The sequence below is a fragment of the Streptomyces sp. NPDC057002 genome, assembly GCF_042673825.1.
Classification (GTDB): Bacteria; Actinomycetota; Actinomycetes; order Streptomycetales; family Streptomycetaceae; genus Streptomyces.
This window is the reverse complement of record NZ_JBHURZ010000005.1, coordinates 344,926-460,268: the sequence shown is the minus strand read 5'-3', so window position 1 is coordinate 460,268 and position 115,343 is coordinate 344,926. Positions and strand designations below refer to the sequence as shown.

Here is a 115,343-nt window from a genome sequence, read left to right as displayed (position 1 = left end):
GGATCCTCGCGGAGGACGGCCCCCTGAGCCCCGGCGAGACGGCCCGGATCGGTCTCGGCCTGGTCGCGGCGCTCCGTCAGGTGCATGCGCGGGGGGTCCTGCACCGGGACATCAAGCCCGGGAACGTCCTGGTGGAGAACGCGGCCGGACCGGCCGGACCGGCCGGACCAGGACGCCGCGGCGGCACGGGTTCCGGCCAGAACACGGGCCCTGGCTCCCACGAACGGCGCGTCGTCCTCACGGACTTCGGCATCGCCGCGATCCAGGACGCCAAGGCACTCACGATGGTCGGGATGCTGGTCGGCTCACCCGACTACATGGCCCCCGAGCGCATCTCCGGCCGCCCCCAGGGCCCGCCCTCCGACAACTGGTCCCTCGGTGCGACCCTCTGCGCGGCCCTGGGCGGCCGCTCCCCCTTCACCCGCGACACCACGCTGGCAACACTGCACGCGGTCCTCTACGAGGAGCCCGAACTCCCCGCCGCCTCCGGCCCGTTGCGCGACATCCTCACGGCCCTCCTGAAAAAGGACCCGTCGACCCGCCCGACCCTGGACGACCTGGAAACGGCCCTGGAAGCGGTGGCGTTCCCGGTCCCGACGCCGACGGTGTCGGTGGGGTGGGGGACGCCGGGCCTCGAGGAGACCTTGGGGGGAGGGGGGCTTGAGCAAGAACGGCCACAACGAGAACCGGAACCGGAACCGGAACCCGAACCGGACGCGGCGACGGTTGCTCCGCGTCAGGACCGGGCACCGGAGCGGCCTGAACCAAGGCCGGACCCGGACACGAAACCGGAACCGGAACCGAGGCTGGACCCGGGCACGGAACCGGAACCTGCACCGGAACGCACCCCGGAACCGGACCAGCAACCCATCCCGGAACGGGAGCCGTGGGAGGACCACCACCCTGCCCCGCAACCGGAGCCCGTCGTCCAATACCCGCAATCCGCCCCGCAACCGGAGCCCGTGCACGACCAGCAACCCGCCCCGGAACCGGAGCCCCGGACACCGGCCCCGACCACGGCGCCACCACCCCTCACCGCCCCCACCCCATCGCAATCACCCACCCCGGCCCACGCGCAATTCGCGCCCCAGGACCCCCGCCAACCCGCCCCCGTCCTGAACGCGACCCCGCGCCCACGCCCCGACGACCACCCCACGGCCACGGCCACGACGACCGTTCCCACCACGGAAGCCGCCGCGAAGGCGCAGCCGCACGCGGTCCGTTCCGACAGCCGTGCCGCCACCACCACCCCCCGCCCGAGCCCCGTTTCCCTTACCCGCGCACAGGCGGCCACCGAGTGCCGCCCGCACCCCGCGCCGCCGCCCTCGCCGATGCCGCCGGGCGAACTCCCCGGCCCCGCCGTCCCGGCCGTGTCCCGCCCCCGCGCAGGTCACCGCCGTACGATGCTCGCCGCCGCGGCGGCCACGGTCGCGACCGCGGGTGCCGTCGTGGGAATCCTGCTGGCGACGTCGTCCGGCTCCCCGGACGACAAGGACACCCGCGCAGGCTCCTCGGCCTCCGCACCCCCCACCACTGCCCCGACACCCAAATCCACACCCACCGTCGAAGGCACCTCCCGGCCGCAGAGCCTGCCGCCGGGCACGCACCGGGAGGCCGGCGGGTTCGCCTGGGCGACACCGGACGGCTGGCGGCGGGACGTGAAGACGGGCGCGGAGGTGCACTACACCTCCCCGGACGGCGCCCAGGAACTGGTCGGCAAGTCGGCCCTGGCCCGCGGCGACCTCCTGGAGACCTGGCAGACCTCGGAGCGCAACGCCCACCAGGGCCAGGACTACCGCAAGGTCCGCCTGGAGGAGACGACGTTCCGCGGCCACCCGGCGGTGGTCTGGGAGTACACCTTCACGCTGGAGGGCGTCCGCTGGCACGCCCGTCTGCTCGGCTTCAACGTGGGCGGCAAGTCGTACCAGATCAACACCTGGTACCAGTCGGGGATCGAGGAGGAGGCCCTGCGCACATACGAGAAGGTCAAGGACAGCTTCACGGTGCTGTAGGGACACAAGGAGATACAAGAAGGGATACAAAAAGGGACCTGCGGTGCGCGTCCTGAAAGAGGACACGCACCGCAGGCCCCGCACAACGAAGAGGCGAGCGCCCGCCGGTCAGCCGGCCGAGACCTCGTCCCGGCCCTCTTCCGGCACCTGGATCTGCGCGGCGTCGGCGCCCCGACGACCGCTGCCCCGGTGCTTCACGAAGGCGATGACGAGCACCACGGCCGCGACGAGCAGCGACAGCAGAATGGTCTTGCGGCCGTCGTGCTCGGTGTCGGTGAGCATGTAGCCGAGGATGAACACGATCAGTCCGGCCGTCGCCCAGGTCAGATACGGGTACAGCCACATCTTGACCACGAGCTTCTCCGGTGCCTCCGCCTGGATGATCTTCCGCATCCGCAGCTGGGAGAAGCAGATCACCAGCCACACGAACAGGGCGACCGCGCCACTGGAGTTCACGAGGAAGAGGAAGACGGAGTCCGGGAACTTGTAGTTGAAGAAGACCGCGACGAAGCCGAACGCGACGGAGGCGAGGATCGCCGTCCGCGGCACACCGTTGCCGGTCGTGCGGGCGAAGGACTTCGGCGCGTCGCCGCGCTGGCCGAGCGAGAAGGCCATGCGGGAGGCGGTGTAGAGACCGGAGTTGAGACAGGACAGCACCGAGGTCAGCACGATGAAGTTCATGATCTGACCGGCGTGCGGAATGCTGAGAGATTCGAGCGCGGCGACGTAGGAGCCGTCGTCGGTGATGGACTTGCTGTCCCACGGCAGCAGCGCCACCACGACGAAGATCGAACCGAGGTAGAAGACGCCGACTCGCCAGATGATGCTGTTGGTGGCCTTGGTGACGGCCTGCTGCGGGTTCTCGGACTCACCGGCGGCCAGGGTGGCGATCTCGCTGCCCATGAAGGAGAAGACGACCAGCAGCACACCGGTGAGGATCGCGCCGGCGCCATGGGGCAGGAAGCCCCCGTGCTCGGTGAGGTTGCTCAACCCGGCCTGCTCACTGTCCACGCCGGGCAGCAGCCCGAAGACGGCAAGCCCACCGATGACGATGAACGCGGCGATCGCGACGACCTTGATCCCGGCGAACCAGAACTCGAACTCGCCGTACGACCCGACGGAGACCAGGTTGGTCGCGGTGAGCACCAGCATCACGATCAGGGCCCAGGCCCACTGCGGCACGGCCGGGATCCAGCCCTCCAGGATCACGGCACCGGCGGTCGCCTCGACCGCGAGCACCACGACCCAGAAGAACCAGTACAGCCAGCCGATGGAGAAACCGGCCCAGGGGCCGAGCGCGCGGTCGGCGTGCGCGGAGAAGGAACCCGAGGTCGGGTTGGCGGCGGACATCTCACCGAGCATCCGCATCACCAGCACCACGAGCGTGCCGACGAGGGCGTACGACAGGAGAATGCCGGGGCCTGCGGTGGCGATACCGGAGCTGGACCCGACAAAGAGCCCGGCCCCGATGACACCGCCGATGGCGATCATCGACAGATGCCGGTTCTTGAGCCCGGCCTGCAGTCCGGAGCCGCCGCCGGGTTCTCCGGGTCCTCCGGGGTCGTTTCCGGTCGTCTTCAGTGTCGGCTGCGAGGTCATGGAACGGATTTCCTTTGCGCCGGGGAGCTGTTCTTCCGTACGGAGCCGCACCAGCCGTACGAACGGGGTGTGTCGCGGCATGACGGTGTACGGGTCCTCGTACGAGCGGGTGTACGAGCCGGTCCAGTGAATCTGAGGCGAACGTTTTCGAGAACCTTTGAATCCAGATTGTTACTTGAGGTTTTCCTGAGGTTCCGTAATGCGGCTCACATTCGCCTCACGTTTTCATGAGCGCCACCCCGCGCGCCTTCCCTGAAACACCCGTGTCACACTCGTCCCATGCGCGTGTACCTCGGCTCGGACCATGCCGGCTACGAACTCAAGAACCACCTCGTCGACTGGCTGAAGGCGGCGGGTCACGACCCCGTCGACTGTGGCCCGCACATCTACGACGCCCAGGACGACTACCCGCCCTTCTGCCTCCGCGCCGCGGAGCGGACGGCCGCGGACCCCGACGCGCTCGGCGTCGTCATCGGCGGTTCCGGCAACGGCGAGCAGATCGCGGCGAACAAGGTCAAGGGCGTCCGCGCGGCCCTCGCCTGGAGCGAGGAGACGGCGGCCCTCGGCCGCCAGCACAACAACGCCAACGTCGTCGCCGTGGGCGCGCGCATGCACTCGCAGGACGAAGCGACGGCCTTCGTCGAGAAGTTCCTCGCCGCGCCGTTCTCCGGTGACGAACGTCACATCCGCCGAATCGACATGCTCGACGCATACGAAACGACGGGCACGCTCCCTGCCATCCCCTCTCACCACCCTCAGCAGGGCCCCGACGCCTGAGCGCCTGACACCAAGCACGTTCCTGGGCGGACCCAGCCCCGACCTGCGGCTTCGAGCTACAGCTGGGGCGCAAGCCCCACACGATTCCGCCGCGACCTCGACTCGGGCACGACTCAGGCGCGCTGCGAGACCAGGGCCGAGTCGGTCGCAGCTCCAGGGCTCGAGCCCAGCACGGGGCAGGGCTCAGCCCCTGGCTGTGGGACCAGGGGGTGTGGCCCCTGGCAGGTCTCAGGGGGGGTGCCTCGGTAGGTCTCAGGGGGTGTGGCCCCGGTAGGTCTCAGGGGGTGTGGCCCCGGTAGGTCTCAGGGGGGTTACCTCGGTAGGTCTCAGGGGGTGTGGCCCCGGTAGGTCTCAGGGGGGGGTGCCTCGGCGGGTCTCAGGGGGTGCGGCCCTGGTAGGTCTCAGGGGGGTTACCTCGGTAGGTCTCAGGGGGTGCGGCCCTGGCAGGTCTCAGGGGGGGGTGCCTCGGCGGGTCTCAGGGGGTGCGGCCCCGGCAGGTCTCAGGGGCGCAGCCCGGCAGGTCTCAGGGGTGCAGCCTCGGCGGGGTCCAGGGGGCGCAGCCCCCGGTGGGGTGCAGGGGCGGAGCCCCGCGAGGGGTGCGGGGGACGCAGTCCCCGCCGGGGTTCGGGGCGGAGCCCCGATGCCCTTCGACCTCATCCTCTTGACTAACTGCTTCGGGTGGGCGGGTGGGAAAGCTCCGGCCAGGACGAAACCCCGCGGCGACGATCACAGGAGAACCCGTGCCAGAAGGCCACACCATCCACCGCCTCGCCCAGGACTACGCCGCCGCCTTCCTCGGCACAACCCCCGACACCACCAGCCCCCAGGGCAAGTTCACCGACGCCGCGACCATCCTCACCGGCACGGAACTCACCCACACCGAAGCCCACGGCAAACACCTCTTCCTCGGCTTCCGCGACACCGACTGGATCCACATCCACCTCGGCCTCTTCGGCAAGGTCACCTTCGGCCCGGCCCCCGCACCCCCACCCACCGACACCGTCCGCCTCCGCCTGGCGAACGACACCGCGTACGTCGACCTCCGGGGCCCCACCACCTGCGCCCTGATCACACCCCCGGAGAAGCAGGCGATACACGACCGCCTCGGCCCCGACCCCCTCCGCGAGGACGCCGACCCGGACACCGCGTACCGCCGTATCGCCCGCAGCCGTACGACGATCGCCGCCCTCCTCATGGACCAGAAGGTCATCGCGGGCGTAGGAAACGTCTACCGCGCGGAGGTCCTCTTCCGGCACCGCATCGACCCGTACCGCACCGGCAAGGACATCACCCCGCCGGAGTGGCACGCGATCTGGACCGACCTGGTCGAGCTCATGCACGAGGGCGTCCGCAACAACCGCATCGACACCGTCCGCCCGGAACACACCCCGGAGGCGATGGGCCGACCGCCCCGCGTGGACGACCACGGCGGCGAGGTGTACGTCTACCGCAGGGCCAACCAGCCCTGCCACCTCTGCGGCGGCGAGATCCGCACCGCCGGCCTCGCCGCCCGCAACCTCTTCTGGTGCCCGACCTGCCAAGGCCGCCCCTGAGGAACCCCCTGAGGAACCCCCTGAGGAACCCCCTGAAAACCCCCGGCCTCAGAAGCCGTACGGCAGCCACGGCGCCAGGCCGCCCGCCCCGAACCCCAGCGAGGCCTCCGCCAACGCCCCCCGCCGTACCTCCCGCACACGCCCCGCCGCCCCCAACGAGGCCAGCGAAACACCCCCGAGATACGCCGCGCTCAATTCCCGTACGGACAACGCGACATCAGCCGCATCCGCCGTACGCTCGCACGACGCCCCCTTCGCATCCCCGCTGAGCCGCCAACGCCCGGTGTTCCAGGGACAGAACGCGTCCTCCACCTCGAACACCACATCCACCGGCGCCTGATACGTCCGCGCCTCCAGCGCGGCCCCCAGCTCCACCGGCCGCACGTACAGCGAATCCCCCAGCCGCGTCCGGCACCGCCGGATGTCGGACACCCAGTGCCGCCACGCGTCGTCCACCGGCCGCCCCCGCCCCCGCACCACCAGCGACGACGTCAGGTCGATGCCGAACAGGAACCGCCACAGCGCCGCGTCCGCCGCGGGGTCCAGCGCGGCCGAGTCCTCCAGGATCACCGTGCCCTCGGGCCCGGCCGCCTCCCAGCCCGGCTTGACGCGATACCGCGCGTATCCGACCGTCTCGCCGTCCCGCTCGGCGACGACGCACTGCAGCGGCGACGCCCCCTCCCGCTCGCCCTCCGGATCGAGCAGCGGGAGCCGCTCCCAGCCGGGCTGCCGGGCCAGCATCCCGGGCCGCGACGGAACCAGCCGGGCGTACACCGCCTCGCACACATCGAGGACATCGGCCGGAACGGCGTACCGCACGGGTACGTCATCCGTACCCGCCGGCAGCGATGTGAGCCGCACCCGGGTCGTGTCGATCTCGGCGTTCAACTGGAAGGTGGCGCACCCGTATCCGAACCGGCCGTAGATCGCCGGCTCGGAGGCCGTGAGCACGGCCAGCGGCTCACCCCAGGCCCGGACGTCGTCCAGCTGCCGCCGCATCATCGACGTCAGCACCCCGCGCCGGCGATGCGTGGCGGCCACGCTGACCATGGTGACGCCCGCGGCCGGCACCGAGGCGCCGCCGGGCACCGTGAGCCGGAAGCTGAACGCCCCGGCCGTCCCCACGCACTCGTCCCCGTCCCAGGCACCGAGCGAACGGCCGAGCTCGGTCAGCGAGTTCCACAACTCCCGTTCCTCGGCGGACTCCGGCACCCCGCCGAAGCCCCGGATCAGGGTGTCGTACCACTTGTCCCAATCGTCCCGCCGCAGCACCCGCAGGTCGGTCGCGGAGCCGGTCGCGTCAGTCGCCATGGACCATGCCTACCAGGGCAATGCGGGACGAGCGAGGGAATTTCTCCCAGGTGGCGGCGGGGACGGCCCGTGGTGAAGTTCGCCTGATCCTGGCGAGGATGTCCGGCAATTGTCCTATGGCTCACCGGTTGGAGTGATCGATGGATGAACGGCGGTCGTGTGTGCGGCGGTCGCACTACGGTCCGATGTCATGAAGCTGGTGGTCCAGGTGAAGCAGAGGTGAAGAAGGTCGTCGACGCCTACGCGACGTTGAAGGCCAACCTGCGGGCCGGGCACCTGGGCCCGCCCGCCTCGAAGCGGTACCGAGATCAGCAAGGCATCAGCTCGGGCAGCACCTCGCCTACAAAGCCAAGCGAGCCGGGGTGCCGTTTGTCGAGGTGGACGCGCGCCATACCTCGCAGCGCTGCCCGCGCTGCGGACACACTGAGCGGGCCAACCGGCTCGACCGGGATCATTTCCGCTGTCGTCGATGCGGGCTCGCTGGCCCGGCCGACGTCGTCGCCGGGGTCAACGTGCGCGACCGCGCGCGCTCGGCGTGGGTGTTCGTCACCGCACCCGCACCCTCCCCCTGACATTTGTTGGGGGTGGGTGGATGCGACCCGTGACCGTCCTGTCGTGGGGGGCAGTCGGGAGCGCGACGAGGTGTGAACGACCGAGTGCACAAGCTCGGCCGTTCACGGCCTGGAAGGTGACTGTGAAGTCGGCCTCGGATGGGGGACAAGTGGGACCTCCCGTGCCAAGCAGCCGGTCCGATGGATAGGGTCCCGAACTAATGGCATCAGGACGAGAGCGGCGCGCGGAAGCCGACACGTTCACGGCCCGGTTGAAGAAGCAGTGGCACCGGGCCCGCGTCGGCGTGCGCCGGGCCGCCGTGGACTACTTCCGCGGTGACGGCTCGGACTGGATCGCCCTGGCCGGTCTGCTCCTGACCGTCCCGCTGATCGCTGCGGCGACGCTGGCGAACTCGGTGTGGTTCTCGCCGGCCGCGCTCGTCCTGCCCGTCGTCGTCGGCGGCCTGCTGCTGCGCCCGGCCAGCCTGCTCGGTCTGTACGCGGCGGCGGCCACGGCGCTGATCGTGGAGTCGGTGCAACTGGGCCCGTACACGGAGGGGCCCTCCAGGGTCACTCCGGGCATCGTGCTCGTGGTCGCGGCCTGCGGCTTCTTCGGACTGCTGCTGGCCCAGTTCCGCAGCCGGGTCGGTGTGCCCTGGCGGCGCGGCGGCACCATGCTCTTCGACCTGCGCGAACGCATCCGGGTGCAGAGCCAGCTGCCCGATCTGCCGGGCGGCTGGCACCAGGAGATGGCGCTGCGCCCGGCGGGCGGCCAGTCCTTCTCGGGCGACTTCGTGGTGGCGGCCCGTACCAACGGCGGCCGTACGCTCGAGGTCGTCCTCACCGACGTCTCCGGCAAGGGCATGGACGCGGGCTCCCGCGCCCTGCTCCTGTCCGGCGCGTTCGGCGGCCTGCTGGGCTCCCTCCCGCCGCACGCCTTCCTCCCCGCCGCGAACGGCTATCTGCTCCGCCAGGACTGGGACGAGGGCTTCGCGACCTCCATCCACCTGGTCCTCGACCTGGACTCCGGCGACTACGAGCTCTACTCCGCCGGACATCCGCCGGGCCTGCAGCTCAGCGCGGGCACCGGACGCTGGGAGGAGAAGGCGGCCGAGGGCCCGCTCCTCGGTGTCTACGACGGCGCCCAGTTCGACCCCGTGAAGGGCTCGCTGCGCTCGGGCGACGTGCTGATGCTGTTCACGGACGGTCTGGTGGAGACCTCCGACCGCGACATCGTCGAGGGCATCGACCGCCTCACCGGCGAGGCCGACCGCTATGTGGCCGGCGGCTTCCACGGCGCGGCCTGGCACCTCATCGAGGCGGTGGCCAAGGACGTCAACGACGACCGGGCCCTGCTGCTGATCTGCCGAGAGGGCCCGACGGCGGCGTCCGCTCCCCGCTGAGGTGGGGTTTTCCCCAGGTCGGTTCGGCGGTCGTCCTCATGGTCCGCGCACCCTCCGTCTCCGTACGTTCGACATATCGCCGGCGAACGCCGCACGGCGAACGGGCGACACGGATCCGGAAGGACAGACATGGCAGGCGACTGGGCCGTAGAACTGCACGGCGTCCGCAAGCGCTACGGCCGCGGTCGCACCGCCGTCCACGCCCTGCGCGGCATCGATCTCACGCTCCGGCACGGCAGTTACACCGCGGTGATGGGCCCCTCGGGCTCCGGAAAGTCCACGTTCCTCCAGTGCGCGGCAGGCCTCGACCGCCCCACGGCGGGCGCGGTCCGCCTCGGCGGCACGGAGCTCACGGGCATGAAGGAGAACAAGCTCACCGCCCTGCGCCGCACCCGCATCGGCTTCGTCTTCCAGGCCTTCAACCTCCTGCCGTCCCTCACGGTCGAGCAGAACGTCGTCCTCCCGATGCGCCTGGCCGGCCACCGCCCCGACCGCCGTCGCGCCGCCGAGGTGCTGGACCAGGTCGGTCTGGCGGACAAGGCCCGCCGCCGTCCGGGCCAGCTCTCCGGCGGCCAGCAGCAGCGCGTGGCCATCGCCCGCGCCCTGGTCACCCGCCCCGACGTCGTCTTCGCGGACGAACCGACCGGCGCCCTGGACACCACCACGGCCTCCGAGATCCTCGCCCTGCTCCGCCATTCCGTCGACACCCAGGGCGCCACGGTCGTCATGGTCACCCACGACCCGGCGGCCGCCGCCTGGGCGGACCGCGTCCTGTTCCTGGCCGACGGCGAGATCATCGACCACCTGGACCGCGACGCGGCCCCGGGCAGCGCTGTCCACAGCCGTGTCCACGCAGACCGCATCGCGACCCGCATGACCTCCCTGACCACCTCACCCCTGCGCACGGAAGCGGCGGCCTGATGTTCGCCCCCAACGGCCTCGCCCGCGCGGCCCTCCGCTTCCGCCCCGCCGCGTTCGTCGGCACCTTCGTCGCCCTGATGCTGGCCGCGACCATCGTGTCGGCCTGCGGCATCCTCCTGGAGACGGGAGTGCGTGCCGAGGTCCCGCCCCAGCGCTACGCCGACGCCCCCGTCGTGGCCGCGGCCGAGCAGCGGGCCGGCAAGCCCGACGAGAGCGACGTCGTACCGGACCGGGCCCGCCTCGCCGACTCCCTGGTCGCGAAGGCCGCCGCCGTGCCCGGTGTGCGCACGGCGATCCCCGACGTCACCTTCCCGGTGCTCACCCCGGACGGCGCGCTCACCGCGCACGGCTGGGGCTCCACCGCCTTCACCGGCGAGCGCCTCACCAGCGGCCGGGCCCCGGGCCCCGGCGAGGCCGTCCTGGCCGGCACCACCCTGGCCTCCGTCGGCGACACCGTCACCCTCACCACCCCGGACGGCCCCCGCGCCTACCGCGTCTCGGGAACCACCGCCGCGAAGGCCGCGAAGGACACCGTCTGGTTCGCCGACGCCGAAGCGGTCCGTGTCTCCGGCCACCCCCACCGCGTCGACACCATCGCCGTCCTTCCCGAGCCCGGCGTCGGCACCGGGACCCTCGAGTCCCGGGTCGCCCACGCCCTGGGGACCAAGGCCCAGCTCCACACCGGCGACGACCGGGGCGCCGTCGAGGATCCCCTCCTCCCCGAGGCCAGGGAGGTCCTCACCGGAATCGGCGGCTCCTTCGGCGGCATCGCCACCCTGGTCGCCGTCTTCACCTCGGCCGGCACCGTCGCCCTCGCCGTTGGCCGACGCGCCCGTGAGTTCGCGCTGCTGCGCGCCATCGGCACCACCCCGCGCCAGATCCGCCGCACCATCGCCACCGAGGCCCTGCTCGTCGCCCCGGTCGCGGGCGCGCTCGGCTGCCTGCCCGGGATCGCCCTGGCGGCCTGGTGGTTCGGTCAGTTGAAGGACAAGGGCGCCGTCCCGGACGCCGTCGGCCTCGCCGTCTCCTGGATCCCGCTCGTGGTCACGGCCGGGACGGTCCTCGTCACCGCCCTGCTCGCCGGATACGTCGCCGCGCACCGCAGTTCGCGCATCAAGCCCGGCCAGGCGCTGAGCGAGGCGTCCGTGGAGCGGCTGCGCCCGGGCTGGATCCGTACGCCGCTCGGTGTGGCGGCAGCGGCCGGCGGCTGTGTGTGCGCGGGCCTGGCCGCCTCGGCGACCGGCGAGGACGCGGCCAACGCCGCCCTCGGTGTCGTCATGCTGTTCATGCTGGCCGTCGCGCTGCTGGGCCCGCTGGTGGCCCGCGCATGCGCCGCGCTGTTCGGCCTCCCGCTGCGCGGCGCCGGCGCCCCCGCCGCGCTCGCTGCGGCCAACTCCCGCACCAATGCCCGGCGTCTGGCCTCCGCGATCACCCCGATCGTGCTCGCCATGGCGTTCTCCTCCGTCCTCGTCTTCCTGCACACCAGCGAGGACAAGGTCACCGGCGAACAGCAGCGGGCGGGCATCGTCGCCGACCACATCGTCACGGCCGACCGGGGCGCCCTGCCCCCGGAGGCCCTGCGGCGGGCCGAGCGGACTCCCGAAGTCACCGCCGCCGTCGGCCTGTTGAAGACATCCGTCCTCGTCCGGGCCTCCGGCGTCCTGACACCCGTCTCCGCACAGGGCGTCACGGGCACGGCCCGCGCCCTGGCCGCCGTACAGGACCTGGACGTCGAGCGGGGACGACTGACCCTGAAACCGGGCGAGATAGCCCTCGACGCCTCCGTCGCCGGCAACGCGAAGGTCAAGGTCGGCGACCGCGTCCGCGTCCACCTGCCTGACGGCACCAGGGTCACCCCGCTGGTGGTCGCGACGTACGGACGCGGCATGGGCCTGTCCCAGGTCACCCTGAACCGTGCCGACCTGGCCCGCCACGTCAGCTCCTCCTTCGACACCGAACTGTGGGTCAAGGGCGGTACGGCCAAGGCACTCGCACCGCTCGGGCACGTCCTGGCCCGCGCCGACTACACGACCGCCGCGTCCCTCGACCGCGAGCTCAACGGCTGGGCGAACCGGGTGATGGCGGCCGTACTCGGCGGCTTCGCGGCCGTCGCCGCCGTCAACACGCTGGTGATGACGGTCCTGGACCGCCGCGACGAACTCGGCACGCTCCGCCTGCTCGGCTCCACCCGCCGCCAGGTGCTGCGCATGGTCCGCTGGGAGGCCCTCCTGGTCGCCGTTGCGGGCATCGCGCTCGGCACGGCCATCGCCCTGGCCACGCTCGTGCCGATGATGAGGGGACTGACGGGCCAGGGACCTTACATACCCCCGCTGGTGTACGGCTCGTTCGCCGTCTCGATCCTCGTTCTCGGCATGGCCGCGGCCACCCTCCCCGCCCGGGCGGCGCTGCGCGGGGAGACACTGGAGCGGTGACCGAGACATCCCGCACCCCGCTGACCCTGGCCCAGGTCGAGGCCACCGCCCGCGCCGCGCACGCCGGCCAGACCGACAAGGCCGGACGGCCCTACGCCGAACACCTGCGGGCCGTGGCCGAGGGAGTACGGGAACGGGGCGGCGACGAGGACCAGATCGCGGCGGCCTGGCTGCACGACGCCGTCGAGGACGACGTCCTCTCGCCCCAGTGGCTGCGCGACGCGGCGCTGAGCAGCCGTACGAAGGACATCGTGCTCGCGGTCACCAAGCGGGCGGGGGAGCCGCCCGAGGCGTACGCCGCGCGCATCCTCGCCACCCCGGGCGCGCCACTGGTGAAGGAGGCGGACCTGGCGCACAACGCGGATCCGGAACGCCTCGCGGTCCTCGACGAGGCCACCCGCACACGACTGACCGAGAAGTACGCGCGGATGCGCGCACTTCTCGGTCAGGGAGATGCGATCTGAAAGGTGCTGGAAGGCGCCTAGGCGCTGACCTTCTCGCGCTCGCGCCGCTCGGCGCCCTGGCGCTCGCGGGCCAGCTCGGCCGCGTCCCGCTTGAAGGCCCATTCCATCTTCGGCTCCATCGCGAACCGGAACATGCGCTGCACCGGCTTGGTGCACAGCACCGTCACGACGGCGGCCGCGAGGACGGTCACGGCGATCTGCCCGGCCGGCTGGTGGAACCAGCTCGCCTCGAACCAGCCCTGGTAGTCGCCGGCCTTCACGAGGAAGCCGTGCAGCAGGTAGCCGTAGAGCGTGCCCGCGCCGAGCGCGGTGAACCACATGTGGCGGCGCGGCACCCAGGCGAAGAAGCAGGCTGTCAGCACCAGGGAGCAGCCGAACATCGCCAGCACCATCACCGGACCGGCCCACCACGGGGCGCCCAGCTCCTGCGCGGCGTCACGGTGGTAGAACCACGCGGTGTTCATGCGCGGCACGGCCCACCAGCTGAAGGCCAGGGCAGCGGCGAACACCGGCACCGAGGCGATCCGCACCGAACGGCGGCGCACCATCTGGAAGTGCTCGGGCTTCATCACCAGGCCCAGCACGAAGAACGGCAGGAACTGCAGGACGCGCTGCAGGTCCAGGTCGTCACCGATCTCCGGGGTGACGGTCGCCAGCATCGCGAGACCGAGCGCGAGCGGCAGCGGCCAGCGCACCATGTTCCAGATGGGGGTGGTCAGCCGCCAGATGAACAGCGCGACCAGGAACCAGGTCAGGTACCACGGGTCGAGGAGGCTGATGTCCTGCCCCGGGTCGTCGTCGATCCACCGCTTGAAGAGCGGGTAGGCCGTCTCGAAGATGACGTACGGCACCGCCACGCCGGTGATCAGGCGCTTGAGCCGGTCGGGACGCATGTCGAAACTGCGCGAGAAGTAGCCGGAGATGAGGATGAACGCCGGCATGTGGAACGCGTAGACGACCTGGTACGCGGCCTCGAGTATCCGGCTGTCGCCCTTGAGCGGCTCCCAGGCGTGGCCCATGGCCACCAGCACGATCGCGAGGTACTTCGCGTTGTCGAAGAACGCGTCGCGCTGCTTGCCGTTCTGCTTCTTCTGGGGGCTCTGCGGCGAGCGCGGGCTCGGCACTCCGCCTGCCGGCGACTGTGCCGGGGGAAGTGGCGCCTTGCGGTCGCCGTTCGGTCGCAGCGAGTTCGTCACAGACCCTCCCACCAGGAACTCGGGGAGACGATCCGGGACCTCGCTGCGCTTGCGGGGGACGAGGCAGCGTGGAACATCTGAGGCACCCTAGCCTTCCCTGCCGCTATTCGTAAAACGCCGGACGTGATTCCTGGCTATTCGCTGTGGGTACCCCGGATTTCGGGTAGTTGACGTCACTGTCGGCGTGATGACCAACACATCTTCGGCGCCGAGTCGCGCACGTCACAGGTGCCCTGCTTGTCGGGATACTTCCGGACTAAGCGGTGCATAAGACCAGCAGGCGACTCCAGTGGAATGTCCGCTTCAGCGCTCCTCGGGAGCCTCTCCACAGGGTTGTTGACGAGCCTTGGGCAGTAATTCGAATTAGCTGCGAACGCGTTGTGTGGAGACGGAAACGATCCGACCGAATTCCCTGCGCGGGTGGCCCATCGAATTGCCGTACGAGTCCCTGCCGTCGGGTCCCCTCCCGCACGCGACGTACACGGGCCCGGACGACACCGGGAGGGTCGATGCGTCACCGGCCGCATAGCCCGGCCGCGTTGGTGGCACGATGGTTCTGGCGGGGGTGTGCCGAGGCGCGCCCCCGGGCCGGGAGAGCGGACCGACCGAGGGTGTGATCAGTTGTGGCCATTTCACTGTCTGTGGTGCTGCTGTTGGCGATCATCCTTGTGGTGTTGCTGAGAGGGGGATCCATCAAGGCAGGCCCAGCGATCGTGGCGATCCTCTTCGGCTTCTTCCTCGCCTCGACCGGCATGGCCCCGTCCATCAACCGGTTCCTCAACTCGATAGCGGAGACGGTCAACTCCATCAGCTTCTGACCGGCCCCGGTTGCACCCTCCCGGGCCGGTGCCACGGGCCCGCGGGGCGTGCGGATACCCTCCTCCCGACGGGACGGTGCGTGACGGGGGGAACGTACGGGGATGGCGCTGCGCGATTCTGACCCCGCGGAGGTGGGCGGCTACCGCATCGAGGACCGCCTCGGCTCCGGCGGCATGGGTGTGGTCTACCTGGCCCGCTCGGCCTCCGGCCGCCGCCTCGCCGTCAAGGTGGTGCACGGCCAGTACGCCGACGACGACGAGTTCCGCGCCCGATTCCGCCGCGAGGTGGCCGCGGCCCGCCAGGTCAGCGGTGCCTTCACGGCCCCCGTCGTGGACGCGGACGCCGACGCGTCCCGCCCCTGGATGGCCACGCTCTACATCCCGGGCTCGGACCTCGGCACCCACGTCCGCGAGCACGGCCCGCTCTCCGCGCCCCGGCTGCGTGAACTCGCCGCCGGCCTCGCCGAGGCGCTGCGCGACATCCACCGCGCCGGAGTCGTCCACCGCGATCTGAAGCCCGCCAACGTGATGCTCGCCGAGGACGGCCCCCGCGTCATCGACTTCGGCATCTCCCGCGCCGCCGAGTTCGCCGCCGCCGACGTCCTCACCCAGACCGGCCGCGTCATGGGCACCCCGCCCTTCATGTCGCCGGAGCAGTTCTCCTCCCCGCAGGACGTCGGCCCGGCGGCCGACATCTTCTCCCTCGGCTCGGTCCTCGCCTACGCCGCCACCCGCCGCGGCCCCTTCGACAGTCCGAGCCCCTACGAGACGGCCGTCCGGGTCGTCGAGGGCGAACCGGCCCTCGCCGGCGTCCCGGACGAACTGCTTCCCTTCGTACGCCTCTGCCTGGAGAAGCACCCCAAGTCCCGTGTGACGGCCGACGAACTCCTGACCCTGCTGCGCGACGGAGTCCCGGCCGCCCCGCCCCAGACCGCCGAGGAGCCGAGCGCCGTTCCGCCCCGGCGGGTCCCCCCGTCCGCGCCACTGCGCGACACCCCGCTCGACGAGGGGCCGCCCGAGCCCGCCCCGCCGCGCCGCGGCCGCAGACGCCGCTACCTCCTCGCCGCGGCGGCCGGGACGGCCGTGGCCGCCGTACTGGCCGCCGCCACCGTGGTCCTCACCGGCGCTCTCTCCCGCGACGACGATCCCGGCCCCCCGGCCGCGGTCCGCAGCGACCTCCCCGACGGCTGGAAGGCCTGGGCCACCGCCGCGAAGGCCCCCAAGGGCAGCGAACGCTTCCTGGGCGGCGCCGACAGCTCCCTCGCGGGCTGCGCGGCCGTCGACACCTCACTCGTGTGCGCCGGCTCCGGCCTCATGGCGACCCGCTTCGCCCTCGCCGACGGCCGCAGCACCTGGGGCCGGCCCGTCGACCCCACTCCCGAGGGCTCCTCCAGCAGCCAGGGCGCGCTCATCGGCACCACCGACCACCACGTCTACGCGTACGAGGCCGAGGAGGGGGAAACGGCGGCCGGCCCTCAGTTCAGCTACACGGTGTCCGCCCTGGCCGCCGGCACCGGCAAGGAGCTCTGGCGGACCGGAACCGGCACCGGCCAGTCGGCGACCGTCCCCGACAGCGCACAGGGCGCCGCCACGGCCGTCCCCGAGGGCGTCGTCACCTTCTACGGCTCCGCGGGCGACCAGTACGCCCTGCTCGACGCCGAGACCGGCGACGTCCGCTGGAAACGCCCGAAGCCGGACACCCCGGAAGCCCCGGCCGACTGCCTGCTGCGCTCGGCGGCCGACCGCGCCTACCTGCTCTGCGTGATCGGGCTGTCGGAGCGGGGAGCGACCCGTACCACGGTCTCCCAGATCGACCCGGCCACCGGAAAGGCCCGCTGGACCGTCGAGGCCAAGGGCACCCAGTACCTGCTCGGCCAGCACGACGGCCGCCTGGTCCTCGCGGACTCCTTCGCCACGGACCGCGGCCTGACCCTGATCGACGTCTCCTCGCGCGTGCTCACCGTGCGACGGCTCGCGCAGCCCCGGCCCGAGGACGCGCAGGCGTACCTGGTCCGCGGCACGGTCTACTTCACGCGCGACAGCGGCGGCGTCCGCGCGGTCTCGCCGCGCACCGGCCGGACCCTGTGGGAATCCAACTCCACCGTGGAGAAGCCGGGACCGCCGACCGCCTCCGCCACCCATCTGTACGTCGCCTCGCCCAGCGGCCGCCTGGCCGCCCTGGACGCGAGCTCCGGCGAGGTCGAGGCCACCCGGCCCGGCCGAGACGACGGCGGCAGAACCGACAGCATGCTCGTCACCTCGGGCGCCCCCCTCGTCCTCGTGGGCGACGCCCTGTACGTCCCGTACGGCGTCCGCTCCGTCTACACGGTGGACGTACGCGATCTCTGAACCCCTGAAATACCGCCGAAAAACACCTCGGGCCCGGTTCCGAAGAACCGGGCCCGAGCCGTTCAGAGCGGGCGACGGGAATCGAACCCGCGTAGCTAGTTTGGAAGACTAGGGCTCTACCATTGAGCTACGCCCGCACGGTGCGCGCCGCAGGTCGGGTGACCGCGGCACGCAAGCATCGTAGCGGGTTGTGCGCCCTCGTCGCACACCGCATTCGCAACCGGACCTCCCCGGCGCCGACGCAGCGGAAATGCGGCGGCCGTACGGCCTTGCGCCATGTACCCTACGTGTCGCACCAGACGGGGTGTGGCGCAGCTTGGTAGCGCGTCCGCTTTGGGAGCGGAAGGCCGTGGGTTCAAATCCCGCCACCCCGACCAGCCACCCGATCATCTCGGCTCATCTCGGGTGATCGCCTTCCGGTCACTCATGTGATCGCCTTTTGGGCGGTGTAGTCGCTGCCGTTACTATGCAAGCTGCACGCCCGTGTGCTCAGCGTCTGAAGTCTCCGGGCGGCGAAATCCGCCGGGCCGCTCTGGCCCCGGCAGAACCCAAGAAGTCAGCCACAAGGAGACCGAACCGTGAAGAGCGCCGTGGAGACCCTGAACCCGACTCGGGTTCGGCTCACTGTCGAGGTGCCCTTCGAGGAGCTCAAGGACAGCCTCGACGCGGCGTACAAGAAGATCAACCAGCAGGTCACGGTGAAGGGCTTCCGCAAGGGCAAGGTCCCGGCCCGGGTCATCGACCAGCGGTTCGGCCGCGGTGCGGTGCTGGAGGAGGCCGTCAACGACGCGCTGCCGAAGTTCTACACCGACGCGGTCAACGAGGCCGAGCTGAACCCGCTGGGCCAGCCCGAGGTCGACATCACGGAGCTGAAGGACGGCGAGACGCTGAACTTCACCGCCGAGGTCGACATCCGCCCGACCATCGAGATCCCGGACTACTCCGGCATCGAGGTCGAGGTCGACGCGGTCGAGGTCACCGAGGAGGACGTCGACAAGGCGGTCGAGGAGCTGCGCGAGCGCTTCGCCTCCACCGCCCCGGTCGAGCGTGCCGCCGAGGACGGCGACGTCGTGACGATCGACCTGGAGGCCAAGGTCGAGGGCGAGGTGCTCGAGGACGGCGTCGCGGACGGCGTCTCCTACACCATCGGCTCCGGCGAGCTGCTGGACGGCATCGACGACGCCGTGACGGGCGTGGAGGCCGGTGGCGAGGCCACCTTCACCTCCGAGCTCAAGGGCGGCTCGGCGGCCGGCAAGGAGGCCGAGGTCACCGTCAAGGTCACCCAGGTCGCCAAGCGTGAACTGCCCGAGCTGGACGACGAGTTCGCGCAGCTCGCCTCCGAGTTCGACACCATCGAGGAGCTGCGGGCCGACAGCCGTAAGCGCCTGGAGAACATGAAGCAGTACGACCAGGCCACGCAGGCCCAGGAGCGCGTCCTGGAGAAGCTGCTCGAGCTGGTCGAGGTGCCGGTCCCGGACAAGCTGCTCGAGGACGAGGTCAACACCCGCAAGCACAACCTCGAGCACCACCAGCTCGGCCAGATGGGTCTCGACCTCGAGAAGTACCTCGAGATCCAGGGCAAGACGGCCGAGGAGTTCGACGCCGAGACCAAGGAAGCCGCGGTCAAGGGCATCAAGACGCAGTTCGTCCTCGACGAGCTCGTCAAGCAGGAGAAGCTGAACGTCAGCCAGGAGGAGCTCACCGAGCACCTCATGCGGCGCGCCGCCTCCTCCGGCATGTCCCCCGACCAGTTCGCCCAGGCCGTCGTCGAGGGCGGTCAGGTTCCGCTCCTGGTCGGCGAGGTCGCCCGCGGCAAGGCCCTGGCCGTCGTGGTCGAGAAGGCCGCGGTCAAGGACACCAACGGCGAGGTCGTCGACCTGGACGACGAAGAGGACGAGACCGAGGCCTCCACCGAGGAGACCCCGGCCGAGGCCGCCGAGTCCGCCGAGGAGAAGACCGAGGGCTGAGCCCCGGCACCTGTGACGCCGTAAGAGGACGGGCCCCGAGACGCACAGCGCTTCTCGGGGCCCGTCGGCGTCACCGGCCCGGGTGCGGACCGAAGCACCCAAGTCGCTACGCCCCCGGCGAACACTCCCATCTCCGGGATTCCCCGAAGGGACCCGCGCGTTAGGGTCCATGAATACGAGGGCAGTGGAGTCTGCGAACGGCTCCAGCCCCGCAGGGAAACGTGAGACGGCCCGGCGCCGTCGTAAGACGAGCAGGTGGATACGTGACGAATCTGATGCCCTCAGCCGCCGGCGACCCTTCCATCGGTGGTGGCCTCGGCGACCAGGTCTACAACCGGCTGCTCAACGAGCGGATCATCTTCCTCGGCCAGCCGGTCGACGACGACATCGCCAACAAGATCACCGCACAGCTGCTGCTCCTTGCCTCCGACCCGGAGAAGGACATCTACCTGTACATCAACAGCCCCGGCGGTTCGATCACGGCCGGCATGGCGATCTACGACACCATGCAGTACATCAAGAACGACGTGGTGACCATCGCCATGGGCCTGGCGGCCTCGATGGGCCAGTTCCTGCTCAGCGCGGGCACCCCCGGCAAGCGCTTCGCCCTGCCGAACGCCGAGATCCTGATCCACCAGCCCTCCGCCGGCCTGGCCGGCTCGGCCTCGGACATCAAGATCCACGCCGAGCGGCTGCTGCACACCAAGAAGCGCATGGCCGAGCTGACCTCGCAGCACACCGGCCAGACGATCGAGCAGATCACCCGCGACTCGGACCGCGACCGCTGGTTCGACGCTTTCGAGGCCAAGGAGTACGGCCTCATCGACGACGTGATGACGACGGCCGCAGGTATGCCGGGCGGCGGCGGCACCGGGGCCTGAGAGGTCCCCACGGGGCCTGTGGCGCCCCGTGAGGCCCACGGAGCCCTCCCGGGCCCCCGAGCGACCCCAGACAGCCCCAGCCGACCGCCTCAGCCCTTCTCAGGAGACACCGTGAACCAGTTCCCCGGCAGCGGGATCTACGACCGTATGAACGCCGTGCAGGACATGAGCGACTCACAGGGCCGCTACACCGGCCCGCAGGCCGAGTCCCGCTACATCATTCCGCGCTTCGTCGAGCGCACCTCCCAGGGCATCCGCGAGTACGACCCGTACGCGAAGCTCTTCGAGGAGCGCGTGATCTTCCTCGGCGTCCAGATCGACGACGCCTCCGCCAACGACGTCATGGCGCAGCTGCTGTGCCTGGAGTCGATGGACCCCGACCGTGACATCTCGGTGTACATCAACAGCCCCGGCGGCTCCTTCACGGCGCTCACCGCGATCTACGACACGATGCAGTACGTGAAGCCGGACATCCAGACGGTCTGCATGGGCCAGGCCGCCTCCGCCGCCGCCGTCCTGCTGGCCGCCGGTACGCCGGGCAAGCGCATGGCCCTGCCGAACGCGCGCGTGCTGATCCACCAGCCGTACAGCGAGACCGGCCGCGGTCAGGTGTCCGACCTGGAGATCGCCGCGAACGAGATCCTCCGGATGCGCTCGCAGCTTGAGGACATGCTGGCCAAGCACTCCACGACGCCGGTCGAGAAGATCCGTGACGACATTGAGCGCGACAAGATCCTCACGGCCGAGGACGCGCTGAGCTATGGCCTGATCGACCAGGTCATCAGCACCCGGAAGATGGACAACTCGAGCCTGCGCTGAGGCAAGAGGCTGTATCGTCTGCCGCCCCTTGGCACGGTTTGGCACGGTCCACGTCAAAGTGAACCGGGCCAAGGGGGGCCCGAACGAGGGGCCCGGCAAGGTACCGTCGGACATAAGGCTGCACCAGGAGCCGCTGGACGTCGACGTCCAGTCGTCTCCCAGGCGAAGGGGAAGCACACCGTGGCACGCATCGGTGACGGCGGCGATCTGCTCAAGTGCTCGTTCTGTGGCAAGAGCCAGAAGCAGGTCAAGAAGCTCATCGCAGGGCCTGGTGTGTACATCTGCGACGAGTGCATCGACCTCTGCAACGAGATCATCGAGGAAGAGCTGGCGGAGACCAGCGAGGTCCGCTGGGAGGAACTCCCGAAGCCCCGCGAGATCTACGAGTTCCTCGAGGGATACGTGGTCGGCCAGGAAGCCGCCAAGAAGGCCCTCTCCGTAGCGGTGTACAACCACTACAAGCGCGTCCAGGCCGGTGAGAACGGCGGGGCGAACGGCCGTGACGACGCCATCGAGTTGGCGAAGTCGAACATCCTCCTCCTCGGTCCCACGGGCTCCGGGAAGACCCTCCTCGCGCAGACCCTCGCGCGCATGCTCAACGTCCCCTTCGCGATCGCCGACGCCACGGCGCTGACGGAGGCGGGATACGTCGGCGAGGACGTCGAGAACATTCTCCTCAAGCTGATCCAGGCCGCCGACTACGACGTCAAGAAGGCCGAGACCGGGATCATCTACATCGACGAGATCGACAAGGTCGCGAGGAAGAGTGAAAACCCGTCGATCACGCGCGACGTGAGCGGCGAGGGCGTCCAGCAGGCCCTGCTGAAGATCCTGGAGGGCACCACGGCCTCGGTCCCGCCGCAGGGCGGCCGCAAGCACCCCCACCAGGAGTTCATCCAGATCGACACGACGAACGTGCTGTTCATCGTGGGCGGTGCCTTCTCCGGCCTGGAGAAGATCATCGAGTCCCGGGCGGGTGCCAAGGGCATCGGCTTCGGCGCGCAGATCCGCTCCAAGCGCGAGATGGAGTCCAAGGACCAGTTCCAGGAGGTCATGCCGGAGGACCTGGTCAAGTTCGGCATGATCCCCGAGTTCATCGGCCGGCTCCCGGTCATCACCTCGGTCCACAACCTCGACCGCGAGGCGCTGCTGCAGATCCTCGTCGAGCCGCGCAACGCGCTCGTCAAGCAGTACCAGCGCCTCTTCGAACTCGACGGTGTGGAGCTGGACTTCGAGCGTGAGGCCCTCGAGGCCATCGCCGACCAGGCGATCCTCCGCCAGACCGGCGCGCGTGGCCTGCGGGCCATCATGGAGGAGGTCCTCCAGGGCGTGATGTACGAGGTCCCGTCCCGCAAGGACGTCGCCCGCGTCGTCATCACGGCGGACGTCGTCCAGTCCAACGTCAACCCGACGCTGATCCCGCGGGATGCGCGGGGGCGGGGACCGGGCGAGCAGAAGACGGCGTAGTCACCCACCGCACGCGAAAGGCGCCCAGCACTGCTGCTGGGCGCCTTTGTCGTTGTCTGCCTCAGGCCGCGACGCGGACTTCCTTGCGGACCTTGGTGGTGAGGTCGATCGCCACGTCCTTGGTGACGCCCTGCGCCGCCTCACCCGGCGACACGAGGGCGATGGTGCTGTAGTCGGCCCACGCGCAGAACCAGTTGGTCTTCTCCTTCTTGGTCAGCTCGTCCTGAGCCTTGACCGACTGGCACTTCATGACCGCGCCGTCGAGGTCCGCCTCCTCGGGCTCGCCGATCAGTTCGGGCTTGCTGGACCCGGAGGCGGATTCCTTCTCGGAGGACTTCTTGAAGTTGGCGAGGAACAGGTCCAGCGTCGCCTCCGGGTCGGAGATCTCACCGTAGGCACCGGCCACCGTGAGCGTCTTGGCCGACGCCATCTTCGCCGCGGACGACGGATCGTCGGGGTCGTATTCGCTCAGGTCCACGTTGGAGTAGAGGGCCGCCGACGTCTTGGCGTTCTTCACGCCGCTCTTCTCCAGCTCCGACTTCTCGCTGTCGCCGGTGGTCTGCCCGTCCTTCGTGGTGCGCTTGTACTCGCTGAGCACCGTCGACGGTGTCGTCAGCTTGTGCGGCCCGTCGTCCTCGAGACCACCACCCCCGCCGATCACGAAGTACGCGCCCACGCCGATGGCCGCGACGACCGCGACCGCGCCGAGGATGATGCCCGTCTTCTTCTTGCCGCCGCCCGGTGCCGGGGGCTGCGGGACGCCGTAGGGGGCCTGGCCGTAGGGCGGCTGCGGCTGCTGGCCGTACGGGGGCTGCTGGCCGTAGGGGCCGGGCTGCTGGGGCGGGGCACCCTGCGGGTAGCCGTAACCCGGCTGGGGCGGAGGGGCCTGCTGGGGGTAGCCGTAGCCGGGCTGGGGCGCCTGCGGCGGCTGGCCGTACGGACCGGGCTGGCCGTACGGTCCGGGCTGCTGGGGCTGCCCGCCGTACGGGCCCGGCTGGTTGTAGCTCATGTTCTGGGTTCCCCTCCAGATGCTTATGTGTTCCAGACATCCTGGCGCAGACCCGTCGTGTGCATGGCATCGGGGCCCCCACCGTTACAAAGCAAACGCGTTTCGGGACAGGGGAGTGACACCTCTAAACTGACCCCCGTGACCGAGAACGCTCAGCAGCAGCCACCAGCGCCCAGCACCGACCTGCCGACCCAGTACGCGCCGGCCGACGTAGAGGGGCCGCTGTACGAGCGCTGGGTAGAGCGGGGTTACTTCGAGGCGGACGAGAAGAGCGACAAACCGCCGTACACCGTCGTCATCCCGCCGCCGAACGTCACGGGCAGCCTGCACCTCGGGCACGCCTTCGAGCACACCCTCATCGACGCGCTGACGCGCCGTAAGCGCATGCAGGGCTTCGAGACGCTCTGGCAGCCCGGCATGGACCACGCCGGCATCGCCACGCAGAACGTCGTCGAGCGGGAGCTCGCCAAGGAGGGCAAGTCCCGGCACGACCTGGGCCGTGAGGCCTTCGTCGAGCGGGTCTGGCAGTGGAAGGGCGAGTCCGGCGGCCAGATCAGCGGCCAGATGCGCCGACTCGGCGACGCCGTCGCCTGGTCCCGTGAGCGCTTCACCATGGACGAGGGCCTGTCCCAGGCCGTCCAGACCATCTTCAAGCGCCTCTACGACGACGAGCTCATCTACCGCGCCGAGCGCATCATCAACTGGTGTCCCCGGTGTCTGACGGCCATCTCGGACATCGAGGTCGAGTACCAGGACGACGACGGCGAGCTCGTCTCCATGAAGTACGGCGACGGGGACGACACCATCGTCGTCGCCACCACCCGCGCCGAGACCATGCTCGGTGACACGGCCGTCGCCGTTCACCCCGAGGACGAGCGCTACAAGCACCTCATCGGCAAGCTGGTCAAGCTGCCGCTGACCGACCGCTCCATCCCGGTCGTCGCCGACGAGCACGTCGACCCGGAGTTCGGCACGGGCGCCGTCAAGGTGACCCCGGCGCACGACCCGAACGACTTCGAGATCGGCCAGCGCCACGACCTCCCCGCCCTGACGGTCATGGACGAGCACGCGGTCATCACGGCGCACGGCCCCTTCCAGGGCCTGGACCGGCTGGAGGCCCGCTCGGCCATCGTCGCCGCGCTGCGCGCCGAGGGCCGGATCGTCGCCGAGAAGCGGCCGTACGTCCACTCCGTCGGCCACTGCTCACGCTGCAAGACCACCATCGAGCCGCGGCTGTCCATGCAGTGGTGGGTCAAGGTCGGTCCGCTCGCGAAGGCCGCCGGTGACGCCGTCCGCGACGGGCGCGTCAAGATCCATCCGCAGGAGATGGAGAAGCGCTACTTCGACTGGGTCGACAACCTCCACGACTGGTGCATCTCGCGGCAGTTGTGGTGGGGGCACCGGATTCCGGTCTGGTACGGCCCGAACGGCGAGGTCGTCTGCGTCGGCCCCGACGAGGAGCCGCCCGGCACCGAGGCCGAGGGCTGGCGCCAGGACACCGACGTCCTAGACACCTGGTTCTCCTCCGGCCTGTGGCCGTTCTCCACGATGGGCTGGCCCGAACAGACCGAGTCGCTCGCGAAGTTCTATCCGAACTCCGTCCTGGTCACCGGCTACGACATCCTCTTCTTCTGGGTCGCCCGGATGATGATGTTCGGCCTGTACGCGATGGACGGCACCCCGCCGTTCCACACCATCGCCCTGCACGGCATGGTGCGCGACCAGTTCGGCAAGAAGATGTCGAAGTCCTTCGGCAACGCGGTCAACCCGCTGGACTGGATGGACAAGTACGGCAGCGACGCCCTGCGCTTCACCCTGGCCCGGGGTGCCAACCCCGGCGTCGACGTCCCGATCGGCGAGGACTGGGTCCAGGGGTCCCGCAACTTCGCCAACAAGATCTGGAACGCGACGCGCTTCGCGATGATGAACGGCGCGACGGTGGACGGCCCGCTGCCGGACCCGGCGAAGATGTCGTCGACCGACCGCTGGATCCTGTCCCGGCTCAACTCGGTCGTCGCCGAAGTCGACGCGTTCTACGAGGACTACCAGTTCGCGAAGCTGTCCGACGCCCTGTTCCACTTCGCGTGGGACGAGGTCTTCGACTGGTACGTCGAGCTGTCCAAGACGACGTTCCAGGCGGGCGGCGAGGCGGCCGAGGTCAGCAAGCGGGTCCTCGGCGAGGTCCTCGACGTCACGCTGAAGCTGCTGCACCCGGTGGTCCCCTTCGTCACCGAGACCCTGTGGACCACGCTCACCGGCGGCGAGTCGGTCGTCATCGCCGAGTGGCCGGGCGACAGCGGTTTCCGTGACAAGGGCGCCGAGCAGGAGATCGAGTCGCTCCAGTCGGTCATCACCGAGGTCCGCCGCTTCCGCGCCGACCAGGGGCTCCAGCCCGGCCAGCGGGTCCCGGCCCGGCTGACCCTTGACGGCACGCCGTTCGCGACCCACGAGGCCGCCATCCGGCAGCTGCTCCGGCTCCAGCCGGAGGGCGACGCCTTCACGGCCACGGCGACCCTCCCGGTCGCCGGTGCCGAGGTCGCCCTCGACCTCTCCGGCACGATCGATGTCGCCGCGGAGCGCAAGCGCCTCGCGAAGGACCTCGCGGCTGCGGAGAAGGAGAAGGCGCAGGCGACCGGGAAGCTCGGCAACGAGGCGTTCCTGGCGAAGGCCCCCGACCACGTCGTGGAGAAGATCCGCACCCGCCTCGCCAAGGCGGAGGAGGACATCGCGCGGATCCAGGCACAGCTGGATCGCTTGCCGCAGGCGTAAGGGTTCGTACGGTCGTGGAGGCCCCGGTGCTGTCGGCGCCGGGGCCTCCACGTACTTGTTTTTGGGGGCGCGGGGAACTGCGCGACAAGCCACGCACAACCCGCACAAACACCACGACACAAGCCACCCCCGACCAATGTCACTGCCCTTCCGTAGACTGGGCCCCGTGAGCGAGCTCCCTCCAGACCACAACGCCGACGACCAGCCCGACCCCCTCGACAGTTTCGACGAGATCATCGCGGAGGAAACCGACCGCGACCCCGACCTCGCGGTCATCGAGGCCGGCAGCCGAACCCTCCGCACCCAGGGCGGCCCGCCCGAGGCCGACATCCCGACCCGGCCCGCCGACCCCGAGGTGGACAAGGCCCTGCGCGAGGTCGAGGCGGAGCTCGCCACGCGCTGGGGCGAGACCAAGCTGGAGCCCTCCGTCAGCCGGATCGCCGCGCTGATGGACGTGCTGGGCGAGCCGCAGCGGTCGTACCCGTCGATCCACATCACGGGGACCAACGGCAAGACCTCCACGGCCCGCATGATCGAGGCCCTGCTCGGCGTCTTCGAGCTGCGCACCGGCCGCTACACCTCGCCCCACGTGCAGTCGATCACGGAGCGCATCAGCCTGGACGGCGCCCCGATCTCCGCCGAGCGGTTCATCGAGACGTACCAGGACATCAAGCCGTACATCGAGATGATCGACGCCCAGCAGGAGTACCGGCTGTCCTTCTTCGAGGTGCTCACCGGCATGGCCTACGCGGCCTTCGCCGACGCGCCCGCGGACGTCGCCGTCGTCGAGGTCGGCATGGGCGGCTCCTGGGACGCCACGAACGTGATCGACGGTGACGTCGCCGTCGTCACGCCCATAGACCTCGACCACACCGACCGGCTCGGCTCCACGCACGCCGAGATCGCCACGGAGAAGGCCGGCATCGTCAAGCAGGGTGCGACCGTCATCCTGGCGCAGCAGCCGGTCGAGGCGGCGCAGGTGCTGCTGAAGAAGGCCGTCGAGGTGGACGCGACCGTGGCCCGGGAGGGACTGGAGTTCGGCGTCGTCGACCGGCAGGTGGCCGTCGGCGGGCAGCTGGTGACCCTGCGTGGGCTGGGCGGCGAGTACCCGGAGGTGTACCTGCCGCTGCACGGCGCGCACCAGGCGCACAACGCGGCCGTGGCGCTCGCCGCCGTCGAGGCGTTCTTCGGGGTCGGCGCGCAGCGGGCCGAGGCGCTGGACCTGGACGCTGTCCGCAAGGCGTTCGCGGCCGTGGCCTCGCCGGGGCGGCTGGAGGTCGTGCGCCGGTCGCCGACCGTCGTGCTCGACGCCGCCCACAACCCGGCGGGTGCCCGGGCCGCGGCCGAGGCGATCGGGGAGGCCTTCCAGTTCAGCCGCCTCATCGGTGTCGTCGGCGCGAGCGGCGACAAGAACGTGCGCGGGCTGCTGGAGGCCTTCGAGCCGGTGTTCGCCGAGATCGTGGTCACCCAGAACTCCAGCCACCGCGCGATGGACGCCGACGAGCTGGCCGGTATCGCCGTCGAGGTGTTCGGCGACGACCGTGTCCAGGTCGAGCCGCGGCTGCCCGACGCGCTGGAGGCCGCGATCACGCTCGCCGAGGAGGAGGGCGAGTTCGCGGGTGGCGGTGTGCTCGTCACCGGTTCCGTCATCACCGTCGGCGAGGCCCGACTGCTCCTGGGGAAGGGCTGAGACCCGTGCGTACGCTCTGTTCTTCGACCCTGATCGGCGAGTTCTTCGTCATCGGCTTCGCCGGTCTGGTCGCCATGAAGGATCCCGATCTGTCCATGGCGACGGTGTGGACGGTCAGCGGTGTCGCGATGTTCCTGTGCCTGGTGCTGTGCGGACTGGTGACGCGCCCCGGCGGGGTCGTGCTCGGCTGGGCGCTGCAGCTCGCGCTCATCGCGTCGGGCTTCGTCGTGCCGATCATGTTCTTCCTGGGCGCGATCTTCGCGGCCCTGTGGTGGGCGTCCGTGCACTACGGGCGGAAGGTGGACGAGGCGAAGGCGAGATTCGCGGCCCAGGCGGGTCCCTCGGGCTCCTCCACACCTGACGCTGCGTAACGAGCGCCCCGACACGCCGGGTAATCTCGTCTTTCCGTAAAACCTTGACGCATAAGGAGCCCGTCGTGACCCAGCGCACCCTCGTCCTGCTCAAGCCCGACGCCGTCCGGCGTGGCCTGACCGGCGAGATCATCGGCCGCATCGAGCGCAAGGCGGGCTGGCGGATCACCGCGCTGGAACTGCGCACCCTGGACCAGGAGACGCTGGAGCAGCACTACGGCGAGCACAAGGGCAAGCCCTTCTACGAGCCGCTGGTGGAGTTCATGGCCTCCGGCCCGGTCGTGGCGCTGATCGTGGAGGGCGAGCGGGTCATCGAGGGGCTGCGCGCGCTCGCCGGCCCGACCGACCCGATCGCCGCCGCGCCCGGCTCCATCCGCGGCGACTACGGCGTCATCGTCCGCGAGAACCTGATCCACGCCTCGGACTCGGAGGAGTCCGCAGAGCGTGAAGTGAAGATCTTCTTCCCGGGTCGCGCCTAAAGCGCGAAGGGCGAGCAAAGTCCGGGAGCGCCGCTCCCGGACTTTCCTGGCATATACGTGCCGATCGAGGGAACGATCGCCCCCGAACGCCCGTCTCCACAAGCGAACCCGCACAGCATCTGCTGACATTGGCGGAGACCCTCCCGCAGTGTTCGCGAAGGCGCGTCTACGATGGAAGCCTTCACGTCACAGCACCCACCTTTGCCTACCTGAAAAGCCCTCAAAAGCTAGTGGGAAGGCCAGACGAATCCTGATGGGGAACTCAATGTCGTTCATCGGCCGTGACATGGCTGTCGACCTCGGGACCGCCAACACGCTGGTGTACGTCAGGGGTCGCGGGATCGTACTCAACGAACCGTCCGTCGTCGCGATCAACACCAACACCGGTGGCATCCTCGCGGTCGGGGCCGAAGCGAAGAAGATGATCGGGCGCACGCCCGGCAACATCGTTGCCGTACGTCCTTTGAAGGACGGCGTGATCGCCGACTTCGAGATCACCGAGCGGATGCTCCGCTACTTCATTCTGAAGATCCACAAGCGGAGGTATCTGGCTCGTCCGCGGGTCGTCGTCTGTGTGCCCTCGGGCATCACGGGCGTCGAGCGCCGCGCCGTCATCGAGGCGTCGTCCCAGGCCGGCGCCCGCCAGGTGCACATCATCGAGGAGCCCATGGCCGCGGCCATCGGCTCCGGCCTGCCGGTCCACGAGGCCACGGGCAACATGGTGGTCGACATCGGCGGCGGCACCACGGAGGTCGCGGTCATCTCCCTCGGCGGCATCGTCACCGCCCAGTCCATCCGCGTGGCGGGCGACGAACTGGACAACGCGATCATCCAGCACATCAAGAAGGAGTACTCCCTCCTGCTGGGTGAGCGCACGGCCGAACAGATCAAGATCACGATCGGTTCGGCGTACGACCTCGACTCCGACGAGCACACCGAAATCCGCGGCCGGGACCTGGTGTCCGGGCTGCCGAAGACCGTCGTCATCTCCGCCGGCGAAGTCCGCAAGGCGATCGAGGAACCGGTCAACGCGATCGTCGACGCCGTCAAGACGACCCTCGACAAGTGTCCGCCGGAGCTGTCCGGCGACATCATGGACCGAGGAATCGTTCTGACCGGCGGCGGGGCGCTGCTGCGGGGCCTGGACGAGCGGCTGCGCCGGGAGACCGGCATGCCGATCCATATCGCCGAGGATCCGCTGGACAGCGTCGCGCTCGGTTCCGGTAAGTGTGTCGAGGAGTTCGAGGCACTCCAGCAGGTGCTGGACGCCCAGCCGCGCAGATGACATAACTCTTCGATTCCGCCGTACGGGACGATCTCCTCTCGTACGGCGGATCGTTGATATAGAGGCATAAGCTCCCACAAAGCAGCCCCTCGGGTTTCCCTGGGGCTCCCCGAATTCCTATGAGGAAGGGCACGGCCGCCGCACGTGAGGGACACACGAGAGAGTCGGCTGCTCCTGGTGCTGCTGATCGCCATCGCGTTCGCTTTGATCACGGTGGACATCCGCGGTGGAGAGGACTCGCCCGTCGACGGTGCCCGGCAGGGCGCGGCGACGGTCTTCGGCCCGATCGAGAGCGGTGTCTCGGCCGCGGTCGACCCGGTCGGCAACGCGGTCTCCGCCATCCGTGAATCCGGCGAACGGCACGACCGGCTCGCCGTGCTGGAAGAGGAGAACGCGGCCCTGAAGGCGAGACTCGGCAGCGACGACCGCAGCCGCAGCCGCCTCAAGCAGCTCGACAAGATGCTGAAGGTCGCAGGCACCGGCCAGTACGGCATCAAGGGTGCCCAGGTCATCGCGATAGGAGCCGCGCAGGGCTTCTCCTGGACCATCACCGTCGACGTCGGCGCCAACGACGGCATCAAGCGCGACATGACCGTCCTGAACGGGGACGGGCTGGTCGGCCGGGTCACCACCGTCGGGCCCAACACCGCCACGGTCCTGCTCGCCAGCGACCCCGACTTCACCGTCGGCACCCGGATGGAGGCCGGCGACGAGCTCGGCTTCGCCTCCGGGCAGGGCGACCGCCCGCTGCGCGTGGAACTCCTCAACGGCAAGGCGGAGGTGAAGAAGGGCGACCGTCTGGTCACCTTCGGCTCGCAGGCCGACCGGCCGTTCGTGCCCGGCGTGCCCGTCGGCGTGGTCTCGCGTGTCGACCCGTCCGGCGGCGGCCTGACCCGCACGCTCTATGTCACGCCGTACGCGAGCTTCACCAAGCTCGACATCGTCGGTGTCGTCGTCGACGTCCCGAAGAAGGACCCGCGCGACACGGTGCTTCCGCCCAAACCCAAGCCCACCCCAAGGCCGACGGTGACGGTGACCGTGACGCCGTCCGCCGAGGCACCCGCAGACGGCCAGAACCAGCAAGAGCAGTAGGAGCTGTCACCTCATGCGCGTCAACCGGATCCTGCTCTCCTCCGCCCTGGTCGTCGTCGCCCTGGTGATCCAGGTGAGCGTCCTCGCCCGTCTGCACCTGCCGGGCGCCGTGCCCGACCTGATGCTCCTCACCGTCCTCGGCCTCGCCCTGGTGTACGGCCATGTGGGTGGCGCCCTCGTCGGCTTCGGCGCGGGACTGCTGGCCGACCTCGCCCCGCCCGCCGACCACGCCGCCGGGCGGTACGCCCTCGTGCTGTGCCTCATCGGCTATCTCGCCGGCCTGGCGAAGCCGGAGACGGGCCGGCTGAAGTCCGCCACCGGCCCCATGGTCGTGGTGGTCGCCGCCGCCGTCGGCACGACCCTGCTGTACGCCGGGGTCGGCGCCCTCGTCGGGGACACCGCCGCCCGCCATGTGGGCCTTGGCAGCCTGCTGTTCACGGCCGCCCTGTACGACCTGCTGCTGGCCCCGTTCGTCGTGCCGGGGATCATGGCCCTGGCCCGGCGCGCCGAGAACGATCCGCTCGCCGACACCGGCTCGTCCTCCAAGGCCACCGACATCTCCTCCGGCTGGCTCTCCGGCGGCACGGGCCTGAAGATCGGCAGCCAGCGCAACGGGCTGCGGGTGAAGGCGGCCCGGGCCCGGATGGCGCGGGCCGGGCGCATCAAGGGGGTCAAGCGGCTGTGAACGCAGGGGACTTCATCCCGTCATCACAGACGTCAGCAGCGACTCGTACGCGTAGGGAGAGGGGGAGGCAGTACCCGTGACCAACATTCCCGAGACCGGTCGGAACACCCGGGTCCAGATCCGGCTCGTCGTCATCCAGGTTCTCGTCCTCTCTCTCCTGCTCACGCTCGGCGGACGCCTGTGGTACCTCCAGATCCGTGAGGGCGCGGCTTACGCCAAGGAGGCGTCCGGGAACCACGTACAGCAGGTCGTCCAGCCCGCCGTCCGGGGTTCGATCCTGGACGCGCGCGGTGTGGCCCTCGCCGACAACGAGACCCGGCTGGTCGTCTCCGCCTCCCGTACCGACCTGCTGAAGATGCCGGACGACGGCAAGGACGTCCTCGCCAAGCTCGCCAAGGTCCTGGGCATGAAGCCCAAGGAGGTCATGGCGAAGGTCCGGCTGTGCGACTCCGAGACGCCCCAGCCCTGCTGGAACGGCTCGCCGTACCAGCCCATCCCCATCACCGACGAGGCCACGCCCAAGCAGGCCCTGCAGATCCGCGAGCGCGCCGAGGACTTCCCCGGCATCACCGCCGAGCCGGAGGCCATGCGCCGCTACCCGAGCCCCGGCAAGGCCAACACCGCCCAGGTCCTCGGCTACCTCTCGCCGGTCACCGACGACGAGATCAAGCAGGCGCAGAACACCAACTCGCCGTATCTGCGCTCCGACCAGGTCGGCCGCTCCGGTCTTGAACGCCAGTACGACAAGCAGCTGCGCGGCAAGGCCGGCGTCACCCGCTACGAGGTCGACAACCTCGGCCGTGTCATCGGCCAGGCCGAGGCCGACCCCACCCACCCGGGCGACAACCTCGTCACCAGCATCGACTCGCGCGTCCAGCGGATCGCCGAGTACCAGCTGAACGAGGCCATGAAGGAAGCCCGTAAGCAGAACGACCGCAACACCGGCACCAACTACAAGGCCGACTCCGGTGCCGTCGTGGTGATGGAGGCCAAGACCGGCCGGGTCGTCGCCATGGCGTCCAACCCGAACTACGACCCGAACGCCTGGGTCGGCGGCATCTCCGCCAAGGACTACGCGCGGCTCACCGGCAAGAGCTCCAACTACCCGCTGCTCAACCGCGCGATCCAGGGCCAGTCGGCGCCCGGCTCGATCTTCAAGGTCGTCCCGACCGCCGCCGCGATCAACGCCGGCTACTCCTTCGACGGCCCCTACCAGTGCTCCAGCTCCTTCTCCCTCGGCGGCCAGGTCTTCAAGAACTTCGAGTCCAAGGGATACGGCCCGATCAGCCTCGGCCGCGCCCTGGAGGTCTCCTGCGACACCGTCTTCTACCGGCTCTCCCACGAGGAGTGGAAGCGCGACGGCGGCGCCAAGCCGAAGAAGAAGACCAACGACTGGTTCTACAAGACCGCCCACCAGTTCGGCCTCGGCAAGGAAACCGGCATCGACCTGCCCAACGAGGTCACCGGCCGCATCCCCGACCGCCAGTGGAAGCTGGACTACTGGAAGGCCAACAAGGACGTCTGGTGCCGCACCGGCAAGCGCAACGGCAGCTACGCCGAGAAGATCGCCTACGAGAACTGCCTCGAAGGCAACCGCCTGCGCGCCGGTGACTCCGTCAACTACTCCATCGGCCAGGGCGACACCCTCGTCACGCCGATCCAGATGGCCACCATCTACGGGGCCATCTCCAACGGCGGCACCCTCTACGACCCCTCCGTCGGCAAGGCCGTCATCAGCGCCGACGGCAAGACCGTCACGCCGATCAAGCCTCAGTCGCACGGCAAGCTGCCGATGACGAAGACGACGCGCGACCGGATAGACGATGCCCTCGCGGGAGTCGCCACCCGCGGTACGGCCGCCTGGAGGTTCGGCGGCTGGCCGCAGGACAAGATCCCGATGCACGCCAAGACGGGTACGGCCGAGGTCTACGGCAAGCAGACGACCTCGTGGTTCGCCACCTACACCAAGGACTACGCGATCGTCATGACGATCGCCCAGGGTGGTACGGGCTCCGGCGCCTCGGGCCCCGCCGTCCGCAACATCTACAACGCGCTCTACGGCGTCTCCGAGGACGGCGAGATCAACAAGAAGAAGGCCCTGCTGCCCACCCCGCAGGAGGCCCTGCCGAAGGTCAGGACCGACGGCACCATCTCCTCCCCGAAGGTCTCCAAGGACCCGGCCAAGGACCAGAAGGCCGAGAAGAAGGACCCGAACGCCCCGGCCGACCCGCTCCAGCCGGCGACGGCGGCCCCGCCGACGCCGGAGAACCGTGACACCCGAAGGCGGCGGCGCCGCAGGGGAAGCCGGAGGCCGACGACATGACCGGCGTGAACAGCTTCCAGGTCTCCGGCTACGGGCCCGAGCGCTCCGGCTGGACCCGGCTCCTCGCCCGTGACTCGGTGGTGCGGCGGCTCGACTGGCCGATCCTGCTGTCGGCGCTGGTCCTGTCGCTGCTCGGCACGCTCCTCGTCTACTCGGCGACCCGCAACCGCACGGAGCTCAACCAGGGCGACCCGTACTACTTCCTCATCCGGCACCTGCTGAACACCGGCATCGGCCTCGCCCTGATGGCCGGCACGGTCTGGCTCGGCCACCGCGCCCTGCGCACGGCCGTGCCGATCCTGTACGGCGTCTCGGTCCTGCTGATCCTGCTGGTGCTCACCCCGCTCGGCTCCACGATCAACGGCGCCCACTCGTGGATCAAGCTCCCCGGCGGCTTCTCCCTCCAGCCCTCGGAGTTCGTGAAGGTCACGATCATCCTGGGCATGGCCATGCTGCTGGCGGCCCGGGTCGACGCGGGCGACAAGCAGTACCCCGATCACCGCACCGTCGTGCAGGCCCTGGGCCTGGCCGCCGTGCCCATGCTGATCGTGATGCTCATGCCCGACCTCGGGTCGGTCATGGTCATGGTCATCATCGTGCTCGGCGTGCTGCTCGCCTCCGGGTCGTCCAACCGGTGGGTCTTCGGGCTGATCGGCGCGGGCGCCATCGGAGCCATCGCCGTCTGGCAGCTCGGGGTGCTCGACGACTACCAGATCAACCGCTTCGCCGCCTTCGCCAACCCCGAGCTCGACCCGGCGGGCGTCGGCTACAACACCAACCAGGCCCGGATCGCCATCGGCTCCGGCGGACTGACCGGCTCCGGCCTCTTCCACGGCTCGCAGACCACCGGCCAGTTCGTCCCCGAGCAGCAGACGGACTTCGTCTTCACCGTGGCGGGCGAGGAACTGGGCTTCCTCGGCGGCGGACTGATCATCCTGCTGCTCGGCATCGTCCTGTGGCGGGCCTGCGCCATCGCCCGTGACACCAGCGACCTGTACGGCACCATCGTGGCCGCGGGCATCGTCGCCTGGTTCGGCTTCCAGACGTTCGAGAACGTCGGCATGACGCTCGGCATCATGCCGGTCACCGGCCTGCCGCTGCCCTTCGTGTCGTACGGCGGTTCATCGATGTTCGCCGTGTGGATAGCGGTCGGACTGCTGCAGTCGATCCGGGTGCAGCGGCCGATGTCGGCGTGAACCGGGCGGGGCGGCACACTGCCGCCCCGCCCCCGAGCCGACTAGATTCGGTACATGGCGGACAGCAAGCGCGAGATCGAGCGCAAATACGAGTCCGAGGACAGCGGGCTTCCCGACCTGACCGGCGTCACAGGGGTCGCGGCCGTTGCCGACAAGGGTGTCGCCCACCTCGACGCCACCTACTACGACACACTCGACGAACGCCTCGCCGCGTCGTCCGTCACCCTGCGCCGCCGCACCGGCGGCTCCGACGCGGGCTGGCATCTGAAGTTCCCGGTCGCCCCGGGCGTCCGCGACGAGCTGCACGCCCCGCTCTCCGACACCCTCCCCGACGAGCTCGCCGGGCTCGTCCGCTCCCGGGTCCGTGACGGCGAGCTGCTGCCCGTGGTCCGGCTGCGCTGCGACCGTGACGTACGCCACCTCGTCGACGCCGACGGCGTGCTGCTCGCCGAGGTCGCGGTCGACGCCGTACACGCCGACCGGCTCACGGCCGGCGGCGGCAAGGCGCAGTGGACCGAGATCGAGGTGGAACTCGCCGACGGCGGCGACCCGGCCCTGCTCGACAAGGTGGAGAAGCGGCTGCGCAAGGCGGGCGTACGGCCGTCGGCGTCGGCGTCGAAGCTGGCCCGCGCCCTCGCCGAGACGGTACCGGCCAAGAAGCGCCCGTCCGCCCCCGCCGGGGACCCGGTGACCGCCGGGGACCATGTGCTCGCCTATGTGCGCACACAGCGCGACGCGATCGTCGAGCTCGACCCGGCCGTCCGCCGGGACACCGAGGACTCCGTGCACAGCATGCGCGTGGCCACCCGACGGCTGCGCAGCACCTTCAAGTCGTTCGGCAACGTCCTCGACCGGAAGGTCACCGACCCGGTCGGCGACGAGCTGAAGTGGCTGGCCGGCGAGCTGGGCCTGGACCGCGACCGGGAGGTGCTGACCGCACGCCTGACGGCCGCCCTCGACGAGGTGCCCGCCGACCTGGTCCGCGGCCCGCTGCCCGAGCGGCTGCACTCCTGGTCGAGCGCCGAGCACGGCAGCGCCCGCGGCGAGCTCCTCGGCGTCCTGGACTCCCGCCGCCACCTCGCCCTGCTCGACACCCTGGACGCGCTGATCGCCGACCCGCCGCTGCGCAAGGCGGCCGGCAAGAAGCCCCGCAAGGTGATCGCCAAGGCCGTGCAGAAGGACTTCCGCAAGGTCACCGGGCTGGTCCAGCAGGCACGGGAACTGGAGCCAGGCACCGACCGGGACGTCGCGATCCACGAGGCCCGCAAGAAGACCAAGCGCACCCGCTACGCGGCGGAGGCCGGCGGACCGGCCCTCGGCAAGCCGGCCAAGAACCTGGTCAAGTCCATGAAGGCGCTGCAGAACCTGCTCGGCGAGCACCAGGACAGCGTGATGGCCCGGCAGACCATCCGCGAGCTGTCGGCGGTCGCCCACGCGGCGGGGGAGAGCGCCTTCACCTATGGCCTGCTCCACGAGCGGGAGGCGCAGCGGGCCGCGCGCGTGGAGGCCGAACTGCCCGGGTTCTGGGACGGGATCAAGGACGGGGCGGCGAGCCTCTGAGCCTCGGGCGTACGGAGACGCCCCGCGGTCACGTTAGGCTGGATGGTCACCCCTGTCAGTACAGTCCAGCTCACGAAGGTGCGCGACATGCCTGCCGAAGTCGCTGCGTCGGTCTTCCCGCAGCTCGAAGCTCTGCTCCCGCATGTGCAGAAGCCGATCCAGTACGTCGGCGGAGAACTCAACTCCACGGTCAAGGACTGGGACTCCTGTGACGTCCGCTGGGCGCTCATGTACCCGGACGCCTACGAGGTCGGTCTGCCCAACCAGGGCGTCATGATCCTCTACGAGGTCCTCAACGAGCAGCAGGGCGTCCTCGCCGAGCGCACCTACAGCGTGTGGCCGGACCTCGAGGAGCTCATGCGGGAGCACAAGGTCCCGCAGTTCACGGTGGACAGCCACCGGCCGGTCAAGGCCTTCGACGTGTTCGGCCTGTCCTTCTCCACGGAGCTGGGCTACACGAACATGCTGGCCGCCCTGGACCTGTCCGGCATCCCGCTGGAGTCCAAGGACCGCGGCCTGGACGACCCGATCGTCATGGCCGGCGGGCACGCCGCCTTCAACCCCGAGCCGATCGCGGACTTCATCGACTGCGCGGTGATCGGCGACGGTGAACAGGCCGTCCTCGAGGTCACCGCGATCATCCGCGCCTGGAAGGCGGAGGGCCGCCCCGGCGGCCGCGAGGAACTCCTCTTCCGCCTCGCCCGGACGGGCGGGGTGTACGTCCCCGGCTTCTACGACGTCGAGTACCTGCCGGACGGCCGGATCGCCCGTGTCGTACCGAAGCGCAGCGGTGTCCCGTGGCGGGTCTCCAAGCACACCGTCATGGACCTGGACGAGTGGCCGTACCCCAAGCAGCCCCTGGTCCCGCTGGCCGAGACGGTCCATGAGCGCATGTCGGTGGAGATCTTCCGCGGCTGCACCCGCGGCTGCCGCTTCTGCCAGGCCGGCATGATCACCCGCCCGGTCCGCGAGCGCTCCATCACGGGCATCGGCGACATGGTCGACAAGGGCCTGAAGGCGACGGGCTTCGAGGAGGTGGGCCTGCTGTCCCTCTCCTCGGCGGACCACACGGAGATCGCCGACGTCGCCAAGGGCCTGGCGGACCGCTACGAGGAGGACAAGATCGGTCTGTCCCTCCCCTCCACCCGCGTGGACGCCTTCAACATCGACCTGGCGAACGAACTGACGAGGAACGGCCGCCGCTCCGGCCTCACCTTCGCCCCCGAGGGCGGCTCGGAACGCATCCGCAAGGTCATCAACAAGATGGTCTCCGAGGACGATCTGATCCGCACGGTCTCCACCGCGTACGGCAACGGCTGGCGCCAGGTGAAGCTGTACTTCATGTGCGGCCTGCCCACGGAGACCGACGACGACGTCCTCCAGATCGCCGACATGGCGACCAAGGTCATCGCCAAGGGCCGCGAGGTCTCCCGCTCCAACGACATCCGCTGCACGGTCTCGATCGGCGGCTTCGTCCCCAAGCCCCACACGCCCTTCCAGTGGGCCCCGCAGCTCTCCGCCGAGGAGACGGACGCCCGGCTGCAGAAGCTGCGGGACAAGATCCGCGGCGACAAGAAGTACGGCCGCTCCATCGGCTTCCGCTACCACGACGGCAAGCCCGGCATCGTCGAAGGCCTCCTCTCCCGCGGCGACCGCCGCATCGGCGCGGTCATCCGCGCGGTCTACGACGACGGCGGCCGCTTCGACGGCTGGCGCGAGCACTTCTCGTACGACCGCTGGATGGCATGCGCCGACAAGGCCCTGGAGCCGTTCGGCGTCGACGTCGACTGGTACACCACCCGAGAGCGCACCTACGAGGAGGTCCTCCCCTGGGACCACCTCGACTCCGGCCTGGACAAGGACTGGCTCTGGGAGGACTGGCAGGACTCCCTCGACGAGACGGAGGTCGAGGACTGCCGGTGGACGCCGTGCTTCGACTGTGGGGTGTGTCCGCAGATGGACACGGCCATACAAATCGGTCCGACCGGGAAGAAGCTGCTGCCTCTCACGGTCAAGAATGCCGCGCCGGCGCCGAGCGGGCACGCGCACTGAGGTGAGTGACGCACTCGTTCGGGTGATGGATGCCCTGGCGGGGGCGAGTGAGGACGAGGTGGCCGCTGCGCTGGCTGCTGTCGGGGTTTCGAGCCGTCGGCAGCCCGAGCAGCAGAGCGGGCCTTGTACGCCTCTGCCTGGCCCGGGAGGGACCTCAGCCATCCATTCTGAGGTGGAGTGGGTCTGAACCTCTCGGAGCTTCGCTGAAGCCTCTTCGCGACTACTGAGCCCCCTTCGACCCGGAGGGGGCTCAGTCATGTCGGCGCAGGACGACGTCCTTGCACAGTGAGGTTGCGTCGTGGAGAACGGGCGCGCGGTGACCTGCCCGAACAATCCGTTCTGATCGCTTTGGCAACTTGATATTCACGACGGCGATTGCTGGATACAGTCGTTTTGTTACTACTGGTTGCGGGGGCAACCAGAGCTTGGTCGGCTGTGCCGACGTCCTGGGGAGGGCCTGTAGCGCATGAGTCGTCGCTCTGCTGGTTTTGTCGGTGCGTGGGCTGAGATTCAGCGGCAGCAACAACGTCAGGTGGAAGCCGAGGCGAGACGGCGTCGGGAGGAGGCTCGGCAGGCCCGGGCGTATCAGCGGCTGGCCACGCAAAGCCAACGAGACTACCGCCAGGCCGAGGCCAGGCGACGTACGGACGAGCTGGAAGCCCAGGTTGCAGCCCTGCAAGGTCTCCTGACAACGGGCTGTCAGACGCCGGCCTTCAGGGCATCGTCTCTCATGCGTGCGGAAGGCATCCCACCGTTTGACCCAGGGCAGCTCGCATGGCCGGTGCGGATGCCCGACCCGAACCAGTACCAGGCTCAGGGCGGCTGGACCGCCAACCGGCGAGCACAGGTACAGGCTGAGGCGCGAGCTCGGTTCGAGCACGACTGGCATGCCGCGCAGGCCGCGGAGGCGCAGCGGCAGCAACAGTTAGCCGCGTTGCAGCGGGACTACGAGCAGAGGGCGGAGTCTCAGCGGGCCGAGGTGTGTCGGCACAACGCTGGGGTCGTGGAAGTGACCGAGAGGGTCAGGCGGGGCGACCCGGACTCCGTGGTCGAGTACTTCTCCGCTGCGCTCTACGCGTCGACGGCTTGGCCGGAGGGTTTTCCTCGGCAGGTGGCGGCGGCCTACGACGTAGCGGGGCGGCAGTTGGTGCTGGACTGGGAACTGCCCACGTACGACGTGGTTCCGGAGGCGAAGTCCGTCAGGTACCTGTCCCGGGAGGATCAGTACAAGGAAGCGGCACGTCCGGTGAGCCAGCGTCGAGCGCTGTACCGGGAGGTGCTGGGGCAGAGCACGCTGCTGGTTCTGCATCAGCTGTTCACGGCGGACGAGTACGGCATCCTCGACTCGGTAGCTCTGAACGGCTTCGTGGACGCCCCCGATCCGGCGACAGGACGACAGACGCAGATCTTCCTGGCGACTGTCATGGCTTCTCGGGCGGCTTTCACGGACCTGCATCTGGGACAGGTGGACCCGGTCAGCTGCCTGACCGACGCGCTGAGGGGGCAGCTCTCGACGCGGCCCGACCAGCTCACCTCCGTGCGGCCGAGCCGGCAGCCTCAGGACGTCGGCAGCCCTGTGGCCGCCCATGGTGGCGATCACGAGCCGAACCTGTACGACATGGACCCGATCGCCTTCGAGTCCCTCGTCGCCGATCTGTTCCGCGCCATGGGAATGCAGGCCGTGACGACTCAGCGCTCGAACGATGGTGGCGTGGACGTCGATGCGATGGACCCGACTCCGATCCGGGGCGGCAAAATCGTCGTCCAGGTGAACGCTACCGCAATACGGTGCCGCCCACGGCTGTGCGCGACCTCTACGGCACTGTCCAGGACGTCGGCGCCAACAAGGGTGTTCTGGTGACGACGTCCGGGTTCGGTCCGGGCTCTCACACCTTCGCTCGGGGGAAGCCTTTGGAGCTGATCTCGGGCGGCGAACTCGTCGACCTGCTGCACAGGCATGGGCTGCGTGGACGCTTGGGAGAGGGAGGGCGGGCGGCACCAGCGCAGCCGACGACGTCCGGTCCTGCGGCTCCGACCGACGACTACAACCTGCTCGGCATGACGTGGTCGGGCGACGTCGCACTAGACGTGTGCGCGCTGGTCTGCCATGGCAGCCGAGTCCTCAGCGAAGACCACTTCGTTTTCTTCAACAATCCGCAGACACCGGATGGTTCGGTACGCGCGGTCCCGGCAGCTGGGCCGGACAAGGCAGCCATTCGTGTCGCCTTCGACGCGTTGCCAGAGGCCGCTGATCGGTTCGTTCTGGTGGCCGCTGTGGATCCGGAAGTGAACCCGGAGGCCGACCTTTCCGGATTCACGGACGCCGGCATCCGCCTGCTGGACCCGGCGATGACCGAGCTCGGGCGGCTTGAGGTCTCGGACGGGCGGGCACGAGAGACCGCGTTGGTGCTCGGCTCCTTCCGGCGCAGGTCCAACGGTGACTGGGAGTTCGTGCTTGGCGGGAAGGGCTACGCAGGCGGTCTGGAACAACTCGTCCAGGACTACGGCATCGATGTGGAGTAATGCTCCTCTGCCGATGCGTTGTGCCCGGCGTGGCCGCAGGTGAACAGGCCATACACCAGGGGTCGCCCGGGAAGAATCTGCTGCCTCTGACGGTCGAGAATGCCGCGCCGGCGCCGAGTGGGCACGAGCACTGAGGTGAGTGACGCACTCGTTCGGGTGATGGATGCCTTGGCGGGGGCGAGTGAGGACGAGGCTGCTGCGGTGGCTGCTGTCGGGGCTTCGAGTCGACGGCAGCCGGTGCACCAGAGTGGGCCTTGCACGCCTCTGCCGTGCCTGGGAGGGTTCTCTGCTACGCCGACACCCGAGACGTCGCCGTCGGCCGGCCCCTGCCCGGCAATTGCAACGACTGCAAGGCATGGGAGCTTTCCGGCGCGAAGGATGCCGTCGGCGGGACCACGGTCATCGCGGACGGCGGCTACCGCGGCACCGGCCTGGTCATCCCGCGCCGACGCGAACGCGGCCAGAGCGACCTGCCGGCGTGGAAGAGGACACAGCGCCTCCCCCCCCCGCAGGGTCCGCGCACGCGTCGAGCACGTCTTCGCCCGCATGAAGAGCTGGAAGATCCTTCGCGACTGCCGCCTCATGAGCGACGGCATCCACTACGCCATGCTCGGCATCGCCCGCCTGCACACCCTCACCCTCACCGGGTGACGGCGAAGCGAGCAGGTCATCCAGCACGTCAAAGATCGCCGTAGAGGCTACCGCCCATCCCCGCCACCGATAGTGCGGTACAGGGCAACCAGAGCAGCACACACGCCCACGGTGCCGCCGAACGCGACTCCAGCGCCTTGCAAGACATCGGGCCAACTCGCTCCTGCCGACCGCGCGCCCCAAGCGGCGACCACCGCGGTCAGAGCGGCTGAAAGCACCACGAGACCTGTCGCCAGCAAGCGGATGACTCTCGCGTCATCCATCTTCAGCACTCCCCCGCTCGGTCACTCGCTCCTGTCGAGGCGCACTCCTCGGGTGCCCTGCACCCGATGGAAGCAACGACTGGAATCCGGCATAATTCACAAAATGGGCCTCAGAATTCCGGTCGGCCGCTTATAGTTTCGGCCCTTTTCGTGCACCCCATCACTCAAGGACGCTAAACCCGACAGTGACGGAACAGTGACGTCATGTTGCTGCGTGAGCGCTTCGGTTCAGTCGGTGTCCTTAAGTGACCGTCAACATGGCAAGGTGGTGGACTCATGACAGCCAGTTACCGGTGCGCGAACCGAAGAGATCATTTACGGGACAGCCCCTAGGTCGCTTCAGTCGATGCGGTCGGAGGTGCGTCGGGATGGTCACCCGTAGGCGTGCCCCGATTGGTCGCGCGACTAGGGGAGCTGGTACGGGCATGGCGGTTGACGCTGCTCGGATGGACGAGGGGTTTGCGTCGGCAAGGGCAACACGGGTGCTGAGCGCCGCGTGCCGGGCGGCGGGGCTGGATGACGCGGGCGCAGAGCTGGCCCGGCTCGGAGAGAACGCGCTGTTTCGGCTGGCGCTGGCGCCGGTGATCGTGCATGTGGCTCGGGGAGAGGCGTGGCTGCCCAAAGCCCACACTGAGGTTGCCGTCTCTCAGTGATTGGAGGGGGAAGGGTTCCCGGCTGCCCGTCTGGTTGAGGACTTGGAACAGCCGCTCTTGGTCGACGGGCACGCGGTGACGTTCTGGCACCTAATCGTTGAGGGCGCGCGGAAGGCCGAACACGCGGAGCTGGGTGGCACCCTCCGGGATCTGTATGCCATGACGTTGCCGGCGGGGCTGGAGCTGCCTCGGTTCGATCCCTTCGACAAGCAGGAGCTGCGGATCAACCGGGCCGCGATCCCGGAGGATGACAGGGCTCTTCTGAGGAGGCGCTGGCATGAGCTGCGGGCTCAGTATGAGGAGTTGCAGTTTGAGAGCCCCAAGGGGCCGGACGGTGCTGCTCACGTGCAGAACCTGACGGTGGACACCCAGGGGCAGGTGGTCTTGATCGACTTCGAGGCTTCTTGCTTCGACCACCCTGAGTGGGGCCTGATGGTCGCAGCCGCGGAGCGTCACAGCCTCGGGTGGCAGACGGATGAGCGGTACGCGGACTTCGTGCGGGCGTACGGGCGTGATCTGTCACGACTGGCACGGCTACGACACGCCGCGTCGGCTCCAAAAGTTCGGCATGAAGGCGTGGTTCATGCAGAACGTGCAGGAGGACGAGAGGACGGCGGCCTACTACCAGCGGCGCATCGCCGGGTTGTGCAACGACGATGCGCCGCGAGAAGCTGCCTCCCCCGTACAGCTCGGGAAGGCGGCTGTCCGCGTCTGTCGGGTGGATCGTGTCAGAAGGCCTCTGCGAAGTCGTCTTCCTTGAGCATCAGACGGCCCCGCACATCCTTGGGGATCATCAGCTTCATGTGGATGCGCGGGGCTCGTACGCCCTTCACCTTCGTCCGCTTGATCACGCACTTCACGCCGACCCGGAGTAGGTCGGCGGCCATGGCCTCCATGCCGCCTTCCTCCCAGTGGGTGCGGAACGACTTGCCGTTGTGCACGGCCACCCACCGGTCCTTGGTCGCCTCGGGGTCGATGGCCTCCAGCTGCTTGATGAGGTCGTCCAGTGTCTTCTCAGCCTGTTCCTTGGTGAAGCGCGTCTTCGTGAAGCGGCCTCCAGGCTCAAGCCCGGTCATGTAGTAGCTGATGGACTGTTCCAGGCGCTGTTGTTCCTTGCGGGCCTCGGCGCCCTGCCGGTACTCGCGTGTCATGACGGGATCGTCCCCGAGAACCCTCAGAACGTCGCCGACGAGCTTGCCGTAGATCTCATCGGGGTTCGGAGCGCCGTGGCCTCCGGCCTTGCACTTGCCACACCGCAGATACGAGTAGGACCGATCCTTGACGCGGTTCTGCTGAACAGTCATGTTCGAGCCGCAGTCGTGGCAGATCAGGACGCCGAGGAACTTTGTTGCCCCCTCGGGGCGCCGGGTGGGCTGGTTCTTCCCTCGACGGTCGAGGGCTTCCTGCAGGCTGTTGAACTCGTCCTCGGTGAAGATCGGGTCTGCGACGCGAATGGGCTTCGCGTCGCTGCCCAAAACGATCTTCGAGCGACGTACGCCCCCGTTCTTGTCCTCTTCTACGCGGTAGCCCATAAGTGCCGGGTTCCTGAGTCGGCGGAGCTGTGTCGACGCTGTCAGGCCTGATCCGCAGAGGCCGGCGCGCACCAGGACCTTGACCATGCGCCGGGCGGAAGCGGGCTTGTCCCGCATGGTGGCCTTGCGGCACCAGTGCAGTGTCCGGTGCGCGTCCTTGTCGATGGCGAGTACGACCCTGCCGTTCTCGTCCTCCGCCGTCTCGTACCCGTACGCCGGCTTGCCCACTAGCCAGTCGCTCTGTGTCTTGGTGTAGTCCCAGAGGCTCGCGATGCGCGTGCTCGTGTTGGCCGCCTCGATCTCTGCGATGCCGCCGACGATCGTGACCATGATCTTCCCGGCCGTCGTGGTCAGGTCGATCGAGTCGTTCTTGGAGACGAGGTTCTTCCCGTACTTCAAGCACCAGTCGATCATGGTGCTCAGGTCCGAGAGGCGACGTACGAAGCGGTCCAGCTTCCAGAAAAGGATCTCGTCGAACTCGGGTGCTCGGTTGTTCAGCCAGTCCCCGAGCTCCTTGCGCTTCCACGGCGGAACCTTCGTCGCCGAGACGTTGAGATCGCTCGCGACTCCGATCACTCGGCAGCCGCGCTCCCTGGCGAGCAGACGTAGATCGAGTTCCTGCCGGACGGGCGATGTCGTGTCGTCGGTGAGGACCGACAGACGCACGGACAAGAGTGCCCGGGGTGCGTCGTCCGGCAGGAGGGCTTCTGTCTCCTTCAGCTCCCGTAAGAGGGCTAAGTCAGCCTCGGACCATTCGGCATCAACTGAGTACAGCCCGCGGTCAGTTGCGGCGCGGGACCTCGTTCGCTTCCCCATGACCTGCACGGTAGCGGTTTTGGGTCCGTTGGTGAATGGCCGCAGATGGACACGGAGATCCAGATCGGCCCGACGGGGAAGAAGCTGCTGCCGTTGACGGTCAAGAACGCCGGTCCGGCGCCTGCTTCGAGTGGGCACGCGCACTGAGTGTGTCGTCGGCGGCTGCCTCCGCGAGGAGGAGGTAGCCGGCGGCGGTCCAGGTGTAGGCGCGGTCTCGTAGGCCCGTGCCGGTCAGGGCGTCGAAGTTTTCGGCGAAGCCGTGGGTTTCGCAGAGGGTGCGGAAGCGGGTGCTGATGTCGGCTGCCAGCCGGTGGTGGCCGGCGCGGCGCAGGCCGTCTTCGATGAGGACCGTGGCGGGGGCCCAGATCGGGCCGCGCCAGTAGCCGTCGGCGAGGTAGTGCGGTGAGGTCGGCAGCTCCGTGGCCAGGCCGTGGGGGGTCAGGTGGGCCGCGATGCGGTCGGCCAGCCGGGCGCTGATCGCGGGCGGGAGGTGCTCGCCCAGCACGATGGGCATCAGGTCGAGGAGGCTGGAGCCGGTCCAGGTGTTCCCGCTGTGGACGCCCCGGGTCGTGAATTTGTCGCCGGTCCAGAGTTCGTCCAGGAGGGACGCCTGGGTCGTCTCGGCGGCTCGTGTCCACCGTACTGCGTCGTCGGGTCTGTCCAAGTGTGCTGCCAGGGCGGCCAGTTCGTGCAGCTGGAGGATGAGGAAGGCGGCCAGGTCCGCGGTGACGACCACGCGTTCGGGGTCGAACGTGGTGGCGTTGTCCCAGCCGCTGTCGTTGCCGTGGTGGTAGTGGGGGAGTGCCGCGCCGGGGGCGCGGCGGGCGGTGAGCCAGAAGGTCGTCCAGCGTTCCAGCCGGTCGTAGGCGTCTGCCAGTTCCGTGCGGTCGGGGGGTGTGGGCAGACGGCGGCGCAGGTGGCCGAGGGCCCAGCCGTGGACGGGCGGTTTGACGAAGTTGCGCAGGACCTCGGAGTGGGTGACCGAATCGGGGAGCGCCCCGGTCTCGTCCTGGTGGTCGAAGGGCAGCCGGTACTGGTCCCAGGCCAGTTCGGGGCAGCCGGGGGCCAGGGCCAGTGCGTTGAAGCAGTGGTCCCAGCTCCAGACCTTGTCCATCCAGTGCTTGGACATCAGGACGGCGGGGCGGGGGACCAGTCCGGCCGGGCGTACGGTCGCGGACCACAGGACGTAGGCGGCGAGTTCGGCGGCCGGGGTGGCCGGGGAGCGCCAAGGGGCCACCGCGTCGACGAAGTCCGCGAAGGCGTTCCGCGCCGCCTCGACGGTCTTGCCGAAGAGTGAGGTCGACACGTAAGGCGGGCGGGCCGTGTCGAGTTCCTCGACCGCGAGCTCCCAGGAGTCGTCCGGGCCGGCGGTGATCGTGAGGCCGCGGTCGGCGGTGCCCAGGGTCTGGTCGCCGTGGGTGTGCGTCACCGTGCCGGACAGGACGGTGACGCGGTAGCGGCGGCCGGTCTCGTACGACGTGAAGACGTAGGCCTCGGTGGCCGCGTCGCGGAAGAAGTACGTGCCGCTGAAGGGGGTCAGGGCGCGGGCCGACGCGGAGACGCGCAGCGACAGTGCCGTGCCGCGCAGGCGGACGGTGTCCGGTGACTCATAGGCGAGGTCGACGCGGCCGGTCCTGCTGATGCCGATCCAGCTCAGCAGGGCGGGGGTGGCCTCCACCCGGGTCTCGGCCCGCTCGCCCGTCGCCCGGTCGAGGGGCGTCAGGCTCAGGACGGCGTGCATGCCGTTCTGGTGCGAGACGAGGTGCAGGTCCTCGGCGTACGTCTTCTCCGCCACCACGGGGGAGATGTCGAACCAGGATCCGTATGTGCTGAACGGGATGTCCTGGACGGAGAAGGCCGGGCCGGAGCGGTCGGCGGTCATGAAGGGGCACTCGTTTCTCGAGCAGGGATCGTGCGGAGATCGGTCCTCGATCGCACCGGGTCGGTTCTCGACCGCGCCAGGTCAGTCCTTGACCGCGCCGGCTGTCACACCGGCGGCGACATAGCGCTGGGCCAGGACGAGGATGACCGCGGCCGGCAGCGAGGCCACGACGGCGGTGGCCATGATGGCGTTCCACTCCTGGTTGTTGTTGCCGATGTAGTGGTAGATGCCGAGGGTGATCGGCTCCCGCGCGCCGCCGTTGACGAGGGTGCTCGCGAAGACGAAGTCGGACCAGGACCACAGGAACGCGAACAGCGACACGGTGACGACGGCGTTGCGGCTCATCGGCAGGACGATCGACCGGAAGGTGCGCCAGGGTCCGGCACCGTCCGTCCGTGCCGCCTGGAGCAGTTCGTCGGGGATGCCGGACATGAACGCGGTGAAGATGAGTACCGCGAAGGGGACGGCCAGGGTGGAGTCGGCGACGATCAGGCCGGGGACGGACTGGAGCAGGCCGAGCTGGAGGTAGATGGCGTAGAAGCCCATCGCCATGATGATGCCGGGGATCATCTGGGCGGCGAGCAGGACGAAGCCGAGGACGCCGCCGCCGCGTGGGCGCAGTTTGGCCAGCGCGTAGCCGGCGGGGGCGGACAGGGCCACGGTCAGGGCGACGGTGCCCAGGCCGATGACGAGGCTCGTGCCGAGGTAGGGCAACTGCTCGTCGAGGACGGTGCGATAGCCGGCCAGGGTGCCGTGGGCGGGGAACAGGTCCGGCGGGCTCTTGCGCAGGTCCTGGTCGCGGGTGAGGGAGACGTTCAGCATCCAGTAGACCGGGAAGAGCATGATCCCGGTCAGCAGGACGCCGAGGGTCGTCCTTCCCCAGGTGAGTGCCCGCGCGCGTCTGCCGTTCCGGCTCATGAGAGCGCCTGCTTTCTCTGCGCCCGGACGTAGACCAGGCCGAACACCAGGGCGGCCACCACCAGCAGGTTGCCGACGGCCGCGCCCGGGCCGAAGGCGGGCAGCAGGTTGCCGAAGCCGAGTTGGTAGGACCAGGTGGCGAAGGTCGTGGAGGCTCCCGCCGGGCCGCCCTTGGTCATGATCCAGATGATGTCGAAGACCTTGAGCGTGTAGACCAGCCCGAGCAGCAGGGTGATCGCGGACACCGGCCGCAGCAGCGGGAAGGTGATGCTCCAGAACCGCCGCCAGGGACCTGCCCCGTCGAGGGCGGCGGCCTCGTACAGGCCGGCCGGGATGGACTGCAGGCCGCTGTGGAGCACGACCAGGTTGAACGGGATGCCGATCCAGATGTTGGCGATGATCACGGAGGTGAGCGACCAGGACGGCGAGGTCAGCCAGTTCACCGGGCCGATGCCGATGGCGTTCAGCAGGGCGTTGACCAGCCCGGAGTCGCTGTTGAGCAGCCACGACCAGGTGGAGGCCGACACGATCAGCGGCAGCAGCCAGGGCACCAGGAACAGCGCCCGCAGGGTGGCGGAGAGCCGGAAGTGCTGGTTGAAGAAGACCGCGAGCGCCAGGCCGATGACGTACTGGAAGACCAGGCACACGGCGGTGAACACCACGGTGTGGAGCAGGGCGGGTGCGAAGGCCGGGTCGTCGAAGACGGTCCGGTAGTTGTGCAGGCCCGTGAAGGGCGCGTCACCCTGGACGAAGGAGCGGACGGTGTAGTCGCGCAGGCTCAGGTCGAGGTTGCGGTAGAGCGGATAGGCGTAGAAGAGGACGAGGTACAGCGTCACCGGGGTGAGGAAGGCCCAGGCGGCCCACTGTCCCGTGTGGATCGTCCCCGTGTGGATCGTCTGTCTCGTGTGGATCGTCGGATGACCTCGGCCCATGGTCACTCGGCCGCGGACTGGGCGGTGGTGAGCGCGTCCTTCGGCGACTTGGAGCCGCTGAGGGCGGACTGCACGGCCTTCCACAACTGCTCCGAGATCTTGGGGTACTTCGTGCCGAGGTCGTCACTGGTGCGGCCCTTGGCCGACTTGACCGCGTCCACCCATGGCTTGAGGTCGGGATCGGCCGCCAGCTGCTTGTCCTGGACCTCGTTGGTGGGTGCGACGTAGGAGAGGGTGGTGTCGGTGTCGTACAGGTTCTTGGTGCTGGTCAGGCAGGTCGCGAGCTTGCGTGTGGTGGCGTAGCGGCCGGTGTCGCTCTGCACCGGGACGGTGACGAACTCGCCGCCCGTCGGGGCCGCGGCGCTGCCTCCCTCGGCGGCCGGGACGGGCAGGACGCCGAAGTCGAAGCCGGCCTTCTTGGCGGCCGCGAGCTGCCAGGTGCCGTTCTCCGCGAAGGCGTAGTCGCCGGTGGCGAACTCCTGCCAGCTGGTGGTCTGGGTGTTGTTGAGCACCGAGTTGGGGGCGTAGCCCTTGTCCAGCCAGTCCTTCCAGAGGGAGAGCGCGGAGACGGCCGCGGGCGAGTCGACATCGGTCAGCTCGGCTCCGGAGCCCCAGAACCACGGCAGGAACTGGAAGCTGCCCTCCTCGGTGCCGATCGCGGAGAAGGTGATGCCCTTCCTCCCGGCCTGTTCGACCTTTTCCAGCGCGGCCGTCAGCGACGTCCAGTCCTTGACGGTGGCTATGTCCACCCCGGCTTCCTTCAGGACCTTCTTGTTGTAGTAGAGGGCGAGGGTGTTGGCGCCGATCGGGGTGCCGTAGGTCTTGCCGCCCGACTGGCCGGCCGCGAGCAGGTTGGGGTCCACGCCCGAGGTGTCGAGCTCGCTGTCGTCGGTGGTGGTGAGCACGCCCGCCTCGGCCAGGGTCGACACCACCGGGTTGTCGACGATGAGGACGTCGGGGGAGTTGCCCTGCTGGGCGGCGAGCAGCGTCTTGTTGGCCAGGTCGCTGGTGTCGAAGCCGGTCCGCTTGATCTTCACTCCGGCCTCGCTGCCGCAGGCGTCCAGCAGCTTCACCCACGCGGAGCCCTTGGCGAACTGCGGGTACGGGTCCCAGATCGTGTAGGTGCCGTCGTCCGCCGCCTTCGTGCCGGTGCCTGCCGAGCCGGATCCACAGGCGGTGGCGCTCGTTGCGACGGCCAGGGCGGTCAGGGCCGCGGCGGTCAGGCGGCGCCGTCTGGAGAAGCTGTTCATCGCGGGGTCCTTTGTGTCGGGCATGGAGGTGCCGAGGCGAGGGCGCTGCTGGAAGTGGGCACGCCGAACAGCACTGATGAGCGTTCGGGCGTGTGACGGGGTGAAGGAGGCGGCCAGGGGGCTCGGTCAGGGAGTCGTATCGGCCCCGGTGCCCGCGGCGGGCGTGACACCCGCGGGCCCCGTGCTGGCCCGCAGGGAGATGGGCGGGGTGAGGAGGTGGTGCCGGGGCGGGGCACCGGGGTGGTCGAGCCGCTCCACCAGCAGTTCGACGGCGAGCCGGCCCAGGTCGGCCGCGGGCACGTCCGCCGCCGTGAGCTGCGGAGTCACCGTCTCCGCCCAGCGGGCGGCCACGACCCCGGTGACGGAGAAGTCGCGCGGCACATGGCGGCCGGCCTGGGCCAGCCCCCGGTACAGGCCGCCCAGCGCGGCCTCGTTCAGTGTGACCAGGCCGGTGGTGGCCGGGTCGTCGTGCAGGATCCGTTCCACACAGGCCTGGCCCGAGGCGGCGTCGTCCCCGCAGCAGTAGGTGCGCACGGTCAGTCCGCGTTCGGCCGCGGCCTTGGTGAAACCGTCCAGGCCGCGGTGCGCGGACTCGTACCCGGCCCGCAGCAGCTGCTCCGGGCGGTTGACGAAGGCGATCCGGCGGTGGCCGAGATCCGCCAGGTGATGGACGCAGGCCTCCACGAGCGCGATGTGGTCCAGGCCCACCCACCAGGTGCCCTCGGGGCGAGCCGTACGGCCGATGGCGACGGAGGGGAAGTCCAGGGCGGCCAGATGGTCGGCCCGGTCGTCCTCCAGCCTGATCTCCATCAGGATCGCCCCGTCGACCCGCCGCTCACCCAGCAGTCGCTGGAAGGAACGGTCGCTGTCCACGCCGCTGGGGGACAGCAGCACGTCGTAGTCGTAGACCGCGGCGGCCTCGACGACGCTGCCGATGAAGTCCAGTTGCATTCCCGTGTAGTGGTTCCCGGCCGGCGGGAAGACCAGGCCGAGGGTGCTGGTCCGCCCGTTGGCCAGGGCACGGGCACTGGCGCTGGGCCGGTACCCGAGTTCGTCGACGACCTGCTGGATCTTCCGGCGGGTGTCGTCCGACACCGGGCGCTTGCCGCTCAGCGCGTAGGACACGGTGCTCCGCGAGACACCGGCCCGGCGGGCGATCTCACCGATGTTCACGGCAACTCCTTGCTCGAAGACCGAACCGGTTCGACAGCGATCCGGCCGTTGTCGAACCGGTTCGCATGGAGGGAACGTAGGAACTGCCCGGACGCCTGTCAACACCAGCGACGAACTTCGCAGGCCGGGCGCCCCGGCCAAGAAGATCCCTGTGTCGAAGGGATTGCTGGCCCGAGGTACCGGTGCTAGCTTCCCGAACCGGTTCGACGCGGCGATCCCGTTCTCCCGGGCCTGCCCTCCCTCCCCCTCGCTCCTCCCCGAACCCACCACCGCCACCCACATCGTGTCTGCGCGCACAGCCTGAATCGAACCGGTTCGACGATCCCCGACGTTCTGACGACCCCGACGTTTTGACAACCCCGACGATGAGGACGCCATCCATGCCATCCCCTGACAGATCCACGCGGCGCCGAGCCCCGGCCGCCGTGGCGCTGACCCTCGGTGCGGGCCTGCTGGCCGCACCGGCAGCCCCCGCGCACGCGGCGGAGCCGCCCCGGCCCGCCGCCCGCTACACCTTCGACCAGGACGACATGGCCTCCGGGAAGATCACCGACAGTTCCGGCAACGGCCTGACGGCAGACCTGGTGAATGCCTCCACCGCCCGGTCCGTCGAGGGCGCGGCCGGGGGCAAGGCCCTCGCCCTGCCCGGCGGTGCGGCCGGCTCCAGCGGCGCGTACGTCCGTCTGCCCCGCGCAGTGGTCGGGGACGCGGCCGACCTGACGGTCTCCGCACGCGTGAAGTGGAGCGGCGACAAGTCGCCCTGGCAGCGGATCTTCGACCTGGGAACCAACTCCACCAAGTACCTCTTCAGCACCCCGTACAACGGCGGCGGACTGCTCCAGACCTCCGTGACCACCGGCGGAGGGGGCGCGGAGGCACAGGTGCGCGGCTACGCGCCGCTCCCCGCGGACCAGTGGCGGACGGTGACCGTCACCCTCGACACCTCCGCGGGCCGGCTCACCACCTACCTCGACGGCGTGCCGGTCTCCTCCGCCGAGACCGGCATCAAGGCCAAGGACCTGCTGGAGAGTTCGGCCAACACCGCCGGCTACATCGGCAAGTCCTTCTACCCGGACCCGCTGCTCAAGGGCGCGATCGACGACTTCACCGTGTGGCACGCGGCGCTGAGCGCCGAGCAGGTGGCCGGAACGGTCGGTGCCGTGCCGACCGTCCAGGAGCTCTCGAAGACGTCCTTCGAGGTCCGTACCACCACCGGGACCGCCCCGTCCCTCCCGGCCGCCGCCCGCGCCTCCTTCACCGACGGCTACGACCGTGACATACCGGTCACCTGGGACGCCGTGCCGTCCGAGAAGTACGCGAAGCCGGGCACCTTCACGGTGGCCGGGACCGCGGCCGGACGTGCGGTGAAGGCCACCGTCACCGTGGTCCGCGAGGGGCAGCTCACCGTCGACCTCGGCTCGGACACCGGCGCGTTCCACGGCGGCGCCTCCGGCACCCTCTACGGCGTGTACGGACCGGATGTCCCCACCAACAACCTCATGGAGGGCATGGGCCTGCGCACGGTCTCCACCAAGGCCCAGGACGGCCCGCAGCACCCCGGTGCCGACGCGCTGGAGGTGGTCGGGCCGCTGGCCGACTCCACCGACGGCGATGTCTACATCTACATGACCGACATCCACCGCGGCTTCCCGTACCAGTGGCCGGGTGACACACCCGAGGAGAAGCTCAAGCTCTACCGGGAGAAGGTCGCCCAGCAGGTCGACCAGGTCCTGAAGCTGCCGAAGCAGTACCAGGACAACATCGTCTTCGTGCCGTTCAACGAGCCCGAGGGCAACATGTTCGGCACCGGCGAGTGGAGCTACGACAAGGTCAGCTGGCTCGACGATCCCGACGCCTACTTCGCCGCCTGGGACGACTTCTACAAGCTCATCAAGGGCAAGATGCCCGAGGCCCGCATCGCCGGCCCCAACACCAGCGTCCTGTACGACCAGGTGAAGGGCTTCCTCACCCACACCCTGGCGGCCGGCACCCTCCCGGACGTCATCACCTGGCACGAGCTGAGCCACCCGGAGGCGGTGCGCGAGAGCGTCGCCAAGTACCGGGCGTGGGAGAAGGACCTGTTCGAGGGCACCGGCAAGGCGGGCACCGAACTGCCCGTCAACATCAACGAGTACGCCTTCAACTACCACACCTCGGTGCCCGGCCAGATGATCCAGTGGGTGTCCGCGATCGAGGAGTCCAAGGTCGACGCCGACATCGCGTACTGGAACATCGACGGCAACCTCTCCGACTCCGCGGTGCAGTCGAACCGCGGCAACGGCCAGTGGTGGCTGCTGAACTCCTACGCGTCGATGAGCGGCCACACCGTCGAGGTGACTCCGCCCTTCCCGGGCGAGAACTACACCATGCAGGGCGTCGGCACGCTCGACGAGAAGAGGAAGCAGGCCCGGCTGCTCTTCGGCGGCTCCACGGGCAAGGGCCACATCACCTTCGCTGGCGTCCCGAAGAAGCTGTTCGGCGACCGGGTGCACGCCTGGGTGAAGGAGATCGAGTGGAGCGGCCAGGTCGGCGACAACTCCGGCCCGAAGCTGCTCAGCGAGCGGAACCTCGAGGTCGGTGACGACGGCACGGTCGTCGTCGACTTCGGCGACGGCGGGCTGCCGGCGCTGAAGGAGTCCTCGGCCTACGAGATCGTCCTCAGCCCGGCCGGGAAGGCGAAGAGCACCCAGTCCCCACCCGTGCGCTGGCAGGGTTCGTACGAGGCGGAGGACGCCGCCCACACCGGCTCCGGCTGGTCGAAGAACGGCCCGGAGGGCTCGCCCCGCGACGTGTCGAAGTTCTACACCTCCGGCGGCTACGACGTGGGCGGTCTGCGTACCGGCTCGGACGTCACGCTGGACTTCACCGTGGACGTGCCCGAGGACGGCACCTACGACCTGAGCGTCTTCGCCAACTCCCTCAACACCTTCGACAAGGTGAAGGAGCAGGGCCCGGCCAATGTCTTCCTGCGCGTGGACGGCAAGGCGGACAGCGAGCGGGAGCTGCACCTGCCGCTCGGCTACAAGTGGGTGGTCTGGGACCACACCGACACCGAGGTGAAGCTCACCAAGGGCAGGCACACCCTGACGCTGGCGGCGAAGAGCCTCGACGGCAAGCGCGCCACCAAGGGTGACGCCATCGTCGACCGCCTCACCCTGTCCCTGCCGGACGCCTCGGCCGGCACCCGGGTGTACGAGGGCGAGCTGGCCTGGCCGGCCGGCGGGGCACGGCCCGTCTACGACCTGCCGAATCGGTCGGGTGCGGGCGCGGTCCGGCTCGCGAAGGGCCAGACGGCGACGTTCTGGGTCTACTCACCCGACGACCGCGAGGCCACCCTGAGGGTCGACACCCTCGGCGGCACCGGCGCCCGGCTCTCCGTCAACGGGCACGACGTGCTGCGCCTGGCGAAGAACCGGAGCAGCGTGGCCGTGTCCCTCTCGGGCGGCGTCAACAAGGTGACCGTGACCGGCGGCCCGGCCACGACCCTCGTCGACCGTCTGACGGTCACACCGACCGAGGGCAGGCTGCCGACGCGTACCTACGAGGCCGGCCAGGCCCACCTCGCGGGCTCGGCCACGCTCGCCCCGCTCTCGCTGGCCACCGACGGCACGGCGATCACGGGCATCGGCGGTGCCCCCGGCAACGGCAACACCGCGACGTTCACCGTCACGGCCGACCGGCCCGGCCTGTACGCGCTGCGCGTCCGCTACTCCAACCCGGAGCAGTCCGAGGCCACGCACTACAACCCGGACCCGCTCGCCCGCCACGCCGACATCAGCATCAACGGCGGCGAGCCGCGGCGCGTCGGATTCCCGCACAGCTTCCACCAGAACAACTTCTGGGAGCTGACCGTCCCGGTCCAGCTCGCAAAGGGGAAGAACACGATCGGCTTCCGCTCCGAGGAGCTGCCGAACTACGACGGCACCACCTACGCCTCGGACACCTTCCCCGGGGTGCTGCTCCGCTCCCGCTACGCGCCGCTGATCGACCGGATCACCGTCGTGCCGTACGCGCGAGAAGACTGAGCAGACCGAGGGGTGAGGTCGGTCCTCAGGGGGACCCGCTCAGGAGGGCGGGGTCGGTGGCGCTCCCCCGGGGGACCGGCCCGGCCCAGGTTCCCCCGGTTCAGCCACGAGCTGGGGGAGCCGTCAGCTCAGGCGGCCCTGTTCGCAGACGCGCCGGGCGACCTCGCGGAGCTTGATGTTCCGCTCCTGGGAGAAGCGGCGCAGCACGTCGAAGGCCTCCTTCTCGTTGAGGTTGTGGCTGCCCATGAGGATGCCCATGGCCTCGCCGATGAGATGACGGGTGGCGACGGCCTGCTCCAGCTGGGCGTGGCTGCGGGCACTGGCGAAGGCGATGGCGGCGTGCGAGGCCAGCAGCCAGCCGGCGGTCTCGCTGTCATCCGTGAAGGACCCCGTGCGGTGGGAGTAGAGATTGAGCGCGCCGAGTTCCTCGTCCTCGGTGTACAGCAGGAAACCCATCATGCTGCCCACGCCCAGGCCACGGGCCTGCTCGGCGTACGCGGGCCAGCGCGGCTGCTCCTCGGTGAAGTCGGTGATGCGGAACACCCGCTCCGATGTGCCCCTGCGGGCCGCGTCGAAGCAGGGACCCTCCGCCAGGCGCTCCTGCAACTGGTCGCTCTTGACGACGAGGTCGGACGTGGGGGCGAGCGTCTCCGCACGTTTGCCGTGCAGGAGGAGGATGCCGGCCGCGTCGCATCCCGCCACGAGCCTCGTGGCCGAGTCGGTGATGTGCTCGAGGGTGGCATCGACCGACTCCTGGGCGAGCAGGTCCCGTGCCATGGCGGCCATCTGCTGCGCGAACACGCGCCATTCCACTGTGATTCTCCCTCGGTCGTCACCTCGGCGTCCTCCCTGCCCACGTTGCCACGTTTCCCCGGGGTAGGCCGCCCCGTTGCGTCATCTATCGAGTGTCGATAGATTTCCATCGTGGCTCGATCGAAGGAGTGGCGATGGGGAAGCCGGCCGTGGCGGCGTTGCGTGGGGTGCTCGGGGTGCTGCTCGCCGGATCGCTGTTCGTGCAGGCGGTGATGGTGCCGCTGCTGGCCGTCGATCTGGACGGCCTGAACCCGGATTACGCGTACCTGCGCACCCCGATCCTCGTGATCACGATCCTCGGTATCGTGACGGCCCAGGTCGTTGTGGTCTGTGTGTGGCGGCTGGTGACGATGGTGCGCCGCGGGACGGTGTTCTCCACCGCCGCCTTCCGGTACGTGCACATCGTGATCGGCGCGTTCGTGGCGGCCGCCCTGCTGGTCTTCGCCCTCGCGGTCGTGCTCGCGCCCGGCGAGGCCGTCGCTCCCGGGGTGGTCCTGCTGCTGTGCGGGGTCGTCGTGGCCGTGCTGGGCGTCGCGCTGGTCGTGCTCGTGCTGCGCGTGCTGCTCGCGCAGGCCGTCGCACGCGACATCGAGGCGGCCCGGATGCGGGCCGAGTTGGAAGAGGTCATCTGATGGCGATCGCCGTCGACATCGACGTGATGCTGGCCAAACGGAAGATGTCCGTGGGCGAGCTCGCGGAACGCGTCGGCATCACCCCCGCCAACCTGGCGGTCCTCAAGAACGGCCGCGCCAAGGCGGTCCGTTTCTCCACACTCGCCGCACTCTGCGAAGTACTGGAGTGCCAGCCGGGGGACCTGCTGCGCTGGGAGTCCGACGGCGTGGACGGGTGAAGCCGCCAACGGCGGCGAGGCCCTCGGCGAACGCCAGGAGTTCGTACGGCACTTCGCCGCATGGGCCCGGGAGCTCGGGCTGGAGCGGGTCACCGTGCACTCGACCCGGCGGGCGATTCCGGCCTCGCCCGGAACGGTTTCCAGGAGTCGGCCCGCCTGCTGCAGGCCCATGTCGAGAGTCCCCGAGTCGTATGACCATGGCGCCGGGCGGAGGATCCGCGGAAGAACGGGGCGGGATCGTGCCGAGCTGCATCCGGACGGGGCGTTGAGGCGTCTTCGACGGTATGGATCTGGAGAAACCTGCCCGCGAGGGCTCCGAGGCGCGGGTCGATCTGCGCAAGGGAGCGGCCGAAGCGTACGCGCCGCCCGTGCGTGAGGGCGCCGCGCCCGAGGGGTGTCTCGCCGTCGCGATCCGGATTCCGGTGCGGATCGTGGTGCTCGTGCTGGTCGTCCCCGTGCGGATGGTGTGGGACGCGCTCGTCGTGGCCGGGCGGTTCCTGAACGACACGGTGTTCCGGCCGGTGGGGCGGGCGCTGCTGTGGCTCGGGCGGGCGGTGTTCGTCTGGCCGTTCGTGGGGCTGTGGCGGTACGTCGTCGTGCCGGTGGGCAAGGCCCTCGGGTGGCTCGGGTACGTACTCGCGATCGTGCCCCTGGTGTGGCTGTACCGGCATGTGCTGACGCCGGCCGGGCATGCGATCGCGTGGGCCGCCAAGGGGGTCGGGGCCGCGCTCGGCTGGGTGTACACGCACCTGCTCACGCCCGTCGGGCACGCCGTGATCTGGCTGCTCAGGGGGCTCGTCGTCGTACCCGCCCTGTGGCTGTACACCTGGGTGATCGCACCCGCCGGACGCGCGATCGCCTGGTGCGGCAAGGGGCTGGTGTGGCTGGTGAGCACGATCGTCACCGGCATCGGAACGGCCCTCTACTGGATCACCCGGATCCTGCTCGTCCTGCCCGCCCTCGCCCTCTGGCGCTGGGTTCTCGCCCCCGTCGGGCGGGTCCTCGCCGTCATCGGACGGGAAATCCGGGATGCCCTCGGGCACGCGTGGCGCGTCGCCGGGCACATCTCGCTCGCCGTCGGGCGATTCCTCGGCACCCTCTTCCGGTGGATCTTCGTCGAGCCGGTGCGGTGGGTGTACCGCAGCGTGCTGACACCGGTCGGACACGTCGTGCGGGACACCGTCCTGCGGCCCGTCGCCGAGGCCGCCCGCAGCGTGGGGCGCGCCACCCGGCAGGCCCTGGCCACCGCCCGGGAGTCCGTACGGCAGGCGCGCGCCGACTTCCGGCGGATGCTCCTCGGCGAGCCGCGGCGGCCGCGGCCGGTGGACCGCGGGGAACCTTCGGGGCGCGAGACACGTACTCTTGGTAGCAGTACGACCGCTCTCACGAAGGACTGAACGACACTGGGCAAGCGACAGCCCGAAGGCCCGCCGCCCGCACCCGCGGTGCAGCGCATCCGACTGCGCTACACCAAGCGCGGCCGCCTCCGGTTCACCAGCCACCGTGACTTCCAGCGCGCCTTCGAGCGTGCGTTGCGCCGTGCCGAGGTGCCGATGGCCTACTCGGCGGGCTTCACACCGCACCCGAAGGTGTCGTACGCCAATGCCGCACCCACCGGCACGGGCAGTGAGGCGGAATACCTGGAGATCGCGCTCACCGCACCGCGCGATCCGGAGCAGCTCAGGGCCCTTCTCGACGCGTCGATGCCCCCCGGGCTCGACATCGTCGAGGCGGTCGAGGTCCGCACCTCGGGACTCGCCGACCGGCTGACGGCTTCCGTGTGGGAGCTGCGGCTGGACGGTGTGCCGCCGGAGGAGGCCCGCCGCGCGGCGGACACCTTCACCGCGGCCGAGACCGTCGAGGTCCAGCGCCAAGCAAAGAACGGCGTCCGCACCTTCGACGCCCGCGCCGCCGTGGTGAGCCTGGAGATCCCAGACCTCACGGAAACGCACAGTTCGCAGGCTGATAGGCCGACCGACCAGCCCTGTGCGATACTGCGCCTGGTTGTTCGGCACGTGACGCCTGCCGTACGACCCGACGACGTCCTGTCCGGTCTCCGCGCCGTGGCCGACCTGGCGCCGCCGGTCCCCGCAGCGGTGACCAGGCTGGCGCAGGGGCTGTTCGATGAAGAGACCGGCACGGTGACCGACCCGCTCGCGCCCGACCGCGAGGCAGCGGAGGCCTACTCAACGGCCGAACCGACTGCCGCCGCGACGGCGCCGGCGTAAGGAAGGTCCCGCGAAGGGACGGACGTCGTAGCGCCGCCCTCGGACTCGGGAGCCACCTGGGTCGGGCAGCGTACCGACCAGCAGACTTTCGCCAGGCCGTACGCATTCGGCATACGGAACCGGCGAGACAGGACACGGAGAGCTCCCGTGCGGCGCCCGCGCCCCGGACGGCGGCGAACGCGCGAAGAGCGCGCGCCGCGGACGTCACCGGCATCGCCGGACCAGGCGCGGCGCCCGGGAGCCTGACGGGAGAAAAGCCCGCATGCTCGAACCGACCGAACCCACAGAGTCCTCAACGGGCTCCGAACAGAACACCCCCAGCGACACCCTGCCGCCCCGTCGGCGGCGCCGTGCCGCGTCCCGCCCGGCGGGTCCCCCCGTCGGCGGCTCCTCCGACGCCCCGGTGGAGACCGTCGCGCCGGCCATACCGGCCGCCGATCCCGACGAACTCGCGACCGAGGTCGTAGAAGCCGGCGAGGAAGCCCCCGCCGAGGCGGACGAGACGTCCGAGGCCGCGCAGGCCGCCGAGGAGGCAGCGTCCGCTGCTCCTCGCAAGCGGCGCCGCGCCGTCCGTCGCGCATCCGCACCCGCCGGGACCCCGGAGGCCACGGAGGCCGCCGAGACCGTCGTCCCGGTGACCGCCGCCGCTCCGGCCGACTCCGAGGCGTCGGAGCAGGCCGAGGTCTCCGCCCCCGTCGCGTCCACCGAGGTGTCCGAGGACGCCGCTCCCCGGCGCACCCGGCGTCGTGCGACGCGCACGGTGACCTCGCCTGCTGCGGCTCCGGCGGAGACGTCCGAGACGGCGCAGGCCGCGTCCGGTGCCCAGGAGCCGGCGGCCCCGACCGGTGGGCCCGCCGAAGAGGCCGAGGCCGTCGCGCCGGCCGAAGCCGATGTGCCCGCCGAGGCCGTCGCGTCCACCGAGGTGTCCGAGGACGCCGCTCCCCGTCGGACCCGTCGCCGTGCCTCGCGGCGGGTGTCCGCGCCTGCCGGAGCGCCGGAAGGCAACGCCGAGGAGGCGAAGGCACCTGTGACCGAGAACCCCGCCGCCGAGCCCGCCCGCGTCTCCGAGGCCCCCGCCTCCGAGGCCGCGCCCGAGGCCGCCCCTGCCGCGGAACCCGCCGAGGCCGCCGAGGATGCCGCCCCGCGGCGTCGCCGTCGGGTCGCCCGCAAGGCCGCCGGCGGTTTCGCCGAGCCCGCGCAGTCCTCGAGGTCGTCGAAGTCCTCGAGGTCCGCCGCCGCGGCCACCGACACGGCTGCCGGTGACAGCGAGTCGGACGTGCGCCCCGCGCGTCCGGCCGTCGCCGTGTTCCAGGCTCCCGTGTTCACCGAGCCCCAGTTCCAGACGCCGGAGCGGGCCGCCGCCGCTGCCGCCGCCGAGGCGGCCGTGGCCGAGGAGCCCGAGGAGACCGAGGAGCCGGCGTCCGCCGAGGCTCCCCGCGAGGAGCAGTCCGCCGGGTCGCGCCGCCGGCGTCGCCGCCGGGGTGCCGGCGACGAGCCCGAGGCCCCGGCCGCCGAGGCCGCCACCGCTCAGAGCGCCGACGAGGAGCCGGAGGACGCCGAGGACTCCGCCGAAGGCGATGAGCAGGAGGAGTCCGAGGGGAGCGGCTCGCGCCGCCGCCGTCGCCGGGGCGGTCGCCGCCGTCGGCGTGGCGACTCCGCCGACTCCGACGAGAACGCGGACGACGAGTCCGAGCAGGACGCGGCCCAGGACGCCGAGGACACGGCCGAGGAGGACGAGGAGTCCGACGAGGCCGCCGACCGTGACGAGTCGTCCGGCGGGGGCGGCTCCAGCAGCAGCCGCCGGCGCCGTCGCCGCCGTCGCCGTGCCGGTGACGGCGGCACCGAGTCCGACGCCTCCGAGGACGACCCGGAGCGCACGGTCGTCAAGGTCCGCGAGCCCAGGCCGAAGGCGGAGCCGTCCGACGAGGTGCAGTCCATCAAGGGCTCGACCCGTCTGGAGGCCAAGAAGCAGCGCCGCCGCGAAGGCCGCGAGCAGGGCCGCCGGCGTGTCCCGATCATCACCGAGGCAGAGTTCCTGGCCCGGCGCGAGGCCGTCGAGCGCGTGATGGTCGTCCGCCAGCACGGCGACCGTACGCAGATCGGCGTCCTCGAGGACAACGTGCTCGTCGAGCACTACGTCAACAAGGAGCAGTCGACCTCGTACGTCGGCAACGTGTACCTGGGCAAGGTCCAGAACGTGCTGCCGTCCATGGAGGCCGCCTTCATCGACATCGGCAAGGGCCGCAACGCGGTGCTGTATGCCGGTGAGGTCAACTTCGAGGCGCTGGGCATGGCCAACGGGCCGCGGCGCATCGAGTCCGCCCTGAAGTCCGGTCAGTCCGTGCTCGTCCAGGTGACGAAGGACCCCATCGGGCACAAGGGCGCCCGTCTGACCAGCCAGGTCTCCCTCCCGGGCCGTTACCTCGTGTACGTGCCCGAGGGCTCCATGACCGGCATCAGCCGCAAGCTGCCCGACACCGAGCGGGCCCGGCTGAAGACCATCCTCAAGAAGATCGTCCCCGAGGACGCGGGCGTCATCGTGCGCACCGCCGCCGAGGGCGCGAGCGAGGACGAGCTGCGCCGGGACGTCGAGCGGCTGCAGCAGCAGTGGGAGGACATCCAGAAGAAGGCCAAGAGCGGCAACGCGCCGACGCTGCTGTACGGCGAGCCGGACATGACGGTCCGGGTCGTGCGCGACATCTTCAACGAGGACTTCTCCAAGGTCGTCGTCAGCGGTGACGAGGCCTGGTCGACCATCCACGGGTACGTCTCGCACGTCGCCCCCGACCTGGCCGAGCGGCTGTCGAAGTGGACCTCCGAGGTCGACGTCTTCGCCACGTACCGGATCGACGAGCAGCTGTCGAAGGCACTGGACCGCAAGGTCTGGCTGCCCAGCGGCGGCTCGCTGGTGATCGACCGGACCGAGGCGATGGTCGTGGTCGACGTCAACACCGGCAAGTTCACCGGTCAGGGCGGCAACCTCGAGGAGACCGTCACCAGGAACAACCTGGAGGCGGCAGAGGAGATCGTGCGCCAGCTGCGGCTGCGCGACCTCGGCGGCATCATCGTCATCGACTTCATCGACATGGTGCTGGAGTCCAACCGGGACCTGGTGCTGCGGCGCCTGCTGGAGTGCCTGGGCCGGGACCGTACGAAGCACCAGGTCGCCGAGGTGACCTCGCTGGGGCTCGTGCAGATGACCCGCAAGCGGGTCGGGCAGGGGCTGCTGGAGTCCTTCTCCGAGAACTGTGTCCACTGCAACGGCCGCGGTGTCATCGTGCACATGGAGCAGCCGACCGGCGCCGGCGGCGGAGGCGGCGGCAAGCGCAAGAAGCGCGCGCGTGCCGGTGCCGCCGAGCAGCCGCACGTCCACGAGGCGGCCGCCGTCGAGACCGCGGAGGAGGAGGCGGAGACCGAGGCGGAGGTCGGTGCCGAGATCGCCGAGCCGATCGCCCTGCCCGAGCCGTCCTTCGAGCCCGACGAGGAGCTGTACAGCAGCGCCGCCGAGGCGGAGGCCGCGGCCGGGCGTGGGCGTACACGGCGCCGGGCGAGCCGGCGGGCGTCCGCTCCGGCGGGTTCGCCGCGCGGTGAGACGGCCGAGCCGAAGGCCAGGAAGGGCCGGGGCAAGGCCGAGCAGGCCGAGGCCGAGGTGCCGACGGCTCAGGACGTGACCGCCGCCGAGGAGGTCGCCCGTCCGGTGCAGCCGGAGCCGGCCGCCGAGGCGCAGGCCGAGCCGATGGCCGTCGAGGACCCGGTGGTCGAGGTTCCGGCCGCCGAGGAGGCCGCGCCCAAGGGCCGTGGCCGTCGGCGGGCGACGCGCAAGGTGTCCGCGCCTGCCGGTTCCCCGGCGGGGGCGGAGGCGACCGTGGTGACGGTCTCCGAGACCGCGCCCGCCGCGTCCGAGGCCGCGGAGGCGCCCGAGCAGGCCGAACAGCCCGAGCAGGCCGTCGAGGCGCCCGCCGAGAGCGCCGCCCCGGCCCGTCCGCGGCGCCGGGCCGTGCGCAAGCCCACCGCGTCCACCGCGTCCGAGGAGGCGGCCGTCGTGGTCGTGTCGTCGGCCGCGGAGGAGGCTTCGGACGCCGGAGCCCCGGCCGACGAAGCGACCGCGGAGGCCGCCGAGGCCACCGAGGAGGCCGCTCCGGCCAAGAAGACGGCCCGCAAGACGGCCAAGAAGGCCACGGCGAAGAAGGCCGCCACCAAGAAGACCGCGGCGAAGAAGACCGCGGCCAAGAAGACGACGGCCAAGAAGGCGGCGACCACCAAGACCGCCGCGAAGAAGACCGCGTCGAAGAAGACCGTGGCGGCGGAGCAGACGGTGTCCTCCGCGGCCTCCGTCTCCGCCTCCACCGACGAGGGCTGACAAGCCGCCCCTGTGCGACCGGCGTGACCGGTCGCACAGGCGGCGGACCGGCCTCGGTTTGACCCCCTCGGCCGGGGCCCCGTAACCTTGACCGTCGGCGTGTCGATTGACGCGTCACATCCCCGTAAACCTCACCCTCCGGGCGCCGGGCGCCCAGGAGAGGCTGCTCGCTGAGTCGGGCGGCTGGCCTGCGGGGGTGCCGTTTCCCGAGCGAGAGAGAGTTCCGCGTGTACGCCATCGTGCGCAGCGGTGGTCGCCAGCACAAGGTTGCTGTCGGCGACATCGTTGAGGTTGACAAGATTTCCACTGCCAAGGTTGGCGACACGGTCGAGCTCTCGACCCTGCTCGTGGTCGACGGCGACTCCGTGACCAGCGACCCGTGGGTGCTGGCCGGCATCAAGGTCCAGGCTGAGATCGTGGACCACCACAAGGGCCAGAAGATCGACATTCTGCGCTACAAGAACAAGACCGGTTACCGCCGTCGCCAGGGCCACCGCCAGCAGTACACGGCGATCAAGGTCACTGAGATCCCCGCGGCTGCGAAGTAAGGGACTGAGGAGAAATGGCACACAAGAAGGGCGCATCGTCCACTCGGAACGGTCGCGACTCCAATGCCCAGCGGCTCGGCGTGAAGCGCTTCGGCGGTCAGGTCGTCAACGCTGGTGAGATCCTGGTCCGTCAGCGTGGCACCCACTTCCACCCGGGCTCCGGCGTCGGCCGTGGCGGCGACGACACGCTGTTCGCCCTGGCCGCCGGTTCGGTGCAGTTCGGCACCCACCGTGGCCGCAAGGTCGTGAACATCGTTCCGGTCGCCTGACCGGAAGCTTTCGCGAGGCGGACCTCACTTCCCTCACGGGAAGCGGGTCCGCCTTTCGCGTGTTGGGCAGAGAACAACCCCGTACGACCCGTACGGATACGTACGCAACTGGAGGCACACACCATGACCACCTTCGTGGACCGCGTCGAGCTGCATGTCGCCGCGGGTAACGGAGGCCACGGCTGTGCCTCCGTCCACCGTGAGAAGTTCAAGCCGCTGGGCGGGCCGGACGGCGGCAACGGCGGTCGCGGCGGGGACGTGATCCTCACCGTCGACCAGTCGATCACCACGCTTCTCGACTACCACCACTCCCCGCACCGCAAGGCCACCAACGGCAAGCCCGGCGAGGGCGGCAACCGCTCCGGCAAGGACGGGCAGGACCTGGTGCTCGCGGTGCCGGACGGCACGGTGGTGCTGGACAAGGCGGGCAACGTCCTCGCCGACCTGGTCGGGCACGGCACGTCCTTCGTCGCCGCGCAGGGCGGCCGGGGCGGGCTCGGCAACGCGGCGCTGGCCTCCGCGCGGCGCAAGGCGCCCGGCTTCGCGCTGCTCGGTGAGCCGGGGGACCTTCAGGACGTCGTCCTGGAGCTGAAGACGGTCGCCGACGTGGCGCTCGTCGGATATCCGAGCGCCGGCAAGTCGTCCCTGATCTCGGTGCTGAGCGCCGCCAGGCCGAAGATCGCCGACTACCCCTTCACCACGCTCGTGCCGAACCTCGGTGTCGTCACGGCCGGTTCGACCGTGTACACGATCGCCGACGTGCCCGGGCTGATCCCCGGGGCCAGCCAGGGCAAGGGCCTGGGCCTGGAGTTCCTGCGGCACGTGGAGCGGTGCAGCGTGCTCGTGCACGTCCTGGACACCGCCACGCTGGAGTCGGACCGCGACCCGGCCTCCGACCTCGACATCATCGAGGAGGAGCTGCGGCAGTACGGCGGGCTGGACAACCGCCCGCGGATCGTCGTCCTGAACAAGACGGACGTACCGGACGGCAAGGACCTGGCCGAAATGGTGCGGCCCGACCTGGAGGCGCGCGGGTACCGCGTGTTCGAGGTGTCGGCCGTGGCGCATCTGGGGCTGAGGGAGCTGTCCTTCGCACTCGCTGAGCTCGTGGCCAAGTTCCGGGCGGCGAAGCCGAAGGAAGAGGCCACCCGGATCGTGATCCGGCCCAAGGCCGTGGACGACACGGGCTTCACCGTGACCCGCGAGGCCGACGGCCTGTTCCGGGTGCGCGGCGAGAAGCCCGAGCGGTGGGTGCGGCAGACCGACTTCAACAACGACGAGGCGGTCGGGTACCTGGCGGACCGGCTCAACCGGCTCGGTGTCGAAGAGTCGCTGGTGAAGGCGGGTGCCCGGGGCGGCGACGGCGTCGCCATCGGCCCCGAGGACAACGCGGTCGTCTTCGACTGGGAGCCGTCCCTGACGGCCGGGGCGGAGATGCTGGGCCGACGGGGTGAGGACCACCGGTTCGAGGGGGAGCGCCCGGCCGCGCAGCGCCGTAGGGACCGGCAGGCCGAGAGGGATGAGGCGCAGCAGGAGTTCGACGATTTCGAGCCCTTCTGAGTTAACAAAGCGCAAATTCGCGACCGACTTTGATGCAACCAAGTCGTTCTCCGGGGTGTCGTACAGGGCAGAGCGGATGAGGATCTTGTTCCTTGCCGCATAGCAACTGCCCATGCGATCAACGGAGTTGACGTACGTGCTCCAGTCCACGAGCAAGCGCAGGACCGGCCGAGGCATCGGCGTCGCGGCGGCTATCGCCGTCGCTGCCGCCGTCACCGCCCCGGTGGCCGCTCAGGCCGCCCCGGCGGCCGGCGCCGCCCCGGCCGCCGCCTCGAAGCTCCACGACGACTTCAACGGCGACGGCTACCAGGACCTGGCAGTCGCCGCCCCGTACGGCAAGGTCGACGGGAAGGCCCAGGCCGGATACGTGGCCGTCGTGTACGGCTCGGCCAAGGGCCTCGACCTCGGCCACAAGCAGGTCATCAGCCAGAACACGCCGGGCATACCGGGTGCGGCGGAGACCGGCGACTACTACGGCGAGGGCATCGCCGCCGGTGACCTCGACGGCGACGGCCACGCCGACCTGGTCGTGGGAGCGCCGGGTGAGGACGTCGGTGACGTCACCGCCGCCGGCACGCTCGCCGTGCTGTGGGGCGGGAAGCAGGGCCTGTCCGGCGGCACGGCCGTCGCCACCGGCACCGAGGAGGACCGGGTCGACCCGGAGACCCCGGCGCTCGGCGACTTCGACGGCGACGGCAACCTGGACCTCGCCACCGGCAACCGCCTGCTCTCCGGGCCGTTCGACCGCACCACCGGCGCGGCGAAGAGCCGCACCCTCGCCTTCGAGGACGGGTCCGTCACGGACGACGTGGCCGCCGGCGACGTCGACCACGACGGCATCACGGACCTGGTCGCCCTCATCCACGACAACAGCGACGACGACTCGCACGACCCGGACGCCAAGAACCGCCGCGCGGTCTACCTGAAGGGCACCCCGGACGGCCTGAGCGCCCCGGCCCCGCTGAAGAACGCCGACGGCACGCGTATGCGCGGCGGCGAGAGCCTCGGCATCGGCGATGTGAACAAGGACGGGTACGGCGACCTCGTCATCGGCCGGCCCGTCGACGGCTCCGGCGAGGTCCCGGTCGAGGACTCCCTGAAGGGCGGGCAGATCGGCGTCGTGTACGGCTCGGCCGCCGGACCCGACACCTCCCGTACGACGATCATCACGCAGGACACCCCGAACGTGCCCGGCGCTTCGGAGTGGGGCGACGGGTTCGGCCGGGGCATCTCGGTCGCCGACGTCAACAACGACGGCTACGAGGACGTCTCCACCGGCAGCCCCAGCGAGGCCCTCGGCGAGGTGTACGCGGCCGGCCAGATCACCGTCCTGCGCGGCGCCAAGTCCGGGCTGACCGGCGACGGCTCCTACTCCATGAGCCAGAACACCAAGAACGTCCCGGGCGACGCGGAGCAGAACGACTTCTTCGGCGCCGACACCAAGCTCCTCGACGTCAACGGCGACGGCCGGGCCGAGCTGTTCGCGGGTGCGACCGGCGAGAACCGGGACGGGGGAGTCTGGGCGTTCCCGAACCCCGTCGACGCGCCCACCGCCACCGGCTCGGTCAGCTTCGGCGCGGGCACGCTCGGCACGGTCGCGGACGGCTCCGCGCTCGGCTCGGGCTTCGCCCGATGACCGCCCGCCCCCGCCCCCGCCCCCGTCCCCGTTCCCGGCGCGGACGGCTCGCCGTCGCCACCGGCCTCGCGCTCCTCGCGGGCGCCCTGGCGGTCCCCGCCGCCCAGGCCGTGCCCCTGAGCGGCCCGTCCGGCACGGAGCGGCCGCGCGACGACTTCAACGGCGACGGCTACGCCGATCTCGCCATGGCGGCCCCGGCCGCGACCGTCGGCGGCAAGAAAGGCGCCGGCTATGTCGCCGTGCTCTACGGCACGGCGAACGGGCTGAACACGACGAAGCGGCAGGTGTTCAGCCAGAACACCGCCGGAGTGCCCGGCAGCGCCGAGACGGACGACGCGTTCGGCAGCACCCTCGCCACCGCCGACGTCGACCGCGACGGGTACGCGGACCTGGTCGTCGGCGCCGGCCGCGAGGACACGGCCGACGGCGGCATCGACTCCGGTCTTGCCGAGGTGCTGTGGGGCGGCCCGCAGGGCCTGTCCGGCGGTGCCGTACTGGCCACGGGCAAGGAGCACGACGGGCTCGGCGCCCAGGGGCGTCTGGCCCTCGGGGACGTCGACGGCGACGGTGCCGAGGACCTGGTGACCGTGGAGAACCAGTTCTATCTGCGTGTGGTGAGCGGCCCGTTCACCCGGGACGGCGCCACGGCCCGTGACGATCAGATCCTGAAGGACGAGTTCGACACCCGCGTCCTCGACCTGGCCACCGGCGACGTCAACGGCGACGGTGTCACCGACGTCGCCGCCACCCAGAACGACGGCGACGAGTGGGACGCCCGCCGGGTCGTGTACTGGCCGGGCTCCCGGCAGGGACTGAAGCCGTACCTCACCGTGGAGGGCGCCGACGGCTACCGGATCCAGGGCGGCGAGAACCTCGACATCGGGGACGTCGACCAGGACGGTGTCGACGACATCGTGGTCGGCCGGGCCGTCACCGGATACGACAGCGACCTCGACACCCCCGCCGCCAAGGGCGGCAGGGTCAGCTGGATCCCGGGCACCTCGAACGGGCCGGACGGCACCAGGGTCACGCACCTCAACCAGGACAGCTCCGGTGTGCCCGGCAGCGCCGAGGCGGGCGACGGCTTCGGGACCGATGTCCGGGTCGGCGACGTCAACGGCGACGGATACCCGGACGTGGCGACCGGGCTGCCCGGCGAGAACCTGGGCGGTGTGGCCGACGCGGGCGCGGTCGTCGTGCTGCGCGGCTCCGCGAAGGGGCTCACCGGCACCGGTGCCCAGGTGGTCACGCAGAACACGCCCGACGTGCCGGGCGCCGCCGAGAAGGGCGACGCGTTCGGCAAGTCCGTCCACCTCGCCGACGCGAACCACGACGGCCTGGCCGACCTGGCCGCCGGCGCGACGGGAGAGAACGGCAACGCCGGGTCCGTCTGGTACTTCCGGTCCGGTCCGACGACCGTCGTGAGCCCGAACGGCACGACGACCTTCGGCAACACGCTCCTCGGCACCACCCCCACGGACGCTCGGCTCGGTACCGTCTTCGCCGACTGATCATCCGTCAGACCCGTCCCGGCAACGGCTTGTTCCGGTGCTGGCGGCGGGTCTCTTTTTGTCTGCTTAGTTGTCATGTACGTGAACCCCGGCGTTCAGCGGGCGGGTCGCCCGCGAGCGTGAAGCTTCCCAGTGTCCAAGTGGCCAGCGAGGTAAGGGAGTCAGCCGATGACAGCAGGATCGCCCGACCGACGCCGCTTTCTGACCGCAGGCGCCGCGGTGCTCGGCGCCGCCGCCTCCGCCCAGCTCTGGCTTCCGGCCGCCGCCCGCGCGGCCGAGACGCCGCTCCCCGACGGCGTGTTCAGCCTCGGCGTCTCCTCAGGTGACCCGCTGCCTGACGGCATAGTGCTGTGGACCAGGCTCGCCCCCGACCCGCTGAACGGCGGGGGCATGCCCGACCGGCTGGTGCCGGTGGAGTGGCAGCTCGCGGAGGACCCCCGGTTCAGAAAGCTCGTCCGCCGGGGCACGGCCCAGGCCCGGCCCGAGTACGGGCACAGCGTTCACGTGGACGTACGCGGGCTGCGCGCGAACCGTACGTACTGGTACCGCTTCCGCACCAGCGGGCAGCTCTCGCCCGTCGGCCGCACCCGCACCGCCCCCCACCCCTACAGCTCCGGTGGCTCCCTGCGCATGGCCCTCGCCTCCTGCCAGAACTGGCAGCACGGCTATTTCACGCCATACGCAGACATGCTGGATCAGGACCCCGACATCGTGGTGTTCGTCGGCGACTACATCTACGAGTCCACGCCGTCGGCGACGGGCGTACGGCGGCACGAGGGCACCGGCGAGCCGTTCAGCCTCGCCCAGTACCGCAACCGGTACGCCCAGTACCGCACCGACCCGGACCTCGCGGCGATGCACGCGAACGCGCCCTTCGTGGTGACCTTCGACGACCACGAGGTGGACAACGACTTCGCGGGCGAGATCCCGCAGGACCCCGACAAGCAGCCGCACGACGCGTTCGTGGCCCGGCTGACCGCGGCCTACCAGGCGTTCTACGAGCACATGCCGGTCCGTGCCACCGCCGTCCCCGACGGCCCGCACATCCGGATGCACCGCCGCCTGGAGTTCGGCCGTCTGGCCCGGCTCAACGTCCTGGACACCCGGCAGTACCGCAGCGACCAGGCCACCAGCCAGGCCGGGGCCCAGGACCCGTCGCTGACCATGCTGGGCGCGCAGCAGAAGCGGTGGCTGCTGGACGGGCTCCAGAACTCGCCCGCCCGCTGGAACCTCATCGCCTCCCAGATCATGATGGCCGAGACGGACCTCAAGGTCGGCGAGGGCAAGCTCTGGTTCTACGACGCCTGGGACGGCTACCAGGCCGAACGCAACCGGTTCCTCCAGGAGTTCAAGCAGGTCCGCAACCCCGTGGTGCTCTCCGGCGACCGGCACCTGACGATGATCAGCGACCTCAAGGAGGACTACGCCGACCCGGACTCCAAAGTCGTCGGCGCCGAGTTCGTGGGCACCTCCATCTCCAGCAACGGCGACCAGGACCAGGAGGCCTTCCGCAAGGAGTGGGACCCGCGGCGCGCGGACAACCCGCACTGGAAGCTGCTCGACGCGTACCGCGGCTACCACCTCTTCGACGTCCGCCGTGATGGCATCGACGCGCAGGTGAGGGTGGTCGACACCGTGCGGCAGCCGACCTCGACACCGCGCACGCAGGCGAGGTTGCGGGTCGAGGCGGGCCGACCGGGCGTCGAGGTGGTCTGACGGCCTTTTGACCACGGAGCGGACAGGAGCCTGGGACTCATCGGAGTCCCAGGCTCTTCCGGCTGTTCCCTTACCCCGACCGAGATCGAAAAGCTGCGGAATCTTTACCGAGAATTCCGCGGCAATGGGCGGCTGAACGAGCGGTATTGGCCCGAGGTACCGGTCCGTGACGACTGACACGGCGATCGGGTTCTTCGCGGCACCGTCAAGGCGCGTACCGTGCACCAGACATCGCCGTCTCACACGGCTCCGACGTCGCTGTGCTCCTGTGGAGTTACTCACAGCGCATTTCGAGGGCGTTCACGGAGTCGTCTCACCAATCACCGGCACCCCCAGGTGAATGGCAGGTTGCGCGCACATATGTGGCGAAGGTCGCTCACCTTGCACTGCGGTAACCACAAGTGGGACCATTTCCAAGTTCCCTGTCGCCCCGAGGTAGGTCACCTGTGTCCCAGCACATAGCCAAGCCCCGTACCACCGCAGTGATCCTGGCTGGTGGTACCGGTCAGCGCGTTGGTCTGTCGATCCCCAAGCAGCTGCTGAAGATCGCCGGCAAGGCAGTCATCGAGCACACGCTGACCACCTTCGAGAACGCCGACTCGATCGACGACGTCATCGTGCTGATGGCGCAGGGCTACGTGCCCGACATCGAGAAGATCGTGGCGAAGGCCGGTTTCAAGAAGGTCTCGAAGATCATCGAGGGCGGCTCCACGCGGAACGAGACCACCGAGCGCGCCATCGCCGCGCTGGGCGAGGGCCTGGCCGAGGGCGAGGACGCCAACGTCCTCTTCCACGACGCCGTGCGCCCCCTGCTGTCGCAGCGCGTCATCGACGACTGCGTCGTCGCGCTGGAGCGCTTCCAGGCCGTCGACGTGGCCATCCCGTCCGCGGACACCATCATCGTCACGCGTACGCACGGCGAGGACGGCGAGTTCATCACCGAGATCCCGGACCGCTCCCGGTTGCGCCGCGGCCAGACCCCGCAGGCGTTCAAGCTGTCCACGATCAAGCGGGCCTACGAGGTCGCCTCGAACGACCCCAACTTCCAGGCCACCGACGACTGCTCCGTCGTGCTCAAGTACCTGCCGGACGTGCCGATCCACGTCGTCGCGGGTGACGAGTACAACATGAAGGTCACGCAGCCCGTCGATGTCTTCATCGCCGACAAGCTCTTCCAGCTCGCCTCGACCGCCGCGCCGGAGCAGGTCTCCGAGGAGGCCTACCGCGAGCTCCTCACCGGCAAGACGATGGTCGTCTTCGGCGGCTCCTACGGCATCGGCAAGGACATCGGCGAGCTCGCCGAGTCCTACGGCGCCAAGGTCTACGCGCTGGGCCGCTCCACCACCGGCACCCACGTGGAGAACCCGGAGGAGGTCGACGACGCCCTGTCCAAGGCGTACGCCGAGACCGGCCGCATCGACTACGTGGTCAACACCGCGGGCGTGCTGCGCATAGGCAAGCTCGCCGAGACCGACAACGCCACCATCGAGGAGGCGCTGAAGGTCAACTACCTGGCCCCGGTGCAGATCGCCCGTTCGTCGTACAAGTACCTGTCCGAGACCAACGGCCAGCTGCTCCTGTACACCTCCAGCAGCTACACCCGCGGTCGCGCCGAGTACAGCCTCTACTCCTCGACCAAGGCCGCCATGGTGAACCTCACCCAGGCCCTGTCCGACGAGTGGGCCGGCGACGGCGTCCGCGTCAACTGCATCAACCCCGAGCGCACCGCCACCCCCATGCGCACCAAGGCTTTCGGCCAGGAGCCCTCGGGTTCCCTGCTGTCCTCCGAGGCCGTGGCCCGTACCTCGCTCGACGTGCTGCTGTCCGAGCTGACCGGCCATGTCATCGACGTCCGCCAGCAGGACCCGACGGCCGGCGCGGCCCGGGCGTCCGGCTTCGAGCAGGCGCTCGCCACGGTTCTGGACCGGCAGGACGACGTGTAATAATTGGCGCCAAATAGACTCCGGTAATTCAGGCCTCTGCGCTCTCCTGTTAACGAACTTCGTCGACAGGAGTGTTCGCAGGGGCCTGAATCCATACCGTCCCGCGAATATTCACAGACCAGCCGCATTTCCGAACCAGACCGGCACACCCCTCCCAAGAGCAGGTTTCTCCGTGATATCCACCGCTATTCGCGTCGCCCGGGTGGGCAGTGCGGCCCAGCTGGCCGCGGCGGTCCTCATGATGGCGGGCTACCCCGCCCTCATGCTGGCCGCGCTCGTCCCGAGCGTCCCCGCCTTCGCGGCAGCGGCCGCCGTGACGTACCTGGCGGACCACTATCTGCACCGCAAGGGCAGCTATCTGATCAACCGCCTCAGCAAGGTGCGGGCCGGTCTGTCGATCCGCTTCCTGATCCGGCAGCTGCTCCTCGTCCTGCTGCTGGCCCGGCTGTCCCTCGCGGACAATCTGATCTACTACGGGGCGATCGCCTGCTTCATCGCCTTCTACGGTCTCCAGGCCCCGCACGGCGCGCTGGTCCAGCTGATCCGCAACCGCCGCCGCATGCCGGTCGCCACCCGCAACGTCGACCTGAAGTCGCGCATCCGCATCCCGGACGCCCCGCCGCGCAAGCTGCTGCACCGCTCCGCCGAGAAGATGCTCCACATCGACCTCTTCGCGGTCGCCGGCATCCTGCTCGCCTCGCAGGTGAAGTCCGCCCTCGTCGGCTTCATCGGCATCGGCCTCACGGTGGCCCTCGGCACGCTGTACGTGCTGGCGCTCGTGCCGTACGTGCGCGGCCGGAAGATCCCGCCGAAGGCCGAGACGGTCCTGGCCGCCGTCGACGACTGGCTGGGCGAGTACAAGCCGGAGACGGTCCTGTACTTCTCCGGTTCGAAGGACTCCGCCTACCAGGTCAACATGTGGCTGGACACCATGGAGAACCTGGACTCCAAGCCGCTGATCATCCTGCGTGAGCGGGCCATCCTGAACAATCTGGCGCCCACCACGGTCCCCGTCGTCTGCGTGCCCGGAGGGGTGCACCTGATGAACATGGACCTGTCCACGGTGCGCGTCGCGCTCTACGCGGCCAACGTCGGCAAGAACATCCACATGCTGCGCGTGCCCACGATCAAGCACGTCTTCATCGGCCACGGCGACAGCGACAAGCTCGCCAGCGTCAACCCGTACAGCAAGGTCTACGACGAGGTGTGGACGGCCGGCCGCGCGGGCCGCGACCGCTACGCCATCGCCGACGTCGGTGTCCGCGACGACGACATCGTCGAGGTCGGCCGCCCGCAGCTCGCCCCGATCCAGACCTGGCAGGGCGTGCCCGACGACCGGATCCCGACCGTGCTCTACGCCCCCACCTGGGAAGGCTGGGACGGCAACCCGGGCAACACCTCGGTCGTGCTGGCCGGCGAGAACATCGTGAAGCGGCTCGTACAGGCCGACCCGCCGGTCCGCGTCCTGTACAAGCCGCACCCGTTCACCGGCAACGTCAGCAAGGAGGCCGGCGCCGCCCACCAGCGCATCACCGCCCTGGTGCGCCAGGCCGCCGCCGAGCGCGCCATCGACACGCGCTTCGTCGCCGACACGGCCGTCCAGGCCGACGCCAAGGCCGAGCTGGCCCGTATCGAGGCCCGGCTGGCGCAGCTGTCCGGCTCCGGCGGCGAGCGGCGCGACGAGGCGGAGGCCACCCGTGACGGGCTGGTCGACGTCGCCCGGCACGAGGAGGTCGCCCGGCTGCGCGCCGAGTGGAACGACGCCTACTGGCGTTCCTTCCCGGCCTGGGAGCACCGCGTCATCACCGGCGCCGACCCGCGGCTGTACGACTGCTTCAACGTCTCCGACGCGATGGTCTCGGACATCTCCAGCGTGGTCTCCGACTTCATCGCGAGCGGCAAGCCGTACGCGGTCACGGACTCCGCCGAGGTGGGCGTCGAGGAGTTCAAGCGGAACAACACGGCGGTGCGCGCCGCGGTGATCCTGTCCAACAGCGCGGCCGAGCTGGGCGAGCTGCTCGGCGCCGTCCGCGACCGGGCCGCCGATCCGCTGGCCGAGGACCGCAAGGAGCTCAAGCAGTACCTGCTGGGCCCGGACGAGCCGACCTCCCTCGCCCAGTTCAACACCGCCGTCGCGGACCTCGCCCTCAAGGCCGAGACGCGCAACGTCGGCCAGGAGTCACGGGTGGCGGCCGCTCTCGCCGATGCCGAGGTCGACGCTGAGGCCGATGCCGAGCTGGCGAACGCCGTGCCCGGGCAGCGGGCGGCCGCGGCCGGTGACACGGACGGTGTCGGCGCGGGCTGACCCGACCCGCCGGACATAAGGGCTCGGCCCCGAGGAGCGTCCTCCTCGGGGCCGAGCCCTTTCGATTGCCCGCTGTCTGTCGATTCATTGTGTGACGTGTCCCACTAACACGTGCGTGCGAGGCAACCGCTTGCCTCGATCACCCGTCTACCAAGTAGCGAATGAGGCGATACGGGGGGAATATCCCATTGACTAGGGGGAAACGTGACCGTTGCGCAGCCTGATGTGAGTGTGATCATCGGGGCGTACGAAGCGATGCCGTATCTGATCGAGTGCCTCTCGTCCGTCGAGGCACAGACCATCGATCCAGAGCGCGTCGAGGTCATCGCGGTGGACGACGGATCGACGGACGGGACGGGGGAGTACCTGGAGGAGTTCGCCGAGCGCGCTCCCATGCACGTCCTGGTGATCCGGCAGGAGAACTCCGGCGGCCCCAGCGGCCCGCGCAACGTCGGCCTGGGCAAGGCGACCGGACGATACGTCTTCTTCCTCGACGCCGACGACCGGCTCGGCCCCGAGGCCCTGGAGCGGATGGTCGGCATGGCCGACCGCGCCGGCACGGACGTCGTCCTCGGCAAGGTCGAGGGCGTCAACCGCTCCGCGCCGAAGTCCATGTGGGGCAAGACGGTGGAGCGGACCGACGTCTTCTCCTCCAACATCAAGTTCACGCTCAGCGCGCAGAAGCTGTTCCGCCGCGAGCTGCTGGACCGGCACGGCATGCGGTTCGACGAGTCGCTGTTCACCGGCGAGGACGCGCTGTTCACCATGGAGGCGTATCTGCGGGCGAACGGCGTCTCCGTGGTCGCCGACCACACCTGCTACTACCTGGTCGGCCGCGACGACGGCAAGCACGTGACCAAGAGCGGCAGTTACGCGCTGCGGTTCGACTCCGCGCGTGCCCTGATGAACCTCATCGCCGAGCACGTCCCCGCGGGCGCCCGGCGAGACCAGCTGATGCTCCGGCCCTTACTCGTCACGCTGCTGCCGCAGTTCGGGCCCAAGTACCTCACGGACAGCGAGGAGATCCGCCGGCACAAGTTCGAGCTGGCCAAGCCCCTGCTGGACGCCCACTGGACCGAGGGCGCCGCCCAGCGCCTCAAGGTCCACGAGCGGCTGCGGCTGCACCTGGTCGCCGAGCAGCGGCCCGAGCTGCTCATCGAGGTCGTGAAGTTCGTCAAGGCCAAGAAGCAGGCGGCGGCGCTCCTGGAGCGCAAGGGCCGCCGCGTCTACCTGGCCTACCCGCACTTCCGCGACCGCGCCGCCGGCATCCCCGACTCGGTGTATCTCGCCGAGCCGCGCGAGGCCCGCGCCTTCCCGGGCTACCGCGAGGGCGGCGCCCACACGTTCGTACGCCGGGCGGTACGCAAGGCGCGGCGGGTGCTGACGTCGCGCGAGGTGCGGCCGGCGGCGTGAACACGGCTGCGGGGGCCGGCTTTCGCACGGCCCCCGCGTTCACCTCTCGTTCGTCGCTGTCGCCGCTCAGCGGGGCGCGGTCGGGACCGCTGTCCCGGTGCGCTGGCTGGGTAGCGCCGTCAGCCGGTCCGCCACCCGGGCCCGGTGTTCCCCGGCCGACCGGCACAGCTCCCGTACGGCCGTGTTGAAGCGCTCCTGCGACGGAGGCTCTGCCGGGCCCAGCAGACGCAGCTTCAACGCGGCGCGCGCCTCGGCCAGTTCGTCCTTCTCCGGGTGCCGGACCGCCTCCAGCAGGGCCGGCACCCCGTCCGCGTCCGGCGACAGCACCGTCGCCGCCACCACCGTCGGGAACGCCGTACGGAACGCGTCCTCGCTCAGCCCGCTGGTGTTCGCCACCGCGTACGGCTTCTCGCTCGCCAGGAAGTCGCTGATCACGCTGGACACATCACTGACCAGCAGGTCGGCCACATCGAAGCAGGAGTACAGCGCGGGCCGGACGTCCGTGATGATCTGGTGCTCGCCCTCCGGCAGCGAGGCCCAGTACGCCTCCTCCCAGGCCGCCGTCGCCCGCGCCACCGCCTCGGCCCGGCCCGGCTCCGGCGCCGACTGCACCCGCATGCGCTCCACGGTGTCGGCCCCGCCGCGGAAGTCGGTCGTGGTGAGACGGTCCAGCTCGCTGGTGAGACGGTCGAGTTCCGCGTCGCCCGGAGGGCGTGCCCCCGTCCGCTCCCGGTTCGCCGCGCGGATCAGCTCACGGATCCGCAGATCGGCCGCGCCCGCGCGCGGGTCCACCGACCCCGTCAGCGGATGCGGCTTGTACAGCAGCCGCACACCCGGGTCGGCGAGCAGCGCGCGCACCAGGTTCTCGCCGGCGGCGATCACCGAGGTGTTGCCGGGGTTGCCGTCCCAGCCCTCCCAGGTCGGCGCGTACAGGACCGTCGTCCACGCACCGGCCGGCGGGCCCGCGTACGGCCGTACGGCGTCCAGCTGCGGGCGGCCGGTCTCCACCACGTCCTTGTCCTCGACGCCCACCTCGGCCAGCGCGTACCGCTCGCGCGCCGCGGGCCCGGCCACCCACACCTCGTCGTAGGCCTTCGCGTACGGGTTGCACGAGGACAGCTTGTCGCTCTCGCCGTGGTTGACGAAGGTGTGCTTGATCGTGGGGATGCGCAGCACCTGGGAGGTCTTGCCGGAGTTCGACGGGTGGATCAGTACCTGCAGGGTGGAGTGCTCCAGCCGCATCAGCGTCGACACCTTCGGCAGGCAGACGACCGGGATGTCCGTCGCCGCGAGCTTCTGCACCATGAACCGCTCACGCAGCACGATGACCGGCCTGCCGTCCACCCCCGCGAGCGGCTCCAGCCACATGTTCGCCTGGTAGGCCGAGGCGGCGCCGCCGGAGAAGTACAGGCCGACGGTCGGCCGGTACGCGGCCAGCCACGCGTCGAACCACTCGAGCACCTCCTGCTCACCGGCAGGCCGGCGGCCCGGCAGCAGCCGGAGCAGCAGCGCGCCGAGGCCGGTCAGCGCGAGGAGCAGGGAGAGCCCGATGCCCGCCGCCGCGTACATTGGCTCGTCACCCGGCGCGGCGGCCAGCAGCCCGGCCGTCGCGGGCAGGCCGAACACCAGCAGCCGGTGGCCGGGGCGGCGCAGCAGCAGGGCCGGGGCCGGGGACAGCCGCAGCGCCGAGGCGTCGATGTTCCGGGTCACCACCGGCAGGGTGCGGGTGCGGCGCACCAGGACGGAGAGCGCCTGGATCGCGCAGTGCAGCACGTAGAAGGCGAGCAGCCCGGCCACCAGCGGGGCGTACGCCGTCTCCCGGTCCTGCTCGCCGAGCCGCAGCAGGCCCACGACCAGCAGCAGATCGCGCAGGACGTGCCGCACGGTGATGTCCGCGTGCGACTTGGCGAACAGCGAAAGCACCCCGCGCTGCCACCGGTACAGGGCGCCCTCGGTCGCCAGGGAGACGGCGGTCGCGGCGAGCAGCAGCGGTACGTGGGGCAGCAGCGCCGCGACCGCCTGAGCGGCGAACGCGGCGGCCAGGACGACGGTGACCAGCCCCTTCAGCAGGGCCGGTGGACGGGGAAGAGGTAGGGGCACTGCGGTTACTCCAGGAGCGTCGGATGTCGGCGCAGGTCGGCCGTCCGGGTTAACGCGCGGCGACCTCCTGACGACACGCGCGTGTCGCCGGAGCGTAGAGGGCCTGTCGGCCCGCTGTGTCGTCGGACCGTAGCGGAAGATCGCGTTCCTGTCTTGGGGCGGGACGGAACTGCCCCCGACCGTCGTCCGTGACGCGGGCGGCACCGTCCGTAGCGTGGACCGGCGCCGCGTCGGGCCTCGCCGTCCCGTAGATTTCCTGGTGAGGGACCGAATCGACGCGAGGGGCGGACGGGGACGTGGCAGGGGCAAGGCAGGCCGTGGGCGAGGCCCGCAGAATCGTCGTCAAGGTCGGTTCCTCCTCGCTGACCACCGCCTCGGGCGGCCTGGACGCGGACCGCGTGGACGCGCTCGTCGACGTGCTCGCCAAGGTCCGCAGCGGCGGGGAGCGCGAGATCGTCCTGGTCTCCTCCGGCGCCATCGCCGCCGGCCTCGCCCCGCTGGGCCTGCGCCGCCGCCCCAAGGACCTCGCCCGGCAGCAGGCCGCCGCCAGCGTCGGCCAGGGCCTGCTCGTCGCCCGCTACACCGCCTCCTTCGCCCGCTACGGCGTCCGCGTCGGCCAGGTGCTGCTGACCTCCGACGACATGAGCCGCCGCGCCCACCACCGCAACGCCTCGCGCACCCTCGACAAGCTGCTCGCGATGGGCGCCTTCCCGATCGTCAACGAGAACGACACCGTCGCCACGGACGAGATCCGCTTCGGCGACAACGACCGCCTCGCCGCCCTGGTCGCCCACCTCGTCCACGCCGACCTGCTGGTTCTGCTGTCCGACGTGGACGGCGTCTACGACGGCGACCCGGCGAGGCCCGGCACCTCCCGTATCGCCGAGGTGCGCGAGGTGTCCGACCTCGCGGGGGTCGACATCGGCAGCGCGGGCAAGGCCGGCGTCGGCACCGGCGGCATGGTCACCAAGGTCGAGGCGGCCCGGATCGCGACCGGCGCCGGTGTCCCCGTCGTGCTCACCAGCGCCATCCACGCGGCCGACGCCCTGACCGGCCAGGACACCGGCACCTTGTTCCACCCCACCGGCAAGCGCTCCGCCGACCGGCTGCTGTGGCTCCAGCACGCCTCCACCCCGCAGGGCGCGCTGACCCTGGACGACGGTGCCGTCCAGGCCGTCGTGGACCGCCGCAAGTCGCTGCTGCCGGCCGGGATCGCCGCCGTCGAGGGCGAGTTCAGCGCCGGGGATCCGGTCGAGCTGAGGGACGGCACGGGACGGGCGGTGGCCCGCGGGCTGGTCAATTTCGACGCCAAGGAGATCCCCCGGCTGATCGGCCGCTCGACCCGCGAACTGGCCCGCGAACTCGGGCCCGCGTACGAACGCGAGGTCGTACACAGGGACGACCTGGTGGTCCTCCACCCGTAATGGGCCGAAACATCCGCCCCCGGTGGTGGACGTTCCGCAAAATCGCCACGCGATCCCTTGCGGCCTGCTGAACTTTGTCCCAGGGCAATATTCCGCAGGAGCACCACTGTGCAAAGGAGGCCGTCGTGAGACGAGTGCGCCCTGGGGCCACGGCGTCCCGTGGTGGTGCCGGCTCCCGCGCGGCCGGTGACGAGCGCGCCCTCACCAGTGTGGCGGCCGGGGACCGGTTCCAGGGCGAGGAACCCGGGGACATCCCGCGCCTGTGGCACGTCACCCTCAGCGTCTCCGGCCGGGAGGCCCCGCTCACCGAGGTCCGGCGCGCCCTGGAACAGCTCGCCCACGACCATCCCTTTCTTCTGACCAGCCGCTACGCGGTCGACCACGCGGAGATCCGCTACTGGGAGGAGGCCCGCGACCTGCACGACGCGGCCGCCGTCGCCCTGCGCCTGTGGGGCGAGCACCGGCAGACCGCCGGGCTGCCGCCCTGGGAGATCGTCGGCCTGGAGGTCATCGACCGCGCGACCTACCACCAGCGCATCGCCGAGGGATACGGACCGCCACCGGCGTCCCCGGTCGGAGTCCACCCGTTCTGACCCGGCCCGGTGGGTGTCTCGGGGGTGTCTCAGCGGTGTCTCGGGGTGTGAAACGAACGCTGAACGGATCCGCCCGGCGCACTACGCTTCCCTCATGACCACGCTTTCGCCGTACGACTCGATGTCCCCGGTCACCGAGGCCGCCTACCGCGCCAAGGCCGCCGCCGCGAGCCTCGCGCCGCTGCCGCGGGCCGACAAGGACGACGCGCTGCTCGCCATCGCGGACGCGCTGGAGGTCCGTACGAGCGAGATCGTCGAGGCCAATGCCAAGGACGTCGCCAAGGCCCGCGAGGCCGGCATCAGCGAGGGCATGATCGACCGGCTCACGCTCACCCCCGAGCGGGTCCGCGCCATCGCCTCCGACGTGCGGGACGTCGCCGCGCTGCCCGACCCGGTCGGCGAGGTCGTCCGCGGCTCCACGCTGCCCAACGGCATCGACCTGCGCCAGGTCCGTGTGCCGCTCGGTGTCGTCGGGATCATCTACGAGGGCCGGCCGAACGTCACCGTCGACGCCGCCGCCCTCTGCCTGAAGTCCGGCAACGCGGTCCTGCTGCGCGGCTCCTCCTCGGCCTACCAGTCGAACAGCGCCCTCGTGCGCGTCCTGCGCGACGCCGTGGGCGGGGCCGGGCTGCCCGCCGACGCCATCCAGCTCGTCCCCGGCGAGAGCCGTGACAGCGTGCGTGAGCTGATGCGCGCCCGCGGCCTGGTCGACGTGCTCATCCCGCGCGGCGGCGCCTCGCTGATCAACACGGTCGTGCAGGAGTCGACCGTCCCGGTCATCGAGACCGGCACCGGAAACTGCCACGTCTACGTCGACGCCGCCGCCGACCTCGACATGGCCGTCGAGATCCTGATCAACTCCAAGGCCCAGCGGGTCGGCGTCTGCAACGCCGCCGAGACCCTCCTGGTCCACCAGGACATCGCCGCCGAGTTCCTGCCCCGCGCCCTGGAGGCCCTCGCCGGCGCCGGGGTGACCGTGCACGCCGACGAGCGCGTGCAGTCCTACGCCAAGGACTCCAAGGCGACCGTCGTCGAGGCGACGGCCGAGGACTGGGAGACGGAGTACCTGTCGTACGACATCGCCGCGGCCGTCGTGGACTCCCTGGACAAGGCCGTCGAGCACATCCGGCTGTGGACCTCCGGCCACACCGAGGCCATCGTCACGACCTCCCAGCAGGCCGCCCGCCGCTTCACCCAGCTGGTCGACTCGACCACCGTCGCCGTGAACACCTCCACCCGCTTCACCGACGGCGGCCAGTTCGGCTTCGGCGCGGAGATCGGCATCTCCACGCAGAAGCTGCACGCCCGCGGCCCGATGGGCCTGCCGGAGCTGACCAGCACGAAGTACATCGTGACCGGGGACGGGCACGTGCGCCGCTGAGCGCCTGCCGCGCGGGTATGCGGAGCGGCGCATATGCGTGCGGCAGGGGCGGACCGGCCGGGCGTGCGCCGTGCGGAGCCTCGTGAACGCCGTCTCAACCGGCGGATGAATTTCCATACCGTCTGCCCAAATTGACCCCCCAGGTCTACTCTGGATCCGTGCCGGAGGACGTGGGGGGCACGCCGTTTCCCGACGGCTGGGAGCCCGACGACGACCACGACCGCGGGGTGTCGGACGAAGAGTTCGCCTCCGTGGTCTTCGACGAGGCCTTCGTACGCGCGGCCGTGGTGCACGAGCCGACCGCCGTGGAGCGCCTCCTTGCCGCCGCACAGGCGAGAGCCGAGGCCTCCGAAGCGGAGGCACGCCGCACCCACACCAGAGGCGAGCGCTACGACGACGGGTACGGCCCCGAGGGACACGGCGATTTCGGCCATGATCCCGACCTCGACGAGCTGGACGACCCCGACATCCTCGAGGACCACTACGGCGGTACGGGCCCGTACGGCAAGCAGGTGCGCTGGCACCGCCCCGTCGCCTGGCTGCTCGCGCTCGTGATGGGCATCGGCATGGTCGCGCTGGCCTTCACGGCGGTCTACCGGGGCGCCTCCTCGAACCGCCAGGAGCCCCTGCCCGCGCCCACCTCGACCGGTCTTGAACAGAGCGGTGGCGCGACCCCCTCGGCGTCCGCCGACTACACCGGTCCGGCCGTCTCGGTGATCCCCCGCACCCCCTGACCGGAACCCGCCTGTCCTGGTGAGAACCTGTCAGAACTTGTCATGGAGCGGGGCGTTTACCTGACCTTCCGGAGACCTACCCTGAAGATATGGGCGGGCCTGGCGACCCACCTGAGGGGGCCCCCGAGGGCGCTCCCGGAGGTGGAGAGGACGAGTACCGATCCGTCGTCTTCGACGAATCGTTCATTCGTGCTGCCCGCCTCCAGGAATTCTCCGCCCAGGAGCGCATCGCCGACCACGCGCCCGCCGTGCGCCGCCGCCCGCCCCTGCGCCGGGGCCTGTCCCGGCAGGCACTGGTGCTGGTCCTGCTGATCGCCATCGCCTTCGGTACCGCGATCTACATGGGTGTACGGCACCCCTACCAGACGCCCGCCGCCCAGGAGCCCGCCGAGCCCCTGCGGATGACCGTCATCCCGCTCTCCCCCGAGGGCAAGGTGCCCGGCACGGCCGACTCGGCCTATCTGTACGAGCACAGCCCCGCCGCACAGTTCAAGACCGGTGCGGAGGGCGTGCCGCTGCCCGCCTCGCGGCGCACCGCGCACTTCTCGGACAGCCAGGTCGTCTCCGCCCTGTCCACCGCCAAGGACTACATCGTCCGGTCGGCCCTCGACCCGGACGTGCTCACGGGCGGTGAGGTCCGCGCCGTCCGCGTCCTGCTCGACCCCGATCAACTGGGCCAGTTCGACCAGAGCTTCTCCCGCCCCACCGCGGACGGACGCCACGCGCCCACCGGCTGGCTCGTCCGTTTCGACCCCACCCGCGCGGAGCTGGCCGACCGCAAGGTACGGGTCCAGGGCACACTGCAGGCCGCCGAGGCCGACTCCTCCACGCTCGAGGTCACCGCCGACCACACGTTCGTGTACGCGCTGCGGCCGGCCGGGGCCGACGACAAGGCCGAGGTGTCCCTGTTCACCGTCCGGCGCGAGCTGCACTTCCGCTTCGACCGCGACGACCTGCGCCTGCACCAGGGCCAGCTCGTCGTCTCCTACGTCCAGGCCGGACCGCTCTCCTGCGCCGAGGACTCCACGAACCACCTCCGCCCCCTCCTGTCCGGCCAGACGGCCAAGGAGGGCGGCCCCGCCGGCACGGACCCCTATGCCACGGGCAGTGCGACGGCCCTGTGCGGTTCCCTGGCGACGAGCGCGCAGCCGAAGGTGTGAGGGAGGAGCCGAGGGCGTGAGAGGGGGCGCGAGCCCTCAGCTTTTGTCGCGCGGCGGCCCGTCGTCGTTCGGGGAGTCCGACGTATCCGGTGCCTCCGGGCCCTGCGGCGGCCTCGGGGCCGGGTTCGTGAACCCGCCGAAGCCGCGGCGGACCCGGTCGCCCAGGTCACCGGCGCCGCCGGCGAGGTCCGTGACCAGCTTCATCAGCGGGTCCTTGGAGCTCTTCACATGGGTCGTGTAGTGGTTCGCCGAGTCCCGCCAGGAGTCCTTGACCGAGGTGTCCTTGTCCTCGTCGCGCCGCGGGTAGTGGCCGTCCATGATCCGCTGGTAGTCCCGCGACTCGGCCCACCTCTTCAGCTCGGCCGCGCGCACGGTGGTGAACGGGTGGGAGCGGGGCAGCACGTTCAGGATCTTCAGCACGGAGTCCCGCAGGTCGCCCCCGGCCTCGTACTCCTCGGCCTGCGCGAGGAACGCGTCCACGTTCATCTCGTGCAGGTGGTTACCGCCCGCGATCTTCATCAGACCCCGCATGGAGGCCGTCAGATCCTGCCCGACCAGCAGCCCCGCCCGGTCCGCCGACAGCTCCGACTTGCGGAACCACTCGCGCAGCCCGGTCACGATCGCCATGATCGCGAGGTTGCCCAGCGGGATCCAGGCGACCCGGACGGCGAGGCTGGTCAGGAACAGCAGGATCGTCCGGTAGACCGAGTGGCCGGACAGCGCGTGCCCCACCTCGTGCCCGACGACAGCCCGCATCTCCTCCTCGTCGAGCAGCTCGACGAGCCCGGTCGTGACGACGATGATCGGCTCGTCCAGGCCGATGCACATCGCGTTCGGCTGCGGGTCCTGGTTCACGTACATCGGCGGGACCTTCTCCAGGTCCAGGATGTAGCAGGCGTCCCGCAGCATCACGTTCAGATGGGCGAACTGCTGGTCCGAGACGCGCACCGAGTCGGACAGGAACAGCAGCCGGAGACTGCGCTCGGGCAGCAGACCGCTGAGCGCCTTGAACACCGTGTCGAAACCGGTCAGCTTGCGCAGCGCCACCAGGGCGGAGCGGTCGGCCGGATGCTCGTACGTACGCGAGGAGATTCCGGGGAAGCGCCTGCGCTGCCTGCTGGGCACGTGCTCGTGCCCGCTGTGCTCGTGGCCGTCGGACATGTCTTCCCCCATGCGTCTGTGTGACCTTTGCGGCCCCTTGTGCGGCCTTTTGCTTCCCCGAGGCAGAGCCCAGCCTAGGCGGAGTTACGGTGGTCGGGCAGTACAGCGAAGGGAACCACCGTCATGGAGCACCACCCCGCGTCCGCCTGGCTCACCGAGGCCGCGAGCGCCGCCGAACGGCAGGGACCGGGGATGCTCCGGATCGTCCTCATCGTGATGATCCTGGGCTGTGCGCTGACCGCGTGGTTCCTGCTGCGTGGCTACAGACGGAAGGACGACTGAGGCTTCGGGAAGGTTCCCCGCCGGACCCCCGGGACCGGGTCCGGCGACGGCACGCGCCGCCTCCGCGTCACGAACATGCGGAGTCGGGGTGATCGCGCCAGGGGCGCCCGCTTACGATGAGCCGACGTCTTTCATGCCGCCCACACGCGATAGGTCCTGCCGAAGATGAGCTTCCACAGCACCGCTGCCCAGTTGGCCACACTCGCCGCCGAGGGCGAGGAGCACGGCGGAAACCACGAGAGCCTCAGCCCCTACATCACCGGTGGCGCCGCCCTCTTCATCCTGCTGCTACTGCTGTGGATCACCACCCGCTTCAACCGCGACCGCTGAGCCCGGACGGATGCCCCGCGCGGGGCATCCCGGGGATCACGGGGGCGGCCGGAGCCCTCAGGCAGGGCCGGTAGGGTCTGCACGCATGGGAGAGCAGGACATGCCTACCGGTCCGGCGAACGAGACGCCGCACGACCCGGCACAGGACACGGCGAGAGGCACCGAGCGACACTCGGAGCCCCGCCGTGCCGCCACGGAGCCCACGGAGCCCCGCCAGGCCGCCCCGGAGCCACGCGGCGCCGACGGCCCGGGAAACAGCCCGTCGCGGCCGGGCAAGCGCCGCCTCGGCGTCATGGGCGGCACCTTCGACCCGATCCACCACGGGCACCTGGTCGCGGCCAGCGAGGTCGCCGCGGCGTTCCACCTCGACGAGGTGGTCTTCGTCCCGACCGGCCAGCCCTGGCAGAAGAGCCACCGCAGCGTCTCCCCGGCCGAGGACCGCTATCTGATGACGGTCATCGCGACCGCCGAGAACCCGCAGTTCTCCGTGAGCCGCATCGACATCGACCGCGGCGGTGCCACCTACACCGTGGACACCCTGCGTGACCTGCGCGCGCTCAACCCGGAGACGGATCTCTTCTTCATCACCGGCGCCGACGCGCTCGCCCAGATCCTCACCTGGCGGGACAGCGAGGAGCTGATCTCCCTCGCGCACTTCATCGGGGTCACCCGGCCGGGCCACCATCTGAACGACCCCGGACTCCCGGAGGGCGGCGTCTCCCTCGTCGAGGTCCCCGCCCTCGCCATCTCCTCCACCGACTGCCGTGCGAGAGTCGCCAAGGGCGACCCGATCTGGTATCTGGTGCCGGACGGAGTCGTGCGCTACATCGACAAGCGCGAGCTGTACCGCGGCGAGTGAGCCGAGAGGGGCACCGGTGAACGACCGATACGACCCGGGGTACACGGGCGACCAGTACGAACTCGTCGGCTACGACGAGTACGGCCAACCTGTCTACCGCCAGGTCCCGGCGCAACAGACCCAGACCTACGACCCGTATGCCCAGCAAGGGCAGCAAGGGCAGCAGCAGGGCTACGGCTACGACCCGTACGCGACGGCCGGGCAGCAGCCCCCGTCGTACGACTACGGGACCGGCCGGCAGCAGCCGGGCCCCTCCCACGGCGCCTACGACCCGTACGCCACCGGCACCCACCAGGGCGGCCCCGCGTCCCACGATCCCTACGGCCGGCACGCGGCCGGCGCCGGTACGGACCGGCAGCCCCGCGTCGCCGAGCAGACCGCGCACATCCCGCAGCAGGCGGGCCCGGCCGACGAGGATGCCCCCGGCCGGCCGGAACCGGAGTACCACACCGAGCAGTTCGCCTTCGTCGAGGAGCCCGACGGCAACTCCGAAGACGTCATCGACTGGCTGAAGTTCACCGAGAACCGCACCGAGCGCCGCGAGGAGGCCCGGCGCCGCGCCCGCAGCCGGATCGTCGCCCTGGTCGTCGTCCTCGCGCTCGCCGCGGCCGGCGGCGTCGGATACCTGGCGTACGCGGGGAAGCTGCCCGGCCTGTCGTCCGACGACTCCACGACGGGCAGCGCGACGGCGGCGGGCGCCCAGAAGCGCGACGTGATCGTCGTCCACCTGCACGACACCAAGGGCGGCGGCACCTCCACGGCCCTCCTCGTCGACAACACCACCACCAAGCGGGGCACCTCCGTCCTCGTGCCCAACTCCCTGGCTCTGACCAGCGACGACGGCACCACGACGACGCTCGCCAAGTCGGTCGAGGACGACGGCTCCGACGGCACCCGCGACGCGCTCGACTCGGCCCTCGGCACCGACATCCAGGGCACCTGGCGCCTGGACACCCCCTATCTGCAGAACCTCGTCGACCTCGTCGGCAACGTCGACGTCGACACCGACACCGACGTCCCCGACCCCGCCGCCAAGAAGAAGGGCACGGCCCCCCTGGTCAACAAGGGCCAGGACCAGACCCTCAGCGGCAAGATGGCCGTCGCCTACGCCACCTACCGCGCCCCCGGCGAGGCCCAGAACGCCCAGCTGGATCGCTTCGGGCAGGTCATGCAGGGCGTCCTGCGCAAGGTGTCCTCCGACCCGCAGGCCGCGACGACCACGATCCAGACCCTGGCGCAGATCCTGGACCCGTCCCTGACCGACAAGGACCTCGGCTCCTTCCTCGCCGGGCTCTCCGACCTCGCCAAGGGCGGCGACTTCAAGACGGACCTGCTGCCCGTCCAGACCGACGGCACGCTCAGCGCCCAGGCGAGCGCGAGCGTCGTCAGGAACGTCCTCGGCGGTACCGCCAAGAGTCCCGACAAGGACGCCGCCGTCAGCGTCTCCGTCCGGAACGCCACCGGTGTGAAGGACAACACGGAGAAGGCCCGTGTCGTGCTCCTCAACGGCGGCTTCACCTTCCTGGAGGGCGGCACGGCGGGCGCCCAGGCCACGTCCGAGGTCGTCTACGCCGAAGCCGGCGACAAGGCGAACGCCGCCGAGGTCGCCAAGACGCTGGGCCTGCCCGCGGGCTCGGTCGGCAAGGGCAAGATCTCCGCGAACGCCGACGTCGCCGTGGTACTCGGCCAGGACTACAAGCCGTAGCCCGGCCGGGAGCCAGGTGTCCCCCCACGTGATCCCCGTAATCACGTGGGGGGCCCACGGCGGTCCGTGAGACCCTTGGTGGCAAGTGTCCGCCGATCGAAAGCCTTGTAGTGACCGCGACCGACCGCTCTCACGAGCTCATCATCACCGCCGCCCAGGCGGCCGCCGACAAGCTGGCGCACGACATCGTCGCCTACGACGTCAGTGACGTGCTGTCCATTACGGACGCCTTCCTGCTGGCCTCGGCTCCCAACGACCGCCAGGTCAAGTCGATCGTCGACGAGATCGAGGAGCGGCTCCAGAAGGAACTCGGAGTCAAGCCGGTGCGCCGCGAGGGCGACCGCGAGGCCCGCTGGGTCCTGCTCGACTACGTCGACATCGTCGTCCACGTCCAGCACAGCGAGGAGCGTGTCTTCTACGCCCTGGAGCGGCTGTGGAAGGACTGCCCCGAGCTCGAGCTGCCCGAGGACGCCAAGGCCACCCGGGGCAAGGCCGAGGAGCACGCCAAGCTGCAGGCGGCGGAGGAGGCGGCGGAGCTGGACGGAGACTGGCGGTGAGCTTCAGCGAGGCCGGCAGGCCGGGCCGGGGACGCCGCGTCATCCTCTGGCGGCACGGCCAGACCTCGTGGAACGTGGAGCGCCGCTTCCAGGGCACCACGGACGTCGAGCTCACCGAGACCGGCCTCGCCCAGGCGCGCCGCGCCGCCCGGCTGCTGGTCGCCCTGAAGCCGGACACGATCGTCGCCTCCGACCTGAAGCGGGCCGCGCACACGGCCGCCGAGCTCGCCGCGCTCACCGGCCTCGACGTGACCCACGACGAGGCACTGCGCGAGACCTACGCGGGCGTCTGGCAGGGCCTGACGCACGAGGAGATCATCGGCCGCCACGGCGACGAGTACGCCGCGTGGAAGCGCGGCGAGCCGGTGCGCCGCGGCGGAGGCGAACTGGAGACCGAGGTCGCCGACCGAGCCGCTCCCGTGGTGCTCCGGAACGCCGAGAAGCTCCCCGAGGGCGGCACGCTCGTCGTGGTCAGCCACGGCGGCACGATCCGCACCACCATCGGCCGCCTCCTCGGCCTGGACCCCCGCGACTGGGAGAGCCTCGGCGGGCTCTCCAACTGCTGCTGGTCCGTCCTCGGCGAAGGCGCCCGCGGCTGGCGCCTGCTGGAGCACAACGCCGGCACCCTGCCCGAACCGGTGCTCGGTGACGACGACTGACCTCGGATTTCACTTTCCGGCAGGTCGCAGGCTAAAGTTCTTCTTGTTCGCCCCGCCAGCGGGGAAGGAACATGAGGGGCTATAGCTCAGTTGGTAGAGCGCCTGCATGGCATGCAGGAGGTCAGGAGTTCAATTCTCCTTAGCTCCACGTCAAGATCCCGTTCCCGTCCTGGGGGCGGGATTTTTCGTGCCTCGGGTTGAGTCTCTCGGGCCTGCTGAGGCGTATACCTCTACGGCCACGACGCGTGCCGTGTCCGGACTGGTGCTGAGGCGTCGCTGACCGTATTGGTCCGGCCGTGGCAGAATCAAACGGCCGGAAGGGAGCGCGGCCCGACGGGAGGAGTAGCGATGCCTGCGAGCATCCTCGAGGAGGTCGACCACCTCCTCGGCGCAGCGTTGACACGGCAGATGTCCACCCGCCTCAGCTGCCCTTCCTGCGGTTCCGGGCATGTGGCCCAGATGCTCGGCGACAACGGCGGGATCTCCTACGTGTGCACGGCCTGCGGCCACAGCTGGAGCTGATCGATGGGTGCACACAGGCGGAAGTGCGACTGGTGCGGCAGCGGGACTCCGATCGTCCGTGACATGGAACCGATCAATCCCGACTACCAGTACTGGTGCGAGGAGTGCGCGCGGGCGCTGATCATAAAAGGCGACCCGATCGAGACGTACCGCGAGTTGGAGGGCGAGCCGATCTACGGACGGCTTCTGGAGGAGCACTGCACGCTCAAGCGGTTCTATTCGTTCGTCACGGCCTGAGATCGGCAAAACGGTCATTTCAGGCAAGGTGAAACCGATTTGGTGTTGGGCCCGATGGGCCAGTAATGTTGGCGTCGCCGCCAGGGAAACCCGGCGGAAACGTCACACGGGGCTATAGCTCAGTTGGTAGAGCGCCTGCATGGCATGCAGGAGGTCAGGAGTTCAATTCTCCTTAGCTCCACAAGAGTTGAGAAGGCGGGCCATCCGATCGGATGGCCCGCCTTCTTGTCGTGTGTATGAGTACGGCGGGCTTCCCCGGAAGGGAAGCCCGCCGTACGTCTGCTCAGCGGCCGAGAGCGCGCCGTCCGCGGCCCTGGGAGAGGACCGGGAGGTTGCGGGACGACGGCGCGCCCTGGGATCGCGTGTCCTCCTCCAGGCGCAGGGCCAGCGCCGGGCAGCGGCGCACCGCGCGTAGAGCCTTGGCCTCGGCGTACCGCGGCACCTGGGCCTGCGCCACGGTGGGGAAGCCGTCGGCGCCGAGCTGGAACACCTCGGGGAGGATGTCCGCGCACAGGCCGTGGCCCCGGCACAGCGTCCAGTCGACGTAGATCTTCTGGCGGCTGGGGCCGTTCTCCTCGGACTCGCCGCCGCCCGGGATGCCCGTCGGGGCCCTGCCGCCCTCGAAGAGCGGCAGCACGCCCTCCACGGGCCTGCCGCAGCCGTTGCCGAGGACATGGGCGGCCAGGTCGTCCGTGAACGCCTTGATGGTCGACTCGAGGAACATCGCGGAGCCGTCCGGGTGGGAGCACGCGCCGCGCCGCTTGACGTTCTTGGCGACCTGCTTGACCGCCTCCAGGGCGGCCGGTCCGCCGCCGTTGAGGATGTCCTCCAAGCCGCGTGCCGCGGCCGGCAGGCCGAGGTAGCAGGGACCGCACTGGCCCGCGCTCTCCTCGGCCAGCCACTGGGCGACCCGCAGCGACTCGCCCAGCGGGCAGGTGTCCTGAGTGATCGGCAGGATCGCTCCGGCGCCGAGCGCGCCGCCCACCGCGTCCAGCGAGTTGCGGGAGACGATCGCCTCGTTGACCGTCGCCGCGTCGATCCACTTGCCGTGGTAGCCGCCGGTGAGCACGCCCTGCGGCACCGGCGGTGCGCCGGCGAGCTGCAGGACGTAGCGCAGCGGGACGCCCGTCGGGACCTCGATCACCATGGGGCGGGCCACCGCCCCGGAGACCGTGAGCATGACGGTGCCCGGCTCGTCGTACAGGCCGGTGTTGCCGTAGCGCTCCGGGCCGATGCGGGCCGCGATGGCCAGCTGGGCGAAGGTCTCGGCGTTGGACAGCAGGGTGGGGGCGCCGCCGACGCCGTTCTGCGAGGCGCTGACCTTGCGGCCCGGAGGAACGGCGGGGCCGCCGTCGATCGAACGGATCAGCGACGCGGCGGCACCGGTGACCATACGGACGGGATTGCGCTGCACACGCGCGCGTAGCGCCGACCGGCGGCCGTTGTTGAGGCCGCGTTCGGCGAGCGCCGCCTCCATGGAGCGCTGTGTCGACTCACGGGTGACCCCCACCACGAGCGTGCGGGCACCCAGAGCCTCGGCGCACAGGAGCGCGCCGTCCAGGATCAGATGCGGGGCACGGTTGATCAGCACCGTGTCCTTGCGGCAGGCCGGCTCGTCCTCGCTTCCGTTCACGACGACGACCGGCCGGATGCCGCGCTTGATCGCCGATTCGGCGACCGAGCGCAGCTTTTTGTGGAAGGGGAAGCCCGCGCCGCCGCGGCCCTTCAGGTTGATGCGTTCGGCGAGTTGCGCGAGCTGTTCGCCGCCCATCGGCTCGAGCGGCCCGTGCACCTTCAGATGCATGGGCAGATCGAGCCGATCGACAAGGTCGAAGCCCGACGTGAGCTGAGGAAGTCCGACGACGCGGACTTCGGGTACGTCGGGCAGAGCCTCGTTCACTTAAAGCCTCCGGAAGGCGTGTTCCAAGGTTCGCCCGATCCCGGTGCGTCGAAGTCATAGGACGCACCGGGCAGTGTTTCAGTGGCGGGACCGCTGTTGTACGTGTCGTTCGGGTAGTACGTGTCGAAGGCGGCATTCGACTCACCCGTGTCGTACACGTCACTCGATCCATAGCCGGCGGCGCCTGGATTGCCATAGGCCGGGATGTTCTGTCCGGTGTCCTGCAGGGGGTCGTAGGGCGGGATGTTGAAGCCCGTGTCCTGGAGGGGGTCGTAGGCCGACGGCGGGGCCTCGCCGACCGGGGGCGGGGACGGGATCGGCCAGTTGCCCGAGGTGCTGGAGGGGCCGTCCACGAGCGGAATGCTCTCGGTGGGCTGCATGTCCAGCGGCAGTTCCATGCGGGTGCTCGGTCCCGGAGCGAAGGCCTGCTGGCCCGGCGGAGGGCCCGAGACGGCCCGGTAGGCGGCCGCGAATCCGTTGGCGGGCTCCTTGGCCGCGGGGCGTTCCGCCTGCTCGTACAGCGGGCCCGACGGGGAGGCGGTGGCTCCCCGGGGCGCGTCGCGGCTTTCGTAGCCGGGCAGCGTGGAGCCGCCGGTCGCCCGGGCCCGGCTCTCCTCCAGGTCCCTGCGGGCCGACGGCTCCCCGGGGCCTATGAGGGCGACGAACTTGTCGGCGATCTTGCGCTTGACCGGGCGCGGAGCGGCGCGCAGGGCGAGGGCTCCGGCCACCCCGACCAGGGACAGGCAGTACAGGATGACGAAGATCGGCTTGGCCGCGCGACCCGCGTAGAGCCCGTGGACCAGGGCGGCGCACCAGGCCGGGTAGGCCAGCATGTGCATGGCCCGCCAGCGGGCGGCGACGGGTGCGGGGGAGGCGAAGCGGTTGCGCAGTACGCCGGTGACGCCCACGAAGATCATGAGCATGCTGGCCAGGGTGCCGAGGCCGATGAGGAACGCCCTGCCCGTGACGGCCTCCTCACCGGTCAGGAGCAGCCCGAAGGGGATCACCGCGGCGACCCATGAGGTGTGCTCCAGCGCCAGCTTCACCCCGATGTGGACCAGGAGGAAGACGATCGAGGCGGCCGCCGTGGTCCGGTGCACGGCCTGCGCCAGGATGCGCCTGCGTGTGTCGAGCAGGATCCGGTCCTGGGCGACGAGTCCCCAGATCACCGAGCAGGAGAGGCATACGAGGGACAGCACGCCGGCGCCGAAGTTGAGGAACTCGGCGAACGAGTCGTCCGCCGTGGAGTCATAGGGGTTCACGGCCTGCCTCCCCACATCCCGGCGACCGGGGGTAGCGAGGGGTTACTGCGATGAGGGTTCATGGGGGCAACTCCGAGCGGTTCGGGAAAGCGGTCCCGCTGCCGCACTCTAAGCGGAGCCATACCGATGGGTACGAGGTTTGAGTTATTGCGTTGTTATCAAAGGACAATATGGATGTTGTGATGTCCCTTAGTGACTATTACGCGAAGTAACCTTTGACCCTGGTTCAGCTTTTCGGGCACCGAGCGGCCCTCCGGAAGCGCGTCGCGGCGCGCTGGGGGCCTGCGGTACCCTAACGCCATGCGTGCCGTACGCCTTCTGCTTAGCGGGCCGCGCTGATCAGTCCCGGCCACCGGACGAGTCGAGTGGCCGGAATCGGCGCGGCGTCCCCTCCTGTGCGAGGGGATTTTTCGTTTCTCGAACCCACAGCCGCAGGCAGAGACGATCGATGGAGCTTTGAGGATCATGAGCGAGACGAACCCCGCTGCCGCCGCCGAGGTGGCGGCGCCGCACCGCTACACGGCCGCCATGGCAGCCGACATCGAGGCACGCTGGCAGGACTTCTGGGACGCCGACAACACCTACGGCGCGCCCAACCCGAAGGGTGACCTGGCGGGCGAGCCGGAGGCCGTCGCCAAGCCCAAGAAGTTCATCATGGACATGTTCCCGTACCCCTCCGGCGCGGGCCTGCACGTCGGCCACCCCCTGGGCTACATCGCCACGGACGTGTTCGCCCGCTTCCAGCGGATGACCGGCCACAACGTTCTGCACACCCTGGGCTTCGACGCCTTCGGCCTGCCCGCCGAGCAGTACGCGGTGCAGACCGGCACGCACCCGCGCGTGTCCACCGAAGCCAACATGGAGAACATGAAGTCCCAGCTGCGCCGGCTGGGCCTGGGCCATGACAAGCGCCGGTCGTTCGCCACGATCGACCCGGACTACTACAAGTGGACCCAGTGGATCTTCCTGCAGATCTTCAACTCCTGGTACGACCACGACGCCGGGCGGGCCCGCCCGATCGCCGAGCTGATCGAGCTGTTCGCCTCCGGTGAGCGGCCCGTTCCGGGACACACGCGCGCGTGGAGCGAGCTGAGCGCCGCCGAGCAGGCCGACGTCCTGGGCGAGTTCCGGCTGGCCTACGCCTCCGACGCGCCGGTCAACTGGTGCCCCGGACTGGGCACCGTGCTGGCCAACGAGGAGGTCACCGCCGAGGGCCGCTCCGAGCGCGGCAACTTCCCGGTCTTCAAGGCCAAGCTGCGCCAGTGGAACATGCGCATCACCGCCTACGCCGACCGGCTGCTGGAGGACCTGGAGGAGCTGGACTGGCCCGAGGCCATCAAGCTGCAGCAGCGCAACTGGATCGGCCGCTCCGAGGGCGCCCGCGTCGACTTCCCGATCGACGGCGAGCGCATCACCGTCTTCACCACCCGCCCCGACACCCTGTTCGGCGCCACTTACATGGTGCTGGCCCCCGAGCACCCGCTGGTCGAGAAGTTCACCCCGGCCGCGTGGCCTGAGGGCACCCACGAGGTGTGGACCGGCGGCCACGCGACCCCCGGCGAGGCCGTCAGCGCCTACCGCGCGCAGGCCGCCTCGAAGTCCGACGTGGAGCGGCAGGCCGAGGCCAAGGACAAGACCGGCGTCTTCATCGGCGCGTACGCCACCAACCCGGTCAACGGCGAGCAGGTCCCGGTCTTCATCGCCGACTACGTGCTGATGGGCTACGGCACCGGCGCGATCATGGCCGTCCCGGCCGGCGACCAGCGCGACTTCGAGTTCGCGCGCGCCTTCGCGCTGCCGATCCACTGCATCGTCGAACCGACCGACGGCCGTGGCACGGACACCGCGACCTGGGAGAACGCCTTCGGGTCGTACGACGCCAAGATCATCAACTCGTCGAACGACGACGTCAGCCTGGACGGCCTGGGCGTCGCCGACGCCAAGGCTCGCATCACCGAGTGGCTGGAGCGGTCCGGCGTCGGCGAGGGCACCGTCAACTTCCGGCTGCGCGACTGGCTGTTCAGCCGCCAGCGCTACTGGGGCGAGCCCTTCCCGATCGCCTACGACGAGGACGGCATCGCCCACGCGCTGCCCGAGTCGATGCTGCCCCTGGAACTGCCCGAGGTCGAGGACTACTCGCCGCGCACCTTCGACGCGGACGACGCCGACACCCAGCCCGAGACGCCGCTGTCCCGCAACGAGGACTGGGTCAACGTCACACTGGACCTGGGCGACGGCCGCGGCCCGCGCAAGTTCCGCCGCGAGACCAACACCATGCCCAACTGGGCCGGTTCCTGCTGGTACGAACTGCGCTACCTGGACCCGCACAACAGCGAGAAGCTGGTCGACCCCGAGATCGAGCAGTACTGGATGGGGCCGCGCGAGGGGCAGCCGCACGGCGGCGTCGACCTGTACGTCGGCGGCGCCGAGCACGCCGTGCTGCACCTGCTGTACGCCCGCTTCTGGTCCAAGGTGCTGTACGACCTGGGGCACGTCTCCTCGGCCGAGCCGTTCCACAAGCTGTTCAACCAGGGCATGATCCAGGCCTACGTCTACCGCGACAGCCGTGGCATCGCGGTACCGGCCGCCGAGGTGGAGGAGCGCGACGGCGCGTACTTCTACCAGGGCGAGAAGGTCTCCCGGCTGCTGGGAAAGATGGGCAAGTCCCTGAAGAACGCCGTCACTCCGGACGAGATCTGCGCCGAGTACGGAGCCGACACGCTGCGGCTGTACGAGATGGCGATGGGCCCGCTGGACGTCTCCCGGCCGTGGGACACGCGCGCGGTGGTCGGCCAGTTCCGGCTGCTGCAGCGGCTGTGGCGCAACGTCGTCGACGAGGCGACCGGCGAGGTGACCGTCGTCGACGCCGAGCCGGACGTCGAGACGCTGCGTGCCCTGCACAAGGCGATCGACGGGGTGCGCGGTGACCTGGAGGGCATGCGGTTCAACACCGCCATCGCCAAGGTCACCGAGCTGAACAACCACCTGACCAAGGCGGGCGGCGCCGTCTCGCGTCCGGTCGCCGAGGCCCTGGTGCTGATGATCGCCCCGCTGGCCCCGCACGTCGCCGAGGAGCTGTGGCGCCGGCTGGGGCACACGGACTCGGTGGTGCACCACGACTTCCCCGTGGCCGACCCGGAGTACGTGGTCGACGAGACCGTGACCTGCGTCGTGCAGATCAAGGGCAAGGTCAAGGCGCGGCTGGAGGTCTCGCCGGCCATCTCCGACGACGAGCTGGAGAAGGTCGCGCTGGCGGACGAGAAGGTCGTCGCCGCGCTGGGCGGGGCCGGGATCCGGAAGGTGATCGTGCGGGCACCGAAGCTGGTGAACATCGTCCCCGCGTAGGCGCGGGGTCTGACCGGCCTCCATCAGGGTGCTCCCCTAGTGGTCCTCCGATGGTCTCTACGGGCAGGTTCGGGGTTCTTCCGGAACTCCGGACCTGCCTGTTGCGTTTACCGTTGAAGAGCGGCCTGAGGTGTGCCGCGATGTCTGGAGGAGGAGCCGGTGGAAGCAGTGATCGCAGTGTTCGCCCTGCTCTTCGTGCTCTTTCTCGGACTCGGCGTCTACGCGACGGTGAAGGTGGTCGGTGCCGCCAAGCGCGGTGTGGACCGCGGCCTCACCCAGGCCCGCCGCACCGTGGAGGACCACACCCTGCGGGCCAAGTCCTTCGCCCAGCCCGGCGCCGCCGGTGAACTCGCCCAGCTTCGGCTGAGACTGCGCACCTCGATGCGCGCCACCCAGGACGCGCTGCACGCGGCCGTCGCCGAGGACGCGTCTCTGAAGGAGTCCATCGGCCTCTTCGAACGGCTCAGCGCGCACGGCCATGAGCTGGACGACGAGCTGAAGCGCCTGGAGGCCGAGCCGGACCGCGGTGCGCTGACCCAGCGGCTGCCCGAGCTGCGCGAGCGCACCGAGCGCGTCACACAGTCCGCGGACGCCCTGCGCTGGGCGGCACGCGACCGGGCCCGCCGCTTCGCCGAAGACGACCTGGACACGCTCAGCGCCCAGATCGACGTGGAGGCCGGGGCGCTGCGGCACTGGACGGCGCCGGAGTCCGAGCCCACCTCGCAGCCCTGGCCCGAAGCGCCCGCCGCCGACGCCACCACAGCCGGGCAGACCTGGCCGGAAGCCCCGCAGCCGAGCCCTGAGCAGGAGTCGGCACGGCCCGCCATCACCCCGCCGGGACCGCGCCCCACCTACCCCTGGCAGAAGAAGGCCCGCCCCGAGAGCACCACTTGATCCGGCCACTCGCGCCACGGGGCACCGGGGCCGGGCTGCCGCACGGGCACTACGGCAGGTAACCTCCAGCTCATGTCCCGCCATGTCGCGATCGTCACCGATTCAACGGCCTACCTGCCGGCCCGGACGATGGAGCGCCACGGCATCACAGCGGTACCCCTGACGGTGGTCCTCGGTGACCGGGCGCTCGAAGAGGGCACCGAGATCTCGACCCGTGCTCTCGCCCAGGCTTTGCAGAAGCGGCGCCCCGTGACGACCTCGCGGCCCAGCCCCGCCGTCTTCGAGGAGACGTACCGCAAGGTCGCCGAGTCCGGCGCCACCGGCATCGTCTCCCTCCATCTCTCCGCCGAACTCTCCGGCACCTACGACGCGGCCGTCGTGGCCGCCCGGCAGGCGCCGGTGCCCGTGCGGGTGGTGGACACCGGCATGATCGCGATGGCGCTCGGGTTCTGCGCGCTCTCCGCCGCGGAGACCGCGGAATCGGGCGGCACGGTGGACGAGGCCGTCACGGCCGCGGAGAAGAGGGCCGCGGGCACCTCCGCCTACTTCTACGTCGACACCCTCGACTACCTGCGCCGCGGCGGCCGCATCGGTGCCGCGCAGGCCCTGCTGGGTTCGGCGCTCGCGGTGAAGCCGCTGCTGCAACTGGCCGACGGCCGCATCGAACCGCTGGAGAAGGTGCGGACCGCGTCCAAGGCGATCGCCCGCCTCGAGGAGATCGCGGCCGACCGGGCGGGCAGCGCGCAGGTCGATGCCGCCGTCCACCATCTCGCCGCCCCGGACCGGGCGTCGGCCCTCGCCGACCGGTTGCGGACGCGGCTGACCGGGCTGGCCGATCTGCATGTCAGCGAGGTCGGGGCGGTGATCGGGGCGCATACGGGGCCCGGGCTGCTGGGAGTTGTGGTTTCGCCGCGGTGAACGTTGCTGTGGGGCTTCGAGCACCGGCTCCGCTCACCCGTGTGAGTGGCGGAGTTGTCCACAGCCGGGGGGTTGTCCCCGGGAATTGGCCAAGATCATCGCGGGTGGGCCGAGGTGGCCGATCCTCGTCGCATGGCACTTCGATCACGTTCACGTACTACGACTGCGACCAGCGGCCCGGGCCGTGGGCCCACGTCCGATGGCCGCGTCCGCCACAGCCGACGGTCTCCCGTTGTTCACAGTCGACGCCCGCCCGTTGTCCGAGGCCGGGCCCGGCGCCGGCACGCCTCGGCGGAGGAACTGCGGCGGCGGGCGGAGGTGCTGTTCGGGGAACACGGCGAATGGGCCGGGCCTGCTGAACGGGTCGGGGAGCGGCGGGAGTCGGGGCAGGGGCCGCCGGTTCGGGGGCGGCCTTCCTGGGCTGTCGTGGAGACGGCTGACGGGGCCCGCGCTCCGCGAGGGCGGGATCGGCACGAAGCTGTTGGGGAGCCGGGCTGGGAGCCAGGCCTGGAACCCGACGCCGTCCCCGTCGAGTCGGACAGCGGGGACGGCCGCGTCGCGGAAGGGGCCTGGCGGGAGCGGGCCGGGCTCGCGCTGCGGGAGCGCATGCCGCTGTGGTTGCAGGCCAGGTGCGGGCTGGAGCGGCGGAGCGTGCTCGCTCTGAGCCTGGTGCTCGTCGTGGCCGCGGCGTTCGCCGTGCAGCACTTCTGGACCGGCCGGACCCAGTCCGTGCGGCCGCCCGAGGTGGTGCGAGCGGCGGCGCCGTACGGGGAGCGGGGACTCGGCGGGCAGACCGGGCAGGAGCGAGGACCGGGCGTGCCCGCGGGGGCGGCTAAGGCGACAGGTGCCGCGGGGCCGCCCGAGATCGTCGTGGACGTCGGCGGCAAGGTCCGTGAACCCGGAATCCATCGGCTGCCGAGCGGTTCGCGCGTCGCGGACGCCCTGCGCGCGGCGGGCGGCGTGAAGCCCGGGACGAACACCGACGGTCTCAACCGTGCCCGCTTCCTCGTGGACGGCGAACAGGTGGTCGTCGGAGGTCCGGCCCCCGCCACGGGAACCGGGGCGGGCGGTACGGCCGCCGGAGGCCCGGCCGGTGCGGCGGCGGGCGGCGGGGTGCCGGCGGCTCCGGTCTCCCTCAACACGGCCACCGCCGACCAGCTCGACACCCTGCCGGGTGTGGGCCCGGTGCTGGCGCAGCACATCATCGACCACCGCACGCGGCACGGCGGTTTCCGTTCCGTCGACGAACTGCGCGAGGTGAACGGCATCGGCGACCGCCGCTTCGCCGACCTGCGGAATCTCGTACGGCCATGAGGACGGCCCCTGACCCGCAGGCGCCGCGGGACGAGGCCGCTCCCGGGGCCATCCCCGGAGCCATCCCCGGAGCCATCCCCGGGGCCGCGCCCGAGCCTGCCCGGTCGTCCGTGCACGCCTCGTCCGGGCAGCGGCTCGGCACCGCCCGTCCGCGCCAGGAAGGGCCCACCGACCTACGGCTCGTGCCACCCGCGCTCGCGGCCTGGAGTACGGCGGCGCTGGTGCTGAGCGCATCGCCGGGGTGGGCGGCCGGCATCGTGGCCGGCTGTCTGCTGGCGGTCGGGCTGCTGCCGCTGGCCCAGAGGTCGGGAACGGCGTCATGGCCGCGCGCGTCGGCCGCCGCCGTGCTCCTCTGCGTCGCCGCTGCCGCCGCCTCGGCCGGGCTGCACGGGGCGGATCTGCGCCGGGGGCCCGTGCCCGGCCTGGCGCGGGAGTACGCCGCGGTGACCGCCGAGGTCGAGCTCACCTCCGACCCCCGTCTGACCCGTCCCAAGGTCCGGGGCGATCATGTGGCTCCCACCGCCGTGCTGGTCGATGCCGAGGTGCGGCGGGTGCAGCAGGCGGGCGGCACGACGGCGGTGACGCGGACACCGGTGCTGGTGATCGTCGATGTGAGGCCGGCGCGCCGGGGTACCGGGGGTGGGCAGCCACAGCCACAGCCACAGCCGCAGTCGGCGGCCGGTGAGCGGGTGCGGTCGCCGTGGCTCGGGCTGCTGCCGTCGACGCGGCTGCGGGTCAGCGCGCGGCTGGCGCCCGCGATGACGGGCGGTGACCGGGTCGCGGCCGTGCTGCGAGTGCGGGACCAGGGCGTACCGCAGGTGGTGGGAGAGCCCTCGGGAGCTCAGCGGCTCGCTGGACGGCTGCGTGCCGGGCTGCGGGAGGCGACCAGTGGGCTGCCGGCGGATGCCCGGGCGCTGTTGCCGGGGCTGGTGGTGGGAGACACCTCGCGCATCACCCCGGAGCTGGAGGAGGCGTTCAAGGAGACCGACCTCACGCACACACTCGCTGTGTCCGGGGCCAACTTCACGATCCTGCTCGCCCTGCTGCTCGGGCCGCCGGGCCTGGCGCAGCATGTCGAACGGCGGGGGATCGCACCTCGCCTCGGTATCTCCCTGCGCGGGACGGCGGTGCTCGGAGGTGCGCTCTCCCTCGGGTTCGTCGTGGTGTGCAGACCCGACCCGAGCGTGGTGCGGGCCGCGGCCTGCGGAGCCGTCGCGCTGCTCGCCCTCGCGACCGGCCGCCGGAGGTCATTGATCCCGGCGCTGGCCACGGCGGTCCTGCTGCTGGTGCTGTACGACCCGTGGCTGGCGCGGAGTTACGGGTTCCTGCTGTCCGTCGTGGCCACCGGGGCGCTGCTCACGCTCGCGCCGCGGTGGAGCGCCGGGCTGCGGCGGCGCGGGGTGCCGCCCAGGCTCGCCGAGGCGCTGGCCGCCGCTGCCGCCGCGCAGGCTCTGTGCGCACCCGTGGTCACCGTGCTGTCGGCGCGGGTGAGCCTGGTCGCGGTGCCGTGCAATCTGCTCGCGGAGATCGCGATCGCGCCCGCCACCGTGCTGGGCTTCGCGGCACTGGCCACGGCACCGGTGGCGATGCCCGTGGCCAAGGCCCTGGCGTGGTGCGCGCATTGGCCCGCCGAGTGGATCGCCGAGATCGCCCGGACCGGGGCGGCACTGCCGGGCGCGGGCATGGACTGGCCGGGCAGCTGGGCGGGCGCGGCGCTGCTCGCGGCCGTGACCCTGGTGGTGCTGCTCGTGGGGCGGCGGCTGCTCGGACATCCGTGGTGGTGCGGCGTCTGCGGGCTGCTGCTGGCGCTGTCGGTGGTGCAGCCACCGCCGCTGACCCGGGTGATCACGGGCTGGCCGCCGCCGGGCTGGGGGCTGGTCATGTGCGACGTGGGGCAGGGCGACGCCATGGTGCTCGCGGCGGGCGAGGGCACCGGCGTGGTGGTGGACGCGGGGCCCGATCCGCAGCTCGTCGACCACTGCCTGCGCGCACTCGGTATCACCAGGATCCCGCTGGTCGTGCTCACCCACTTCCACGCCGATCATGTGGCGGGGCTGCCCGGTGTGCTGCGCGGACGGGCCGTGGGCGCGATCGAGACGACGGGCTTCGAGGAGCCCGCGGACCAGGCCGCGTTCGTCCGGAGACAGGCGGCGGCCCGGCGGGTGCCCGTGACGAGCGCCGCCGTCGGGGAGCAGCGCCGGGCGGGCGAGCTGTCCTGGCAGGTGGTGTGGCCGCCACCGAGCCCGCCACCGCCGTCAGCCGGCTCGCCGCCTGCCTCGCATCCGCAGATGCTCCCGGCCCACCCGGTGCCGGAGGGGCCGAACGACGCCAGTGTGGCCATGCTGGTCCGGACGGCGGGGCTGCGGCTGCTCCTCCTCGGGGACCTCGAACCCCCGGCCCAGCGGGCGCTGGCCAGGTCACCGGCGGCCGAGGCGCTGGCCGGCGTGGACGTGCTGAAGGTCGCTCATCACGGCTCGGCCTACCAGGACCCCGGCCTCATACGCCGGGCGGCCCCGCGGCTGGCCCTGATCAGCTGTGGTGCAAACAACACCTACGGGCATCCGGCGCCCGGCACGGTGGCGGCACTGCGCGCCGGGGGTGCGACGGTGCTGCGGACGGACCGGGACGGCGCACTGGCGGTCGTAGGAGAGGGCGGAGAGCTGAGGGTGGCGCGAGACTGAGGGCATGAACTCAGCACAGGTTGATGCCTATCTCCGCCGCCTGGGGGTCGAGTCCCCGGCGTGGCCCACCGTCGACGCGCTGCGCGAGCTGCACCTGCGGCATCTGCGGACCGTGCCGTTCGAGAACCTCTCCATCCATCTCGGCGAGGAGATCGTGTTGGAGGAGAAGCGGCTGCTGGACAAGGTGGTGGGCGCCCGGCGTGGCGGGTTCTGCTACGAACTCAACGGATCCTTCGGGGCGTTGCTCGCCGCGCTGGGGTACGAGGTGGCGCTGCTCGCCGGGCGGGTGTACGGGGAAGAGGAGCGGCTGGGGATCCCGTACGACCATCTCGCGCTGCGGGTGCGGACGGTGGACGGGGGCGACTGGCTGGCCGACGTCGGGTTCGGGGCGCACAGCCACCTTCCGCTGGCGTTCGGGGAGCGGGGAGCGCAGGAGGACCCGGGCGGCACGTTCCGGATCGTGGAGGCGGGGCCGGACGCGGCCGGGGTGCGCGGCGGACACGACAGGGTGGAGGCGGCGGACCTGCAGGTGATCCGTGACGGCAGGCCGCAGTACCGCCTGGAGGTGCGGCCGCGGGCGCTCGGTGACTTCGTGGCCGGGGCGTGGTGGCACAGCACGTCGCCGGTGTCGCACTTCACGCGGTCGCTGGTCTGCTCACGGGTCACGGAGGACGGAGGGAGGATCACGCTCAGCGGACGCAAGCACACGGTGACGGCGGCCGACGGGACACGGGAGGTGAGGGAGCTGGGGACGGACGACGAGGTACTCGGGGTGTACCGGGAGCGGTTCGGGATCGAGCTCGATGCGGTGCCCGTGCTCCGGGGCGGTGGCGAGGAAGGCTGATCCGGAACGGCCGGGAAGGCCGATCCGGAGCAGAAGGGGCACATCGTCCACACATGGTTCACATGGTTCCAGTCGGTTCTACTCGGGAGTAGTCCCATCACATGTGCTGGATTCCCGTGATGTGGTCGCGTGTTGCCTCGAAAGCCTCATCGGTGGTCGAATGCGTCTTCGGTGAACAGTGATCAAACCGCTGAGTTCGAGTCGCACGAGGTGTCCAGATGATCGGCCGCTGGCTGGGAAGCCGAACCAACCGGGTGCACCGGACGAGTCCTCTGGCGGCGGTGCCGACGCCGCCCAGTGCGGGGGTGCTGAGCTGCCGGGTGCTCGACCCGGTCAACGAGCCGGTCAGACACGCCGAGTTCGCGGTCACCGACGCCATGGGGCGTTCGGTGGTCAGTGGGGGCGCGGATCCGTTCGGGTCGTTCGTGACGACGGTGCCCGCGGGGGAGTACCGGCTCGCGGTGTCGGCGGAGGGGTACACGCCGTACCGGGCGACCACGCAGGTCGCCGAGAACACGCTCGCGTCGCTCGGGGACGTGACGCTGCAGGTGGCCCGGCCTCCGGAGCTGCCCGAGCCCGGCGACTGGGAGATCGAGTCGGCGCACTCCTCGCTCGCCTTCACCGCGCGGCACATCGGACTGGCCCGGATCCACGGGCAGTTCAAGTCGTTCGCGGGTGTCATACGGGTCACCGACCCGTTGGAGCGGTCGGCGATGCATGTGGTGATCGACGCAGCGTCCATCGACACCAACGTGAAGATGCGTGACGACCATCTGCGGTCGGCGGACTTCCTGGACGTCGCGAAGTTCCCGACGCTGGAGTTCTACAGCGACCGGTTCGTGCACAAGGGCGCGAACCGGTGGGCCGTCACGGGGGCGCTGTCGCTGCACGGCGTCACGCGGACGGTCACGCTGGACACGGAGTACCTGGGGTTGGGCAACGGCATGGAGGGCGAGCTGCGGGCGGCCTGCCGGGCCACGACCGAGCTGCACCGGGACGACTTCACCGTGAGCTGGCAGACGATGCTGGCGCGGGGCATCGCGGTGGTCGGGCCGAGCATCAGGATCGACCTCGATGTGCAGGTCGTCCGCAAGGTGTGAGCCGGGGATCCGGCGGATCGTGCTGCGACGCGGTGTCGGACAATGTCCGGCGTGAGTGATGTGCGACATGTGCTGGTGCTGCCCGACCGTGATGCCGCGGAAGAGGTGGTCGAAGCGCTCGGGGAGCGGTTCGGGATCGCCGAGGAGCCGCAGTTGGTGCGGGACGCGCTGGCCGGTGAGGACGATGCCGAGGACGCGCAGTGGCTGGTCGTCCTGAGGGACGAGGGCGGACGGCTGGACGCCGGGGACCTGGACCGGTTCGCCGGGGAGTGGGACGGCTGGCGGGAAGAGCCGTAGTCCGTCCGCCCTGGCCGTAGTCCGTCCGCCCCGCCCTACTCCGTCCGGACCCGTTGTCAGTGCCTCGTGGGATGCTTGTCGCGATGGCCAGGAAGACTGCGAATGACGACCCTCTCGCCCCGGTGACGCTCGCCGTGGGCCAGGAGGAGCTGCTGCTCGACCGTGCCGTGCAGGAGGTGGTGGCCGCGGCGAAGGCCGCCGACGCCGACACGGACGTACGGGACCTGACTTCGGACCAGTTGCAGCCCGGCACGCTCGCCGAGCTGACGAGTCCGTCGCTCTTCGCGGAGCGCAAGGTCGTGGTCGTACGCAACGCGCAGGATCTCTCGGCCGACACGATCAAGGACGTCAAGGCCTATCTCGGTGCGCCCGCGGAGGAGATCACCCTGGTGCTGCTGCACGCCGGAGCGGCCAAGGGCAAGGGGCTGCTCGACGCGGCGCGCAAGGCCGGGGCGCGCGAGGTGGCCTGTCCGAAGATGACGAAGCCGGCGGACCGGCTGGCGTTCGTGCGGGGCGAGTTCCGGGGGACGGGGAGGTCCGCCACACCGGAGGCGTGCCAGGCGCTCGTCGACGCGATCGGGAGCGATCTGCGGGAGCTGGCGTCGGCGGTTTCGCAGCTGGTCGCGGATGTCGAGGGGACGATCGACGAGGCGGTCGTCGGGCGGTACTACACGGGCCGGGCCGAGGCGTCGAGCTTCACGGTCGCCGACCGGGCGGTCGAGGGGCGGGCGGCGGAGGCGCTGGAGGCGTTGCGCTGGTCGCTGGCGACCGGGGTGGCGCCGGTGATGATCACCAGCGCGCTGGCGCAGGGCGTCCGGGCGATCGGGAAGCTGTCCTCGGCCCGCGGAGGCCGGCCGGCCGATCTCGCACGCGAGCTGGGGATGCCGCCGTGGAAGATCGACCGGGTCCGGCAGCAGATGCGCGGGTGGACCCCGGACGGGGTGTCGGTGGCGCTGCGGGCGGTGGCCGAGGCGGACGCGGGGGTGAAGGGCGGCGGGGACGACCCGGCGTACGCCCTGGAGAAGGCGGTGGTCGCCATCGCCCGGGCGGCCAGATCCAACCGACGAGGGTAGGAACCGTTCCTCAGCGGACGGGCTCGCCGATGCCCACCATGTTCCCCTCGCTGTCGCGGAACCAGCCGCCGCGTTCACCACGGGCGCCCTTGCTCGGGTAGTTCCCCTCGATCTCGGCGATCCCGTCCCGCGTGCGCAAGCCCGGCAGGTCGACCTCCTCGAACACCACCCCGCGCCGCTTCAGCTCCGCCACGGCGGCATCGATGTCGTCGACCTCCAACGCCATCTGGGTGAAGGTGCCGGGTGAGGCGCCCGTCGAGCGGAACAGCACGAACTCCCCGCCGCCGCACCGGTAGAGCAGCCCTCCGGGCCGTTCGTCGGCGGGCTCCAGGCCGAGTTTCTCGGCGTAGAAGCGCCGCGCCCGGTCCAGGTCCTGGGCGGGAAGCCTGGTCGCCACGCGGGCCCGGGGCAGTATGTCCCTGTTGTCACCGTTCATCTCTCCACTGTGCCGCGAGTGACGGCCGGAGGGAGAATCGGGAGTGTCAGCCGTACGTCGCCCAGTGACGGAGAGGTGGCGAGGGCCATGGCTGAACACCCGCACGCAGCGCTCGTCCGCAAGGGATTCGAAGCCTTCTCGCGCGGTGACATGGATGCCTTGCGCGGGATGATCGCGTCGGACGCCACACACCACGTACCGGGAGATCACCCGTTGTCGGGCGACTTCAAAGGGGTGGACGCGATCATCGAGATGTACGAGCGGCTCGGCATGGAGACCGAGGGGACGATGGATTCCGAGCTGATCGGTATCTGTGTCGACGGCCGGGGCCACGTGGTCGCGATGAACCGCTTCACCGCCGAGCGCCGGGGCAAGCGCCTCGACGACACCGGCTGCATCATCTTCCGGATCGTCGGCGACAAGGTCACCGACCTCGACGAATGCGTCGAGGACATCGACAAGAACAACGCGTTCTGGTCCTGAACAGACCGGAGGCCGGGTGCCCTCCCATGGGGAACAGGAGAGGCACCCGGCCTTCGGTGCGAGCTGCTGGATCCGCGCCCGCGTGGCGAACGCAGGCCGCGCGCGGATCCGAGGGGTGCCGGAAGGGAGCGGATGAGAGAGGGCCCGCTCGGTTCCCTCCGGCGTCACATCAGTGTCAGCCCTTGAGCGCGGCGACCTTCTGAGCCAGCGCCGACTTCTTGTTGGCAGCCTGGTTCTTGTGGATGACGCCCTTCGAGACGGCCTTGTCGAGCTGACGCGCGGCGACGCGCTGGTACTCGTTGGCCTTCTCGACGTCACCCGCGGCAGCAGCCTCACGGGCCTTGCGGATCGCGGTCTTGAGGGAGGACTTGACGGCCTTGTTGCGCAGCCGCGCCTTCTCGTTGGTCTTGATCCGCTTGATCTGGGACTTGATGTTCGCCACGAATGAGCCTTTTCAGGTTCTGGCACGGGGCCGCGCGGGACCCGCACCGATGATTTCTTGAGGTAGTGCCTCCTGCTGAGAGGGCATGAGGCACAGCCCCCCACGGTACCAGCGGGCTCATCCACGGCCCAAACCCGTCGATGGTCCCCACCCGTGGGACCATGGAGGCTACGTATAGATCCGACCCGAGACCGCAGACACTGCGGACGCCTCAAGAATCAGGACCCTGCGTGCCCGCGATCCCTAGCCATGTGCCCGAACCGAGCCGTACCGACCCGGCTCTGATCCGCAACTTCTGCATCATCGCGCACATCGACCACGGCAAGTCCACGCTCGCCGACCGGATGCTCCAGCTGACCGGAGTGGTCGAACAGCGGCAGATGCGCGCTCAGTACCTCGACCGCATGGACATCGAGCGTGAGCGCGGCATCACGATCAAGTCCCAGGCGGTGCGTCTGCCGTGGGCTCCCACGGAGGAACCAGGCAACACGCACATCCTCAACATGATCGACACCCCGGGGCACGTCGACTTCACCTACGAGGTCTCGCGGTCGCTCGCCGCCTGCGAGGGCACCGTTCTCCTGGTCGACGCCGCCCAGGGCATCGAGGCCCAGACTCTCGCCAACCTCTACCTGGCGATGGAGAACGACCTCAAGATCATCCCTGTCCTCAACAAGATCGACCTGCCGGCCGCGCAGCCCGAGAAGTTCTCCGAGGAGCTGGCCAACCTCATCGGCTGTGACCCGGACGACGTGCTCAAGGTGTCCGCCAAGACGGGCATGGGCGTCGAGGCGCTGCTCGACCGGGTCGTCAAGGAGGTCCCGGCGCCGGTCGGGGTCAAGGACGCGCCCGCGCGCGCCATGATCTTCGACTCCGTCTACGACTCCTACCGCGGTGTCGTGACGTACGTCCGTGTCATCGACGGCCAGCTCAACAAGCGTGAGCGGATCCGGATGATGTCCACCGGCGCCACGCACGAGCTGCTGGAGATCGGCACCAACTCGCCGGAGATGAAGGCGGCCGACGGTATCGGCGTCGGCGAGGTGGGCTACCTGATCACCGGCGTGAAGGACGTCCGCCAGTCCAAGGTCGGTGACACCGTCACCAGCCAGCACAAGGGGGCCGAGGAGCCGCTCGGCGGCTACAAGGACCCCAAGCCCATGGTCTTCTCCGGGCTGTATCCGCTGGACGGCTCGGACTACCCCGAGCTGCGCGAGGCGCTCGACAAGCTCCAGCTCAACGACGCCGCGCTGGTCTACGAGCCGGAGACCTCGGCCGCGCTCGGCTTCGGCTTCCGTGTCGGTTTCCTCGGCCTGCTGCACCTGGACGTGATCCGGGAGCGGCTGGAGCGCGAATTCGGACTCGACCTGATCGCCACCGCGCCGAACGTGGTCTACCGCGTTCTCATGGAGGACGGCACCGAGCACACGGTCACCAATCCGAGTGAGTTCCCCGAGGGCAAGATCTCGGAGGTCTACGAGCCGGTCGTACGGGCCACCATCCTGGCGCCCAGCGAGTTCATCGGCTCGATCATGGAGCTGTGCCAGACCCGGCGCGGCACGCTGCTCGGCATGGACTACCTCTCCGAGGACCGGGTCGAGATCCGCTACACCCTCCCGCTCGCCGAGATCGTCTTCGACTTCTTCGACCAGCTGAAGTCCAAGACCCGCGGGTACGCCTCGCTGGACTACGAGCCCACCGGCGAGCAGACCTCCAGCCTGGTCAAGGTCGACATTCTGCTGCACGGCGACAAGGTGGACGCCTTCTCGGCGATCACCCACAAGGACCAGGCGTACGCGTACGGCGTACGGCTCGTCGCCAAGCTGCGCGAGCTCATCCCGCGCCAGGCCTTCGAGGTGCCCATCCAGGCCGCCATCGGCTCCCGGGTGATCGCCCGCGAGACCATCCGCGCCATCCGCAAGGACGTCCTCGCCAAGTGCTACGGCGGTGACATCTCCCGTAAGCGGAAGCTGCTGGAGAAGCAGAAGGAGGGCAAGAAGCGGATGAAGATGGTGGGTTCCGTAGAGGTTCCGCAGGAGGCCTTCATCGCGGTCCTGTCCAGTGATGACAGCGCGGGGTCGGGCAAGGGCAAGAAGTAGTCACGGATTACCGTGGGTTACACCCCAAACCGGGTAGAACAGGGGCCCGCCGTGTGAGAGCGCGGCGGGCCCCTGTGCGTACGTGGGTAGCTGTCTGTACGAAGAGACAGGCCGTGGGCCCTTACGCGGGGACCGGTCGGCCTTTACTCTGATCCCTGCTCGATAGTTACTCGCGAGTTAAACAACGGCTCGCGAGTAAAACCAGCCGCACCTGAGCCAGCCGCCTGACGCGGGCCCCGGAGGATGTCGTGAGCGACACACAGACCCTGATCGAGAACCGTCCGCCGTCGGTGGCGGGCCTGTTCCTGGAGCGCGTGGCGGCCACGCCGGACGCCGAGGCCTATCGGTATCCGGTCCCATCGTCCTCCGGTCAGGGGCCGGACGAGTGGAAGTCGCTGAGCTGGGCGCAGGCCGCCGAGCGGGTCTACGCCATCGCGGCGGGACTCATCGAGCTGGGCGTGCGGGCCGAGCAGCGCGTCGCGCTCGCCTCGAGCACCCGGATCGAGTGGATCCTCGCCGACCTCGGCATCATGTGCGCCGGCGCCGCGACCACCACGGTGTATCCGCAGACCAACGCCGAGGAGTCCGCCTACATCCTGTCGGACTCCGAGAGCCGGGTGCTCATCGCGGAGAACGTGGATCAGCTGGCCAAGGCGAAGGAGAAGCGCGCCGAGCTGCCCGAGCTGACCCATGTCGTGGTCGTCGACCCGGCCGGTCTGGCGGCCGAGGAGAGTGCCGACTGGATCCTCACCCTCGACGAGCTGGAGAAGCGCGGCGCGGCCCGTCTGGAGAAGGACCCCGACCTGATCAAGGAGCGGGTCGGCGCGATCACGAAGGACCAGCTCGCCACCCTCATCTACACCTCCGGCACCACCGGCCGCCCCAAGGGTGTGCGCCTCCCGCACGACAACTGGTCGTACATGGCGAAGGCCATCGCCGCGACCGGACTGGTCAGCAGCGAGGACGTGCAGTACCTGTGGCTGCCCCTCGCGCATGTCTTCGGCAAGGTGCTCACCTCCGGCCAGATCGAGGTCGGGCACGTCACCGCCGTGGACGGCCGCGTCGACAAGATCATCGAGAATCTGCCGATCGTGCAGCCGACGTACATGGCTGCCGTGCCGCGCATCTTCGAGAAGGTCTACAACGGCGTCGCCGCCAAGGCCCGTGCGGGCGGCGGGGCAAAGTACAAGATCTTCCAGTGGGCGGCCGAGGTCTCCCGCGAGTACGCCAAGGTCTCGCAGGACAACTTCCGGCGTACCGGCACGCTGTCCGTGCCCTTCGGTCTCGGCGCCAAGCACAAGGTCGCCGACGCGCTGGTGTTCGCCAAGATCCGTGAGGCCTTCGGCGGCAACCTGCGGGCCTGCGTCTCCGGGTCGGCCGCCCTCGCCCCGGAGATCGGGTACTTCTTCTCCGGCGCCGGCATCCACATCCTCGAGGGCTACGGCCTCACCGAGTCCTCGGCGGCTTCGTTCGTGAACCCGGGCGAGGCCTACCGCACCGGTACGGTCGGCAAGCCGCTGCCCGGCACGGAGGTGCGGATCGCCGACGACGGGGAGATCCTGCTGCGCGGCCCCGGCATCATGGAGGGCTACCACGGGCTGCCCGAGAAGACCGCCGAGGTGCTGGAGTCGGACGGCTGGTTCCACACCGGGGACATCGGGGAGCTGTCGGCCGACGGGTACCTGCGGATCACCGACCGCAAGAAGGACCTCATCAAGACCTCGGGCGGCAAGTACATCGCGCCGGCGGAGGTCGAGGGGCAGTTCAAGGCGGTGTGCCCGTACGTCTCCAACATCCTGGTGCACGGGGCCGACCGGAACTTCTGCACGGCGCTGATCGCTCTTGACGAGCTGGCCATCGTGGAGTGGGCGAAGGAGAACGGGCTCGGGGGGAAGTCGTACGCCGAGATCGTGGCTGCGCCCGCGACGGTGGAGATGGTCGACGGGTATGTGAAGCAGCTCAACGAGGGGCTTCAGAAGTGGCAGACGATCAAGAAGTTCCGGTTGCTGCCGCGGGATCTTGATGTGGAGCACGGGGAGATCACGCCGAGTCTGAAGTTGAAGCGGCCGGTTGTGGAGCGGGAGTACAAGCATCTGATCGAGGAGATGTACGAGGGCTCTCGCGAGGCGTAGGGGGTGGCGGGGCTTGCGCGGCGGGTGCCGGTTCGTTGCGGCTTGTTGCGCAGTTCCCCGCGCCCCTAGGTGGCCGAATCCACTCGGCGTTTGAGGTCCTGGATCTCCTTTCGCAGGCGTTCCACCTCTCTGCCCTTGCGGTAGAGGTCCAGGAAGACGCTGACCTTTGCCCGTAGGACCCATGGGTCGAAGGGCTTGGTCAGATAGTCGGCGGCGCCTGTCGCGTAGCCGCGGAAGGCGTAGCCCGAGTCGTCGCCCGCGCCCGTCAGGAAGATGATCGGGACGTCGCGGGTCTGGTCGAGGCGTTTGATGTGGGCGGCCGTCTCGAAGCCGTCCATGCCGGGCATGCGGATGTCGAGCAGGACCAGGGCGATGGGCTGCCGCAGCAGGGCCTTCATCGCCTCCTCGCCCGAACGGGCGCGTACCAGCGGTTCGTTGAGGGAGGCGAGGACGGCCTCCAGGGCGGTCAGGTTGTCCTCCATGTCGTCGACCAGGAGGATTCCGGCGCGGTCGGTGCTCATGACGGTCGGGTCTCCTCCGCCGGGTCCTCCAGATTCTCCGGGTCCAGCAGTTCGCACACGACCGTCAGCAGCCGGTCGATGTCCACCGGCTTGGGCACGTAGTCGTTGGCGCCGCGGGCGATGGACTTCTCCCGGTCGCCCGGCATCGCCTTGGCGGTCAGCGCCACGATCGGCAGGCCCGTCCAGCGGGGTGCCCGGCGGATGGCGGAGATGGTCTCGTAGCCGTCCATCTCCGGCATCATGATGTCCATCAGGACCAGTTCGACGTCCGCGCTGCGCTCCAGGGTCTCGATGCCCTCGCGGCCGTTCTCCGCGTACAGCACGGTCATGCCGACCCGGCCCAGGACATGGGTCAGGGCGAACACGTTGCGGATGTCGTCGTCGACGATCAGCACCCGGCGCCCGGCCAGGATCCGGCCCGGCCTGCCCGACGTCCACGCCTCCAGCTTCGTCGGCGCCGGCCAGGAGTCGTCCGTGTCGTGCGCGGCCGGGTACGGTCCCGCCGTCGGCTGGAGCGGCAGGGGCAGGGCCGGGCGCTCCTCCGGGAGCGGGACCGGCGCCGTGTGGCCGGGGCTGACGACCGGGACGTACAGGGTGAACCTGGAACCCTTGCCGGGCTCGCTCTCGGCGACGATCCGGCCGCCGAGCAGGCCCGCGATCTCCCGGCTGATCGAGAGGCCGAGGCCGGTGCCGCCGTACTTGCGGTTGGTGGTGCCGTCGGCCTGCTGGAACGCCTCGAAGATCACCGGGAGTTTCTCCGGCGCTATGCCGATGCCCGTGTCGGACACGGCGAAGGCGATGACGTCGTCGGTGTCCCGCACATGGTGGCGCTCGGCCTCCTGCACCACCCGGTCGACCCGCAGCTCGACCTTGCCCGACGCGGTGAACTTGATCGCGTTGGAGAGGAGATTGCGCAGGATCTGCTGGAGCCGCTGCTCGTCCGAGTACATCTCGCGCGGTACGTCCTCGCCGACCGCCACCTCGAAGGCGAGCCCCCGGTCGATGGTGAGGGGGCGGAACGTGGCGTGGACGTAGTCGAGCAGCTTGATGAGCGGGAGCCGCTTGGGGCGTACGTCCATCCGGCCGGCCTCGATCTTCGACAGGTCCAGGATGTCGTTGATCAGCTGGAGCAGGTCCGAGCCCGAGCGGTGGATCGTCGTCGCGAACTGCACCTCCTGGTCGGAGAGGCGGCCGTCCGGGTTGTCGGAGAGCAGCCGGGCCAGGATCAGCAGGGAGTTCAGCGGGGTGCGCAGCTCGTGCGACATGTTCGCCAGGAACTCCGACTTGTACTGCGAGGACGTGGCCAGCAGGGCGGCCTTCTCCTCCAGTTCGGCGTTGGAGCGCTGCAGCTCGCCCTGCTGCTTCTGGAGTTCGTCCGAGCGCTCCTGGAGCTGCATGGCGAGGCGCTGGGACTCGCCGAGCAGGGACTCCGTGCGGGAGTTGGCGATGATCGTGTTGATGGCGACGCCGATGGTGTTCACGAACTGGTCGAAGAACGCCAGGTGCACATCGGAGAAGCGGGAGAAGGAGGCGAGCTCGATGACTCCGAGGAGCTTGTCCTCGAAGAGGATCGGGATGATGACGATCGTGGTGGGGGCCGCCTCGCCGAGGCCGCTGTTGATCTTGATGTAGTCGGGCGGGGCGCCCTCCACCAGGATCCGCTTCTTCTCCCGGGCCGCCTGCGCGACCAGGCCGTGCACGGGCAGGCCGCCGGTCTCCACGGTCGCGTCCTGGGCGGCGCCGTAGCCGGCGATGAAGGCCAGGCCCTTGATCGGCACGGTGGTGCGCAGGGCCGCGCCGTCCTCGTCCGGGTCGGCCAGGTAGAACGCGCCGTACTGGGCGTTCACCAGCGGGGTCAGCTCACGGAGTATCAGGTCGGCGACCTCCATCAGGTCGCGGTGGCCCTGCATCAGGGCGGCCAGGCGGGCCAGATTGGACTCCAGCCAGTCCTTCGCGCGGGTCGTCTCGCGCAGGTTGGCCACCATCAGGTTGATGTTGTCCTTCAGCTCGGCGACCTCGCCGCGCGTCTCCACCGTGATCGAGCGGGACATGTCGCCCTGGGCCACCGCGGAGGCGACCTCGGCGATCGCGCGGACCTGGGTGGTGAGGTTGAGCGCGAGCTCGTTGACGTTCGTCGTGAGGCGCTTCCAGGTGCCGTAGACGCCCTCGACCCGGGCCTGCCCGCCCAGCTGGCCCTCGCTGCCGACCTCGCGGGCCACACGGGTGACCTCGGAGGCGAAGGAGGACAGGGTGTCGACCATCGTGTTGATGGTGGTCTTCAGCTCCAGGATCTCGCCGCGCGCGTCCACGTCGATCTTCCGGGACAGATCGCCCTGCGCCACGGCCGTCGCCACCTGGGCGATGTTGCGCACCTGGGAGGTGAGGTTGTCCGCCATGTAGTTGACGTTGTCCGTCAGGTCCCGCCAGACGCCGGAGACGCCCAGCACCTGGGCCCGGCCGCCGAGCCGGCCGTCGGTGCCGACCTCGCGGGCCACGCGGGTCACCTCGTCGGCGAAGGCGCGCAGCTGCTCCACCATCGTGTTGACGGTGTCCTTCAGCTCCAGGATCTCGCCGCGCGCGTCGACCGTGATCTTCTTCGACAGGTCGCCGTTGGCGACGGCGGTGGTGACCTGGGCGATGTTGCGGACCTGCGAGGTCAGGTTCAGCGCCATGAAGTTGACGTTGTCGGTGAGGTCCTTCCAGACGCCGGAGACGCCCCGGACCTGAGCCTGGCCGCCGAGGTTGCCTTCCGTGCCGACCTCGCGGGCGACGCGGGTGACCTCGTCGGCGAAGGCGGAGAGCTGGTCGACCATCGTGTTGATCGTGGACTTGAGCTCCAGGATCTCGCCCTTGGCCTCCACCGTGATCTTCTTGCCGAGGTCGCCCTGGGCGACGGCGGTGGAGACGAGGGCGATGTTCCGCACCTGGGAGGTGAGGTTGTCCGCCATGAAGTTGACGTTGTCGGTGAGGTCTTTCCAGACGCCGGAGACGCCCCGGACCTGAGCCCGGCCGCCGAGATTGCCCTCGGTGCCGACCTCGCGGGCGACGCGGGTGACCTCGTCGGCGAAGGCGGAGAGCTGGTCCACCATCGTGTTCA

Annotated in this window: 84 protein-coding genes, 4 tRNA genes and 3 pseudogenes (1 of these 91 running past the window's edge); 71 read left to right on the top strand and 20 right to left on the bottom strand. The window is 70.2% G+C overall.

Translation table 11 applies throughout. From position 1 onward, the window contains the following. Positions 1 to 2,012: the 3' portion of a protein kinase gene (locus ACFT32_RS26220; RefSeq protein WP_382493753.1), read on the top strand. 283 nt of this gene lie to the left of the window's left edge; the window shows 2,012 of its 2,295 coding nt (coding positions 284-2,295); its start codon lies beyond the left edge, outside the window; its stop codon occupies positions 2,010 to 2,012. Between the two features lie 108 nt (positions 2,013 to 2,120). Here ACFT32_RS26220 and ACFT32_RS26215 read toward each other — a convergent pair whose 3' ends face one another. After that, complete coding sequence (locus ACFT32_RS26215; protein WP_382493750.1) at positions 2,121 to 3,611, bottom strand: amino acid permease; 1,491 nt, start codon at positions 3,609 to 3,611, stop codon at positions 2,121 to 2,123. A 279-nt stretch (positions 3,612 to 3,890) separates the two neighbouring features. On the opposite strand from ACFT32_RS26215, the gene ACFT32_RS26210 reads away from it, so the two are divergent. Together ACFT32_RS26210 and ACFT32_RS26205 are read left to right on the top strand one after the other, a co-directional pair. Then, positions 3,891 to 4,388 carry a ribose-5-phosphate isomerase gene (locus tag ACFT32_RS26210; protein ID WP_382493747.1) on the top strand — a complete coding sequence of 166 codons (498 nt, stop codon included), beginning with the start codon at positions 3,891 to 3,893 and terminating at the stop codon, positions 4,386 to 4,388. Between the two features lie 740 nt (positions 4,389 to 5,128). Further along, entirely contained in the window at positions 5,129 to 5,941 is an 813-nt protein-coding gene (locus ACFT32_RS26205; protein WP_382493744.1) for an Fpg/Nei family DNA glycosylase, read from the top strand. Between the two features lie 48 nt (positions 5,942 to 5,989). Here ACFT32_RS26205 and ACFT32_RS26200 read toward each other — a convergent pair whose 3' ends face one another. Next, positions 5,990 to 7,252, bottom strand: coding sequence for a GNAT family N-acetyltransferase (locus tag ACFT32_RS26200; RefSeq protein WP_382493741.1), 1,263 nt, complete (start codon positions 7,250 to 7,252; stop codon positions 5,990 to 5,992). 332 nt (positions 7,253 to 7,584) lie between these two features. Here ACFT32_RS26200 and ACFT32_RS26195 point away from each other — a divergent pair. From ACFT32_RS26195 to ACFT32_RS26175, 5 genes and pseudogenes are all read left to right on the top strand, one after another. Then, a pseudogene (locus tag ACFT32_RS26195) lies at positions 7,585 to 7,824 on the top strand (zinc ribbon domain-containing protein); the annotation flags it as partial. A 200-nt stretch (positions 7,825 to 8,024) separates the two neighbouring features. After that, positions 8,025 to 9,206 carry a PP2C family protein-serine/threonine phosphatase gene (locus ACFT32_RS26190; protein WP_382493739.1) on the top strand — a complete coding sequence of 394 codons (1,182 nt, stop codon included), beginning with the start codon at positions 8,025 to 8,027 and terminating at the stop codon, positions 9,204 to 9,206. Between the two features lie 129 nt (positions 9,207 to 9,335). Then, on the top strand, positions 9,336 to 10,127 hold the full coding sequence (locus ACFT32_RS26185) for an ABC transporter ATP-binding protein (protein ID WP_382493736.1): 792 nt from the start codon (positions 9,336 to 9,338) through the stop codon (positions 10,125 to 10,127). Further along, positions 10,127 to 12,559, top strand: coding sequence for an ABC transporter permease (locus ACFT32_RS26180; RefSeq protein WP_382493734.1), 2,433 nt, complete (start codon positions 10,127 to 10,129; stop codon positions 12,557 to 12,559). The genes ACFT32_RS26185 and ACFT32_RS26180 overlap by 1 nt, the downstream gene beginning before the upstream one ends. Further along, positions 12,556 to 13,023 (top strand): HD domain-containing protein, encoded by a 468-nt coding sequence (locus ACFT32_RS26175; protein ID WP_382493731.1) that lies wholly within the window; start codon positions 12,556 to 12,558, stop codon positions 13,021 to 13,023. The genes ACFT32_RS26180 and ACFT32_RS26175 overlap by 4 nt, the downstream gene beginning before the upstream one ends. Positions 13,024 to 13,040: 17 nt before the next feature. Here the strand turns inward: ACFT32_RS26175 and ACFT32_RS26170 are convergent, their stop codons facing one another. After that, the gene (locus ACFT32_RS26170; RefSeq protein WP_382493728.1) at positions 13,041 to 14,219 is read right to left on the bottom strand and encodes an acyltransferase family protein; all 1,179 of its coding nucleotides are present in this window, start codon (positions 14,217 to 14,219) and stop codon (positions 13,041 to 13,043) included. Positions 14,220 to 14,842: 623 nt separating this feature from the next. Between ACFT32_RS26170 and ACFT32_RS26165 the strand changes: the two genes are divergently transcribed. Then, the gene (locus ACFT32_RS26165) at positions 14,843 to 15,037 is read left to right on the top strand and encodes a hypothetical protein (RefSeq protein WP_382493725.1); all 195 of its coding nucleotides are present in this window, start codon (positions 14,843 to 14,845) and stop codon (positions 15,035 to 15,037) included. Positions 15,038 to 15,139: 102 nt separating this feature from the next. After that, positions 15,140 to 17,386 carry a protein kinase gene (locus ACFT32_RS26160; protein ID WP_382493723.1) on the top strand — a complete coding sequence of 749 codons (2,247 nt, stop codon included), beginning with the start codon at positions 15,140 to 15,142 and terminating at the stop codon, positions 17,384 to 17,386. A 66-nt stretch (positions 17,387 to 17,452) separates the two neighbouring features. On the opposite strand, the gene ACFT32_RS26155 is transcribed toward ACFT32_RS26160, so the two are convergent. Beyond that, a tRNA-Gly gene (locus ACFT32_RS26155) sits at positions 17,453 to 17,523 on the bottom strand. A gap of 163 nt (positions 17,524 to 17,686) precedes the next feature. Here ACFT32_RS26155 and ACFT32_RS26150 point away from each other — a divergent pair. From ACFT32_RS26150 to clpX, 5 genes are all read left to right on the top strand, one after another. Further along, positions 17,687 to 17,763 (top strand) — tRNA-Pro (locus ACFT32_RS26150). Between the two features lie 201 nt (positions 17,764 to 17,964). Further along, positions 17,965 to 19,353: a trigger factor gene (gene tig, locus ACFT32_RS26145; protein ID WP_382493720.1), complete on the top strand. Its 1,389-nt coding sequence runs from the start codon at positions 17,965 to 17,967 to the stop codon at positions 19,351 to 19,353. A gap of 275 nt (positions 19,354 to 19,628) precedes the next feature. Next, entirely contained in the window at positions 19,629 to 20,234 is a 606-nt protein-coding gene (locus ACFT32_RS26140; protein ID WP_179879105.1) for an ATP-dependent Clp protease proteolytic subunit, read from the top strand. Between the two features lie 111 nt (positions 20,235 to 20,345). Continuing rightward, the gene (locus ACFT32_RS26135) at positions 20,346 to 21,053 is read left to right on the top strand and encodes an ATP-dependent Clp protease proteolytic subunit (RefSeq protein ID WP_382493718.1); all 708 of its coding nucleotides are present in this window, start codon (positions 20,346 to 20,348) and stop codon (positions 21,051 to 21,053) included. A 180-nt stretch (positions 21,054 to 21,233) separates the two neighbouring features. Then, positions 21,234 to 22,520, top strand: a complete 1,287-nt coding sequence (clpX, locus tag ACFT32_RS26130; RefSeq protein ID WP_358291785.1) for an ATP-dependent Clp protease ATP-binding subunit ClpX — start codon at positions 21,234 to 21,236, stop codon at positions 22,518 to 22,520. Between the two features lie 61 nt (positions 22,521 to 22,581). Here the strand turns inward: clpX and ACFT32_RS26125 are convergent, their stop codons facing one another. Beyond that, positions 22,582 to 23,529: a hypothetical protein gene (locus tag ACFT32_RS26125; protein ID WP_382493714.1), complete on the bottom strand. Its 948-nt coding sequence runs from the start codon at positions 23,527 to 23,529 to the stop codon at positions 22,582 to 22,584. A 138-nt stretch (positions 23,530 to 23,667) separates the two neighbouring features. Between ACFT32_RS26125 and ACFT32_RS26120 the strand changes: the two genes are divergently transcribed. The 14 genes and pseudogenes from ACFT32_RS26120 to ACFT32_RS26055 all read left to right on the top strand — a co-directional run bounded on the left by ACFT32_RS26120 (position 23,668) and on the right by ACFT32_RS26055 (position 43,121). After that, the gene (locus ACFT32_RS26120) at positions 23,668 to 26,298 is read left to right on the top strand and encodes a valine--tRNA ligase (protein ID WP_382493711.1); all 2,631 of its coding nucleotides are present in this window, start codon (positions 23,668 to 23,670) and stop codon (positions 26,296 to 26,298) included. A 166-nt stretch (positions 26,299 to 26,464) separates the two neighbouring features. Next, entirely contained in the window at positions 26,465 to 27,988 is a 1,524-nt protein-coding gene (locus ACFT32_RS26115; protein ID WP_382493708.1) for a bifunctional folylpolyglutamate synthase/dihydrofolate synthase, read from the top strand. 5 nt (positions 27,989 to 27,993) lie between these two features. Then, the gene (locus tag ACFT32_RS26110) at positions 27,994 to 28,359 is read left to right on the top strand and encodes a DUF4233 domain-containing protein (protein ID WP_189723586.1); all 366 of its coding nucleotides are present in this window, start codon (positions 27,994 to 27,996) and stop codon (positions 28,357 to 28,359) included. A 65-nt stretch (positions 28,360 to 28,424) separates the two neighbouring features. Then, a complete protein-coding gene (gene ndk, locus ACFT32_RS26105) occupies positions 28,425 to 28,838 on the top strand; it encodes a nucleoside-diphosphate kinase (RefSeq protein ID WP_382493705.1) in 414 nt (137 codons plus the stop codon). A 265-nt stretch (positions 28,839 to 29,103) separates the two neighbouring features. Beyond that, entirely contained in the window at positions 29,104 to 30,123 is a 1,020-nt protein-coding gene (locus tag ACFT32_RS26100) for a rod shape-determining protein (protein WP_121888712.1), read from the top strand. A gap of 144 nt (positions 30,124 to 30,267) precedes the next feature. Next, entirely contained in the window at positions 30,268 to 31,215 is a 948-nt protein-coding gene (gene mreC / locus ACFT32_RS26095; protein ID WP_382493702.1) for a rod shape-determining protein MreC, read from the top strand. Positions 31,216 to 31,228: 13 nt separating this feature from the next. Then, a complete protein-coding gene (gene mreD, locus ACFT32_RS26090) occupies positions 31,229 to 31,900 on the top strand; it encodes a rod shape-determining protein MreD (protein WP_382493699.1) in 672 nt (223 codons plus the stop codon). A 76-nt stretch (positions 31,901 to 31,976) separates the two neighbouring features. After that, a complete protein-coding gene (gene mrdA, locus ACFT32_RS26085; protein WP_382493696.1) occupies positions 31,977 to 34,223 on the top strand; it encodes a penicillin-binding protein 2 in 2,247 nt (748 codons plus the stop codon). After that, positions 34,220 to 35,419, top strand: a complete 1,200-nt coding sequence (gene rodA, locus ACFT32_RS26080; RefSeq protein ID WP_382493694.1) for a rod shape-determining protein RodA — start codon at positions 34,220 to 34,222, stop codon at positions 35,417 to 35,419. Before mrdA ends, rodA begins: the two co-directional genes overlap by 4 nt. A gap of 54 nt (positions 35,420 to 35,473) precedes the next feature. Beyond that, the gene (locus ACFT32_RS26075; protein ID WP_382493691.1) at positions 35,474 to 36,979 is read left to right on the top strand and encodes a CHAD domain-containing protein; all 1,506 of its coding nucleotides are present in this window, start codon (positions 35,474 to 35,476) and stop codon (positions 36,977 to 36,979) included. 87 nt (positions 36,980 to 37,066) lie between these two features. Beyond that, the gene (locus ACFT32_RS26070; protein WP_382493689.1) at positions 37,067 to 39,031 is read left to right on the top strand and encodes a TIGR03960 family B12-binding radical SAM protein; all 1,965 of its coding nucleotides are present in this window, start codon (positions 37,067 to 37,069) and stop codon (positions 39,029 to 39,031) included. A 466-nt stretch (positions 39,032 to 39,497) separates the two neighbouring features. Continuing rightward, positions 39,498 to 41,554, top strand: a pseudogene (locus tag ACFT32_RS26065) (restriction endonuclease). Positions 41,555 to 41,832: 278 nt separating this feature from the next. Beyond that, positions 41,833 to 42,205: pseudogene (locus tag ACFT32_RS26060) on the top strand (transposase); the annotation flags it as partial. Positions 42,206 to 42,893: 688 nt separating this feature from the next. After that, entirely contained in the window at positions 42,894 to 43,121 is a 228-nt protein-coding gene (locus ACFT32_RS26055) for a hypothetical protein (protein ID WP_382493687.1), read from the top strand. 728 nt (positions 43,122 to 43,849) lie between these two features. Here the strand turns inward: ACFT32_RS26055 and ACFT32_RS26050 are convergent. The 6 genes from ACFT32_RS26050 to ACFT32_RS26025 form a co-directional block, all read right to left on the bottom strand. Beyond that, positions 43,850 to 45,469 (bottom strand): recombinase family protein, encoded by a 1,620-nt coding sequence (locus tag ACFT32_RS26050; RefSeq protein WP_382493685.1) that lies wholly within the window; start codon positions 45,467 to 45,469, stop codon positions 43,850 to 43,852. A gap of 100 nt (positions 45,470 to 45,569) precedes the next feature. Beyond that, positions 45,570 to 47,351 (bottom strand): amylo-alpha-1,6-glucosidase, encoded by a 1,782-nt coding sequence (locus ACFT32_RS26045; protein WP_382493683.1) that lies wholly within the window; start codon positions 47,349 to 47,351, stop codon positions 45,570 to 45,572. Positions 47,352 to 47,432: 81 nt separating this feature from the next. Continuing rightward, positions 47,433 to 48,269 (bottom strand): carbohydrate ABC transporter permease, encoded by an 837-nt coding sequence (locus ACFT32_RS26040; RefSeq protein ID WP_382493680.1) that lies wholly within the window; start codon positions 48,267 to 48,269, stop codon positions 47,433 to 47,435. After that, positions 48,266 to 49,201 carry a carbohydrate ABC transporter permease gene (locus ACFT32_RS26035; RefSeq protein WP_382493678.1) on the bottom strand — a complete coding sequence of 312 codons (936 nt, stop codon included), beginning with the start codon at positions 49,199 to 49,201 and terminating at the stop codon, positions 48,266 to 48,268. The genes ACFT32_RS26040 and ACFT32_RS26035 overlap by 4 nt, the downstream gene beginning before the upstream one ends. A gap of 2 nt (positions 49,202 to 49,203) precedes the next feature. Beyond that, on the bottom strand, positions 49,204 to 50,451 hold the full coding sequence (locus tag ACFT32_RS26030) for an extracellular solute-binding protein (RefSeq protein WP_382493675.1): 1,248 nt from the start codon (positions 50,449 to 50,451) through the stop codon (positions 49,204 to 49,206). A 126-nt stretch (positions 50,452 to 50,577) separates the two neighbouring features. Beyond that, a complete protein-coding gene (locus ACFT32_RS26025; RefSeq protein ID WP_382493673.1) occupies positions 50,578 to 51,624 on the bottom strand; it encodes a LacI family DNA-binding transcriptional regulator in 1,047 nt (348 codons plus the stop codon). A 380-nt stretch (positions 51,625 to 52,004) separates the two neighbouring features. Here ACFT32_RS26025 and ACFT32_RS26020 point away from each other — a divergent pair, with 380 nt between their 5' ends. Next, the gene (locus ACFT32_RS26020; RefSeq protein ID WP_382493670.1) at positions 52,005 to 55,649 is read left to right on the top strand and encodes a LamG-like jellyroll fold domain-containing protein; all 3,645 of its coding nucleotides are present in this window, start codon (positions 52,005 to 52,007) and stop codon (positions 55,647 to 55,649) included. A gap of 123 nt (positions 55,650 to 55,772) precedes the next feature. Here ACFT32_RS26020 and ACFT32_RS26015 read toward each other — a convergent pair whose 3' ends face one another. Next, positions 55,773 to 56,462, bottom strand: coding sequence for a GAF and ANTAR domain-containing protein (locus tag ACFT32_RS26015; protein ID WP_382493668.1), 690 nt, complete (start codon positions 56,460 to 56,462; stop codon positions 55,773 to 55,775). 134 nt (positions 56,463 to 56,596) lie between these two features. On the opposite strand from ACFT32_RS26015, the gene ACFT32_RS26010 reads away from it, so the two are divergent. The 14 genes from ACFT32_RS26010 (at position 56,597) to ACFT32_RS25945 (ending at position 76,801) form a co-directional block, all read left to right on the top strand. Next, positions 56,597 to 57,094 carry a DUF2975 domain-containing protein gene (locus tag ACFT32_RS26010; RefSeq protein ID WP_382493665.1) on the top strand — a complete coding sequence of 166 codons (498 nt, stop codon included), beginning with the start codon at positions 56,597 to 56,599 and terminating at the stop codon, positions 57,092 to 57,094. Then, a complete protein-coding gene (locus ACFT32_RS26005) occupies positions 57,094 to 57,312 on the top strand; it encodes a helix-turn-helix domain-containing protein (RefSeq protein WP_382493662.1) in 219 nt (72 codons plus the stop codon). Before ACFT32_RS26010 ends, ACFT32_RS26005 begins: the two co-directional genes overlap by 1 nt. Before the next feature lie 284 nt (positions 57,313 to 57,596). Continuing rightward, on the top strand, positions 57,597 to 58,709 hold the full coding sequence (locus ACFT32_RS26000; protein WP_382493659.1) for a hypothetical protein: 1,113 nt from the start codon (positions 57,597 to 57,599) through the stop codon (positions 58,707 to 58,709). A gap of 48 nt (positions 58,710 to 58,757) precedes the next feature. Beyond that, complete coding sequence (locus ACFT32_RS25995; protein WP_382493656.1) at positions 58,758 to 59,540, top strand: TIGR03936 family radical SAM-associated protein; 783 nt, start codon at positions 58,758 to 58,760, stop codon at positions 59,538 to 59,540. Between the two features lie 262 nt (positions 59,541 to 59,802). Beyond that, entirely contained in the window at positions 59,803 to 63,900 is a 4,098-nt protein-coding gene (locus ACFT32_RS25990; protein ID WP_382493654.1) for an Rne/Rng family ribonuclease, read from the top strand. Between the two features lie 227 nt (positions 63,901 to 64,127). Then, a complete protein-coding gene (gene rplU / locus ACFT32_RS25985) occupies positions 64,128 to 64,448 on the top strand; it encodes a bL21 family ribosomal protein (protein ID WP_382493651.1) in 321 nt (106 codons plus the stop codon). A gap of 14 nt (positions 64,449 to 64,462) precedes the next feature. Next, complete coding sequence (gene rpmA / locus ACFT32_RS25980; RefSeq protein ID WP_031130899.1) at positions 64,463 to 64,717, top strand: 50S ribosomal protein L27; 255 nt, start codon at positions 64,463 to 64,465, stop codon at positions 64,715 to 64,717. Positions 64,718 to 64,840: 123 nt separating this feature from the next. After that, positions 64,841 to 66,277, top strand: coding sequence for a GTPase ObgE (obgE, locus tag ACFT32_RS25975; RefSeq protein ID WP_382493649.1), 1,437 nt, complete (start codon positions 64,841 to 64,843; stop codon positions 66,275 to 66,277). A gap of 112 nt (positions 66,278 to 66,389) precedes the next feature. Then, the gene (locus tag ACFT32_RS25970) at positions 66,390 to 67,913 is read left to right on the top strand and encodes an FG-GAP-like repeat-containing protein (protein WP_382493646.1); all 1,524 of its coding nucleotides are present in this window, start codon (positions 66,390 to 66,392) and stop codon (positions 67,911 to 67,913) included. Continuing rightward, on the top strand, positions 67,910 to 69,424 hold the full coding sequence (locus tag ACFT32_RS25965) for an FG-GAP repeat protein (protein WP_382493643.1): 1,515 nt from the start codon (positions 67,910 to 67,912) through the stop codon (positions 69,422 to 69,424). The genes ACFT32_RS25970 and ACFT32_RS25965 overlap by 4 nt, the downstream gene beginning before the upstream one ends. 168 nt (positions 69,425 to 69,592) lie before the next feature. Continuing rightward, positions 69,593 to 71,140, top strand: coding sequence for an alkaline phosphatase D family protein (locus tag ACFT32_RS25960; protein WP_382493641.1), 1,548 nt, complete (start codon positions 69,593 to 69,595; stop codon positions 71,138 to 71,140). Between the two features lie 446 nt (positions 71,141 to 71,586). After that, the gene (locus ACFT32_RS25955; RefSeq protein WP_382493639.1) at positions 71,587 to 73,083 is read left to right on the top strand and encodes a D-ribitol-5-phosphate cytidylyltransferase; all 1,497 of its coding nucleotides are present in this window, start codon (positions 71,587 to 71,589) and stop codon (positions 73,081 to 73,083) included. A 202-nt stretch (positions 73,084 to 73,285) separates the two neighbouring features. Then, the gene (locus tag ACFT32_RS25950; RefSeq protein WP_382494647.1) at positions 73,286 to 75,388 is read left to right on the top strand and encodes a hypothetical protein; all 2,103 of its coding nucleotides are present in this window, start codon (positions 73,286 to 73,288) and stop codon (positions 75,386 to 75,388) included. 204 nt (positions 75,389 to 75,592) lie between these two features. Continuing rightward, positions 75,593 to 76,801 carry a glycosyltransferase family 2 protein gene (locus ACFT32_RS25945; protein WP_382493636.1) on the top strand — a complete coding sequence of 403 codons (1,209 nt, stop codon included), beginning with the start codon at positions 75,593 to 75,595 and terminating at the stop codon, positions 76,799 to 76,801. A 66-nt stretch (positions 76,802 to 76,867) separates the two neighbouring features. Here ACFT32_RS25945 and ACFT32_RS25940 read toward each other — a convergent pair whose 3' ends face one another. Continuing rightward, entirely contained in the window at positions 76,868 to 78,901 is a 2,034-nt protein-coding gene (locus ACFT32_RS25940; protein ID WP_382493634.1) for a hypothetical protein, read from the bottom strand. A 317-nt stretch (positions 78,902 to 79,218) separates the two neighbouring features. Here ACFT32_RS25940 and proB point away from each other — a divergent pair, with 317 nt between their 5' ends. The 5 genes from proB (at position 79,219) to ACFT32_RS25915 (ending at position 84,193) form a co-directional block, all read left to right on the top strand. Beyond that, positions 79,219 to 80,325, top strand: a complete 1,107-nt coding sequence (gene proB / locus ACFT32_RS25935; protein ID WP_382494643.1) for a glutamate 5-kinase — start codon at positions 79,219 to 79,221, stop codon at positions 80,323 to 80,325. A 134-nt stretch (positions 80,326 to 80,459) separates the two neighbouring features. Beyond that, positions 80,460 to 80,918, top strand: a complete 459-nt coding sequence (locus tag ACFT32_RS25930; RefSeq protein ID WP_229845472.1) for a hypothetical protein — start codon at positions 80,460 to 80,462, stop codon at positions 80,916 to 80,918. 67 nt (positions 80,919 to 80,985) lie between these two features. Then, the gene (locus ACFT32_RS25925; protein WP_382494639.1) at positions 80,986 to 82,299 is read left to right on the top strand and encodes a glutamate-5-semialdehyde dehydrogenase; all 1,314 of its coding nucleotides are present in this window, start codon (positions 80,986 to 80,988) and stop codon (positions 82,297 to 82,299) included. Between the two features lie 131 nt (positions 82,300 to 82,430). After that, a complete protein-coding gene (locus ACFT32_RS25920; RefSeq protein ID WP_382493631.1) occupies positions 82,431 to 83,033 on the top strand; it encodes a hypothetical protein in 603 nt (200 codons plus the stop codon). A gap of 89 nt (positions 83,034 to 83,122) precedes the next feature. Further along, positions 83,123 to 84,193: a hypothetical protein gene (locus ACFT32_RS25915; RefSeq protein ID WP_382493628.1), complete on the top strand. Its 1,071-nt coding sequence runs from the start codon at positions 83,123 to 83,125 to the stop codon at positions 84,191 to 84,193. Positions 84,194 to 84,229: 36 nt separating this feature from the next. Here the strand turns inward: ACFT32_RS25915 and ACFT32_RS25910 are convergent, their stop codons facing one another. Beyond that, positions 84,230 to 85,354: a M48 family metallopeptidase gene (locus ACFT32_RS25910; RefSeq protein WP_382493625.1), complete on the bottom strand. Its 1,125-nt coding sequence runs from the start codon at positions 85,352 to 85,354 to the stop codon at positions 84,230 to 84,232. A 123-nt stretch (positions 85,355 to 85,477) separates the two neighbouring features. On the opposite strand from ACFT32_RS25910, the gene ACFT32_RS25905 reads away from it, so the two are divergent. The 10 genes from ACFT32_RS25905 (at position 85,478) to ACFT32_RS25860 (ending at position 90,686) form a co-directional block, all read left to right on the top strand. Beyond that, positions 85,478 to 85,636 carry a hypothetical protein gene (locus ACFT32_RS25905; protein ID WP_382493623.1) on the top strand — a complete coding sequence of 53 codons (159 nt, stop codon included), beginning with the start codon at positions 85,478 to 85,480 and terminating at the stop codon, positions 85,634 to 85,636. A gap of 165 nt (positions 85,637 to 85,801) precedes the next feature. Beyond that, entirely contained in the window at positions 85,802 to 85,966 is a 165-nt protein-coding gene (locus ACFT32_RS25900) for a hypothetical protein (protein ID WP_382493620.1), read from the top strand. Between the two features lie 85 nt (positions 85,967 to 86,051). Next, positions 86,052 to 86,825, top strand: coding sequence for a nicotinate-nucleotide adenylyltransferase (nadD, locus tag ACFT32_RS25895; RefSeq protein WP_382493617.1), 774 nt, complete (start codon positions 86,052 to 86,054; stop codon positions 86,823 to 86,825). 16 nt (positions 86,826 to 86,841) lie between these two features. Continuing rightward, positions 86,842 to 88,530 (top strand): LCP family protein, encoded by a 1,689-nt coding sequence (locus tag ACFT32_RS25890; RefSeq protein ID WP_382493614.1) that lies wholly within the window; start codon positions 86,842 to 86,844, stop codon positions 88,528 to 88,530. Between the two features lie 110 nt (positions 88,531 to 88,640). Further along, positions 88,641 to 89,087 (top strand): ribosome silencing factor, encoded by a 447-nt coding sequence (rsfS, locus tag ACFT32_RS25885; protein ID WP_184592576.1) that lies wholly within the window; start codon positions 88,641 to 88,643, stop codon positions 89,085 to 89,087. After that, a complete protein-coding gene (locus ACFT32_RS25880; RefSeq protein WP_382494636.1) occupies positions 89,078 to 89,746 on the top strand; it encodes a histidine phosphatase family protein in 669 nt (222 codons plus the stop codon). The genes rsfS and ACFT32_RS25880 overlap by 10 nt, the downstream gene beginning before the upstream one ends. A gap of 75 nt (positions 89,747 to 89,821) precedes the next feature. Continuing rightward, positions 89,822 to 89,894 (top strand) — tRNA-Ala (locus tag ACFT32_RS25875). 200 nt (positions 89,895 to 90,094) lie between these two features. Continuing rightward, the gene (locus ACFT32_RS25870; protein WP_382493611.1) at positions 90,095 to 90,268 is read left to right on the top strand and encodes a hypothetical protein; all 174 of its coding nucleotides are present in this window, start codon (positions 90,095 to 90,097) and stop codon (positions 90,266 to 90,268) included. Between the two features lie 3 nt (positions 90,269 to 90,271). After that, a complete protein-coding gene (locus ACFT32_RS25865; protein ID WP_006136074.1) occupies positions 90,272 to 90,505 on the top strand; it encodes a hypothetical protein in 234 nt (77 codons plus the stop codon). 108 nt (positions 90,506 to 90,613) lie between these two features. Continuing rightward, positions 90,614 to 90,686 (top strand) — tRNA-Ala (locus ACFT32_RS25860). 102 nt (positions 90,687 to 90,788) lie between these two features. Here ACFT32_RS25860 and ACFT32_RS25855 read toward each other — a convergent pair. Then, a complete protein-coding gene (locus tag ACFT32_RS25855; RefSeq protein WP_189723533.1) occupies positions 90,789 to 92,405 on the bottom strand; it encodes an NADH-quinone oxidoreductase subunit NuoF family protein in 1,617 nt (538 codons plus the stop codon). Further along, positions 92,402 to 93,667, bottom strand: coding sequence for a cytochrome b/b6 domain-containing protein (locus tag ACFT32_RS25850; protein ID WP_382493607.1), 1,266 nt, complete (start codon positions 93,665 to 93,667; stop codon positions 92,402 to 92,404). Before ACFT32_RS25850 ends, ACFT32_RS25855 begins: the two co-directional genes overlap by 4 nt. A 465-nt stretch (positions 93,668 to 94,132) precedes the next feature. Between ACFT32_RS25850 and leuS the strand changes: the two genes are divergently transcribed. The 9 genes from leuS (at position 94,133) to holA (ending at position 106,133) form a co-directional block, all read left to right on the top strand. Beyond that, a complete protein-coding gene (leuS, locus tag ACFT32_RS25845; protein ID WP_382493604.1) occupies positions 94,133 to 97,012 on the top strand; it encodes a leucine--tRNA ligase in 2,880 nt (959 codons plus the stop codon). A gap of 159 nt (positions 97,013 to 97,171) precedes the next feature. Beyond that, a complete protein-coding gene (locus ACFT32_RS25840) occupies positions 97,172 to 97,906 on the top strand; it encodes a hypothetical protein (protein WP_382493601.1) in 735 nt (244 codons plus the stop codon). 72 nt (positions 97,907 to 97,978) lie between these two features. Next, on the top strand, positions 97,979 to 98,824 hold the full coding sequence (locus tag ACFT32_RS25835; protein WP_382493599.1) for a DegV family protein: 846 nt from the start codon (positions 97,979 to 97,981) through the stop codon (positions 98,822 to 98,824). A gap of 132 nt (positions 98,825 to 98,956) precedes the next feature. Next, positions 98,957 to 100,138: a helix-hairpin-helix domain-containing protein gene (locus ACFT32_RS25830; protein ID WP_382493596.1), complete on the top strand. Its 1,182-nt coding sequence runs from the start codon at positions 98,957 to 98,959 to the stop codon at positions 100,136 to 100,138. After that, complete coding sequence (locus tag ACFT32_RS25825) at positions 100,135 to 102,819, top strand: ComEC/Rec2 family competence protein (protein ID WP_382493594.1); 2,685 nt, start codon at positions 100,135 to 100,137, stop codon at positions 102,817 to 102,819. Before ACFT32_RS25830 ends, ACFT32_RS25825 begins: the two co-directional genes overlap by 4 nt. 4 nt (positions 102,820 to 102,823) lie before the next feature. Further along, positions 102,824 to 103,663 carry an arylamine N-acetyltransferase gene (locus ACFT32_RS25820; RefSeq protein ID WP_382493591.1) on the top strand — a complete coding sequence of 280 codons (840 nt, stop codon included), beginning with the start codon at positions 102,824 to 102,826 and terminating at the stop codon, positions 103,661 to 103,663. A 218-nt stretch (positions 103,664 to 103,881) separates the two neighbouring features. Then, a complete protein-coding gene (locus ACFT32_RS25815; RefSeq protein WP_382493588.1) occupies positions 103,882 to 104,763 on the top strand; it encodes a YceI family protein in 882 nt (293 codons plus the stop codon). 51 nt (positions 104,764 to 104,814) lie between these two features. Then, entirely contained in the window at positions 104,815 to 105,060 is a 246-nt protein-coding gene (locus ACFT32_RS25810; protein WP_382493585.1) for a hypothetical protein, read from the top strand. A gap of 83 nt (positions 105,061 to 105,143) precedes the next feature. Next, on the top strand, positions 105,144 to 106,133 hold the full coding sequence (holA, locus tag ACFT32_RS25805) for a DNA polymerase III subunit delta (protein WP_382493583.1): 990 nt from the start codon (positions 105,144 to 105,146) through the stop codon (positions 106,131 to 106,133). Positions 106,134 to 106,143: 10 nt separating this feature from the next. Here holA and ACFT32_RS25800 read toward each other — a convergent pair whose 3' ends face one another. Beyond that, on the bottom strand, positions 106,144 to 106,569 hold the full coding sequence (locus tag ACFT32_RS25800) for a VOC family protein (RefSeq protein ID WP_382493580.1): 426 nt from the start codon (positions 106,567 to 106,569) through the stop codon (positions 106,144 to 106,146). An 87-nt stretch (positions 106,570 to 106,656) separates the two neighbouring features. Here ACFT32_RS25800 and ACFT32_RS25795 point away from each other — a divergent pair, with 87 nt between their 5' ends. Continuing rightward, positions 106,657 to 107,052: a nuclear transport factor 2 family protein gene (locus tag ACFT32_RS25795; protein ID WP_382493578.1), complete on the top strand. Its 396-nt coding sequence runs from the start codon at positions 106,657 to 106,659 to the stop codon at positions 107,050 to 107,052. 175 nt (positions 107,053 to 107,227) lie between these two features. Here ACFT32_RS25795 and rpsT read toward each other — a convergent pair whose 3' ends face one another. Beyond that, positions 107,228 to 107,494, bottom strand: coding sequence for a 30S ribosomal protein S20 (rpsT, locus tag ACFT32_RS25790; RefSeq protein WP_311125643.1), 267 nt, complete (start codon positions 107,492 to 107,494; stop codon positions 107,228 to 107,230). 230 nt (positions 107,495 to 107,724) lie between these two features. On the opposite strand from rpsT, the gene lepA reads away from it, so the two are divergent. Beyond that, a complete protein-coding gene (gene lepA / locus ACFT32_RS25785) occupies positions 107,725 to 109,593 on the top strand; it encodes a translation elongation factor 4 (RefSeq protein ID WP_382493575.1) in 1,869 nt (622 codons plus the stop codon). Positions 109,594 to 109,841: 248 nt separating this feature from the next. Then, positions 109,842 to 111,725: an AMP-dependent synthetase/ligase gene (locus tag ACFT32_RS25780; protein ID WP_382493573.1), complete on the top strand. Its 1,884-nt coding sequence runs from the start codon at positions 109,842 to 109,844 to the stop codon at positions 111,723 to 111,725. A gap of 65 nt (positions 111,726 to 111,790) precedes the next feature. Here the strand turns inward: ACFT32_RS25780 and ACFT32_RS25775 are convergent, their stop codons facing one another. Together ACFT32_RS25775 and ACFT32_RS25770 are read right to left on the bottom strand one after the other, a co-directional pair. Then, complete coding sequence (locus ACFT32_RS25775; RefSeq protein WP_382493571.1) at positions 111,791 to 112,246, bottom strand: two-component system response regulator; 456 nt, start codon at positions 112,244 to 112,246, stop codon at positions 111,791 to 111,793. Continuing rightward, positions 112,243 to 115,343 (bottom strand): HAMP domain-containing protein (locus ACFT32_RS25770; RefSeq protein ID WP_382493568.1); only part of this gene is annotated, 3,101 nt, incomplete at its 5' end. The genes ACFT32_RS25770 and ACFT32_RS25775, both read right to left, overlap by 4 nt.

Excerpts from the sequence above, each read along its gene's own strand:
- ACFT32_RS25825 (WP_382493594.1), top strand. The coding sequence starts at position 100,135 with ATGAGGACGGCCCCTGACCCGCAGGCGCCGCGGGACGAGGCCGCTCCC.
- rodA (WP_382493694.1), top strand. The coding sequence starts at position 34,220 with ATGACCGGCGTGAACAGCTTCCAGGTCTCCGGCTACGGGCCCGAGCGC.
- holA (WP_382493583.1), top strand. The coding sequence starts at position 105,144 with ATGGCCAGGAAGACTGCGAATGACGACCCTCTCGCCCCGGTGACGCTC.
- ACFT32_RS26075 (WP_382493691.1), top strand. The coding sequence starts at position 35,474 with ATGGCGGACAGCAAGCGCGAGATCGAGCGCAAATACGAGTCCGAGGAC.
- ACFT32_RS25915 (WP_382493628.1), top strand. The coding sequence starts at position 83,123 with ATGGGCGGGCCTGGCGACCCACCTGAGGGGGCCCCCGAGGGCGCTCCC.
- ACFT32_RS25795 (WP_382493578.1), top strand. The coding sequence starts at position 106,657 with ATGGCTGAACACCCGCACGCAGCGCTCGTCCGCAAGGGATTCGAAGCC.
- ACFT32_RS26055 (WP_382493687.1), top strand. The coding sequence starts at position 42,894 with ATGGCGGTTGACGCTGCTCGGATGGACGAGGGGTTTGCGTCGGCAAGG.
- ACFT32_RS26210 (WP_382493747.1), top strand. The coding sequence starts at position 3,891 with ATGCGCGTGTACCTCGGCTCGGACCATGCCGGCTACGAACTCAAGAAC.
- ACFT32_RS26215 (WP_382493750.1), bottom strand. The coding sequence starts at position 3,611 with ATGACCTCGCAGCCGACACTGAAGACGACCGGAAACGACCCCGGAGGA.
- ACFT32_RS26180 (WP_382493734.1), top strand. The coding sequence starts at position 10,127 with ATGTTCGCCCCCAACGGCCTCGCCCGCGCGGCCCTCCGCTTCCGCCCC.
- ACFT32_RS26000 (WP_382493659.1), top strand. The coding sequence starts at position 57,597 with ATGGATCTGGAGAAACCTGCCCGCGAGGGCTCCGAGGCGCGGGTCGAT.
- ACFT32_RS25905 (WP_382493623.1), top strand. The coding sequence starts at position 85,478 with ATGGAGCACCACCCCGCGTCCGCCTGGCTCACCGAGGCCGCGAGCGCC.
- ACFT32_RS25960 (WP_382493641.1), top strand. The coding sequence starts at position 69,593 with ATGACAGCAGGATCGCCCGACCGACGCCGCTTTCTGACCGCAGGCGCC.
- ACFT32_RS26160 (WP_382493723.1), top strand. The coding sequence starts at position 15,140 with ATGGCGCTGCGCGATTCTGACCCCGCGGAGGTGGGCGGCTACCGCATC.
- ACFT32_RS25870 (WP_382493611.1), top strand. The coding sequence starts at position 90,095 with ATGCCTGCGAGCATCCTCGAGGAGGTCGACCACCTCCTCGGCGCAGCG.
- ACFT32_RS25910 (WP_382493625.1), bottom strand. The coding sequence starts at position 85,354 with ATGTCCGACGGCCACGAGCACAGCGGGCACGAGCACGTGCCCAGCAGG.
- ACFT32_RS25830 (WP_382493596.1), top strand. The coding sequence starts at position 98,957 with ATGGCACTTCGATCACGTTCACGTACTACGACTGCGACCAGCGGCCCG.
- ACFT32_RS26070 (WP_382493689.1), top strand. The coding sequence starts at position 37,067 with ATGCCTGCCGAAGTCGCTGCGTCGGTCTTCCCGCAGCTCGAAGCTCTG.
- nadD (WP_382493617.1), top strand. The coding sequence starts at position 86,052 with ATGGGAGAGCAGGACATGCCTACCGGTCCGGCGAACGAGACGCCGCAC.
- ACFT32_RS26040 (WP_382493680.1), bottom strand. The coding sequence starts at position 48,269 with ATGAGCCGGAACGGCAGACGCGCGCGGGCACTCACCTGGGGAAGGACG.
- ACFT32_RS26190 (WP_382493739.1), top strand. The coding sequence starts at position 8,025 with ATGGCATCAGGACGAGAGCGGCGCGCGGAAGCCGACACGTTCACGGCC.
- ACFT32_RS25900 (WP_382493620.1), top strand. The coding sequence starts at position 85,802 with ATGAGCTTCCACAGCACCGCTGCCCAGTTGGCCACACTCGCCGCCGAG.
- ACFT32_RS25865 (WP_006136074.1), top strand. The coding sequence starts at position 90,272 with ATGGGTGCACACAGGCGGAAGTGCGACTGGTGCGGCAGCGGGACTCCG.
- ACFT32_RS26005 (WP_382493662.1), top strand. The coding sequence starts at position 57,094 with ATGGCGATCGCCGTCGACATCGACGTGATGCTGGCCAAACGGAAGATG.
- ACFT32_RS25990 (WP_382493654.1), top strand. The coding sequence starts at position 59,803 with ATGCTCGAACCGACCGAACCCACAGAGTCCTCAACGGGCTCCGAACAG.
- ACFT32_RS26100 (WP_121888712.1), top strand. The coding sequence starts at position 29,104 with ATGTCGTTCATCGGCCGTGACATGGCTGTCGACCTCGGGACCGCCAAC.
- ACFT32_RS26035 (WP_382493678.1), bottom strand. The coding sequence starts at position 49,201 with ATGGGCCGAGGTCATCCGACGATCCACACGAGACAGACGATCCACACG.
- ACFT32_RS26030 (WP_382493675.1), bottom strand. The coding sequence starts at position 50,451 with ATGAACAGCTTCTCCAGACGGCGCCGCCTGACCGCCGCGGCCCTGACC.
- rpmA (WP_031130899.1), top strand. The coding sequence starts at position 64,463 with ATGGCACACAAGAAGGGCGCATCGTCCACTCGGAACGGTCGCGACTCC.
- ACFT32_RS26020 (WP_382493670.1), top strand. The coding sequence starts at position 52,005 with ATGCCATCCCCTGACAGATCCACGCGGCGCCGAGCCCCGGCCGCCGTG.
- ACFT32_RS26045 (WP_382493683.1), bottom strand. The coding sequence starts at position 47,351 with ATGACCGCCGACCGCTCCGGCCCGGCCTTCTCCGTCCAGGACATCCCG.
- ACFT32_RS26185 (WP_382493736.1), top strand. The coding sequence starts at position 9,336 with ATGGCAGGCGACTGGGCCGTAGAACTGCACGGCGTCCGCAAGCGCTAC.
- ACFT32_RS26200 (WP_382493741.1), bottom strand. The coding sequence starts at position 7,252 with ATGGCGACTGACGCGACCGGCTCCGCGACCGACCTGCGGGTGCTGCGG.
- ACFT32_RS26010 (WP_382493665.1), top strand. The coding sequence starts at position 56,597 with ATGGGGAAGCCGGCCGTGGCGGCGTTGCGTGGGGTGCTCGGGGTGCTG.
- ACFT32_RS25965 (WP_382493643.1), top strand. The coding sequence starts at position 67,910 with ATGACCGCCCGCCCCCGCCCCCGCCCCCGTCCCCGTTCCCGGCGCGGA.
- mreD (WP_382493699.1), top strand. The coding sequence starts at position 31,229 with ATGCGCGTCAACCGGATCCTGCTCTCCTCCGCCCTGGTCGTCGTCGCC.
- ACFT32_RS25820 (WP_382493591.1), top strand. The coding sequence starts at position 102,824 with ATGAACTCAGCACAGGTTGATGCCTATCTCCGCCGCCTGGGGGTCGAG.
- ACFT32_RS26140 (WP_179879105.1), top strand. The coding sequence starts at position 19,629 with ATGCCCTCAGCCGCCGGCGACCCTTCCATCGGTGGTGGCCTCGGCGAC.
- ACFT32_RS25815 (WP_382493588.1), top strand. The coding sequence starts at position 103,882 with ATGATCGGCCGCTGGCTGGGAAGCCGAACCAACCGGGTGCACCGGACG.
- ACFT32_RS25800 (WP_382493580.1), bottom strand. The coding sequence starts at position 106,569 with ATGAACGGTGACAACAGGGACATACTGCCCCGGGCCCGCGTGGCGACC.
- ACFT32_RS26050 (WP_382493685.1), bottom strand. The coding sequence starts at position 45,469 with ATGGGGAAGCGAACGAGGTCCCGCGCCGCAACTGACCGCGGGCTGTAC.
- leuS (WP_382493604.1), top strand. The coding sequence starts at position 94,133 with ATGAGCGAGACGAACCCCGCTGCCGCCGCCGAGGTGGCGGCGCCGCAC.
- ACFT32_RS25775 (WP_382493571.1), bottom strand. The coding sequence starts at position 112,246 with ATGAGCACCGACCGCGCCGGAATCCTCCTGGTCGACGACATGGAGGAC.
- obgE (WP_382493649.1), top strand. The coding sequence starts at position 64,841 with ATGACCACCTTCGTGGACCGCGTCGAGCTGCATGTCGCCGCGGGTAAC.
- ACFT32_RS26125 (WP_382493714.1), bottom strand. The coding sequence starts at position 23,529 with ATGAGCTACAACCAGCCGGGCCCGTACGGCGGGCAGCCCCAGCAGCCC.
- ACFT32_RS25970 (WP_382493646.1), top strand. The coding sequence starts at position 66,390 with ATGCGATCAACGGAGTTGACGTACGTGCTCCAGTCCACGAGCAAGCGC.
- ACFT32_RS25835 (WP_382493599.1), top strand. The coding sequence starts at position 97,979 with ATGTCCCGCCATGTCGCGATCGTCACCGATTCAACGGCCTACCTGCCG.